Consider the following 115,343-nt stretch of genomic DNA (forward strand, 5'->3'; position numbering starts at 1 on the left):
AGAACTTGTCGTACGTGAATTCGGCATAGAACCAAAAGATATTGTAAAACTTGCTTCAAATGAAAATCCGTATGGATGCTCCCCCAAAGTACAAAGTGCCGTGGCAAAAATTCTACCGAATATGGCACTTTATCCTGATGACAGTATGCTTAAACTTAAAAATGCGTTAACAAAAAAATATGCAACAGAGCACAAAAATCTTATTATCGGCAGCGGAAGTGACCAGGTTATAGAATTTATTATGCATGCAAAAGCTGATGAAAATTCCAAAATACTGATGAACAGTGTGACTTTCGCAATGTATGAGATTTATGCGAAACATGTCGGGGCAGAGATTGTGAGAACTGCATCACAGGAGCATGATTTAGATGAATTTTATGGGCTTTATAAAGAGACAAATCCTGCGATAATTTTTTTGTGCACACCGAATAACCCGACAGGGGATGCAATAGATGCAGACAAATTGATGAAGTTTATAGAAAAAATCGACAATGATACTTTGGTTGTTGTAGACGGTGCCTATATGGAATATGCTGCATATAAAGACAAAAGTAAAAAAATCATGCCTCAAGAGTTGGTTGAAAAATTTGAAAATGTCATTTATCTGGGTACTTTTTCAAAAGCCTACGGACTTGGAGGCATGCGTGTCGGGTATGGTATTTCGTCAGAAAATATTATAAAAGAACTGTATAAACTGAGACCGCCTTTTAACATAACGACATTGTCGCTTGAAGCTGCCAGTGTTGCACTTGAAGATGAGGAATTTGTAAATAATTGTATCGCTTTAAATTTCCAGGAGATGAAACGCTATGAAGAGTTTGCAAATGAGCAAAAAATAGATATAATAGAGAGTTATACAAACTTTGTTACTTTATGCCTGAATAACACACAAAATTCGACAGAAATTTCTAATGCTTTATTGCGTAAAGGAATGATAGTACGGGATTTAAGTGGTTATGGGTTGAATGCAATTCGTGTAACTGTCGGAACAAAAGAGCAAAACAGCCGTTTTTTTGAACTTGCATCACTGTTATTATAAAATTTAAGATGGGAAGTTGATGGATTTTAAAGTACTTTTTTCGCAATTATCAGTTTTGTATGCAAAACTTACAAAACAGCAAAAAATGATTATAGCAGCTGCTGTAATAGGTATTGTTGCTTTTTTGATTTTTTTAGTTGTTTTTACTGCTAAAAAAACCTCACTTGACAGATATGAAGTACTTTTTGATTCTCTGACACCCTCTGAAGCTGCAAAAGTTGTAGAACAGCTTGATAAAGATAATATTCCTTATAAAATTGAAGCAAACAATGTTATCAAAGTGCCTCGTGATATTGTGTACAAAGAGAGGATTTCTATTGCCTCTTTGGGTATTCCAAAAAACAGAGGCGTGGGATTTGAACTTTTTGACAAACAGGAATTCGGTGCTACAAATTTTGATCAAAAAATCAAGCATCTGCGCGCATTGGAAGGTGAACTCTCCCGTACTATCAGTGCACTTTCACCTGTAGAAAAAGCAACAGTGAGCCTTGCTCTGCCGAAAGAGACTCTTTTTGTCTCCAAACAGGTTGATCCGACAGCCTCTGTAATGGTGCAGCTGGTTGAGGGAAGGATGCTTACTTCCAAGCAAATCAGGGGAATTAAAAATCTTGTCGCAGCAGCTGTGCCAAAACTAAAACCTTCTAATGTAATGTTGATTGACAGTGACGGCGTAACACTTGGTGATGACGATGAAATGGCGCAGATGAGTGAACTCTCTATTGCTCAGCAAAAATATAAAATAAAAGAAGAGAAAAAAAAGCAGGAAAAAATCATTGATGTCATCGCACCTTTTGTAGGCGGCAGTGACAAGGTTGTGGCACAGGTAACCATAGAATTTGATTTTTCACAAAAAAACTCTACTTCCGAAAAATATGATCCTGAAAATGTTGTGCGAAGCGAACAGGTTAATGAAGAAAAAAGAGAAGGAAGTGCCCCAAAAGAAGTCGGAGGCGTTCCTGGAACGGTAAGCAACATTGGTCCGGTACAGGGACTTGCCTCAAATAAAATGGTGGAGAAATATTCAAAAAACTCCGGCACAACGAATTATGAAGTCGGAAAAACCGTCAGCACTACAAAGAGTCAGTTTGCAAGAATCAAAAGGATAACGGCTGCAGTTGTCGTTGACGGAAAATACAAACCAAAACTGGACAAAGAGGGGAATCCAACTGATGAGATGGAGTATGTGCCTTTGGATGCTGCGGACATAAATGCCTTAACCTCTCTTGCCAGTCGTTCTATCGGTATTGATCCTAAAAGAGGCGATCAAATCAGTGTACAAAATTTGCAGTTTGAAAGAGCATCTGTAAGCGGAGGGGCTCAGGGAGTCAACAAAGCTATTGCATTCAGTGAAACATATTTGGCTCCATTTTCCGGTTTGCTGAAATATCTGTTTGTGTTTATCCTGTTGTTTGTTTTGTACAAAAAAGTCATTGCTCCGTTTGCGGATAAGATGCTTGAAGTGTCAAAAGAAGAAGAAGAACTTGTTGCGCCTTCACTGGAACTGGATGAAGAAGAGGGCGATGATTTGGTCGAAAAAGTACAAAAAATGCGTAAAAAAGTTGAAGAGCAACTTGGTATGGGAAGTAATTTTAATGAAGATGACCTCAAACATGAGGTTATCCTGGAAAAAGTAAAAACTATGGCGGAGGATAGACCTGAAGAGGTGGCTTCTTTGCTGGAGGCTCTTTTGAGTGAAGAGTCTGAAGTTCCATCTAAAGAGAGGAAGTAAGTATGGCTACTTTAACACAGCAGCAACAGGCCGCACTTGATGAAATGAGTATGGCAGAAAAAATTGCCATACTTCTGCTGCAGTTGGGTGAAGACGCAACAGCGGCAATATTTTCAAATATGGGTGTTGAGGCTATTACTGAAATATCAAAATATATTGCAGCAAACAGAACTATTGACAAGGCAATAGCAACTGCTGTTTTAGAAGAGTTTCATGCGATATTTCAGTCGGGTCAGTATATGACATCAGGCGGTATGGAGTATGCAAGAGAACTGCTCTACAGAACACTCGGTCCCGAAGAGGCAAAAAAGATTTTAGACAAACTCTCAAAAAGCATGCAAAATACACAAAACTTTGCCTATCTTTCAAAAATCAAACCACAACAGCTTTCAGACTTTATTATCAATGAACATCCACAAACAATTGCTTTGATTTTGGCACATATGGACCCTACTGAGGCTGCCGACACATTGCAGTATTTTCCGGATGATTTGCGAAGTGAAGTTGCGATGCGTATGGCAAAACTCGGAGACATTTCCCCTTCGGTTATCAAACGGGTTTCTGCTGTTCTTGAATCAAAACTTGAATCGCTTGCTTCTTATAAAGTAGAAGTTGGCGGAACACGTGCGGTTGCAGATATCTTTAACCGCCTTGGTGCAAAAAGCTCTAAAGCGACTTTGGCAAATATTGAGCAGGTCGATGAAGAGTTGGCAACACAGATTAAAGAGATGATGTTTACTTTTGAAGATATTGTGACTTTGGACAAGAATTCTATTGCAGAGATTTTAAAGGCTGTAGACAAAGCAGAATTGATGCTGGCACTCAAATCTGCTCCGGAAGAGTTAAAAGAGAAGTTTTTCTCTGCAATGAGTGAGCGGGCTCGAGAAGCCTTTGAAGAAGAGATGCAGTTCCTGGGAGCAGTCAAAATGAAAGATGTTGAGGCGGCTCAGAGAAAAATTGTGGAAGTGGTCAATCAGTTGGCTGAAGCGGGAACTATCCAAATGGGCTCCAGCGAAGAGATGATAGAGTAAAAAATGGCAACTATAATATCTGAAAATGAAATTAACGAGCATAATGTGCAAAAATACAGTTTTAAAGTTATTGCAATGGGCTCAAAAGAAGAGCAAAAAAAAGAAAACAAGGTATTTACACAAGAAGACAATCCAAAGGCAAGAGCTTCGGATGTTGATTCGAGTGCTCTGAGTACGAGTTCAAAAGATTCGCTTATAGAGTCTTTAATGAAAAAAACAGATGAAATGTCATCAAACTTTATAAAATTGCAAATGAGACTCGAAGCCAAAGAAGAAGAGTTTCAAGAAGAACTGAAAAAAGCCAGGGAAGAGGCTTTTGCTGAAGGCTTGAAGGCCGGAGAGGCAAAAGCAAGAGAAGAGATCGACAAAACACTGCGTAGTAAACTCGAGCTTTTGACAAACTCCATACAAAAACTTGAAGAGAGTGCGAGTGAATTTGAAAAAGCTTTAGAAGGGATAAAGAACGAATTGCTGCATGCGGCCATAGACATTGCAAAAGAGGTTGTACAGATTGAAGTCAGTGAAAATTCCTCACAGATTGCTAAAAAACTCAGTGATGAGTTGATACAGGAATTACAAAATGCTTCTAAAATAACACTGAAGGTCAATCCAAAAGATCACAGCGCTATCGCAGAACATTTTACCAAACTTGAGCATGTAAAAGTTTTGCCTGAAAGTGCAGTAAGTGAAGGCGGTGTTATAGTTTTGAGTGATGCAGGCAATATTGATGCACAAATATCAAAAAGATTTGAGAGAGTAAAAAAGGCAGCTTTAAGTGAGTAGAATGAATATAAAAGAGAAAAGTATTAAAGAGCTTGAAGCTCTCAGTGAAGATATAAGAAAACGAATTTTGGAAGTTGTGAGTAAGAATGGCGGACATTTGAGTTCTACTCTCGGGGCTACAGAGATAATTGTGGCAATGCATAAAGTATTTGATTCTCAAAAGGATCCTTTTATCTTTGATGTATCACACCAGGCGTATGCCCACAAACTGCTTACAGGAAGATGGGAAGAATTTGATACACTCAGACAGTTTAACGGAATATGCGGTTATACAAAACCAAGCGAAAGCAGCGATGACTATTTTGTGGCAGGACACAGTTCCACTTCAATATCTTTGGGAGTCGGGGCTGCAAAAGCCATAGCGCTTAAAGGTCAGCAAAATGAACGTATTCCCGTGGTGCTTATCGGTGACGGTTCTATGACGGCAGGTATGGTGTATGAGGCGTTAAATGAGTTGGGTGAGAGAAAGTACCCGATGATTATTATTTTAAATGATAATGAGATGAGCATAGCAAAACCTATTGGTGCAATCAGCAGAATGCTCAGCTCTGCCATGGCATCTCCTTTTTACCAAAGATTTAAAAAAAATACGGAGAGTTTTGTCGACAACTTTGGTGACGGTGCCAGATATATTGCAAAGCGCATGGAAGAATCTTTGAAGCTCATTACTCCGGGCATACTCTTTGAAGAGATGGGGATTAACTATATAGGTCCAATAGACGGGCACAATATTGCACAACTTGTAGAGATACTCAAAACGGCAAGAAAATTAAACGAACCGGTTATAATTCATGCACAGACTCTTAAAGGGAAAGGGTATGAAATTGCAGAAGGCAAAGAAGAAAAATGGCATGGTGTCGGTCCGTTTGATCTCTCCAGCGGAAGTTCTGCCAAAAAAGCCGCAACAAAAAGCGCTACACAGATATATACCGAGTCTCTTCTTTCTTTGTGTGAAAAAAATGAGAAGATCGTCGGTGTTACAGCAGCAATGCCAAGCGGTACAGGGCTAAGTGAGCTTATAAAAAAATATCCGACACGTTTTTGGGATGTGGCTATTGCAGAACAGCATGCCGTGACTTCTATGGCAGCACTGGCAAAAGAGGGATTTAAACCTTTTTGCAGTATTTATTCTACATTTTTGCAGCGTGCCTATGATCAGGTAATTCACGATACCTGCTTGATGGATCTGCCTGTTGTATTTGCACTTGACCGTGCCGGAATTGTTGGAGAAGACGGAGAAACCCACCAGGGTGTATTTGATGTCAGTTATTTGCGGACTATTCCAAATATGACACTGTTTGCACCTAGAGATGAGAAGAGTTTTCATCAGGCAATGGGTTTTGCCGCAAAATATGAGCATCCGTGTTCTTTGCGTTATCCCAGGGGTTCTTTTACAGAAACTGATTTGCCTGAGTCTGCACCTTTTGAACTTGGAAAATCCCAGCTTTTACAGACGGCAAAGAGCAATATTCTTTTTATCGGTTACGGAAATGGTGTCGGACGGGCATATCAAACAGCACAATACATGAAAGAAGATGTAAGTATTCTCGATTTACGTTTTGTAAAACCGCTTGATGAAGAGATGCTCAAAGATTTGTCAAACAGGTATAACAAATGGTTTGTTTTTTCAGATACGGCAAAGTATGGCGGTGTCGGCTCTGCAATTTTAGAGTTTTTGGCAAAGGAGAATATTTTAAATATATCCGTTGTATCCTTTGAATACGAGGATGCATTTATCACACACGGCAATACAAGAGTTGTAGAAGAGTCTTTAGAACTCTTGCCTGAACAACTGGCAAAAAAAGTCACAAACCATAAACCTTAGTAATCTACTATGTTTACTTGACTTTAAACGACTTCTTTATTATTATTCCAGCAATCAATACAAGGAGTCGGCATGAGTCAAAAGTCCTGTCCTATATCATTTATCAAAGTTGATGCAAATATTGTCAGAATTAATGCATCTTATATTTTACTGCTTTTCAGTCTTTATCTTAGTACATCATACAGGGGTATTGTGCTTTTTTTAATTGCAGATTTTATGATAAGACTTTTTATTAACAAAAACTACAGCCCTTTGTACTTCCTGTCTGCAAGAACTAAAGAGCTGTTACATGTAAAGAGTAAATTTGAAGATGCTGCAGCTAAAAGACTGGCTACATATTTTGGGTTGATATTTTTAGTATTTATAGTATTATTTGATCTATTGCATGCACAAATGCTGTTTTATATTATGAGTGGTGTTTTTCTTGTATGTCTGTTTTTGGAAGTTGCTTTTAACTACTGTCTGGGATGCAAAATGTATTATTTATATAAAAGATTTATGTAATGGTAGGCGTGTCTACAAAAAGCCTGTATGGCGTTGCAGCAATGCATGCGTTGTACAATTCTCCCAGAAACAAGCTGATGCAGATAAAAGAGATAGCTGCGATGACGCAAATTTCGCACGGTTACCTTGAACAAATTCTTTCAAGCTTGAAAAAGCACGGCTTTGTTGTAAGTATAAGAGGTGTAAACGGAGGGTATAAACTGGCCACAGATGCTTCTAATATTATCGTTCTAGATATTGTAGAAGCCTTGGAAGGAGAACTTTTTGTAGTAGGGCAAAATGTTGGAGCAAGTGTAGTGCTGGACTCTTTTTGGAAAGATATTCAGGAGAAAGTCCGTGCTGTTTTTCATGTAAAACTCTCTGAACTTGACAAGGCATATGCAACATATTTTTATGAAATTTAAAGCATAATAATCCCTGCAAATCTTCCGGTAGGGTTGTTTTTTCTGTAAGAATAAAATCTGTCAGAATGACAACAGTTGCAAATATCTGATATCTCAATATTCTTGGCTAAAACACCTGCTGCACAGAACTGTTTCTGGAGTATTGCTCTGATATCCAGGTAGAATTTCTTTCCTTTTTTATCAACAGCATAACTGACTTCTTTCTCTTTTGCCTCTTTGTAAATCTGTTCATTTATTTTATAACATTTCTGACATATTGCAGGTCCGACGGTGACTAGAAGATCCTTCATATCAGATGCGAAACTCCTGACAAAACTGTTAAGAACATTTTGAACAATATTTTCAAAGGCTCCTGCTCTGCCGGCATGTGCTGCAGCAATGACATTTTGTTTGGGATCATAAAAAAGGATCGGAGAACAGTCGGCTGCCATTACCAGCAGAGGGGTGTTTTTTTTATTTGTAATCACTGCGTCACAGGTAGGAGGATTGAAAAAGTTGTCGTTTTTATCAACTGTTTTTACAATATTTGAGTGAATCTGTTTCATGTGTACAAGTGCTTTATAGTCATAATGGAGCTTTTTTGCCAAAGTTTTATGATTTTGCAGTACATTTTTTGGATTATCCTGAACATGAAAGGCTAAATTCCCGCTTTCCTTACATGTAAAGGCATGTGTGAGTTTTGAGTAGTTGTTTAATAATTTACTTTGATAAAATTTCATATAATGATTATAACATAAGCCATGATAAATAGAAAAAGGAAAAATATTGAGTAAACTAAGTATGTACCCGGTCACACTTGATGGAGAAAATATTGAGAAAAAACGCAAAGAGATACGCGAGTACTTCCATAATACCTTTGATCTGTTTGAAAAAGTTTTTGAATTGTTGCAAGATGAGTCTGTGTTTTACAAGAAAAGCGAACCGACCCGTCATCCAATGATATTTTATTTTGGACATACAGCGACCTTTTTTGTAAACAGACTTGTAAGTATGCAAATAATTTATGAAAGAATAAATCCTGAATTTGAGTCTCTGTTTGCTGTAGGCGTGGATGAAATGCGTTGGGATGATCTGGACGAGTCACGCTACAGGTGGCCTGAAGTCTCTGCAGTGAAAAATTACCGGGATGCTGTGCGAAAACTGGTGGACAGATTGATCATGCAGTTGGAGTTTAGCTTACCGATAAAACAGGACTCACCAATGTGGATTATACTGATGGGGATAGAGCATGAGCGCATTCACATAGAGACATCTTTGGTGCTGCATCGTCAAATGCCTCTGGAATATATCAAAGATGTTCCTGAATTCAATATCTGTATACACTCTTCAGATGCGCCTCAAAATGAGATGATAACACTCAAGGGCGATACAGTTACTCTGGGAAAAGCCAAGAATCATCATCTGTATGGATGGGATAATGAATATGGCAGCTATGAAGAAGTTGTTAAAGATTTTCAGGTTTGTAAATTTCTTGTCAGCAATGGCGAATTTATGGAGTTTGTCAATGACGGCGGATATGAGACAAAAGAGTACTGGGATGAAGAAGGGTTGGTGTTTTTAGAAAAATCCAATGCAAAGCATCCTCATTTTTGGGTCAAAGAAAACGGAGTCTTTAAGTACAGAGCGTTGAGCAAGATTATAGATATGCCGCAAGATTGGCCTGTAGATGTGAATGCTCTTGAGGCAGAAGCATTTTGCAGATACAAAAGCAAAAAAGAGAATAAAGAGTATCTCCTTCCAAGTGAGGCAGAATATGAGTTGATATATAAAAAAGCCAATCTTAAAGATGTTCCTGCCCTGCATGAGAGTCGTGCAAATATCAATTTTTATCATTATGCTTCCTCCTGTCCTGTTGATGAGTTCGGTTTTAACGGGATTTATGATGTTATAGGAAATGTATGGCAGTGGAGCAGAACACCGATACGCCCTTTTAAAGGTTTTGAAGTGCATGCGGCCTATGACGACTTTTCTGTGCCTACTTTTGATGACAAGCATGCTATGATACTCGGTTCATCATGGGCCAGCAGTGGAAACCTAATCATGAAACACTCTCGGTATGCATTTAGAAAACACTTTTTTCAAAATGCCGGTTTTCGCTATGTTATAACACAAAACAGCAAAGATGACCGTGGAGATATCTATGAGAGTGATGAACTTGTTTCACAGTATTGTGAATTTCAGTATGGTGACACGCATTTTGGTGTTGAAAATTTTGCCATAGCCTGTGCAAAAATTGCTGTAAAATATGCAACAAATACAACAAAAGCACTGGATTTAGGCTGTGCAACAGGAAGAGCCAGTTTCGAGCTTGCAAAAACATTTGACAAAGTTGAGGGTATAGATTTTTCTGTACGTTTCATTCAGGTCGGTTCCAAATTACAAGAAGCAGGCTATGTTGCGTTTACATGTAAGGAAGAGGGTGAACTCAGTATCAATAAAAAAGTGACTCTGCAGGATTTGGGATATGAGCAGTTGGCTGAGAAAGTCTCTTTTTGGCAGGGAGATGCCTGTAACCTGAAGCCTGATTTCACTGCGTATGATTTGATAATGGCGACGAATCTCATAGACAGACTTTACAACCCAAGACTCTTTTTGGACACGGTAGACCAAAGACTCAATGCCGACGGTATACTGATGCTTACCTCTCCCTATACATGGCAGGAAAGCTCTACAAAAAAAGAGTTTTGGCTTGGCGGATACAAAGATGAAAACGGGAATGCAGTCAGAACAATAGAGCGCCTGAAAGATATTCTGCATGATAAATTTGAGCTTTTACATGTAGAAGATTTGGAGTTTGTCATAAAAGAAACAGCAAGAAAATATCAACATACCGTTTCACAGGTAAGTGTATGGAAAAAGCGTTGAAGAAGTACAGTTTTGATACAGCCAGTGAACGTGAAGGCAGCAATGCGGAAAAATATGTTTTAAGAGAACAGCTTTTCGGTACACAGGATGTCCTTCCTGTATGGGTAGCAGATATGGATATAGATACACCACAGTGTGTTTTGGATGCTGTGAAAAAAAGACTCCGACATCCGGTGATGGGATATGAAGAGGTACCGGAGTCCGCATTTATGGCACAGATTGCATGGATGAAACAAGAGCATAATGTTACTTTTGCATTGGAAGATATGTTCTATTCCCATTCTGTTGTAGCATCGATGCATACTGCTATAGAGGCTTTTACAAAAGAGGGAGAGGGTGTTATCGTACAAACACCTGTCTATCCGCCTTTTTTCCACAGTGTTTTGCAATTAAACAGAAAACTTGTCAAAAATCCGCTTACATGTAACAAGCAGGGAAAATATGAATTTGATATAGAAGATTTGAAAGCAAAAATTGATGAAAATACAAAGCTTTTACTGCTGTGTTCTCCTCATAATCCTGTGGGAAGAGTATGGAAAAAAGAGGAACTTGAACAGATACTGGAAGTTTGTCTACAACATAATATTGTCGTTTTTGCGGATGAAATACATGCTGATCTGGTCTATGCACCATACAAACATACTCCGTTTGCCGCATTAGGCTCACGGGCAAAAGATATTACACTTACCGCAATTGGCGTAGGAAAAACTTTTAATATGGCAGGTTTTGCAATAAGCACAGTAGCCATCCCGAACAAAGAGCTGCGGGAAAAATTTAAAAAAGCGTATGACAAAGTGCATTTTGCCCAAGGCTCATCTTTGTCACATGTAGCATTTGAAGCTGCCTACAAAGAAGCAAAAGAGTGGCTTAGAGCATTGAAAATTCATTTATATGAAAACTATTCAATGCTGAGCGCACTTGCAAAAAAGTATCCGCACTTTATGAAGGTAACACCGATTGAGGCGACCTACCTGGCATGGATTGATTGTCGCGGTATGGGCTTAAAAGACAAAGAGCTCCGTAGCTTTTTTATCAAAGAAGCAAAACTCGGACTTAATCCCGGTATCAGTTTTGGCAGAGAAGGCAGTGGGTTTATGCGCTTGAATTTTGCGCTCAGCTCTGCTAAAATGGCAGAGGTCGTTCAAAGACTTGAAAATGCATTGAGGAAAATAAGTGGCTGATATAAACTGGAATGAGTATAAAGAGTATAAAAGATACACAGCAAAAAATGACAATTTCGCAATATTGCTTGATTTCATTAAGAGTTATTATAACATGACAAACCCTTTTGAAATCTTTGAAATACTTGTTCAGGACGAAACGGCAAAAATGATGCTCGATAAACGCAATATAACAGATCCGGAAAAACTGGAAAATTTTATGTTTCAAAACTAAATGAAAAAAGAGTTAAAAAAAATTACTGCGTTTATTCAAAAACATCATGTGATGAGCCTGGCAACAACAGACAGGGACCAACTTAGCGTTTGCAGCCTTTTTTATGCGTATGACACGAAGAGTCTCTCTTTTATCGTAGCAAGCAGTGAAGAGACATTACATGTAAAGCATATTTTAAAAAATCCGTTTATTGCAGGGAATATTTTACTTGAAACACAGGAAGTCGGAAAAATTGAGGGTTTACAGTTTCGGGGGGAAATGAAGCAACTGCAAAACAGTGCTTTGAAAAAACTCTATTTTAAAACCTTTCCGTATGCATTGGCAATGATGCCCAAACTCTGGCAAATAGAAGTGCATTATTTTAAATTGACTGATAACAGACTGGGTTTTGGAAAAAAAATTATTTACGAACCGTTTTCACTTTAAACAAGGAGCAATCAGCCCCACTGCTGTTTAAAACCACCATAGAGGGAATCTGTACGGATTTAAATCCGTACGCTTTGCATCCATGCGGTTTTGATGCTTCCCAGGTTACATAATAGTATTCACATTTTCTACAATTAATTCTTTTCATAAATCTCTCTCTTTAAGTAAGTAATTCTAGCATATTAGATAAAATAAAGAAATGAATTTCTTCCAGATTAAAAGGAAACAGATGAATAATAAAATTTTTTTGATGCTGCAACTGCAAAATCAGCTCAACGATGCAACCAATGGTGAAGAGTGGACAAAAGGCATAACAAAAAACGGCAAGTCTATTAACTGGAAACGCTGTATATATATGGAGTGCGCAGAGATGGTGGACAGTTTTGGCTGGAAGCATTGGAAGAGTATAGATGTCGAGCCTGACTGGCAAAATCACCAGATTGAAGTTATAGATGTCTGGCATTTTATTATGAGCCTGGCAATAGAAGAATACAGTAAAAATTTACAAGGCGGCATCGAAGATATAGCGATAGACATATCAGCTTTGAAAGCACTCGGTGGCATAGAATCCGATGCTGCAGCATTTGCATCGCAGGAGGATTTGATGCAAAAAATTGAAAATCTTATACGCATTGCTGTCTCAAAAGAGAGCATTGCTTTAGAAGAACTGGTATCAGAATTTTTTGATTTGGTCAGTATGAGCGGTCTGAATCTAGAGACGCTTTATCGTCTTTATGTAGGAAAAAATATACTCAATCAGTTCCGTCAGGATCACGGATACAAAGAGGGCAGTTATATAAAAATCTGGAAGGGTGAAGAAGATAACGTTGTGATGAAAAGAATATGGGAAGAGCACGCTGATGTGACTCCTGATGAGCTGTATAAAAAACTTGAACAGGCCTATCCTGCAGAAAGTGAGAGCTGATTTTTGCAAGATACTGTTTTAGAGATAAAAAATGTAAGCTTTGGCTATACAAATAAGAAGCCTCTTTTTGAAAACTTTTCACTGTGTTTAAAACAGGGGGAGTTAAAGGCTATAGTCGGAGAGAGCGGAGCCGGTAAAAGTACACTTTTTGAACTTATACTCGGAAATCTCAAACCACAAAACGGTACGATTAAAGTTTCAAGGGTGTCTGAGATTTTTCAAGATCCTTACAGTTCCTTTCATCCGAGTTATACATTATTGCACCAAATAAAAGATGTGGCATCTTTGGATAATCTCAACAGTTTGATGGAAAATATGAGTTTTGAGTATGATCTGCTTTTAAAACTGCCGCATGAACTCTCAGGCGGACAGCTTCAGCGTGCATCTATCATAAGGGCTATGCTTATGCAACCGCAACTCCTCTTACTGGATGAACCGACATCGGCACTCGATAATGTGATTCAGCTTGAAGTGATGAAAATGCTTATAAAAAATCTTGACTCAATGGGAATGCTTTTGATTACCCATGACATGGACTTGGCATCCTGGTGCGCAGATGAGGTCATCAGGATTTGAAAAAATGGTTGATGAGATAATAACCGCTTCCCGCCATAAATACTGTTCCAAAAACATTCAGTGCCATATTTAAAAGCCCCAACGCGATACTCCCTCCTTCCAAAAGCAAAAAACTTTCAATGGCAAAGGTGGAATAGGTGGTCAATGCACCTAAAATTCCTGTTGAGAGAAAAGATTTCATATGGGGTGTTAAAAAAGTTGAATACATAAAATATGCCAAAAGCGCACCCATAATAAAACTTCCTATGAGGTTGACACCAAGTGTCCCAAAAGGGAGTTCATGCGGTACTCTGTGGGAAATAAGCCCGTTAATGTATGAGCGTAATACTGCTCCGATAAATCCGCCGCTACCTATTGCAAGTATTGTTTGCCAGCTCATGATCATATACCTTTTGCATTTTTTTTCTTAGTTCATTTAACCAGTCCGGATCATTTTTATCAGCAATAAAAGAGTCAAGAAAAACAACTTTTATATTTCGGGGAACATAATAAAAACGTTTCAGATCATAGCACTTTGCAGTCTCTATAAGAACGATAGGCTGCACTTTGAGCTTGTATTGATCTGCGATGACTTTGGCTCCTGACTTGAAAGGGAGCATTTTGGCTCCTTTTGAACGTGTGCCTTCTGGAAACATTGTAATGACTCTTTTCTTTTTCAGCCTGTCTTTGGCAGCACGAAGCAGTTTGATGAGAGATGTTTTGCTCTCCCTTTCTACTTCTATATCTTCTGGCATACTCATTGCCAAACCAAAAAACGGTACATCAAAAAGAGACTTTTTTGCAACCCATGTTATATCTTTATTTGTAACAGTCTCCAAAATACCGATATCCAAATCACTTTGGTGGTTTACTAAAAACATTTGTGCATCGGGGTCTTCTTTTCCTTCGACTGTTGTAGAAAAAAATGTAGTGATCCTGATAAACCATGCTACTGCTTTTCTTGCATAGGGACGAGGTAAAATCGGATATAAAATTATGGAAAAAGTCAGTCCTGTAAAGATAATGAACGTGGCATAAGCCCAACTAATATGAGCAAGTATCTTCATTTTTCACCCAGCCTATTTTATTGTTTTTCAGTTTTACTTTTATAAAGTTTCGCACCTGTCCTTCTTTCGTTAAATGGTATTGTGTTTGTGTTGTTTCAAATACAGTAGAGTTGTCTACCGGCAGCAGATAAAGAGGTGTACCCTCTTTGATACATACTTTTTTCTGGGGTATTGCCAGATAAATTATATAAATTAATGGTATGATAATAAAAATCAGATAGAAATATTTACGACGTACAAGAATTAGAATAAAACCTAAGAATGCCACAGCAGCCGCTATATACATCTTGATCGTATCATGTGACTGGTCTCGCGGTCGCAAGTCACTTTGTGTGGTAACACTGTCATCATTGACTATAATCGGGATCGTGACTAAAGCATAATCATTTTTAAGCAAATTAAAATAGGAAAAAGAAAAATTTTCTATTTTTTTGTCAATAATAACAAAATATATAATCTTCCCTTCCCTGTAGTTACCGGAAATTGATTCAAGTCCCTGCTTGTATACATGTTTAAAACGGATTTCATTCAGATCAGCGTTTTGTGCTGAGGCAACAAATATAACAATGTTGTGTGTATCGTCATACACTGTTGTTTTATACTCTTGAACAGTAAAACTATTGGCTATGATATTGGAAAAGTTTTCCCCGGGATTGAGTGTAATTACATTAAGGTTCGGACCTTGAAGCGTTGTGCTGTTGTAATCATGGGGTGCCATTAAAAAAGCTTCAATATCGGGAAGTTTTGCCTGTTTTTGTGTTGCCTGCATATGAAAAGTATCAAAATAATACTTTCCTTTTTGCACTCTCTGGGGTGCTTCATCAAGGATTTTGATACCTTGATGATTTGAAAATTCATACAAAACATCATCAAAGTTTTTTACTGTTGAGAGTGTTTTGTAAGTTACGGGAAATATTTCACCTTTAATAACTCTTGTCGGAATTTCATCATAGCTGAGATAAATCACTTTATTTGCAAAAAGTGATGTGATGAAAATGAGAGCAATTAAAAGTGCTTTGATCACGACGCTAAAAATCCTTCTAGCATTTTTATTCCGTCATCGCTTCCCAAGAGAGATTCCATAGCGCGTTCTGGATGCGGCATAAGGCCAAAAATATTTTTTTCTTTATTGCAAACACCAGCAATGCCTGCAACACTTCCGTTAGGATTTTGTATTTCACCGTTTGCGTCAGTGTATTTCAAAAGTATTTGTCCGTTGGCTTCAAGCTCTGCCAGACCCTCGTCATTTATGTAATAGTTTCCGTCATGGTGTGCTATTGGTATATTTACAACATCGCCGGTATGCAGTTTTTTTAAAAAAACATTGTCACAGTTTTCTACACGAAGATGGTGATGTTTTGAAATGAAGTGCAGCCCTTCGTTCCGCTTCAGTGCGCCGGGAAGAAGTCTTGCTTCTGTTAAAACCTGAAAACCGTTACAAATACCTAAAATTTTTCCGCCATTTTCTGCATACTCTTTTACTGCAGACATAACAGGGCTGAATTTCGCAATAGCACCGCTTCTGAGGTAATCACCATAGGAAAATCCTCCTGCTACTACAAGCAAATCAGTATCTTCGGGTATTGTTGTAGATTTGTGCCATACTATCTGTGTTGTCGCACCAAGTTTTTCAAAAGCATACTGTGTATCATATTCACAGTTCGTTCCCGGAAATTGTAAAATAGAAACTTTCATTATACAAGCTCTATAGTATAGTCTTCAATTACGGTGTTTGCCAAAAGATCTTCACACATTTTTGTCACATCAGACATTGCTTTTTCTTTATCTGTTTCATTAATTTTGAGTATGATCTGTTTGCCTACACGAACATCTTCAACATTACCAAATTGCAGAGAGTTAAGGGCATGATGTACAGCTTTTCCCTGCGAGTCTAATACGCCTGCTTTTAAAAATACATTTACTATTGCTTTCATTTGTTATTTTCCTAAAATTCTGTTTAATACCTGCTCGTAAGCTACTGTAACGCCACCTAGTCCTTGTCGGAATCTGTCTTTATCCATTTTTTCACCACTTTGTATGTCCCAAAAACGGCAGTTGTCCGGTGAAATTTCATCAATGAGAATGATATTTCCCTCTTTGTCTTTTCCGAATTCAAGTTTAAAATCAACTAAATTCAAACCTTTCTGAGCAAAATAAGGCTTTAAAATATCATTTACCTGTCGAGCCATACGGCGAAGTTTGTCAAGCTCATCCTGAAAATCAACCAGTCCAAGAATCAGTGCATGCTGGTCATTGAGTTTAGGATCACCAAGTTCATCATTTTTGTAGTCAAATTCTACAAGAGTAAAAGGAAGAACCGTACCGTCTTCAATGCCAAGGTTGCGGGTAAGACTTCCCGTTGCAATATTGCGAACAATGACCTCTATGAGGATAACATCAACTTTTTTATGAAGCATGTGATTGTCATCAAGCATTTTCACAAAATGAGTAGGAATGCCATTCTTTTCCAAGAGTTTGAACAATTCTGTAGAAATTTTATTGTTCAGTGCTCCTTTTCCGACTTCGCTGGATTTTTTTTCGCCATTAAATGCTGTTAAGTCATCTTTAAATTCAGAAATGACTAAATTTTCATCTTCTGTCGCGTAGAGTTTTTTTGCCTTACCTTCGTAAAGTAATTCTTTTTTTTTCACGTTTTTTATCCTTTCATTATAACAAGAGCTTTTATGATGTCAACGGCTTCTTTGAGTTGAATGTCTTTGTTGAGCATTTCTGGCGTAATTATATCTTTTTTATCTTTTTTATCTTCTTTAGTCTCTTCTTTTTTCCCGTCAACTTTTTCAAGTTCTTCCTGCAGATGTTTTTTCAGGTCTGCTTCTTTTATGGCAAACTCATTTTTATGTGTTTTAAGCTCACCTGGAATAACGACTACGTCAGGCTTCACGCCTACCGCCTGAATGGTTCTTCCGCTTGGGAGGTAGTATCTGGCAATAGTAAGTTTTATTGCTTCTGTTTTTGTAATAGGCAGGACAACCTGTACACTTCCTTTGCCAAAAGTGTTTTCTCCTACGAGCACAGCGCGTTTGTGGTCTTGCAGAGCCCCACTGACAATCTCGCTGGCACTGGCACTTCCCCCGTTGACTAAAACAACCAAAGGAACCTTTGTCAGAGTGTTTGAGGCATGAGCGCTGTAGGTTTTGTTTTCAATTTTTCGTCTTCCTTTTTGGGAAACTATCACGCCGCTGTCTACAAAAGAGTCAACCAGACCTACTGCCTGGTCAAGTAATCCGCCGGGATTGTTTCTTAAATCTAAAATAATACCTTTAGTGGAAGCTTTGCGTTTATTTATCTCTTTCGTAACATCTTCTACAACTTTTTTGTCAAAACTGGCAACGCGTATGTATAAAATATCATTATTTATTACTTTTGCGTGTACAGATTCTATTTTGATTATATCACGGACAATATGGATAGAAAGAGGCTTGAGTTCTCCCTCTCTGACGATGAGCAAATCAATAGGTTCTCCGACTTTTCCCCGCATAAGGGATACCGCTTCATCTATAGTCATGCCAATAGTAGATTTGTCGTCAATTTTTAAAATTATATCACCTGCTTTGAGCCCTGCTTTGTCTGCCGGTGTTCCGTCAATAGGGGATATAACTGTGAGTGCACCGTCTTTCATACCAACAGTAATTCCCAGACCGCCAAATTCACCTTCTGTCTGTACTTTTAATCGTTTGTAATCTTTTTCTGTCAGATAATTTGAATGGGCATCAAGATTTTTCATCATACCGTCAAGTGCTTTGTCTATAAGCTCTTCTATCGTTACATCATCAACATCATATTGTTGTACTATGCTGATGACTTTCGTGAATTTCTCCAAAGCCTGAAGTCTAGAAGCCTGTGCATCTTTTATGGAACTCTCTGCAAATAAAGAAGAAGAAAGCATAAGCGCTATTGATGTCGCAACCGATGCAAATCCTAGAGTGATAAACTTTTTGTTTTTCATAATAAACCTACTGTTGATTTTTTAAAGAAGATATTATACCAACAGTTGATAAATGGAAAACTTTTATGCTAAATATGATAAAATCATTTTAAATTTGTATGGGATATCAAATGAAAAACATTGTACTGATAGGTTTCATGGGTGTAGGCAAAGGAAGTATAGCGCGCGAAGCGCTCAAATATTCTTCGTATATGACGATAGACACTGATGACATTATAGAAAGCATGGAAAACAGAAAAATTAAAAAGATATTTGAAGAAAACGGTGAAGAGTATTTTAGAAAACTGGAAAAACGGGTTGCAAAATGGCTGGAAACAAGTGTACATGATACGCTGATTTCTACCGGCGGCGGTTTCTACAAACAGACAAATTTACAAAAAATAGGTACAATTGTTCTATTGGATTCTCCTTTTGATGCTATCATTAAACGATTAAAAGAACACCCCAATGCAACAAGAAAATTGAAAAAAAGACCGTTGCTTGCTGATTTGAAAAAAGCAAAAAAACTTTATGATGAACGACGACCTCAGTATCTGAAGTTGGCAGATATCATCATAGATGTTACTGGAAAATCAGCACAGGAATGTGCAAAAGAACTCTTAAAAAAGGTAAAAAAACATGGGTAAATTATTATTGGTACTGGCATTTGTATTCACAACATCTCTGATGGCTGATGAGATACACTGGGCAAAAGACTATCAAGAAGGGATGGTTCAGGCACAAAAAGAGCATAAACCTGTTCTTTTTATTATTTCAAGTCACTCTTGCAAATACTGTCTGCTTCTTGATAAAACAACACTTAAAGATGAAAAAGTTGTGCAAAAGATAAATAAAAATTTTATTGCTGTTCGTTCATGGACGGACAAAAGAGATTATATTCCGGCTGTACTGGCACAAAATACTCCGGGCCTTCCGGGAATATGGTTTTTGTTACCAAACGGTGATCCTATGTTTCAGCCACTTTTGGGATATGCAAAAAAAGATGTGTTTTTACAGGCATTAGAGATAGTGCAAAAAGAATTTAATACAAATCAAAAGAGAGTGAAAAAGTAATGATATTTGTAAAATCCAGTGATAATGATTTTGATGGAAAGTTTGAAGAACTTTTAGCGCGCGGAAAGATGGATATTGCCCATGTGAGCGGTATAGTAAATGATATTATTGAAGATATAAAAACAGATAAAAATCTGGCTTTGCGATCACATATCAGTAAGTTTGACAACTGGACACCAAAAAATGATGCAGACTTGAAAATAACGACTGCATCTATGCAAAAAGCCTATGAAAATATTGACAAAAAGCTTAAAGATGCCTTGCATCTTGCCTATGACAGAATAAAAGCATATCATGAAAAGCAAAAACCGAAATCATGGTTTGATACAGAAGCAAACGGAACGATTTTGGGACAGCAGGTGACTCCGGTTGAGAGTGCAGGGCTCTACATTCCGGGAGGAAAAGCAGCTTACCCCTCATCTTTGCTTATGAATGTTATTCCTGCGCAGGTTGCAGGTGTTGAAAATATCATTATCTGTACGCCGACACCGGATAATGAACCAAATGAGCTTTTACTCGCTGCCTGTCATCTTTGTGGTGTGAGTGAGGTATATAAAGTGGGTGGTGCAAGTGCTATTGCCGCAATGGCGTATGGAACCGAGACAATACCGAAAGTGGATGTTATAACAGGACCCGGAAATATTTTTGTGGCAACTGCAAAAAAAATGGTTTTCGGTGAAGTCAATATTGACATGATAGCCGGGCCAAGTGAAATAGGTATTTTGGCAGATGAGAGTGCAAATGCCAACCACTTGGCTATAGATCTGCTTTCTCAGGCAGAACATGACGAAATGGCAAGTTCTATTTTGATTACACCCTCGCAAAAACTGGCCGATGCTGTAAAAGATGAAATTGAAATATGGCTAACAAAACTTTCACGCCAGGAAATAGCCAGAAAATCCATAGAAGAAAGAGGGGCAATCATCGTAACAAAAGATATGGATGAAGCAGTTGATCTGATGAACAAAATAGCGCCTGAACATCTTGAAGTCGCTACGATGAGCCCTTTTGAACTTTTGCCGTATATCAAGCATGCCGGAGCAATTTTCTTGGGACACAACACACCTGAGGCTATAGGCGACTATGTTGCAGGACCAAACCACACGCTTCCTACTGGGGGTACAGCAAAATTTTATTCACCGCTTGGTGTTGAAAATTTTATGAAAAAAAGTTCTATTATTTCATTCAGTAAAAATGCTATCAATGAGATTGGAGAAGAGTGCGCTTTGATTGCAAATACAGAAGGATTAACGGCTCATGAACAGTCTGTCCGTGTTCGCTTAAAATAAATAATTATCTGATTATAATATATTAGTTATAAAATTTTATTTTATAACTAATATAAATCTTTGAAATATTAATTTTCCCGATATACCCATTACAAAAAAATTATCAAAAATATATCACTCTTTTATTACTTCTTTAAGGTTCATGCGTTAATATATCTACAGTAAAAAAAGCCTGAAATGCCGCGCATAAGGGCTTCTTTTAGTGTTAATAAGTCGTAGTTATAAATCTTAAAAAAGCCACTGAAGGCCAAAGGAGAATATATGCAATTAGGTTTCCTAGTTGATTTACACCTGTGTATGGGTTGTAAAGGTTGTGAGATCGCATGTAAAGTGGAAAATGAAGTTCCGCTTAGTACATGGAGACTTCGTGTTAAATATGTAGATGTGGGAACTTTCCCTGAAACTAAGAGAACATTCACCCCTCTTAGATGTAATCATTGTGAAAATGCACCATGTGAAAGAATTTGTCCGGTATCCGCTCTTCACTATATTGAGAATGGTATTGTAAACATTGACAAAGAGAGATGTATCGGCTGTGCCGGTTGTGTAATGGCCTGTCCGTACGGTGCAATATACATTGATCCTGAAACGCAGACTGCTGATAAATGTACCTACTGTGCACACCGTATTGCATCTTCGATGATGCCGGCCTGTGTGGTTGCGTGTCCGGTAGAAGCAAATATTTTTGGTGACTTGGAAGATCCTGCATCAAATATTTCAAGATATATTCAAGATCACAGAGATGTACAGGTTCGTAAACCTGAGAAGGGAACAAATCCTCATCACTATTATGTCGGAGCAGGACAAGCGAGTCTTAATCCTCTTGCATCAAGAAGAGAAGAAGGGTATAACCTGTTTAACAATATTACAACACTTCCACTAGGGGGGCATCACTAATGGTACATGAAACTTTAGCAGCAACAAATGCTGTAGTAACTCTAGATGTTGCAATTCCTGATATATTCTGGGGTTGGTATGTAACAATGAATATGTGGGCAAAAAGTATCGGTACCGGTCTGGTATTTATGCTTTTTCTTTTATTAAAGAAAAATCCGAGTGAAATGAACGGACTGCGAACGCCGGTTATGATTGCTTCTTTTATCTTTATGAATATTTTCCTGGTTTTCACATGGTTGGACCTGCATCAAATGTGGAGAATGTGGCATATATTCTTTTATCCTCACTGGACATCAGCAATTACAGTGGGTGCCTGGATGGCAACACTCTTTGTAGGTCTTGAATTTGTCATGATTGCAGTAATGATCAGAAAAGAGAAATGTTTGCTGACAAAACAGCCTACCGCCTTTTTTGATAAAACACTTTTTTGGGTAACGCTGCTGGCAATTCCAGTAACACTTTATACTGCCGGTATTATGGCTGAAGCAACAGCAAGAGAATTATGGCAGATGCCGACAGAATCAGCACAAATGATTTTGGCAGCAACACTGTCCGGTTCTGCGGCAATTATCCTTCTCGGCGGTTCTAAATTAAGCGATGAAACGAAAAATTTCTTTGGAGCGATTTTAGGATTAAGTGCTTTAATGGCATTTATTATTTATATGTCAGAGTATATTTTCGGTGCTATGAAAGCTGAAGAAGTTGCAGCTATCTTAGGCTATGTTAAAGGCGATGGTGAGTATGCTACAATGTTCTGGATTGGACAGTGGGTTGCATATATCTTACCAATGATACTGGTTGCGCTTTCACGAGTAAGTAACAGTAGCAGTCTTTTAAACCTCGCAGCTATTTTAGCTATCGTAGGTCTGTGGGTAGTGAAGCATGTTTGGCTAGTTATTCCACAATTATTACCAATGAGTTAAGGAGAAAGTATAAATGTATTTACAAAGTAGAAGAACATTTTTAAAAGGTGCTGCATTCAGCGTAGCTGGTGTAGCTATTGCTAAAGGGGTATTTGCAACAGATGCAATTGCCGAATCTGTTAGCCAAAGTAAGTTTACAAACACTCCTGATACAATTTCTTTTTATCCTGACCAATCAGAGTGGGACAATTTTGCGGAGCTCGACGGAGATGACTGGAAACGTGGCGGTATCGAACGCCATGGCGTCCGATCTGCCGACAATCCTGACGGTATCCAGGTAAACAACTATACAATTGTTCCAACAGTCTGTTCAAACTGTGAAGCGGGTTGTGGTCTAACTGCATGGGTTAACAAAGATACTATGACGGTAAGAAAGTATATGGGTAACCCATTACACACAGGTTCTCGAGGCAGAAACTGTGCCAAAGGGTATGCTGTAACTTCTCAAATGTACGATCCTGATCGTATTCCGTTTCCTATTAAACGTGCGCCGGGTTCAAAACGTGGTGAAGGAAAGTGGGTTCGTGTAACATGGGATGAGGCAATGGCTGCTATCGGGAAGAAAATGCATGACACACTTGCAAAAGGTGATGAGATTTCTAAAAAATCTATCATGTACCATGTCGGTCGTCCAAACGAAAACGGCTTTGGTCCGCGTGTTCCGCAATCTTTAGGAATTGACGGATACAATTCACATACCAATATCTGTTCGGCAGGGGCTCGTCAGGGAACTATCCAATGGGCAAATGATGACAGAAACTCACCGGATTGGGCAAATGCAGATCTGATATTCTTACAGTCTTCACATGCAGCAGATGCGGGTCACTATTTCCAACAGTCAGCCGGTTTGATTGCTGAAGCGCGCAAACGTGGTGCAAAAATGGTTGTTATTGACCCTAGAATGAGTAACTCAGCGGGTATGGCGGATTTATGGATTCCGTGTTGGCCGGGAACAGAAGCAGCACTTTATCTATATTTGACAAACCGTATTTTAAATGAAAAGAAAAAAGACGGGTCAGATATTGTAAATCATGAATTTGTAAAAGAGTGGGTTAACTGGGACAGACTGATGGCCAACAAAGATTATCTGCAAAAGATGATTGGATACGGATATATCTCTAAAATGCCAAAAGATGACAGTTATGAGTCTTTTATAGAAGTTGCAAAAGAGTTGTACGCTCCGTATACTAAAGAGTTTGTTGTTAAAGAGTGTAAACTCGAAGGTATGGAATATAAACTGGATGAACTGTGGGAGATGTTTGTACCTGCAGGAGCTAAAGTTGCTACATATTTATGGCGTGCAGGACCAATCGGTCACCGTGGTGGCTGGATGAATACACGTGCAGGTTTCCTGCCTCTTGTTTTTGTCGGAGCTATGCGTGGAGATATCGGTGGAGTAGGTATGCACCACTGGCATGAAATTTCAGTTGCAGGAAAAGGTGACAAAGCCACAGTTGCAGGAAAACACCCTGAAAAAACTGATGCATGGAATGAAATTGCATGGCCGCCGGAGTATCCTATTTCAACATATGAGATGGGTTACATGATGCCACAGATTATGATGGATGATGCATGGCATGAGAAATGGACGAAACGCGGACTGAAGATTCCTAAATCTATGGCTGTTTATGTTCCAAGAATGCACAATCCTTTATGGATTAATCCGGATGGATTCAGATGGATAGAAGCACTCAAGCGTGAAGATAAATTTGAATTGTCATTTAACCTCTCTCCTACCTGGTCTGAAACAAACTGGTACTGTGATTATGTACTTCCTGTTGGACTTGCGGGTGAGAGAAACGATCAACAGTCAACGCCTTCAAAACCGGAACAGCGTATAGAATTCCGTCAGGCGGTTCTTCGTGTTGCTGCTGAAAAATCAGGTTGGAAAGCAAAAAGACCGGAACGTGCTACACTTGAAGCACACATGAAGTTCGGTCTGGGTGAAGTATGGGAAGAGAGTGAATTCTGGCCAAATCTAATTGTAGATTATGTAGATCCGGATGGTTCATTGGGCATCAGAAAATACTGGGCAAGTAAAAAAGATCCGTCCCGTGCGGTAACTGTTCCTGAGTATTTTGATGCGGCGATGAGTCTTTTACCGAAATTAAAAGCCGAAGCGACAAAACTGTATGCAAAAGAAGAGTTCCCTGTTTACAGCTACATGAGAGATCATGGTGCCTGGACAGAAAAAACTGATGTATACAAGCCTCAGGAAGAAGAACTTGAATTTGACGGAACATATTACCATGCACACGGTCATAAATATTCCAAAGACGAAGTTACCAAGGATGAATTCGGTGCATTATGGGTACAAGACGGAAACTTCAAAAAATCTATCGGTGCTGAAATTGACGGAGAACTTCGTGAAGGTTTCCATACATTGAGTAAAAAGCTTGAATTTTTCTCTGAGTGGTTGGCTGAAGAATGGAAATGGCCGGAGTATGCTATTCCAATTTATCCGAGAAATGAAAAAGAGAGTGATAAAATGGTACACCTTGTAACACAGGTTCACCATAAGCACATGAAAGCGGACAATGAATTTGCACTCAATACGATTTATCGTCTGCCGTACAATATTCATACGCGTTCTGTGAACTCTAAACACTTGATGGAGATTTCACAAAACCACAATCCTATTTGGATCTATACAAAAGATGCTGAAAAACTCGGTATCAAACGCGGAGATGCAGTTAAAGTACAAATACAGGATACTCTTACAGGTATTAAAAGCGGTTACTTTATTGCAATGGCTGTGCCAACTGAAGCAACACGTCCTGGTGTTCTTGCATGTTCACACCATGCAGGCCGCTGGAAACTCAAAGACTCTGTAACTATTCCGGGATTTGAGCATCAGCTTGGTATTATGAGTTTGGGTTCTCCTAAATATGAAATGACTGATGACGGAAAAGTCGGAACAATGAAACCGACTGAAGGTATCAAACCGCATCATGCATGGCAGTTTAAAGAGTACAACAAAGATCTTGACAATATCTGGTGGGATGGACTCAGTGGTGCATGGCAAAATGCGGTAGCCCCTTGTCATCCGGATCCTATTGCCGGAAACCACGGCTGGCACCAAAAAGTTATCATTACAAAAGCAGGTGCTGATGACAAAATAGGTGATATTAAAGTGAACTATGAAAACAACTTTAAAGTGTATCAGGCATGGAGAGATCAGTTGACTCGTCCGTTGACTGCGGCAGACAAACTGCGCCGTCCATATCATATTAAACGTCCGGTGAAACCAAGCCAAAAGGCTTATGAGTTCAATATAAAAGACGTTTAACAACAAAGGTAAAGCCCACTTCAAGTGTGGCTTTACTATACTTCTAATATAAGAAAATTTCCAAAAGGCACATTTTTAATGAATAATGATTTAAAACAAGAGCAGATTGCAAGAATAAATTTGTATGCACTTATCTCAAGAATAATGATGAGTGAAATTGATGAAGGGCTATTAAAATCAATAGAAGAAGACGAAAATATGCTCTCTTTTTTTTCAACATTCAAAGAATGGAAAAAACGAAAAGAGCTTGATTCAAAAGATTTGATAGAAAGATATCTGAATGTTGATTTTACTAACCTTTTTTTACTCCATCTTATTCCGTATGAATCATTTTACACGAGAGATGATCAGATGCTTGAAACAGGTGGCGACAATCCTGTACAGGCCATTTTTAATGCTTTTGAATTTAATGTACAGCTTGACAAAGCACGAGTTATGGCTGCTGACCATATAGCGATTGAACTTGAGTTTATGTATGAACTCTGCAGAGCAGAGCTAAAGGCACTTGAAGAGGGGAACTCTAAAGTGGCACAGGAGATAGCACAGATTCAGTACGGTTTTATGCGAGACCATATTTTGGAGTGGGCGCCAATGTATCTGTTAAATGTGAAAAGTGAAGCAGGCACGGCTTTTTATTTTGATGCGGCTGATTTGGCTTTGGAGTTCATTATGAGTGACTTTGAATACCTCACAGAATTAAAAAACAGCGGATATAATCACCAAGCATGAGCCTTTTAACTTTAGATGTCAGCAAATGCGTACATACTTCAAACAAGTTTGCAATATGTGACAAATGTGTGCAGGCATGTCCTGTTCAAACAATTCATCTGGAAAACTCTGCAATCTCTTTTACACCGAGTGAATGTGTTGGATGTGGAGGCTGTAATGCAGTTTGCCCTACTGCGGCATATACACTGGATGATTTTAATCCAATGAATTATATTTTCCAGTTTTTAGAAGATGAAAAGAGTGTGCTTACATGTAAGGACGAAAATTTCCCCTGTATAGCCTCATTGAGTGTTGAAGAGTTATTGAGTGTTGCATTGATATCTTCAGAAAAAATTACTCTGGATGTGGGACCCTGTGCAGAGTGTGAAATAGCAAAAACAAATCTTGCTGTTATAAACAACAGAGCAGAAGAGGTGAATTTCCTGCTTGAAGCGATGCAACAGGAAAAAAGCCTGAATGTTGCAGCATTGAATTTTGAAATAAAAAAAGAAAGTGATACTTTAAGCCGGCGTAAACTGCTCTCAAAAGAGGGTGTCAAAACTGCCATCACAATCAAACAACAGCTGCAAAATGAGGTTGATGCAAGCGATAACAATGTAAAAACACATGCAGTGACAGCAAAAGATATTATGAAAATAAAAGAGAAGACTATACCTGACAGGCGTAGTCTGCTGCTTATGGCAATGAAACGTGCCAAAGTGCCTGATATTTTTCATACTATATCAATAGATGATATTTCTTTCGTTTCTCAAAAAGATTTGGATGAGACCACGTGTACCAATTGTCAAATGTGTTATAGAATTTGTCCAACCGGTGCATTGAGTTCAGATCACAGAGGCAGTAAAATTGATTTTAATCCGCTCGCCTGTGTACAGTGTCACAGCTGTCATGATGTCTGCGAACCGCATTCTCTCACACTGAGAAAAACATTTTCGCTCAGTACTTTTTTTGAACCGAAAATTGAAACCCTGGTGCGTTTTGACATTAAAAGATGTGATGAATGCGGGAACTTTTTTGCCTATCAGGGTGGAGAGAAAATCTGTAACAGATGCAGGATTGAAGAAGAAGAAGCAAAAGAACTATGGGGGATACAATGAGTGAAAGAATGGCAGAAGTCGAGACAATGAATGCTGATGACGGGATCAAAAAAGAGACAAAGCTCTTTGGGCTTATTGCTGAACATGCCAGTCCAAACAGACTGTTTGTTTTACTTAACAAAGAGATAAAAGCAAATAATGCCGATGCCATGATGATACCGATGAATATACGCGAAGATGATTTTTATTATACACTTTCAAATATGAAAAAATCTCATGTCAACGGTGCATATATAGCAGAAGAATATCAGGAGAGTGCAGTAGAACTGCTGGATGAAGCAGATGAATTTGTACAGGTGTATAACAAGTGTGATTTTGTTTTAAGAGACGGTGAACGACTGATCGGAACGTATCTTGAGAAAAACAGTACATTGCTTGGCGAAGATTTAGCAAAAGAAATATTTGAAAAATATATAAGATAGGAAGACAATTATGGATATAAAAGATTTAAATGAATTAAGAAACGAATTTGAAATGATGCAAAAACAGGCAATGCAGGCTGCCTGTGATGACGGAAGCTGTGCAGAAGATGAGTATGAAGACTATCCAGACTATTTAAAGGCCATTTATGCAGAGATTATGCCTCCGGCAAAAAGCGGTATCTATTTTTCAAGATGGGATTTAAAACGCATAGCAGCTGAACTGGGCGAATCTTTTGCCATAGATGTACGTGAGAGAATGTTTAAAAACTTCATGCAGTGGATTGCTACACCCGAAGACATGCAGGCTGTTGTCAATGAATTTAAAAAACATATGGATATGAAGTGTGCTTTATATAATGAGTATGTACAAAATTATCCGGCAATGAAAGAGATTTTCGAACCGAAAATTCAAAAAGCGGAAAAAGCAAAAAAATATCTTGACAAAGTCTATATCGAGTTTTTTACTTAAGCTTTTTCAGTATCTCTTTTTTTATTTTTCCGAGATTGAGGGGATGTTTTTCATGAATATCTGCCTCAAGCTTTGCAATATCCTCATCTAAACCTCTGTTTTGATAATTCATTATTAAGAGCAAGAGCAATTCTTTTGCATCTATTGCGCGTTTAATATCTGCAAACTCTTCTTTTTGTTTTTTTGTAAAAAATGATTTTTGACTGATTTTTGCGGTGAAAAATCCGGCTAAAAAAATCAGGGTATAGATGAAAAAAGTTTTTATCTGCGCAAAATTTATCCATGCTTGATTTTGTGGGGCATTTGTTTTATCTAACAAGAGTGCAGGATTTGTTTTTTTTACTTTGACTTTATATGCTTTTGTATGGAGTGTGTAATAGCTGTTTTTGCGCGGGGAATAAACTTCTAACGCAAAAGAGGGGATTGTAAAATTATCTGACGCGCTGAGGGCATATATATATTCTGTATTGATAATATACCCATCTTCTGTAAGCCTGGAAAGTTTGTCTTTTCTTTTTGAAAATATGCTTACATTTTCAATTTGCGTATTGAGGATATTCAATGCTGTTTCTTTGTAACCCGTACCGGAGAGTATATAATGCAGATTGACAATCCCATACTGGTCAATTTCATCGGTGTCAATTGTAGAGCTGATTTTAAAATCTCCTACCAGGTCAACATGTTTTTTAAATTTTTCTACCTTGAGTGTTAAAGGTTTGAGCGCTATTTTTGTATCATAGGTGCTGATGGCTATACTGTCATCATGGTCATCAACATAACTTTGTTTGACAGCTTTGTCACTGGCGGTGCGAATAATAAAATCAAAATTTACATGCAGTGTTTTTGCTTTGAGTGCAAAGAGAATAAACTTAAAGGTTGTCTTCGTGTTGTGGTAGCCTTTGTCCTGTATGCTTTTTTGTAAAAGTTTTACTTCATAATCAGGGCTTTTTTGCACATTAAAGGAAAAAAACATATGATCACTGTGGTTTTTCTGTTCCGCCTGAAAGGTAATGAGCAGAGGTTCTTTGATGTGGACACTTTTTTTATTGGTTGTAAGTTTGTAGGTTGCCAGCTGGCCTGCACCAAAAAGTGAGACAGTAAAAAGTATAAAAAGCAAAAATATCTTACCAAGGGTGTTTTTCATTTGTATATCCTTTGTTTATGAGTTCATAAGCTCTGTATCCCAGCTTGTATTTTGATTTGTTTTTCTTCTTTACATGTAGAAGATTTTGGTTCTCTTTTTTCTTTTTGCTGTTTTTTCCGCTGCCGCTGCTTTTTTGTGAAGCTTTTTGCTGTGAGTTGGACGATGAGGCACTTTTGTTTGTGCTTTTTTTCTGCATTTGTTTTTTATCGTCTTGCTTTTTGCGCTGCCTGTTGGTTTTTGGAAGCATTTGTCCGAGATTTTTTTCATCCTGAAGTCCCAGTTTATACAGAAGGCTGAGATTGTAAAAAGCATCTTTGTCAAATCCAAGTGCCAATGATTTTTGGTAGTAGCGTATTGCTCGGCTGTATTTTTTCAAGGCAACAGCACAATTGCCGAGATTGTAAAAAATATTTTGTTTGAGTTTTGGATCAGTGGAACGTATTTGTGAAAAAAGTTCTACAGCTTTTTTGTAATTTTTTGCTTTGCAATAGGCAACTGCACTGTTATAGTAGCTTGCAGGGGAGGGAGAAAGCTTGAGAAACTCCTGTGCAGCAGCTGCATAGTTTTTATGCCTGTATGCCTGATTTGCTTTGTTGTGATGGTAAAAATCCAAGAGCGAGGCCGCATGAACGGGGTATGGCAGAATGATAAAGGGCAGAAAAACAAAGAGTTGGTGCAGTTTTGTTACAGCAAGAAAAAAACTAAGCAGCGCTATAAAAAGCGGAAAAATAAAAAGTTCCCGGTAGCTGAGTACCTTTGTCGTTGATTCAACAGCAGTATCCTGTTCTTGAAGATCGCTGATGATTTCCTTTGATATATCTGCATCTGTGTCTAATTCATAATATTTTCCTCCGCACTCCTGTGCCAACGGTTTTAAAAGTGGATTTATTCTTGAAATTACAAGATTCTCGTTATTGTCCAAAATAGGTTTGTTGTTCTTTTTCAGTGTGGTTCCTTTTGTTGAACCTGTTGCAACGATATAGGGAATGATGCTATTTTTTTACATATATCTACGAGGCTGGCAAGATCTTTGTCCTCGCCCCCGTCAGTGAAAATAATGAGATTTTTTTGTTTATAGGAAGTCTTGGCAATACTTTGAAACAAAGAGAGCAGGGAGGTTCCTTTTGTTAATATATATTTTGGCTCCAGAGAGTTGAGTGCCATCATACTGATGGTACTGTCTGTTGTCGGAGGTGAGATGAGCATGGCATTGGAGGTGAATGCAAAAATACTGAACCGATCCTGATTCAGTTGCCTAAGCAAAGAGGCAATATTTTTTTTGCCACTTCATAGCGTGTTGGCTTCAGATCATCCGCCTGCATTGAAAAGGATGCATCAAGGGCTATAATATAATCCTGTGCATCAAATTTTTGCTCGATCGGTTTGTTTGTAATGACCGGTCGACTGAGTGCGATGAGCATAAAAAACAGAGAAAGGTAGAGCAGGTTCTTTTGCTTTTTTGTTTTTTGCTGTGTCTCTTTTATATCATTCTTATAGTAAAAATACAGTGGAATCAGAAAAGAAAGAATCCAGGGATACAAAAGTGTCATAAAACTTCCTTTTTCTGTTTTGCAATAAGATAGAACAGCAGGAGCAATGCCAAAGTAAGCGGATAGATAAAGAGATTTTGTTTATGAAGATAATGTTTTGATCGAATGGCACTTGGTTCGAGTTTGTCTATTTCCTGATAAACTTCTTGCAGCATCTTGACATCTTTAGCCGCAAACATTTTTGCACCTGTGTTTTTTGCTATGAGTTTGAGAAGATTGGCATCAAAAGAGGAGGTGTCTCCTATGCCTATGGTATAAATTTTCACATGCTGCTTTTTTGCCCTTTGTACCGCCTCTTTTACAGAAACAGCACCACTGTTCTGATAGCCGTCTGTCACTAGAATAATCACTTTTTCTTTTGCTTTTCCTTTTTTGAGGATTTTGAGTGCAGTTGCCAGTCCTTCTCCTATAGCGGTACTTTCTCCTGCAATGCCCACATCAAAAAAATCCAGTAAAAATGCAACACTCTTCATGTCATAGCTCAAAGGAATGGCAGGATAGGCATAGCTTCCAAATATTGCTACACCGACATTGTCGTTGTAACGTTTGGATATAAATGAAGCTAAAAGTTCCTTGAGTGCATCAAATTTTCTTTTTTGCGGATTTTCTGAGTCAAATCCACTCTCCGCCATGGAACCGCTGGTATCAAGAGCAAAAACCAAATCTCTTCCTTTTCGCTTGGAAGAACTTTTTTGGTCATATACAATTGGTGAGGCAAGTGCAAAAATCATAGAGGAGAGAATCAGGGAATAGAGCAGTTTTTCCTTGTTGATGAAAGAGGTTTTTTTTGAAAAGAGATGTATGTGCGGGAAAATAATTTTTTTGAGCGTAAGAGGACATTTATATATGCAGATTACCAAAAGTAAAAGGATGAAAACATAAGGATATTCAAAGGTAAAATTATTCAATTTGTCACTACTTTTTGATACAATTATAGCAAAGAGGAGATGAGAATGAGATTTATTTTTTTATTTGTTATCCTGCTAACGAAAATATATGCAGATTCAGATGCTTACAATCGTGGTGAAATGCTTTTCTTTGCCAATGCCTGCTCAAGCTGTCATGGACCATCTGCCGAAGGAAGCAGTACCTATCCGAGACTTGCAAACAAAAAAAGCAGTTACCTGAAAAAGAAACTGATTGATTTTCGCGCAGGAAAGGCCAGCAGTGTTTCACAGCAGATGATGGCGCAGTTTGCGAAAAAACTGAGTGATCAGGATATTAACGATTTATCCTTTTTTCTTTCCAATCACAAAGAAGTCCCTGTTGAAGATGTACAGGACGATATACTGGGCGGATTTGGTTCATAAATCTGTTCCGGTACAAATAGATCCTGCAAATACAAAAGAGTACATAAAAACCATACGGGGAATTGGATATATGATGCTTTAGTGTAAGCGTGTTTGAGACGCTACATCTATTTTTCTGCCCACAGCATTCTTAGATAGAGCCCCGGCGTTGAAGTGTATCCAACCTCACTAAATACCAGTTTTTTGTGTTTGTCATAAATAAAAGTTGTCGGAAATCCGGAAATATGAAATATTGAGGAGAGTTTTCCATTTTGGTCGTTGACAACTTTGAAAGTGTAATTATTTTCATCAAGATATTTTTGAAGCTTTTCATCACTCCCTGACTTCACAGCTATGGTAATGACTTCAAAATAGTGCGATAAAAATTCTATATTTGAAGCTTCAAGCTTACATGTAGGACACCAGCTAGCCCAAAAGTGTACTAAAACCGGTTTGTTTTTTACTACTTGATATTCTTGATTATTTATAAGTTTAAAGCTGTCAACAGTTAAGGGACTCTGTGATAAATCCTGACTTCTGTACAAACTTAAAGCATTTGCAAAAAGAGTCATCGTAATCACAAAAAAGATAATTTCTTTGAGGTAGTGTTTCATTTTTTTTAGCATAAGACAAGCTTAACACTATTGTAATAATAAACTGATAAAATGCTAAAAAAATAAAGGAAAATACATGGTTAAAGCACTACTTGTTCCACTGTCTCTCGTATTGATGACGGGATGCAGCACTTCATTGCACAAAGCAACTCCGCATAAAACAAAAAAAACGGTGCATAGAATGTTCCAAAGTGTTTCTAAGGAAAAAGCTGTTTTGTTGCAAAAAGGAAAGCATAAAGAATCTTGCCATATATGCGGCATGAATTTGGTAAAGTTCTATAAAACAAATCATGCGGCAAAAGAGAATGGGATAACACATCAGTACTGTTCTATTCATTGTTTGACAAAAGATATTAAAGAAGGTGCTGAACTGGAAAATCCTCAAGTTGTTGATGTGAGTTCTTTGAAATTTGTTCCTGTAACAGAAGCTTATTATGTTGTTGGAAGTAAAAAACCCGCTACAATGAGTAGAATAAGTAAATATGCATTCAAATCTTTAAAAGACGCACAGGCTTTTCAGGCCCAATATGGTGGAAAAATAGTTGATTTTTATTCTGCCTGGCAAATAGCCAAGAAGGATTTTAAATAAGAAGGGGGTTGAGACAGAGTGTTTACTCTATCTCAGCGTCGATAACGTCGTCATCGTCTTTTTTCTTTGCTGCATCTGCTGCTCCGGCTTCACCGCCTTGCTCTTTTTTATACATCTGCTCTGCCATTTTATGGCTTGCTTCTGTAAGTACTTTTACTTTCTCTTCAATTTGCTCTTTTGTAGAGTTTTCATCTTTTAGAACATCTTGAAGATCCTTGATAGCCGCTTCTATTTTTGCTTTTTCGTCAGCTGCAAGGTTGTCTCCCATCTCTTTCATTGATTTTTCAGTTTGTGCAATCAATGCATCTGCCTGATTTTTGAGTTCAACAACAGCTTTTCTTGCTTCATCTTCAGCTTTATGCGCTTCTGCATCCTGAACCATTTTTTCAATCTCTTCTTCGCTTAATCCTGAAGCACCTGAGATTGTAATTTTTTGCTCTTTACCAGTTCCCTTGTCTACTGCTGAAACTGTCAGTATTCCGTTGGCATCAATATCGAAAGTAACCTCAATTTGAGGTACACCACGCGGTGCCGCCGGAATATCAGTCAGTTCAAACAGACCTAAAGATTTGTTGTCTTTTGCAAATTCTCGCTCACCCTGCACAACGTTAATGCTAACAGCCGGCTGGTTGTCTTCTGCAGTTGAGAAGATTTGAGATTTTTTTACAGGAATTGTAGTTCCTTTTTCGATAACTTTCGTTGCAACACCACCCAGTGTTTCAATACCAAGTGATAACGGTGTAACATCAAGTAAAAGAACATCTTTAACATCTCCTCGTAATACACCACCTTGAATAGCTGCACCCGCAGCAACAACTTCATCAGGGTTTACTGATTTATTTAACTCTTTGCCGTCAAAATAGTCAGAAACTCTTTTTTGTACCAAAGGAACACGAGTAGAACCACCAACCATGATGATCTCTTTAATGTCGCCTTTACTTAAATCTGCATCTTTCATTGCAATTTGAACATGATCCATTGTCTCATCTACAAGTGGTTCAATCATTCCTTCAAACTTAGCACGGGTAAGTTTTACAACCAAGTGCTGCGGACCTGCTTCAGTCATTGTGATAAACGGCAGGTTGATTTCTGTTTCTGTTGCCGAACTTAACTCTTTTTTCGCACTTTCTGCAGCATCTTTCAAGCGCTGTAGGGCCATTTTGTCATTTTTAAGATCAATTCCGTGACTTGCTTTGAATTCACTTGCTAACCAGTCAACAATTTTGTTGTCAAAGTCATCACCACCAAGGAATGCATTTCCGTCTGTTGAAAGAACTTCAAATGTTCCGTCAGAAATTTCAAGTGTAGTTACATCAAATGTACCACCACCCAGGTCATATACCAAAACATCTTCATCAGATTTTTTCTCTAAACCATATGCAAGTGCTGATGCAGTCGGTTCATTGATGATACGAAGTACATTCAGTCCCGCAATAGTACCGGCATCTTTTGTCGCTTTTCTTTGGCTGTCATTAAAGTATGCCGGAACGGTAATTACAGCATCAGTAACTTTTTCTCCAAGATACGCTTCAGCATCTTCTTTTAGTTTTGAAAGAATTTTTGCTGAAATTTCCTGTGGTGTGTAGATTTTTCCTGCAACATCAACTGCTGCCATACCGTCTTTGTCTACAATCTTATATGTTACTTTTTCCTGTGCAAGTTTTGCATTTTCTTCATTCATCATAAGACCCATGATTCTTTTGACAGATGAAATTGTTTTTTCCGGATTTGTGATAGCCTGACGTTTTGCAGGGTCTCCTACTAAAACCTCTCCCTTGTCTGTAAATGCAACAACTGAAGGTGTTGTGTTTTTTCCTTCTGCATTTGGAATGATTTTCGCTTCACCACCCTCATATACTGCCACGCATGAATTTGTTGTTCCTAAATCTATACCTATTACTTTGCTCATTTTTTCTTCCTTTTTTTAAGTTTAATTGAATTTTATATTTTTTAAAACAGTGTAATTGTACGCTCTTTTAAATTTTTTTTTGCAACCTAGGTTGCATTTACTCAAAGCTAGTTTGCAACAACAACCATAGCTTCTCTCAATGGTCTCTCTTTATATTTGTAACCTTTTTGAAAGGTTTGGACAATCTGTCCGCTTTCAACTTCATCACTGTCAACACTCTGTACGGCATTGTGAATATTCGGATCAAACGGCTCTTCATGTGATACCATTGTTACACCGTGTTTTTCCAGTGCTGTAGTAAATTGCTTGAGTGTAAGTTCAATACCCTCTTTGAGCTTTTCTATAAGTTCCTGAGGTTCGGCATCTGCATTAGCAGACTGCAGGGCCATCTCAAGAGAATCCACTACAGGGATCATATCTTTTGCAAATTTTTCGTTTGCATATTCAACCGCAGTGTATTTTTCACGTTCAAGTCTCTTTTTAATATTGTCAAAATCAGCATGAACACGTGCATACTTGTCCTTTAGTTCTGCCAGTTCTTTTTGCAGTAAATCTAATTCGTTTTCAACTGCTTCAGCTTCAGCAGCGACTTCATCATTCTCTATTTCGTTATTATTTGTATTTTCTTTTTCAGACATAATGATTCATATCTCCTTTTTCTTGAAAAGATAACGTATTATACACATTGAGTGTAATAATGTCAAGTAATGGTTGTGTGATTTATATAAAATAACTTTAGTCACATTCTGTCAAGTTTGTTTTTCATCTTCTTAAAACTGTAATGAAGCTTCACTTGAGTATTATTATACTACAAATTTATGGAGAAATATTATGAAATATTTAACTTGGTTCTTTATTGGCGTTGTAGGTATATTTATTTTCGTGTATGTCATACTCTTTACAGGCTTTGGCAATTCATTGATAAAACCCGCTATAGAGAGTAAAATCAGAGAAGAGACGAAACTTGATTCTAAACTAAAGGTTTTTTCTTTATCAATGAGTGATTTTCAAATAATTTTGCAATTAAATGAGAACAATACAATTAAAGCTGCAGGAACCTATTCGATTCTTTCAAAATCTTTTGATATACAATACAGTGTTGATTTAGGAGAACTGGCAACGCTGCAGCCTTTGACTGTAATGCAGTTGCAGGATGCCTTTTTTACAGAGGGAAGGGTACAGGGGAATGACAAACTGTTTACTGTTTTAGGAAAGAGTGATGTTGCCAAAAGTAAAACAGACTACAAAATTGTTATGACAGACTTTATTCCCACTGCAATTATTGCCAAAGTAGCGCGTGCCGATTTAGCCTCTTTACTGCATATGATCAATCAAAAACCGTATGCGAGTGCCCAGGTGAATCTGAATGTCAATTTTACAAACATCACGCCGCATCAACTTGACGGTGATATTCTTCTTGTTACAAAAAATGGAAAATTAAACGCAAGCGTGATGAAAAAAGATTTCAATATTACCATTCCTCCAACAGCATTTGCAATGAATTTGGATGCAAAGCTCAAAGGCGATGCAATTGATTATAGATATAATCTCAATTCTAACCTTGCCAAAATTACATCGCAAGGCAATATAGTTCCGGCACCGTTACATGTAAAGGCAAAATACGCATTACATGTAAAAGAGCTGGCTGTTTTAAAAGCGATAACTTCGGCTGATATAAGAGGAAAATTAAATCTCAACGGAACAGTAGTCGGCAATAAAGAAGAAATGATTCTCAAAGGAAAAAGTGACTTGGCTGCTTCAAACACAGCATTTACAGCAACACTGCATGATTTTGCACCCAAAAGCATTGAAGCGGATATAAAAGGTCTCAAGCTTCAAAAACTGCTTTATATGCTCAAACAGCCTCATTATGCAGATGCGCTGTTTACCATGCATGTGAACATCAGCAATGCTGATCCGAAAAATCTGCAGGGTGTTGTGACATCTCAGATTACAAAGGGGCTGGCAGACACAAGATACATTACCCAAGCGTATAAGTTTAAAAGTATGATGCCAAGAACAAAGTTTCATGCTGCAACACAAACAGTACTCAGTAAGAATATCATTGACACGAAATTAAATTTTTCTTCAACGCTTGCGAATTTTGTGATTAAAAAAGCACGTTTTGATACAAAAGAGGCTTCTTTGCAGACGGACTATGCCGTAAAAATTCCCAATCTTGAGCAACTCTATTTTGCAACGCAACGGCATCTCAAAGGTGCTTTGGCTGCCAATGGAATACTGAAAAAAGCAAAAGATTTGGATTTTACACTTTTTTCAAATATAGCCGGCGGCAAACTTGATGCAAAACTGCACAATGATGATTTTGTTGCAAATTTAAAATCACTGCAGACTTTGGATGTTCTTGATATGCTGCTGTATCCTAAAATATTCAAGGCCTCTGTAGACGGAAAATTTCTTTATAATCTCGCAGATGAAAAAGGTGACTTTAAAGGATTGCTTTTCGATGGTACGTTTATGCCTAACCAGGTACTTGACTTGACAAAAAAATATGCACATATAGACCTGTATAAACAGCGTTTTAAAGGAGATGTAGATGCAAAAATAAAGAAAGAAAAAATTGTTGCCTCGTTGGATTTAAAGTCAAATACATCTTCCATTGTGGCAAAAAATACAAAAATTGACACAAAAGCCAATACAATTGATGCAAAAATTGATATTAATGCGAACGGCAATCCTTTGAGTGTTACGCTAAAAGGAAATATCAACAGACCGAAAATCGGGGTAGATGCAAAGCAGATTATCAAAAAGGAGGCAACAAAAGCGATTAAAAAAGAGATACAAAAAAGAATAGGAAAAGATGTCGGAAATCTGTTGAAAGGATTATTTTAGACTTACATCAGTCAGGGTAAGGCAAAAACTGACGGTTTGGCCCTGTTCTTCAACTTTTGTACAGGCCTGTGCAAGTGTTTGCCCTGTTGTGATAATATCATCAACTAAAATGATACTCTCATCATCTTTGAACTTTTTCAGTTGAAAGTTTCTTGGATTTTCCTGTCTGAATTGTTTGCTTTTACCCGAATACGAAACACTGTTTTGTGCCCGAAGTTTATTGTAAAGCGGACGGATATTGTATGTTTTAAGTGCATGGTTTAACAGTGCTGTGTGCGAATAGCCACTTGTACTTTTGTCATCTATTGCCAAAGAGAGATATTTCTCTTTTGTATGAAATTCTTTGGCAAATTTTTTAAAGCTGAGTTTTGCTAAAATAGTATAAATATAAAAACCGATATCGGTATGTTTCGTAAACAACAGTTCTTTTATCTCCTCATATTTGTAAAAAGAGAGGATGTCGGTACCGTTAGGGAGTTTTCTTCTGTAAAGAGCAGGGGAGAGAAAGTTTGTCTGGCAGGCGGAACATATGTGTGTAAAAGTATAACTTTCACACACTATACATTTCATAAAATCTGCTTTAGTCCATTTTTAAAACAGACATAAAAGCCTCTTGCGGCAGCTGCACCTTGCCTATGGATTTCATTCGTTTTTTCCCTGCTTTTTGTTTTTCAAGGAGTTTGCGTTTACGGGTAATATCTCCACCGTAACATTTGGCAGTAACATTTTTTCCCATTGACTTGACTGTTTCCCGGGCTATGACCTGATTGCCCAGTGATGCCTGTACGGCTACTTCAAAAAGCTGACGGGGAATCAGTTCTTTCATGTTTTTTACAAGTGTTCGCCCGCGAGAAAGCGCAGAGGTTCGCGGGACAATCACACTGAGCGCATCCACAACCTCTCCGGCAACTTTGACATCAAGTTTGACAAGGTCGCCCTCTTTGAATTCGGTCGGTTCATAGTCAAAAGAAGCATAGCCTTTTGAAATGGACTTGAGCGTATCATAAAAATCCACGACTATTTCATTCATAGGTATTTCATACTCAAGCATTACTCTTTCTTCGTTGAGATAGGTCATTTTGTTTTGGATACCTCGTTTTGAAACCAAAAGATTCATGATATTTCCTAGATATTCACTGGGGGTTATCACTGTGGCTTTCACATAAGGCTCTTCGATTCTGTCAATATGATTGATTTCGGGCAATTCTGACGGGTTTTGCACTTTTACCATCTTCCCGTTATTAAGGTACACATGGTAGACAACCGAAGGGGCTGTGGCAATTAGATCAAGTCCGAATTCTCTCTCCAGACGCTCTTTGATGACTTCCATATGCAGCATACCCAAAAAGCCTACACGAAAACCAAAACCGAGTGCTATAGATGTTTCAGGTTCATAAGAGAGGGAGGAGTCATTGAGTCTGAGTTTGTCAAGTGCATCTCTTAAGTCTTCAAATTTGTCGGTATCTATAGGGTAGAGTCCGGCAAATACAAAAGGTTTAGCAGGTTCGTAATCCCCAACCGGTTGGGCAGTGGGATTTTTCGCATCAGTGATGGTATCACCGACACTCACCACACTTACCTCTTTAAGCCCTAAGACTACAATGCCGATTTCACCACTCTTTATAGCCTGTGTTTTGATTTTTTTCAAAGGATGCGGATATAATAAATCAAGGACTTGATGCTCTTCACCGTTTGACATCAGTTTAATCGTCTGATTTTTTCTAATTTCTCCGTCAAAAACACGTACAAGTGCCAGAGCACCAAGGTACTGGTCAAACCAGGAGTCATAAATAATTGCTTTGGTAGGTGCATCCGGATCACCGACAGGTGCCGGAATTCTCTCAACAATGGCATCAATAAGGTCACGAATCCCGACGCCTGTTTTTGCACTCACAAGGACAGCATCTGTGGCATCAATACCTATAGAAGTTTCTATCTCTTCGGCGACTTTATCAGGATCGGCGGCAGGAAGGTCAATTTTATTAATAACGGGAATGAGTTCAAGGTCGTTGTCAAGCGCCAAATAGACATTGGCAATTGTTTGTGCCTCAACACCCTGTGCGGCATCAACGATAAGCAGGGCTCCGTCAGAAGATGCCAAAGATTTACTCACTTCATAAGAAAAATCAACATGACCCGGTGTGTCTATAAGATTGAGAATATAATGTTCCCCGTCTTTGACATAGTCAAGGCGAACGGACTGTGCCTTAATGGTAATGCCGCGTTCCTGTTCTATATCCATGGTATCCATCATCTGTGTACCCATTTCTCTCTCGGTAACAGAACCGCACTCTTGTATGATTCTGTCAGCCAAGGTGCTTTTTCCATGGTCAATATGGGCAATGATTGAGAAGTTCCTAATATTTTTCAATGATACTCCTATGCAAAAAGACTGTTCACACTCTCGTTGTGATAGACTCTGCGAATTACTTCGGCAAAAAGTGGTGCAACACTCAAGACTTTTATTTTTGAATGAGGTTTTGATTCTAAGGTATTGGTTATAATGAGCTCATCAAGCTCACCGTTCTCAAGATTCTGGTAGGCATTTCCACTGAGAACACCGTGTGTAGCGCATGCCATCACAGAAACAGCTCCTTTGTTCTTAAGAGCAGTGGCCGCTTTGACCATTGTTCCTGCCGTGTCAACCATATCGTCTATCATAATAACATCATGTCCCTCGACATTTCCGATGATATTCATGACTTCACTTTCATTTGCTTTTTCACGGCGTTTGTCAACGATAACCATTTCAAGACCCATTCGGGATGCAAAGTATCTCGCACGCGCAACCCCGCCGATGTCAGGAGAAGCAATAATAGGATTTTTGAGGTTTTTGCTTTTTATATACTGCTCAAAGGTAATAGAACCGTAAAGATTGTCAACCGGAATATCAAAAAATCCCTGAATCTGTCCGGCATGCAGGTCTATAGTTACGACTCTGTCTATGCCGGCAGTTTCATAGAGGTTTGCTACAAGCTTAGCCGTAATCGGGACACGGGGAGCCGCCTTTCTGTCTTGTCTCGCATAACCGTAGTAGGGAACAACAGCTGTAATACTTGAAGCTGATGAGCGTTTGAGGGCATCAGTCAAAATTAACAGTTCCATAAGATTGTCATTTGAGGGAGCACCGGTTGACTGTACGATAAATACATCACGACCACGGACAGATTCTGCAATCTGGACCGAAATTTCACCGTCGCTAAACTTTTTAACATCAGCTTTCGCTAAGGGAATATCTAAAATACTACAAATTTCTTTCGCAAAATCAACACTGGCAGATCCTGCAAAAATTTTATAACCACGCATAGGAGTTCCTTCTTGGAAAAATTAATGTTGTATTATACAGCAATTGTACTGAGTATATGTTAAAGTTCCTGGCACTTTTGACAAAGTCCGGATAAAACCAGGTCGGCTTTGTCGATTTTAAAATGAGAAGTCTGTGAAGCGAGTTGGGCAGTTTGTGACAGGTCCAGTACAATATCCTGAATTGTATGACATTGTCTGCAGATTACATGGGAGTGTGTCTCTTTTGTCAGTTCAAATACTGATTTCTCATTTGGAATTTTTACTTCCTGTATAAAAGCATTCTCCATCATAAGATTAATATTTTTATAAATAGTAGCCAGTGAGATAGAATTGAATTTTTTCAGCATGACTTCATACAGGTGCTCTATTGTCATGTGTCCATTGGCATGAAGTGCATTTGCAATTTCCAGTCTTTGCGGTGTTGCTTTTAAATGATGTTGACGTAATATATCTGTATAATTATTCATAATAGAATTATACACTACAAATATTTAAAAATAGTTTTCTAAAGCAGTTTTTGTAATCGGATTAAGCTGGAAAAGAGAATCGCGCTTTTGTCACCACTTGAACTTTTCATCTGAAGTTCACTGTTTAAGAGTAATTCATGCAGTTTTGCATATGTCTGCGGTTTTATTTTAATTGCAGCAGAGGCTTTTTGTTCTACCACAAAAGAGGGTGCAGGGTAACCTAAAATTTCTAAAGCATTAGGCGCACCGTTTATTCGGATATATATGTTAAACATATAAAGCTGTGTCAAATAGGCGGTAATTGCTGTAATAATTCTTATTTCATCTTCGCCATGTTCGAGTATATTAAGTAAATCAGGACGAAAATCTTTTTTGTCAAGCAGTTTTGTTATAAAGTCGTCAAGGTTGATACTTGCAAGTCCATATACCAGATTGTCAACATCTTTTGTTGTAATGGCTCTGTCATAAACACGAAACTTTTCTATTTCATTCGATGCAAGCGCAACATCTCCATTGTGAATTTTTAAGAGATGGGAAATTGTAAATTTATCAATATTGACATGCTTTTCTTGGGCAAGGGCATAAATAATATTTTGTGCTTCATACTCTTTTGGGTGAAAAAATCTTACACTCATGACATTTGTTTTGGCAAAAGCTTTTTTATTGTTGTAGGTTTTATGGTCTGATCCGTAATAGGCATAGACAAAAATATTTTCTGTATTTTTGTCACATAAGGATAAAAACAGATCAAGCTCTTTTTTGGGAATTTTTTTTTCGCTTTTTATGACAAGGATATTTCTGTCTCCAAAGAGTGAACCCTGCGAGAGATGTGCCTTTGCAGAGTTAAAATCATATTCGTCATGGTAATAGCTGAGAATATTTGCTTCTTCTATATTTGTCAGCATTTTTGTATACATATCTATCAAGAAGGTACTTTCTCCAAAAAAGATAAAGCTGTTGGAGATACTCTTGTTTTGTATATGTTTGTCAAACTCGTTTTTATACATTGTTTTCTATTTTCCCGACTACAGAGGCATATATTCGGGCTCTTGCTATATTCACTTTATCAATGCGAACAATGACATCTTCAAAAAGTGTTACATCCGCACCCGATGTAAAATGCAGTCTTGCACCTATGATTTTATCATGCAACTGGGCACGCAGTTCCGGATCTGTAGAGGTAATTCTTGCTTTAAACTCTTTGTGCAGGTTTTGTTCTGCCCATCTTGCATATTTGCGTGCTTTGTATTCGGACTCTATAATCATAGCCTCACGCTCTTTTTCACTGATAGCCATACTGAGTGATTCTATATTTCTTAAAACATAAGACTGCTCCTGTGTGTCGCCTCTGTTAATCGCTTTTAAAAGTCTGTGCACAATTAAATCACTGTACCTTCTTATGGGTGAGGTGAAATGGGTGTACTCTTTAAAACCCAGTCCAAAGTGCCCGACATTTACAGGGGAGTATCGTGCCTGCATCTGGGACTGAATAATCAGTGTATCCACTTCCGCTTCAATACCCATCTCTCTGGCCTGTTTTTGGATGGAGTCTATTGTTTCTTTGATAGTGTTTTTTATCTCTACATGTATGCCTATGCCGGCTAACTCCTGGTAAAGCTTCTGAAGTTTTGCCTGACTTGGCGGTTCGTGGATTCTAAAAAGCCCTCTTTTGTAACGTTTTGCCGCTTCTTTGTTTGCTAAGAGCATACAGTCCTCTATAAGTCCGTGAGAAGGTGTCTCCTGGGCAAGGGTTGTGGCGACAAGGTTTGTGTTTTCATCCAGAGTCATCTCTATTTCTGTAGAGTGAAAGTCAAAACCTTCCTGCAGACGTTTTGCCCGTAATCTGTCGGTAACTGTTTTGAGCTTTTTTATCCAGGCAAATATCTCTTTTTCTTCATGTGTTTTTGCCTGCAGCTTATTTTCTAAAAAGAGGTCAATCTCTTCATAGTTAAATCTTCTGTCAGAGTGCATAAGTGCCTCATACACTTCAGATTTTACGACTTCAAGAGTTTTTAGATCAAGTTTGATTTCAAATACATAAGCAAGTCTGTCTACATGGGGTTGAAGGGAACATAAAGTTTCACTGAGTTCTCTCGGGAGCATAGGAATAGAACGATGCGGCAGATAAATAGAAAAACTTCTGTAGATTGCTTCGGTATCTATGGGGCCAAAAGGTGTGACATATTCACTGACATCTGCGATAGCAACATAAAGGGTTGTGTTCTTGTCATCCCAGTAGATGGCATCGTCAAAATCTTTTGCAGTCACAGGGTCTATTGTACAAAATGTCAAATCTCTTAAATCTTTTCTTTTTGGATACTTTGAAGCATCAACAGGCTGAAAAGAGCGAGCGATTTTTAAAACTTCCTCATCAAATGCATCATGCTTGTTAAACTGGGCAAGGACAATTTTCTCATCAGATTTCGGGTCTTTGATGTTGCCTATTTTTTCCATGATTTTATTTTCATTGTTGTCAACTTTAAAAAGGTCACCCACTGCATAGTTATTGAGCTCTTCTGTTGACATCTCAGCACCGACGGGATACTCGGTTTTAAGATCAACTAAAGATTTGTGCCCCTCTTTTTCTATAATGTAGGCGACACTGTAAGTCTGTTCTTTTCCGACTATTTCTACTATTTTGGCACTCGGTTGTCCTCTGTGCCCTAAAAGTCTCTGAGCAATAACCAAATCCCCTTCATTGGCAAGTCCGAGATTGTTTTCATTGATATAGAGGTCTTTAATATTCTCGCCTATTACATGTAAATAGGCTGTTCCTTTTTGGACAAGTCCTAAAACTCCGGCACGGTATTTGGAATTGAATTTGTATATATTATGCTTGTGTGTCAGGTATTTTTTTGCAAGCCATTCGCGTACTACAGGAAGTTCCTCTTCCGTGATGTCTTGTTCATTGAGTCCATGAGTGAGTCGTATAAGTAGTGATTTCAATGCATTTAACTCTTTATATGTTCCAGGGCTTGATCGAAACTCTCCATATCAAGTCCGTATTTTTCTATTAACTCTTTTGCAGCTTGAATGCTCTCGTTTGTGATTACACCGTTTATAGGAACAGTGATACGAACTACATGAAGAATCTGTGCAGCTTTTTTATCTTCTTCCTTGGCTGCATCGGGATTTTGACAGTTGCGTATAACATCAACAAGTCCCTCTTCAAATTTCCATTGTGCAAATATTGTAGCACTGACTTCAGGTGTATCTACACCTACAATCTCTTTTTCGGCAGCTTCAACATCCTGTAACTCCTGCATAACTGCTTTGAACTCTGCTTCTTTTTTGTCCGCTATAATCTGCTGTGCAATAAGTACTTTTCCGATTTCTACCAAAAAGGCAGCAGGGGATAAAATACCCATAAGCCTGTTTTCTCTTTTTAGACACCAGGCCGTAGTAAGCGCATGCTGTTTTTTTGAGAGTTCAGAGAACATTTCGTTTGTAATGCCGTAGGGTGACAAATCAAGATCAAAGCTTTTTTTCACGATTGAAGCTAATGCAAATCCGCGAACAGTACCCATACCAAAGAGACCGACTGCCTGACTGATAGCATTTATTTCTCTGGAGAAACCGTAAAGCGGTGAATTTGCCGCTTTAAGGATATCGGCTGTCAAAAGAGGGTCTTTTTCTAAAATTTTTGCCATATCATTAAATGTAGAGTTCGGATCTTTGTAAACTTTCTCTATTTGAAGAGCAGATTCCGGAAGTGGCGGGAGTTGCTTGATTTTTTTTAATATATCTTCAGTCATTTAATTTCTCTCTTGTTAAATATAGTCTTTGTAGTGTAATTATAGTCTCAATAGCTAAATACATACTGAAGTAACCATTTTTCTTGATGCTTGTTTACAAAAAACTGTTATTATTTTTCATAAAAATTTTAGAAGGAAACAGATATGCAAAATGATGCAATGTTGACGCAACTGCGATATGTACCAAATGAAGCTTTGGTGCAGCAACTTAAAAGAATTCAAAAAAATACTCCGGGATATGAAAAAATAGAGAAGCATATTTTGGATTTAAATGATCATCTCAAAGTAAATAATGCCTATGTCGCTTTATCCAATACAAAAGATTACTTTAAAATAAAAGTAGAGTCACCTACTCCTGAGTTAGCACAGGAAGCACATGAAAAGATAGAGCATTTCAGCAGAAAATTCAAGGTAAAAACAGACAAATTACCAAATAAAGAAACATATTATATTATAGGGTACGAGCATTAGGAACAACAGTTGATGAAAGAACCTATGAGTATCGAAGGGTATGATAAACTTACAGAAGAGTTTAAATATCTGCTCGAAGTTGAAAAACCCAAGGTGGCGCATGAAAAACTTGTAGCTGCCGCACTTGGTGACCGAAGTGAAAATGCTGACTATCAGGCGGCAAAAGAGAAATTGCGTTTTATTGACAAAAGGCTTTTTTATCTCAACAAAATGATTCAAAACTCACAAATCATTGATCCCTCTTTACATGTACATGAACGTATTTCTTTTGGAAGTACCGTTACATTGGTTGATCTTGAAACCGATAAAGAAGAGGTGTATACTTTATGCGGTGTGCTTGAGAGCGAACCGGAAAACGGACTGATATCCGTTCATTCTCCTATAGCAAAAGCATTGCTTGGCAAAAGTGCAGGCGACGAGGTCAAAGTCAGGTTGCCAAATCAGATAAAAGAGTATGAAATTGAAAAAATAGAGTATAAAAATATCTTTTCTCTGAAAAAGAATATTCGCACAAAAAGTGATTTTTCTTTTCATTAAAACAACTTTTACCATTGCTTGGATATAATTCATTTTTAAAAACCAATTTTTAGGAAACCCCCGTGAGCCAACAATTACAAAACATTGATGAACAGTTAGCCAACCATAAGCTTTCGCAAGAAGACTATATACATATTAAAGAGATCTTAGGACGTGAACCGAATTTGGTTGAATTAGGTATATTTTCAGCCATGTGGAGTGAACACTGTTCGTATAAGTCTTCCAAAGTCCATTTAAAAGGGTTTCCTACAAAAGCACCATGGGTTATTCAGGGACCTGGTGAAAATGCCGGTGTTATTGATATTGGTGATGGATATGCGGCAGTTTTTAAGATGGAGTCACATAATCATCCGAGTTTTATAGAACCCTATCAGGGCGCGGCAACCGGTGTCGGCGGAATTATGCGTGATGTTTTTACAATGGGTGCCCGTCCTGTGGCAAACTTGAATGCACTGCGTTTTGGCAATATTTTGAACAAAGATGATATTTCCAAGCATCAGCGTTATTTGGTGCGCGGTGTCACTGAGGGAATCGGCGGTTACGGCAACTGTATGGGTGTTCCGACCATCGGCGGTGAAACCAGTTTTGATGAGTGTTACAACGGAAATATTCTTGTCAATGCTTTTACTCTGGGAATTGCAAAAAGTGACGAAATATTTTACGGCAAGGCAGAGGGGACAGGAAATCCAGTCCTTTATGTAGGTGCTAAAACAGGTCGTGACGGTCTTGGCGGAGCTGTTATGAGTTCGGACAGTTTTACCGAAGAGAGCAAATCTTTGCGTCCGACGGTTCAGGTAGGGGATCCTTTTACCGAAAAACTGCTTTTGGAAGCATGTCTGGAGCTTTTTAAAACGGATCATGTCATCGGAATCCAGGATATGGGAGCTGCCGGACTTACATCTTCTTCTTTTGAGATGGCGGGACGTTCAGGTTCGGGAATGATTATGCACCTTGACAAGGTTCCTGCGCGCGAAGAAAATATGACTCCTTATGATTTTATGCTCAGTGAATCGCAAGAGCGTATGCTTTTGTGTGCCAAAAAAGGTTCAGAACAGGCTATTATCGATATTTTTGAAAAATGGGATCTGGATGCTGCAGTTATAGGCGAGGTAACAGATACCGGAAAAATGGAGCTTTTTTGGCATGGAGAAAAATGTGCTGAGGTTCCTGTTGACCCTGTTAGTGAAGAAGCTCCGGAACTGAACCGTCCTATGAAAAAACCTGCTTACCTTGATGATATTCACAAAGTAAGTATTGATGATTTTGACAGAGTGTCAAATCAGGAAGCGTTTGAAAAACTGACAAAATCCATGGAAGTAGTTGATAAATCATGGATTTATACACAATATGATTCTATGGTACAGACAAATACTGTTAAAAACGGAGGCATGCTTGATGCTTCCGTCATCCGCGTAAAAGAGAATAAAAAAGCTTTGGCAATGTCAGCTGACTGTAATGTGCGTTATTGTTATATAGATCCGAAAATGGGAGCAGCGGCAGCGGTTGTTGAATCCGGGCGTAATGTTGCCATGAGCGGAGCAAGACCGTTGGCAATTACCGACTGTCTTAATTACGGAAACCCTGAAAATCTTGAAGTTATGTGGCAATTCGGTGAGGGATGTTTAGGTATTAAAGAAGCATGTGCAGAGCTGACAACCCCGGTCATTGGCGGAAATGTTTCTCTTTATAATGAAACAAACGGTGTTTCTGTTTTTCCAACGCCTTCTATTGCAACCGTAGGTGTGAATGATGATGAAAACAATGTGTTAATGTCAAGTTTTCAATCTGAGGGAAATGCGCTTTATCTGATAGGCGAAAGCAAATCAGAATTCGGCGGTTCTTTATATATGAAAGAGCTTTACGGTACTGTTGCCGGAGTTATACCTGAAATTGACTACAAGAAAGAGCTTGCACTTTGGGATTTGGTTATAGAAGCAAACAAAAAGCATTTGCTGGAGTGCGCAAAAGATGCAAGCAGCGGCGGTGTTGCAATAGCATTAGCGAAAATGGCAGCCACAAGCGGACTTGGCTGCGATGTAGATATGAGTGTTGCTGATGATCGGGATATCTTTGCAGAAAGTATGAGTCGAGCCATTATTGAAGTAAAGTCTGAAAACTGTGAAGCTTTTGAAGCGATGCTTGATGAATCAATGTCTGTTGAAAAAATTGGAACAGTTGGAGGAGATACTGTACGAATAAATGATGTAAATATGAGTATAAAAAGCCTCAAAGAGAATTATTTTACTACTTTTAGAAAAATAGTTGAACAAGATTTATAGTAATAGCAAAATCTTATAAAACTTTAATCCGTTTAGGTATATAATAATCACGAAAATATCACAAAGGAAAAGATAAATGAGAAAAAACATAATTACTGCAATAATTGCACTGAGTGTTGCATTTTTTGCAACAGGATGTTCTACAATGCATATGGGCTGGGTGGCAGTTACGAGTCAACACAAACTTGACGACAAAGCTATGGATGCGTATGATGAAATGTTTACAAAAGTTGCAAAATACGGTGACCCTGCACGTGCAATGATGAAAGAGTGGAAGGTTGAAGAAGGTGTGAGCGGTGATGATGTAAAAGAGTCAATAGCTGCACTTACTGAAGAGTATAACATGAGACTTACGGGTTATGTTAAAATGTATACAAAAGAGGATGCAAAACCAAATGAAGTGGCAGAAGCAAGAATCTGGTCTTTGTGTAACCTTACGACTGCAAAAATATTCTTGAATTATTCACGTTATTATGGTGGTTTTATGCCATGTAGAATTATGTATGTTCGTTATGGTAACGGAGACGCTTTCTTAATCAGTATGGATATGACTCTTGCAATTCATGGCGGATACCCGTTACCTCCAAAAATGCTAGAAGCTGCTTTAAAAGTAAAAGACGCAATGGAAGGAATTCCTGCTCGTGCTGCACAAGGTGATTTCTAGTCACCTGTTGCTTCTGGAGAGTTTATAAATTTTATAAGCTCTTCATCTAAATGATAGGGTGTATTCACAACCGCATCAATCTCTTTATACCTGAACCCCTCTTTTGTATAACAAACAATAGTTTCGTTTTTATTATCCAGCAAAGCATCTATCGCATACGTAATAAATTTATATGCCATAAGTCTGTCTTTTACTGTCGGATTTCCTCCGCGCTGCAGGTGACCAAGTACATTTACTCTTGATTCAATGCCGATTTTTTCTTCAAACCATCGTGCTATCTCTTCAGAATCCTCATTTATCCCCTCTGCTACAATAGCAATAAAATATCTTCGTCCGTTTTGTATCTCTTGTTTGAATTTTTGCTCATACGCGTTTAAATTATAGGTTGTTTCAGGAATTAAACAAAGCTCAGAACCGGATGTCAAATGAGATACAAGTGCAAGGTAACCGCATTTGTTTCCCATGGTCTCAATAATGAAAGCCCTTTTGAAAGAAGATGCCGTATCTCTGATGGAGTCTATTGAGAATTTTATCATATTGAGTGCCGTATCTACTCCCAAACAGTAGTCTGTGCCTGAAATATCATTATCAATAGTAGAGGGAATACCGCAAAACTTTATGTTATGCTCTTTGTAAAACTGATGTAAACCACGAAAAGAACCATCTCCCCCAAGCACAATAAGCATTGTTACATGTAATGCATCAAGGTTTTGTTTTGCTATGTTTCTATACTTCTTCTGCATAAATCTTTTGCTTCTGGCACTTCCTATTTTAGTGCCTCCACGGTTAATAATGCCCGAAACATCACAATAACTCGCTTTATGAATATTGTTGTCAATCAGTCCTTCGTATCCGTCATACACGAAGTAGGGCGTTAAATTATTTTGTAAACTGTATTCAACAAATCTTTTCAATGCCGGATTCATGCCGGAGACATCTCCGCCAGAACAGAGTATGGCAATATTTTGCTTCATTATAGCTTCCTTAAATTGTTTTTTTAAGTTTACCATCTTCTAAACTCTATTTGGATAAAATAGCAGTAATATTTTAAATCAAGGCGTCAAATGAAAAAAAGAGCATTAGTAAGTGTAAGTGACAAAAACGGTGTTGTAGATTTTTGTAAATCATTGGTAAAAAATGAGTATGAGATAATTTCTACCGGCGGAACATACAGGTTGTTGAAAGAAAATGGGGTGGATGCTATTGAAATTGATGAGATAACAAAGTTTCCCGAATGTTTTGAAGGGCGTGTGAAAACTTTAAATCCTTTTGTTCACGGTGGGATTTTGCATCGTCGTGACAAACAGTCACATTTGGACCAGGCAAAAGAGCTTGGGGTTGAAGCGATTGATCTGGTATGTGTCAACCTTTATCCGTTTAAGGAAACAATAGAAAAAACGGATGATTTTGATGAAATTATAGAAAATATTGACATTGGCGGTCCGGCAATGGTTCGCTCGGCTGCAAAAAACTTTGATGCTGTTCTAATTGTAACAAATGTACAAGATTATGACATCGTTATTGATGCGATTGAGAATGAAAAAAATACAAAAGAGTTTCGCCGCGGTTTTATGATTAAGGCGTATGAACATACTGCAGCCTATGATTCAATGATTGCAAACTACATGAATGAACGTTTCAACGAAGGTTTCGGCGAAAAACAGTTTATTGTTGGCAATAAAGTAATGAACACTCGTTATGGTGAAAATCCTCATCAAAAAGGTGCCCTCTATGAATTTGACAAACATTTTTCAAATAATTTTAAGACACTCAAAGGCGAAGCAAGTTTTAACAACTTAAATGATTTAAACGGTGCGGTTAAAATTGCAGCTGCCTTTGGGAATGAAAATGCTGTTTGTATCTCAAAACACGGTAATCCCTGTGGCTTTGCAATTAAAGATACATTACTCGAAGCATATACAGAAGCACTCAAATGTGACCCTGTATCTGCTTTTGGCGGTGTGGTTGCCGTTAATGGCACAGTTGACAAAGCATTGGCAGAAAAAATGAATGAAATATTTATTGAAGTGATTATAGCAGGACGTATTACCGAAGAAGCACAGGAAGTATTTGCAGCAAAGAAAAGAATCAAACTTTTTGAGATGGGTGCGGATAACTTAATACTGGCGAATGATAAAAAAGACTTTAAGCACATTGACGGCGGATTTATTTTCCAGGATGCGGACAAGGTGCAGGATGATGAAGTGAAAAATGCAAAACTTATGAGTAAAAATGCAGCAACACCTGAAGAGATGAAAGATCTTGAAATTGCCTATAAGGTAGCATCCCTGACAAAATCAAACTGTGTCGTTTATGTGAAAAATTCCGCAATGGTTGCTGTCGGTATGGGAATGACCAGCCGTGTAGATGCTGCACAGTGTGCGCTTAAAAAAGCAAAAGATATGGGGCTTGACGTAACAGGCGCAGCCCTTGCCAGCGAAGCATTCTTTCCGTTTCGTGACTCTATAGATGCAGCCGCGGCAGCAGGGGTCAAAAATATTATAGAACCAGGAGGCTCTATTCGCGACGAAGAAATAATAGCTGCAGCCGATGAATTTGGTATGAGTCTCTACTTTTCAGGTATCCGCCACTTCTTACATTAAATCTATCAAGGTTTCTTTACCTTGATTGACATGCACTCAAGTAATATGATATAATTCCACTAATGAGAATCTATGAATAATTAAATAAGTTAGAAGCAATCCTATAAAGAATAACTTAAACGGAGTAAAAAAATAAAAAAAACAATAGCCCAGTAACAATAAAACCTCAAAGAACATTTTCAAGAGTATAAAACTCTTGGGATTGTTTGATTTTTGAAGCACTTTATTAAAGTCATTATCTAGAATTTGACTCAAGTGTTTCAATGATCAAACACCTAAAAACTGTTTGGTTGACAATGATAAGGTACTAGGTGCCCCTTGAGGGTATAGGACAATTTATATAATTTCCTATATAGTGTTTATCAAGTTCTATAACAACTTATTGTTAAATAGTTGAATTAAACTTTAGGATAGTGATGCTTGAAATACCCTTTGTGGGTTATAGGCAACATTGTTTTTATATATAGCTAAAATGATATGTGCAAGCTTCCTTGCAACAATCACAACAGCTTCCTTTTTGGCTCTACCTTGAGAGACCTTGTCAAGAAAAAGCTTGTTGAGTTGCTCATTATGCCTAATGGCAGCAATAGCGGCTTGATAGAGAGCTTTTTTAGCAAGCTTTGCACCTCTTTTTGCGATTGCACCGTAGGTGAGTTTATTACCTGATTGCTCTAGTGTAGGATAAAGACCTAAATAACCAATGAAGTGAGAATTATTTTTGAATCGCGCTAAGTCTCCACACTCACTAATAAGAGCAAAGATGGTTTTATCACTCACACCTGGTATGGTTCTAAGATTATCAATAATATTCATAATCTCTTGCTCTTCATTACTCTCAAGTTGCGGTGTTTGATTAAAAAGCTTTAACATCTCATTCTCAAGCTCTTTAAGCTCCTCTTGTAGAAGCTTAATCACTCGGATATGAGATTTAATAACATAAGCTCTCTCATCTACACCATTGCCTTGATAAACAGAGTGTTTGGCTAACTCTAAAAGCTTTGTAGCTTTTTCTTCATTGAAGTTATTGCCTTTGATACCCCGAAAGGTTTTTAGTATTCTCTCTACACTCGCATGATGATAATGCTTTGCAGTTGGATACTTCTCTAAAAGTGCCAAGCCTGTCACATTAAAGGGATCTCTTATCACTTGTTCCATCTCTGGGAATACCACAGCTAAGAGTGTAGAGATTTGTCTTTTATGCTTTTTCATCTCTTCAAGTAGATTATTCTTATGTCTATAGAGTGATTTGATACTCTGATAAGTATCTTCACTTACATAGGCTTTAGAGTATCTGCCTGATTTAATAAGAGCTGCTATCATTAAAGCATCAATGTTGTCATTTTTTACTTTCTTCATGCTGTCCATCTCTCTAAATCTATTTGTTTGATAAGGATTGAGTAATAGTACATTAAATCCTTTTTCACTCAGATAAAGATAGAGATTTTCAAAGAAAATTCCAGTGGCTTCCATACCAATGGTAAAGGTTGATACTTCATCAATGGAGTTTAAAAGTAAAAGTAGCTCATTAAAGCCATTCTCATCATTGCTGAACTTAAGTGACTTCTTTATCACTTTATCATCTTGATTAACCACACAGGCAACATGAAAACCTTTTGCTATATCTATACCTACATAATAGTGCATCTGTACATCCTTTCGTATGTTTAACTTTTTTCTTACAGCCTCGTAACGATAGAGGATTGAGATAGAACTCATCCTGGCATCCTATGGGTAAGTTACTCAGGTTAAACGCAGTATGCTTTCTTAGATAGTTGGCATTACACCTCATAAGGAAAAATGACTGTCATTCAACTCTTTAACTGTAAGTTGTTTTAGTATTTGACAAACATAACAACTTTATCAAAAACTAAAAAATAAATATCAAATCACTACTCCTTTGGATGTAATGATTTGATAAATTTATTATACGAGGAATAAATATGAGCAAATCATTATACGAAACATTGGAAGTATCTCCAAATGCAAGTGAATCAGAAATTAAAAAAGCCTACAGAAAGTTAGCCCGTAAATACCATCCGGATGTTAATAAGGATCCAAGTGCGGAAGAAAAATTTAAAGAAATAAATGCAGCCTATGAAGTGCTGAGCGACAAAGAGAAAAAAGCACAGTATGATCAGTACGGTGATGCGATGTTCGGTGGTCAGAATTTCCATGATTTTTCTCAAAGTCAGGGTGGAAATGTAGACCTTGATGAAATACTGCGTCAGATGTTTTCCGGTGGCGGCGGATTTGGAGGCTTTAGCGGTGCAGGAGGCGGAACATCCGGCTTCAGCAGTTCCGGATTTGGCGGAGGGCAACGCTACCAAGAACCAAACCTTGATATAGAAGCAAATGTAACCATCCCGTTTGCCGTAGCAATCTTAGGAGGCTCTCACTCTGTTTCTGTAAACGGCGAGCGTTTTGACATCAAAATTCCTGCCGGTGTAAAAGACGGTGAGAGAATGCGCGTCAAAGGCAAAGGCCATGCACAAAACGGCAGAGTCGGAGACCTCTTTTTGCGCATACATGTAGCACCGAGTCCGGAGTATGAGAGAGAGGGAGATGATTTAGTCAAAACTATTGATGTGCCTTTGTATGCGGCACTTTTTGGTGACAAAATATCTGTACAGACTCTGGAAAAAGAGATTAAACTTAAAATACCGCAAAATACGAAAAACGGACAGCGCTTTCGTGTCAAAGGTATGGGGGCTATGAATCGTAAAACGAAACAAAGAGGTGATTTGTATCTAAAAGCAAATATTGTATTGCCAAAAGTTGAAGATCTGGATCCTGAATTAGTAAAAATTATGAAAGAAAAATTACCAAAGACAGTATAAAAGGAGGGTATTGCTATGCACCATTATGATGAACCGGTCTATTTAATAAGCATTGTTGCAAAAATATTAGATATACATCCTCAAACTCTACGACAGTATGAGAGGGAAAACTTAATAAATCCATCTCGTTCTGACGGACGAATACGACTCTACTCGCAACGGGATATAGATAAAATTAAATTAATTTTGCGATTGACACGTGAACTGGGTGTGAACCTTGCAGGTGTGGATATTATTCTTAATTTGAAAGAAACAATAGATGCAATGGAAAAAGAGATAGCAGAACTTCGTCACGAAGTTGAAGTAGTCAAAAATGCACATTCTGTTGCTCCGGAAAAGTCACTTGTCACGAAAAAGAGTTTATATGAGATGATAGTTTTTAAAGAGTAGAAGATCTACTCTTTGAGTCTTTGTATATTGGCACCGACCTGGTAAAGTTTTTTCTCAAGTGAGTCATATCCACGATCCAGGTGGTAGATGCGGTGTACATGTGTTTCTCCAGTTGCAACAAGTGCAGCGAGAACCAATGCGCTTGATGCACGTAAATCCGTTGCCATGACATCAGTCCCACACAGGTTACTTTTTCCACTCACTGTTGCAATATGACCGTTTAATGTTATATCTGCACCCATACGCTGTAATTCACTGACATGCATAAATCTGTTTTCAAAAAGTCGTTCTTCTATAATTGAAACACCGTCTGCCTGTGTTGCAAGTGCCAAAAACTGTGCCTGCATGTCTGTTGGAAATGCGGGATATTCCTGTGTGACAATTTTAACAGGCTTGATATGCGCGGCAGGGTGAATTGTAATTGTGGTGTCTGTGAGGGTAAAAGTACTGCCCATCTCTTCGAGTTTGGATAAAACTGCGCCCAAATGTTTCGGTTCAACATTCGTCAATGTGAGTTGCGATTTTGTAATGGCCCCTGCACAAAGGTATGTTCCGGCTTCTATCCTGTCCGGAATGATAGAAAACTCATTGATATTGAGCAGTTGTCCGTCTGTACCGTGTATTTCGAGTATTGCTGTGCCTATGCCGTTAATTTTCACGCCGCTGGCATTGAGTACTTCGCATAATTGGACAACTTCAGGTTCTCTGGCTGCATTTGTAATCGTTGTTGCCCCCTTGGCAAGGGCGGCGGCCATAACAATATTTGCAGTACCTGTAACGGTGACTTTGTCAAAAATTATTTCACATCCGTGCAAGCCATTTGGCGTTCTTGCTTCGATGTATCCTGCTTTAATAGCTATTTTTGCACCCATCTGTTCCAAGGCTTTAAGATGCAGATCAATTGGACGCTGTCCAATTGCACATCCTCCGGGTAAAGAGACTTCACAATGCCCAAAACGTGCTAAAATCGGTCCTAAAACCAAAATAGAAGCACGCATGGTTTTTACTATATCATAGGTAGCTTTTGTTTCGTGTAGATCAAATGTATTAACGATAACACTGTCTTGCGAAAATTCACAGGTTGCACCAAGATTTGACAGGAGTTTTAAAAGCGTTTTTATATCTACAACCTGTGGTAAATTTTTCATATGTACACTGTTTTTGGCCAGTATGCACATAGCAATAAGAGGTAGAGATGCATTCTTTGCACCTGAGATATTTATAGTACCTTCGAGTGAAGCACTGTTTTTTATTTTTAAATAATCCATAGGTCTCTTTGTATTTTCATAAATTTTATAATTGGCATTATATCTAAGGGCACCTCTAAAAACCCTGATATATCTCAACATTATAGCAGAAGTGCTAATGCAAGGCAAAACTATGCAGGAGCTACGAGTAGCTTCTCTTTTTGGTTTTGAGGTATATCAGGGTTTTTAGAGATGCCCTGATTAATATGATTATATAAACAGTTTATTTTTGATATACTTAATTTTTTAAAGGATTTACACATGAGTTCCGCATTAGACAGATTGAAACATTTAACAAATAAAATTTCCAGTTATGAGACGGCGAGAAAGCAAAATTTAAAAATATTACAAAAGCTGTTTGGGGAGTTGGATATAGACAAAAAAGTAGCAAAATTTGAAGATTTATTTCATTTTAAAGCTGTGAACCTTTCGGGTGTATCGCTAAATGAGGAGGATCTTGGTACAATTAAAAAAGGAAAATATTTACAGATTTTAGCAATTCATTATGACAAAAACGCAATACAAAAAAGTAAAAATATCTCTTTGGCCTATTTTGGAAGAGTTGAGAATGTTGCCACTGAATTAAAAGAGAAGGTAGTGGAATTTGTCATTCGCTACAGGTTTGAAAAAAGTTTTATGACACTTGAACATTATCATGATATGCTAAATAGATTCGGGCAGGAGAATGAGTAGATTTTATTTTTTTATATGGTTGCAGTGGGCGGTAAAACTGACATTGTATACAGCGTTGCTGACTTTTTTTATTGCTGCTTTTATAACACTGGTAATATATATAAGCCAGGGAACAGGTACATTAGACAATGAAATAACAAGGGCACTTTTGACTATATTTAAATTCTGGTTTATGGTGTCATGGAATTTTGCGCTTTTGATTGTTTTATTTAGAAGTCTGAAATATATTTTTAATAAATGCATAAAAGGGTATGTGTTTGTCCTGTTAGGTTGTCCCAAAGAAGAGACGAATGAAGAAACAGGAGAGATTATAGATGAGATTGGATATGGTGATTTGTTGAAAGTATGGCGAAAATGGTTTATGCTGATGATATGGACAGTTGCAGGAGAAATGATTGTGGCAGTGATTGTTATGAAGCTTTTTAGCTCATATGAGAGCGTGTTTACATGGTTTAATATGTATGTGCTGCATATATTTATACTAATTGCCGGTTTTTTTTCTTTCATTGTACTCAGTGTAAAATGTAAAAAAGTTCAGGTAAAAAAATGTTGATTTTTACAGATGTTCAGACTACAGGGATTGAAGCAGGCGATGTTGTGTGCTCCGTTGCATTATTAAAAGATGAAAAGGTATTTTACGAACTTATAAACGAAGGAAAAAAGATACCGCCGTCAGCTTCAAGTATTCATCATATTACAAATGAAATGATCAAAGATAAAAAGCTTTTTAAAATGACGCAAGTATATGAAATATTACAAAAAAACAATACTTTTGAAAATACTTTAATTGCACATAATGTACAATTCGTTTTGGAAAAATTTGCTGTTTCGGGTCTGCAATGGCAAGGAGCTGTAATAGATACATTAAAAGTCACAAAACATCTTATCAAAGAGTGCGAACAGTTTTCATTGCAGTTTTTACGCTATGAACTCAAGCTGTACAGACAAGAGAATGCGCTTAAACAGCAGTATGGAATTAAAGATGCTTTATGCTCCAATAATGCACTCAATGATGTATTTGTAACAAAATTATTGTTTGAATATCTGCTTGAGTATGCAACAGTAGAAAAGATGAAAGAATTAAGTTTTCAAAAAGTGCTTTTAGAAAAATTTCCCTTTGGAAAATATATGGGAAAATATATAGAAGAGATAGTCCAACATGATATTAATTATGTGAACTGGATGTTGTGTCTGGAAGATTTGGATGAAGATTTAAAGTACTCGCTTGAGTATTATTTGAGAGGATAGTTTTATGAAAGTAGCTGTTGAATGCCAGTCTCCGCTTTTGCAAAAGTCATTAGAACTTTTTTTGGCAAAGTATTTAAGTTCATCAAAAAAAAGTGACATAATCATTCGTGATGAAGAGTGTTTGAATGAGAGCCGATGTTTTTATATTTCAACGAAAGAAGGAGCAGACTTATTGAAACCTTTTTCAAAGTCACAGCTTATTTTGGCCTTGGAAAAAAAATATAATGAACTCTATCCTGAGAGTACAAATACTCAGCCTGAAGATGAGAACACAAGTGAGAGAATGAACTTTGAAGTATTGGAAAAAAGAATTGAGTTGTTAACAAAAGAGTATCAGGAAAATATTCTAAGAGCGGTGAAAGCATTTTATGAAAAGTAAACAACTGAGCAAGAAGATTATTGCAGGAAAATATAAGGGAAAAAAACTTTTGCTCCCGTCAAAAGTCACTACACGAAGTTCCAAGTCTATAGTTTTGGAATCTTTTTTTAATACTTTACAGTTTGATATAGTTGATGCAAACTTTGTTGAAGTTTTTTCAGGGAGTGGATCAATAGGTCTTGAAGCACTCAGCCGTGGTGCAAAAAAAATATACTTTATGGAAAAAGATAAAGAAGCATTAAAAACACTTCAAAAAAATATTTCACAGACAGACCCGTCTGCCTGTGAAGTCTTTGCCGGAGACAGTTTTGAAAATATTGAGTTAGTTCTCTCAAGACTGAAAAAATCGAATGAAGATGCATTCTTCTACATTGACCCTCCGTTCAGCATCCGTGAGGGTATGGAAGAGATTTATGAAAAAACTATGAAACTTATAGAAAAACTGCCTGCCTTACATGTAAAGATGATTATTGTAGAACATATGAGCGGTCTGAAGATTCCTGAATTCTTAGGCATATACAAGGTGAAAAAATCAAAAAAATTTGGGAATACTACGTTAACATATCTTACAAACAATAATATGGAATAAAATTTGCTGGTTTATCTTTACATGTAAGGATTGCTAATGAAATTTATTTTACTGTTTATACTTTTTTTCTCTACTCTTTATGCTACAAAGATATCGGATGTGTCAAATATTGTAGGAGTAAGAGACAATCAGGTTATAGGCTATTCCCTTGTTGTCGGATTGAAAAAAACCGGAGACGGGACTACCTCAAGGTTTACTCTTCAGTCTATCTCCAATATGCTTCGTGCAATGAATATAAACATGGATCCAATTGACATCATGTCCAAAAATGTTGCTGCTGTTGTGGTAACTGCTACTATGAAACCTTTTGCCAGACAGGGTGATAAAATGGATGTGACCGTTTCTTCTATAGGAGACTCAAAATCTTTAGAAGGGGGAACACTTCTGATGACACCTTTAAAAGGGGTTGACGGAAAAATTTATGCTTTGGCACAAGGAGCCATCAGTATAGGCGGACTGAACACAAGAGGTGCAGGAAATGCGTCACACCCTACTACAGGAATTGTTTTTAACGGAGGGATAATTGAAAGAGAAATCAATATTGATCTGTTTCATCAAAAATATGCAACATTATCTCTTAAAGAATCAGGATTCAGGAATGCTGTTGGAATTCAAAAGGCAATTAATGATTATTATCATACACAGTTAGCAATAGCTATGGACTCAAGAAGTATAAAACTGAAATGTCCACAAAATCGTTCTATGATAGAGTTTTTGGCTGAGGTTCAAGAGATCGACATGGATTATCATCCAAAAGATAAAATCATAATAAATGAAAGAACAGGAACAATTGTTGCTGGAGTAAATATAGAACTCAAACCGGTAGTTTTAACACACGGAGATATTACGATAAAGATTGTTGAACAGAAAAAGATTTCAAAGCCTGCAGGTTCAATGAGTGTTGATAATAATCTGGTTATCGGTTTAAACGAGAATGAAGTCTATACCAAAGAGGGAACAACAACAGTGGCAAACCTTGTAAGATCTTTGCAAAAACTCGGAGCTTCACCAAAAGATATTATATCTATACTTGAAGCGATGAAAAGTGCAGGGAGTATATCTGCAGAATTGAAGGTGATATGATGAGTTACTCAATGAATGCTGTCAATGCCCAGGCACAAATGGCTACAGCGAATAAAGCAATACCCAGGATTGACGAAAAGGCGCAGGATAAGGCTCTGAGAGAACAGACAGATGCTTTTGAAGCCGTTATAGTAAAAATGCTGATGGATAATGCGATGAAAGATGATAAGAATCTTTTTTCATCACAAAATGATCCGGGAGATAAAATATATAAATCAATGTACAGAGATGAGCTTTCTAAAGCAAGTGCCGGAAGTTTCGGATTTTCGCAAATGCTTTATGATTATTTATCTCAAAAGAATTCATAAAATCAACTTAATAAGTTCTGGTTATTGCCGATATAACAATAGCAATAAAACAAACTTATTATATAAAGGATGAATTATGATTTCAAAAGTAAATAATTCAGTGTTGGGGAGTGCCTATGTGAACAATACACTTTCAAACACACAAAAAAAAGAGAATACTTCAGTAACTGCTGTGGAAAACAAGAGCAGTAAAGTCGAACAACTCAAAGAGTCTATAGACTCAGGACAATACAAAGTAGATTTGTCTGCATTATCTAAAAAAATGGCAGATGAGTTACTTTAGAAATAAACTAACAGGAGAATGGCATGTTGAGTCATCATTTGCAGAGTGCTTTACAGGATTTAAAAGATTTAATTTCAATAACAAAATCAGATATCAAAGATATCCAAAAAGCGCAACATGACCATCAGTTTGAAAGACTCTCCATAAAAGAAGGAAAACTAAAAAGCTTTGAAGCAAAAAAAGCAATGATAGATTATGAAATTTCTGCGTTAATTACATCCCATCCGGATGTTGAACTTCCCCAATTATTAGATGAAACACAGCATCAACTACTGGATGAATTAAAACAAAGCTTATCAGAACTCAGAACAGTGAATAAACAGTATGCAAAGTTAGTAGTTGTCGTGAGTAATTTATACAATACATTCCTGGAAAGATTAGTACCGACAGAAATGCAGGGGTACAACAAGGTTGCATCCAAAGACTCTACAATATTGGAAGTAAGGGTTTAAAATGGCTTCAATTTTTAATACACTCAGCATCGGATACAGCGGATTAAGCGCAGCACAAGTCGGAATAAATACAACAGGAAACAATATAGCAAATGCGGAAAATGAAGGATATACCCGTCAAAGAGTGATCACTTCAGCTGCAAATCCTTTGATTACGAGTGCAGGAAATGTTGGAAATGGCGTTGAAATCCAGGATATCAAAAGAGTATTTGACAATTTTGTGTTTGACAGATACAGCAGTGTTTCTGCAGATAAAGAATACAGTGATTTTGAAAGACAAACACTTGAAGAACTCTCAACATATTTTCCTGAAATAGATGGTGTCGGAATTAAAGCGGACCTGGCCGAATACTATAATATGTGGCAGACTTTTGCTGATAATCCAAATAATGATTCCATAAAAATTGCATTGGCAAAACAGACCGAAACACTGACACAGCATATAACCCAAACACAAAACCAGGTTTTAAATTTACAAATGCAGGTAAATGACCAGCTTGATGTTAATATTACTGAGGTAAACAGTCTGGCTCAGCAGTTGGCAGATCTTAACAAGTCCATTGATGTTGCTGAAGCGGGTGGAGGATACACTGCAAATGATTTACGGGATAAAAGAAATGTTATAGAAAGAAGTTTATCCAGATTGATAGGCGCTGAAGTAAATCAAGGACAGTTGGAATCAAATATTCAGATAGATTCCAATTCAAATACAAGAACCGGAAGTTATACACTTAGTGTTAACGGTTTTAATCTTGTTGACGGCAGTACATATCATCCGCTCACTATTGAAAAAGGGAATAATCCGTATGGATTTTATGAACTCTCCTATGAACGACAGGACGGTACACTTATTCCTATGGAAGAAGAGATAACCAATGGAAAGATAGGAGCAATTTTCAATCTGAGAGGTCGGGCTGTTGATACAACAAGTGGTATGCCGACAGATGGTGTATTGCAAAATGTTGTTTCAGATCTTGATGCTTTTGCCAAGGGCCTCATAGAATCAACAAACAACCTGTATGCAAAAAGTGCCAGATCCCGAATGGAGTCAAATAACATTAATATTAATCCGGCAACTCCTTTGGTGACTTCCTCTTTAAATATTAATCCCGGTTCTTTTGATGTGACAGTGTATGATATAGATGGCAATGAGGTGGCAAAAAGGACGATAAACATTGATGCTGCAACTTCTATGTCAGGTATCAGTGGTTCCAACTCAATTGAGGGGCAAATCATCGCAAATAAAGATGACAACAGTGATGCAAATGCCAATAATGATGTTGATGATTATATGATCTTTAATTATGCACCAAATGCGAATGGTGATATAAAACTTGAACTCAGCATGAATACAGCTGCCAATTCGCAAGGCTATACATTTGCCGTTGTTGACAACTTACCTGATAATACATTTGCATCAGGAACAAATTTTGCAGGTGCTATAGGGCTTGGTTCCTTTTTTGAGGGGACTAATGCAAGAGATATTCGTCTCAATACACAATACAGGAATAATCCGACACAATTACATGCTGGCTATTCATCCAATGCAGGTGATAACAGAGTCGCTCTTGATATGGTTCAGCAACAGTTTGAATCCTATAAATTTCAGGTAGGAAATGAGCAGTATGATACGACAACATACGGGATGTTTGATATTACCAGTACCTATGTAGGCATCTCAACAAATTCAGCCATAACAAGGAATGAAACTGTTTCTACGCAATTTAATGCGACAGAGATGGAATATAATTCTATTACAAAAGTAAGTATTGATGAAGAGATGACAAATCTCATCAAGTATCAGACTTCTTACGGTGCTGCCGCAAAAGTGATTACTACTGTTGATCAAATGATGCAGACACTTTTAGGCATTAAACAATAGCTTTATGCCTAAATTCAGTATATTTATACTCATCTTTATTTTCCTGTTTTCGTTTTTCGGATCACAACTATACCATGCCAGCCCCTATGCTTTAGATGCAAAAGCAATTTTGTTGGCGCCTTCTTTGATGCACCCTTTAGGCACGGACAGGCTGGGAAGGGATATATTGGCTCGCCTTATTGCCGGAGGAGAAGTTTCTCTTGTTATTGGGGCAGGGAGTGCTTTTGTCGCTTCTTTTATTGGACTGATTCTGGGTTCGATGGCCGGATATTTCAAAGGAAGCGTGGACAGGATTTTTGTCATTACAGTCGATCTTTTTTTGACATTTCCGACATTTTTTTTACTGCTTGCATTGGTCAGTTATGTCAATGCCTCTGCTTTGGTCCTGATTGTTATCATATCAATTACAGGGTGGATGACAACTGCCAGGCTGATACGCTCTGAGAGTTTTAAAATTACTTCCCAGCCTTATATTAAAATACTCAAGATCGCAAAGGTAAATACATTAAAAATTCTTTTAAAATATTATGCCCCTGTTTTGGCTCCGATTTATTTTGTAAGTTTTACTTTCGGCGTGGGCGGTGCTATTTTGGCAGAGTCAGGATTGAGTTTTTTAGGATTGGGAATTGTCGCACCTCAGATGAGCTGGGGGACAATTTTAAGTGGAGGAAAAGATGTTATTGACATTGCCTGGTGGGTGAGTTTTTTTCCAGGTTTAATGATTTTTTTAGTCACTTTTTCACTTATTAATATTTCAAACTATTTACAGCAGATTACAAATCAACAAGAGATAAAAACTTAAAGGGAAAACGTATGAAAGAGCATAAAATAGGCTATTATTTTATCGTTATGGCAAGTGTTGTGATTGTCCTGGCAGGCATAAAAAGTGCATCAGTCATTATTATTCCGTTTTTACTCTCTTTGTTTATTGCAATTATCCTCTCTCCTTTGTATAATTATTTTAAGTCAAAGTCGATACCGGATATTGTGTCTGTTACTTTGGTAATAACAGTCTTTATTCTGTTTTTGGCGCTGATTGCAAAACTTGTGGGTAATTCAGTGCATGATTTTAGTGCCAATATTGATACATATGCACAAAAACTTGCGCAATATTATCAGCTTATTTCACACTATACCGCTTCTTTCGGTATAGAAATTTCAACTGAGGATATAGCAAACCTGATAAATATGAAACAGGCGATGAAATTCGCAACAAGTATTATTCAAAGTATGGGTGCTATGTTTACAAATGGTTTTATCATTATTTTAACAGTGATATTTATGCTGCTTGAATCACAATATTTTGTAAAAAAAGTGGAACTGGCTGACGGACATCAAGAGACAATGGCTCATATAGAAAGAATTTTTTCTAAAATAAAAAACTATATGGTACTCAAAGCACTCATTTCATTGTTTACCGGTGCCATCATATGGATGAGTCTCTATTTTTTAGGTACAGATTATGCCTTTTTATGGGGAGTATTGGCTTTTATGTTAAACTTTATCCCAAATATAGGTTCAATAATTGCAGCCATTCCTGCAGTTTTAATTACTTTAGTGCAGCTGGGAGGCATGAGCGCTTTGGTAGTCATGGTGTTGTACACTGTGATAAATATAGTCATAGGCTCTATTCTTGAACCTAAAATTATGGGAAAAGGTTTAGGACTGTCCACCCTGATAGTTTTTCTTTCACTCATGTTCTGGGGATGGCTTTTGGGCATAGTAGGCATGCTTTTGTCAATTCCTTTAACAATAATGGCAAAGATTATTTTTGATGCCAATCAAAATACACAATGGATAGGCGTCCTGCTTGGAACAGGTGACAATATTGCATTGAATGAAGAAACTAATAAGTAAAATACAAGAGCAATATAGCTATACTACAAAAAAATATATAGATTACTCAGTAGGAAAAATTTTGATATTAATGATAGATAATTATGACAGTTTTACATACAATATTGTTCAGTATTGCAGGGAACTTGGAGCGGATTTAAAAATTATACGCAATGATGAGATGAGTGTGCAAGAGATAGAAAATCTTCATCCGGAAAAAATTATAATTTCTCCCGGACCGGCTTCTCCTGATGAGGCAGGTGTAACCTTGGAAGTGATAAATTATTTTCAGGACAAATTGCCGATTCTTGGTATATGCTTAGGGCACCAGAGTATTGCACAGGCTTTTGGTGCAGATATCGTGCGTGCCAAAAATATGATGCACGGTAAAACATCAAAGATTAAACACTCTACATGTAAACTCTTTGACACTCTGCCGGATGAATTTACGGCAACACGTTATCATTCTCTGATAGTCGATAAAAAGAGTATACCGGAGAGTATCGAACCGACAGCCTTCAGTATGGATGATGATGAAATAATGGCACTAAAAATAAAAGATAAAGATATTTACGGCGTGCAGTTTCATCCTGAATCTATAATGAGCGAATACGGACATGAAATTATTGGAAATTTTCTAAAATTATGAAATATCGAATCATCTTATTCCTGATACTTGGATTGGATGCATCTATTCTTATTTTTCAAACTACGCAAATTTCCATCTCTCCCTCTGAAGCATCACTTTTGTACGGAGATGCTTCCTTCTTACAGCAATTAGTGAAACTCTCATTAAAAATATTTGGACAAAATGATTTTGCATTACGGTTTGTGATGATACTTTTACATCTTTTAAGTGCATGGCTTTTATATGCGATTTCTGCAAAATACTTGGCATTAGAGAGAAACAGGTTATGGTTAGTAACAGTATTTGTACTTTTACCTGGGGTTGTCAGTGCTGCTCTTGTTGTCAGTCATGCCGGTTTGATTATCTTTGGACTGTTTCTGTACATATATTTGAGTCAAAAACTGAATGATTATTACTTGAATGTTCTGTTGTTTTTGTATGCACTGCTAGATGCGGGTTTTGTTTATCTGTTTGCAGGACTTGCAATATTTTATTTATTTCAAAAAAATAAAATATTGTTTTTATACAATCTTTTTCTCGCAGGTTTATCTGTTTATATCTACGGTTTAAATATATCGGGTGTACCAAGTGGTCATTTTTTAGACACAATCGGAGTTTACAGTGCTATTTTTACCCCTGTTATATTTATATATATTTTTTATACGCTGTATCGTGGTTACCTTAATGACGAGAATGACAAAATATGGTATATAGCATCAACTGCTTTATTGTTTTCTTTACTCCTGTCATTTAGACAACGTGTCGAACTTGAGTTATTTGCACCTTATCTGATTTTAGCGCTGCCCTTGGCGGCGAAAACTTTTGCACATTCATACAGGGTGAGACTGACAAACTTCAGGAAAAGATACAGAGCAATATTTGTGTTGGCCTTTGTATTTTTAATTTTTAATACTCTAATTGTAATGTTTAACAAAGAACTGTATTTACTTTTAGACAATCCAAAAAAACATTTTGCATATAAAATGCATATTGCCAAAAAACTTGCAACCGAGTTAAAAGCAATGAATATATTGTGTGTGAAAACCAGCCAGGATATGCAGAAAAGATTAAAATTTTATTTTATTGATAAATGTGATGAAAATGTTTTACAAGAACTAAAACCTCATTCAAATATTAAGAGCGATGTTACTATACGTTACAAAAATAAAATACTGTATAAGGCTAATGTTACTAAAATAAACAATAAATAAATCTATTTAATGGTTAATATAAACCAAAGATATTTGTTGGATACTTTATGCTAGAATAGTCCACAAATATCAAAATAGGGAGTTTCTATGGCTCAAAAAGCGATACGAGAATATGACGCGAAGTCAATTTTAGCAAAACATTGGAATAAATACTTTCCAGATTTCACTTATGCATACGAGACGGTTCTGGTAACATCAGGTGCGGAACTGCTTGAAGCTGCAAAAGAAAAACCATGGTTAAAAGAAAAACCATTAGTTGTAAAACCGGATATGCTGTTTGGTAAACGTGGTAAAAATAACTTAGTGCTTTTTAAAGATCAAAAACCGGGTGATGTTACTTTAGAAAAAGCTGCAGCATGGATTGACGAAAAAGCGAAAGAAGATGTGGCAGTCTATTTTTCATTTGAGGGAGATACTCCGACAGGTGAGCCAAAAGTAGACAGATTGACTCACTTTATTGTTGAGCCGTTTACTCCGCATGATCAGTCTGAAGAGTATTATATTTCAGCAACTGTGGTAGGAGATGAAGATGTTCTCTACATGTCAGCTGAAGGCGGTATGGAAGTTGAAGAGGGATGGGATGAAAAAGTTACCGAAGTTGCATTCCCAATTACTGCTACAGAAGAAGAGATCGCCGAGAAAATAAAAGCAAATATTCCTGCAGATGTAAAAGAAGAAGATAAAGAAAATTTTGCAAAATTTGCAATCGGTTTCTTTAAAGCGTATCGTGAACTAAATTTTGCATACCTTGAAATTAATCCATTTGTTATGCAAGGAACAAAAATTGAGCTTTTAGACATGGTTGCAAAACTGGATGATACTGCCGGATTTATGATGGTAGAAGAGTGGGGTGATGTTGAGTATCCAACTGCATTTGGTATGGAAGCAAAATCTCCGGAAGTTGAAGCAATCGAGGAAGCAGATGCAAAAACAGGTGCTTCACTCAAGCTTACATTACTGAAGCCTGAAGCCAGAATATGGACTATGGTTGCCGGTGGTGGTGCTTCAGTTGTATACGCTGATACTATTGCTGATTTTGCAGGTATTGAAGATTTAGCGAACTATGGTGAATACTCAGGTGGTCCAACTACAGGGGAAACGAAATTTTATGCTGAAACACTTCTTGATTTAATGACAAGAGAAAAAGATCCTCAAGGGCGTGATAAAATCTTAATCATTGGTGGAGCGATTGCAAACTTTACAGATGTTGCAAAAACATTTACAGGTATTATTCAGGCTTTTGAAAATTACGCCGATAAAATGAAAGATGTAGGTATAAAAATTTATGTCAGACGTGGTGGTCCAAACTATGAAAAAGGTTTAAAAGACATCAAAGAAGCTGCTGACAGATTAGGTTTAAACATTGAAGTATATGGTCCGGAAACACATGTAACAGACATCGTGCGTATGGCATTAGAAGAGAAGTAAGGAGAAAAGATGGGAAAATTATTTACTAGAGATACACAAGCAATTTTTTGGAATAACAACAAAACTGCTATCCAGAGAATGCTTGACTATGATTACACAATCAAAAGAGAAACACCATCTGTTGCGGCAATCGTTGCACCTACGAGTTCAAACAAATTTGAAAAGTTTTTTTGGGGTGCGGATGAGATTATGGTCCCTATTTACAAAAGTACAGCAGAAGCAAAAGCTGCTCAGTCGCAAGCTGATGTACTTTTAAACTTTGCATCATTCAGAACGGCTTATGATGTAACAATGGAAGCCTTAAACCTTGGCGGCTTTAAAACAATCATGATCACAGCTGAGGGAATTCCGGAAAGACTTGCCCGTGGCATGAATGCCTATGCAAGAGAACTCAATGTAACTGTTATAGGACCTGCAACTGTTGGTGCTATTGTTCCGGGTGCATTTAAAATTGCCAATATCGGTGGTACTATTGAAAATATTATCAACTCAAAATTGCACCGTGCCGGTTCTTGCGGACTTGTGACACGCTCTGGTGGACTTTTTAACGAACTTTCAAATATTATTGCAATTAATGCTGACGGTATTGCGGAAGGTGTTGCTATCGGTGGTGACAGATTCGTAGGATCAGTTTTTATTGACAATTTATTGCGTATGCAAGAAAACCCGGATGTAAAATATATGATTTTACTTGGTGAAGTCGGTGGTACAGAAGAGTATAAAGTAATCGAAGCAGTAAAATCCGGAAAAATTACTAAGCCAATTATTGCATGGTGTATCGGTACTATTGCTAAGTATTATGATTCCGGTGTTCAATTCGGGCATGCTGGTGCTTCCGCTAATGCTGAGCGTGAAACTGCTGAAGCTAAAAACAAAGCGATGGCTGAAGCTGGTATACATGTACCGGCTACATTTAACGATTTACCGGCAACTATCATGGAAGTTTATGATGATTTGAAAACAAAAGGCATTATTGGGGAAATTGAAGAACCTGAAATCAATGTTATTCCTAAAATGCGTCGTTCTAAAAACTTTATCTGTACTATTTCTGATGACAGAGGGGAAGAGGCTACATATGCAGGCTTTCCTATTTCATCTGTTGCGACTCCGGATACAGGTAAAGGTATCGGTGATGTTATTTCACTTTTATGGTTTAAAAAACAGTATCCCAAATGGGCGACAGATTTTATAGAAACAGTTATAAAAACAGTAGCAGACCACGGTCCTGCGGTTTCTGGTGCGCATAATGCAAAAGTAACAGCACGTGCAGGTAAATCAGTTGTTGAATCACTTGTAACCGGTTTATTGACAATTGGTCCGAGATTTGGTGGTGCAATTGACGGTGCGGCAAAATATTTTAAATATGCTGATGATAACAATCTTTCTCCAAAAGAGTTTTTAGCATATATGAAAAGTGAAGGTGTACCAATTCCAGGTATCGGTCACCGTATTAAATCTCTTAAAAATCCGGATCTTCGTGTTACGGGTCTTATGAATTACGCAGCAGAACATTTTCCAAGTACTCCACTTCTGGATTATGCAAAAACTGTTGAAGCGTTAACAACATCAAAAAAAGAGAATCTTATCTTAAATGTTGATGGTACTATAGGTATTTTAATGGTTGATATGTGGAGAGCACTGGGATACTCTGAAGAAGAAATTAATGAATTTATCGAATCAGGTACTCTTAACTCTTTCTTTATCGTCGGCCGTTCAATAGGTTTTATCGGGCACGTTCTTGATGAAAAACGTCTTGCTATGCCAATGTACAGACATCCGATGGATGATATTCTTTACGATGTAAAAAAAGCAGAAAAAATTTAATTATTCTGCATGAGACAAAGAGGTTACTCTTTGTCTCATCTTCATTCCTTTTCCCCTTTTTATTCTATTCTGATATACTACACTCATGAAAAAAGCTTTTACTCTTTTAGAAATTGTTTTTGTGGTGGTTGTAATTGGTATATTGGCAGCAGTTATAATTCCGCATACCAAGACCAATCCTTTACAGGAAGCAGCTATACAATTGGTTTCCCATATAAGGTATACGCAGCATTTGGCAATTATTGATGACAAGTTTGATGCGAATGAGCCATACTGGTTTAGGCAAAAGTGGCAATTGGCATTTTCCACGGCTGCCGGAACAAACTCTTATATGATATTTTCGGATTCTCCTGCCAAAATTGGTGGAGCGTATGATGGTAATCCAAGCGCGAACAATACATATACTGATGTGGAAGTAGCACAAAATCCGCTAAAAAAAGGTAAGTATTTGATTGGTGTTGCAAATAATAATTTTGACAATTCTGAAACAAAACATCTTTCAAAAGAGTTGGACATAGGCAAGAAATATAGTATTGCTGCTATTACAGTGACAGGAGGAAGCACAGGTTCAGGAGCAAGAAGAATTTTGTTTGATCATATAGGCAGACCATACAGAGGGAATACAAGTTCAACTTCTATGGTTGCTTTAAATTCTGCTGTTGATAGAATTGCGACATCAGCAATTTATATAAAGCTTTGTTTGGATGTTTGTATTAATCCAAAAACGAGTGCGAACAACAGGAATGAGATTGTAATTAAAATAGAACCGGAAACCGGGTATGCACACATATTATAGCTATAGACGTGAAAAAAATATTAAGAAACAGTAACTTCAAAAACTTTTTAAAAAACCCACCAAACATTAAGCAGTCTCTAAGCAATACTCCCCTATAATTCCCATCCACAAACAGAGAGACCTGATTTAAAAGGCCTAGAGAGACTTCAAGTAGAAGCTTTTAAAAATGTTTGAGATCATTGAAAACTAAGCAAGTAAGAGACTTTTTAACTTTAGAGTTAAAGAGATAAATTACTTAGAAATAACTAATAAACAACAACCGTCTATTCTATTTTGAAATCCATACAGGCTTGCCTGTATGGTTCCCTTAATAGTAATAGATAACTATACAGTCTAGTAATAGAACCTTAAGCAGTTTTATTAAGACTTAAAATAACAAAGCCAATGATTTAATAATCTTGGGCAAAAGATCAGTAATAAGTTTACTTATCTTTCTGTAATAACAATTATGGAGAGTTTGATCCTGGCTCAGAATGAACGCTGGCGGCGTGCTTAACACATGCAAGTCGAACGGTAACAGATGGTAGCTTGCTACTATGCTGACGAGTGGCGCACGGGTGAGTAATATATAGATAATGTGCCCCTTGGACCGGGATAGCCATTGGAAACGATGATTAATACCGGATACTCCTTCTTATCACAAGATAAGTCGGGAAATGGATTCCGCCAAGGGATCGGTCTATATCCCATCAGCTAGTTGGTAGTGTAAGAGACTACCAAGGCGATGACGGGTAGCGGGTTTGAGAGGATGATCCGCCACACTGGTACTGAGACACGGACCAGACTCCTACGGGAGGCAGCAGTGAGGAATATTGCACAATGGGGGAAACCCTGATGCAGCAACGCCGCGTGGAGGATGACGCATTTCGGTGTGTAAACTCCTTTTATATGTCAAGAAAATGACGGTAGCATATGAATAAGCACCGGCTAACTCCGTGCCAGCAGCCGCGGTAATACGGAGGGTGCAAGCGTTATTCGGAATCACTGGGCGTAAAGGACGCGTAGGCGGGTTGGCAAGTCAGATGTGAAATCCTACAGCTTAACTGTAGAACTGCATTTGAAACTGCCGACCTAGAGTATGGGAGGGGGAGATGGAATTAGTGGTGTAGGGGTAAAATCCGTAGATATCACTAGGAATACCGAAAGCGAAGGCGATCTCCTGGAACATAACTGACGCTAAGGCGTGAAAGCGTGGGGAGCAAACAGGATTAGATACCCTGGTAGTCCACGCCCTAAACGATGTTCACTAGTCGTCGCTCTGCTAGTCAGGGCGGTGATGCACTTAACAGATTAAGTGAACCGCCTGGGGAGTACGGTCGCAAGATTAAAACTCAAAGGAATAGACGGGGACCCGCACAAGTGGTGGAGCATGTGGTTTAATTCGAAGATACGCGAAGAACCTTACCTAGCCTTGACATTGAGAGAACCTGCCAGAGATGGCGGGGTGCCCTTTTGGGAGCTCGAAAACAGGTGCTGCACGGCTGTCGTCAGCTCGTGTCGTGAGATGTTGGGTTAAGTCCCGCAACGAGCGCAACCCTCGTCCTTAGTTGCTAGCAGGTTAAGCTGAGCACTCTAAGGAGACTGCCTTCGTAAGGAGGAGGAAGGTGAGGACGACGTCAAGTCATCATGGCCCTTATGGCTAGGGCTACACACGTGCTACAATGGGGCGTACAGAGTGTTGCGATACCGCGAGGTGGAGCTAATCACTTAAAGCGTCTCTCAGTTCGGATTGGAGTCTGCAACTCGACTCCATGAAGCTGGAATCACTAGTAATCGTAGATCAGCAATGCTACGGTGAATACGTTCCCGGGTCTTGTACTCACCGCCCGTCACACCATGGGAGTTGATTTCACCCGAAATCGGGAAGCCAACCTTCGGGGGGCTACCGCTTACGGTGGAATTAGCGACTGGGGTGAAGTCGTAACAAGGTAACCGTAGGAGAACCTGCGGTTGGATCACCTCCTTTCTAGAGTAAAGAAGAGTCATTCGTTTGACTACTTCATTCAAAAGAAAATCTCACACGAGAAATAGTTTATTAGTTGTTTCAAAAGTTACTTACTTGCTTAGTTTTCAGTGATCTGTGTTCATTTGAATTACGATTATAAAATGGGGAATTAGCTCAGCTGGGAGAGCGCCTGCCTTGCACGCAGGAGGTCAGCGGTTCGATCCCGCTATTCTCCACCATTTTTGAGAATTTGCACTTGAAAAATCTACTTACGTACAAAAGTACGCTACGCAGATTTTTCAAGCACAACTTCTTCAAAAATCAAACAAGTTTCTAAATTAAATATAAGTTCTTAAAGTCATAAGAATTTATATTTGGTTTAAAAACCAAACGATCATTAAATTACAATTGTTAAAGTCAACAACTTTAATTATAGAGATATAATTAAAAACTAAATAACTACAATAACAGATCATTCATCTTGTTTAATGTATTCATACATTAAATAAGGTAGTGAACGCAACATAGAATAAAAAGATATTAAGGGCCATAGGTGGATGCCTTGGCTAGTAGAGGCGATGAAAGACGTACTAGGCTGCGAAAAGTCTCGGGGAGCTGCCAAGAAGCTTTGATCCGGGAATTTCTGAATGGGGCGACCCAGCACGGAGCGATTCGTGTTACCACCTTCGGGTGGGGCGAACTTGGGGAAGTGAAACATCTCAGTACCCAAAGGAAGAGAAATCAAACGAGATTCCGAGAGTAGCGGCGAGCGAAATTGGAATAGGGCGCATACATTTAGCATATTTGTTAGCAGAACATTCTGGAAAGGATGAGCATAGAGGGTGATACTCCCGTAAGCGAAAACATTTATGTGGAACTAAGGTATGGAACGAGTAGGTCGGGACACGTGTTATCTTGACTGAATATGGGGGGACCACCCTCCAACCCTAAATACTACTACTAGACCGATAGCGAACAAGTACCGTGAGGGAAAGGTGAAAAGGACCGCGGTGAGCGGAGTGAAATAGAACCTGAAACCTATGGCTTACAATCATTCGGAGCACTATTAAATAAGTGTGACGGACTGCCTTTTGCATAATGAGCCTGCGAGTTGTGGTATCTGGCAAGGTTAATCGAACGAGAAGCCGTAGCGAAAGCGAGTCTTAATAGGGCGACATAGTCAGATGCTGCAGACCCGAAACTGAGTGATCTATCCATGAGCAGGTTGAAGCTGGTGTAAGAGCCAGTGGAGGACCGAACCCGTAGAAGTTGAAAATTCTTGGGATGACTTGTGGATAGGGGTGAAAGGCCAATCAAACTCAGTGATAGCTGGTTCTCTCCGAAATATATTTAGGTATAGCCTCGAGCATTAGCGTATAGGGGTAGAGCACTGACAGGGCTAGGGCTGCTTACCGCGGTACCAAACCCTATCAAACTCCGAATACTATACGTGTAACCTCGGGAGTCAGGCGTAGGGTGATAAAATCCTATGTCGAGAGGGGAACAACCCAGACTAACAGCTAAGGTCCCAAAGTTTTATCTAAGTGGAAAAGGATGTGGAGTTGCTGTGACAACCAGGAGGTTGGCTTAGAAGCAGCCATCCTTTAAAGAAAGCGTAACAGCTCACTGGTCTAGCGATTCTGCGCCGAAAATATAACGGGGCTAAGATAAACACCGAAGCTTTAGATTTACAGTTTACTGTAAGTGGTAGGAGAGCGTTCCATTCAGCGCTGAAGGTATACCGGTAAGGAGTACTGGAGCGGATGGAAGTGAGCATGCAGGCATGAGTAGCGAGAAAAGAAGTGAGAATCTTCTTCGCCGTAAACCCAAGGTTTCCTACGCGATGCTCGTCATCGTAGGGTTAGTCGGGACCTAAGTCGAGTCCGAAAGGGGTAGACGATGGCAAATCGGTTAATATTCCGATACCGACATTACATCGTTTGAGTGATGGGGGGACGCATAGAGTTAAAGGGGGTCACTGATGGAATAGTGGCTCGAAGGACGTAGGTCGTAGCGTAGGCAAATCCGCGCTACATGAGACCGAGATCTGACAGGCTGGTCAATCTTTTCGGAGAGCGACCAGAACCCTTGATACTGTCGTGCCGAGAAAAGCCTCTAAACGAGATGTAATGTTGCCCGTACCGTAAACCGACACAGGTGGGTGAGATGAGTATTCTAAGGCGCGTGGATGAACCCTTGTTAAGGAACTCTGCAAACTAGCACCGTATCTTCGGTATAAGGTGTGCCCTAAGTGTTAGGAGATTTACTCTCCAAAGCACTGACGGGTCGCAGCAAAGAGTCCCTCCCGACTGTTTACCAAAAACACAGCACTCTGCTAACACGTAAGTGGATGTATAGGGTGTGACGCCTGCCCGGTGCTCGAAGGTTAAAAGGATTGCTTAGCTTCGGCGAAGGCATGAATTGAAGCCCGAGTAAACGGCGGCCGTAACTATAACGGTCCTAAGGTAGCGAAATTCCTTGTCGGTTAAATACCGACCTGCATGAATGGCGTAACGAGATGGGAGCTGTCTCAACAAGGGATCCAGTGAAATTGTAGTGGAGGTGAAAATTCCTCCTACCCGCGGAAAGACGGAAAGACCCCGTGCACCTTTACTATAGCTTGACACTGCTATTGGGATATTCATGTGCAGGATAGGTGGGAGCCGTTGAATCCAGGACGCCAGTTCTGGAGGAGGCATCCTTGAGATACCACCCTTGAATATTCTGATAGCTAACTCCGTACGATTATCTCGTGCGAGGACAATGTCTGGTGGGTAGTTTGACTGGGGCGGTCGCCTCCTAAAAAGTAACGGAGGCTTACAAAGTTCGGCTCAGAAGGGTTGGAAATCCTTCGTAGAGTATAATGGCATAAGCCGGACTGACTGTGAGACATACAAGTCGAGCAGAGTCGAAAGACGGTCATAGTGATCCGGTGGTTCTGTGTGGAAGGGCCATCGCTCAAAGGATAAAAGGTACGCCGGGGATAACAGGCTGATCTCCCCCAAGAGCTCACATCGACGGGGAGGTTTGGCACCTCGATGTCGGCTCATCGCATCCTGGGGCTGGAGCAGGTCCCAAGGGTATGGCTGTTCGCCATTTAAAGCGGTACGCGAGCTGGGTTCAGAACGTCGTGAGACAGTTCGGTCCCTATCTTCCGTGGGCGTAGGAACGTTGAGGAGAGCTGACCCTAGTACGAGAGGACCGGGTTGGACGTGCCACTGGTGCACCAGTTGTCCTGCCAAGGGCATAGCTGGGTAGCTACGCACGGATGAGATAACCGCTGAAAGCATCTAAGCGGGAAGCCAACTCCAAGATGAACGTTCCCTGAAGTACGCTTGAAGACTACAAGCTTGATAGGCTGGATGTGTACGCACAGCAATGTGTTTAGCTGACCAGTACTAATAGTACGTTTGTCTTTTTACCAAGTTCTTAAATGAACACAATTGCTTCACTACCTTATTTAGTGTATATATACTAATAAGAGATATGTTAAGAAGTTATTTAGTATGACGGAAACAAGGTTTTAACCTTGCCTTTTAGGCTTTTAAGCCAATTAGCCCAGACTGAAGTCTGGGTTCCGAAGAGTTTGTTGACTTTAACAATTGATATTACTCAACTCTTAACTGATATAAGATCAGATATAAATACATCAGTCAGATGTCTTTATATCTGATCTTGTCTAGGTGGCTATAGAGAGAGGGAAACGCCTGGCCCCATTCCGAACCCAGAAGCTAAGCCTCTCATCGCTGATAATACTGCAGGTTTCACTTGTGGGAATGTAGGTCGCTGCCTAGTTGATCAGATTTTTTCTTACTCTTTAACTATTTTATAATCATTGATACTCTTTACATCTAACGACTAATCTTATCCATAGTATTATTTTTATATAATTGTAAAAAAATGGAAAGAGAATGTTATTGGAAAACGGGTGGAAAAATTTTCTCAATGATGAAATTCATAAAGAATATTTTATCAAACTTCTTAAAAAAGTATCTTTGGAATATAAATCAAAAACTGTATTCCCCAATTTTGAAAATATATTTAGAGCTTTTAATTTAGTAAAGCCTTCTGAAGTAAAAGTTGTAATTATAGGACAGGATCCATACCATGGAATAAATCAGGCTACCGGTCTTGCTTTTTCTGTTTGTCCAAAATGTAATATTCCACCTTCGCTAAAAAACATATACAAAGAGTTAGTCGATGATATAGGTTGTAAATATCCGAAAAACGGGGATTTGACACAATGGGCAAAAGAGGGAGTTTTGTTGATAAATGCTGTTTTAACTGTTGAACAGGGGAAGGCAAATTCTCATAAAGATTTTGGCTGGCAAAAGTTTACCGATGCAGTTATCAAAAAACTCTCTGATGAAAAAGAACATTTGGTTTTTATATTATGGGGTGGACCGTCACAAAAAAAAGAGTTTCTCATCGATACAACAAAACATTGTATTATTAAATCTTCTCACCCTTCTCCGCTCTCGGCATACAGAGGTTTTTTTCATTCAAAGCCTTTTTCCAGAGCAAATAAGTATTTGATCAAACATAAGAAAAAGCCTGTTGAATGGTGTCTCAGTGCAGAACAAACTCTGCTATGACAGGCAGATGGTCTGAATAGCCTTTCCCTTTGTGACGTCTTAATCTGCTCCTGGTTGTCTGCCATCTGTAAATCTCTTTTCCTTTAAACAGATAGGGCTTTTCAAAAGCAGTGATACTATGTGGTTTATAATCAATGCATTTTTTATCAAGAAGTGCGGCTGTGACTAAAATACTGTCCATTGCTTCTTTTTTGCCTCTATAGATATAGCTGTATCTTTTTTCTAATTCAGTGTCATACCATAAGTTGTAAAAATCATAAGGTGCCAGATGTATATTTAGTGATGAATTCTGATACTTTATAGTACCCAGTATATGATTGATACCTGTTATTCCATCTGTGTCATTATGTTTTCTTTTTCTTTTAAAAATTTCATACTCTTCATAATCAGAATTAAAATCACCAAGTGCAATTATATTTTTATTTTTTCCCAGTTCTTCAATTCTTTTTCTGAGTTTTTTTGCAGAGACTATACGCATGCTTTCCGGACCTGCTTTTGATTTCCAATGATTAATTAAGATATACAAATCTTCATTGCCTATTTTAAATTTCACTTCTAAAATATTTCTATATCTGTAGGAAGATGTGACAGCAATTTCATGTGTATATACAAACGGAATTTTACTCAAAATGGCTACTTTGATTGTTGTAGATTTTAAATTGGCAATTTTATAGTACTGGTAATAAACTCCTTCTCTTTTTAAAGTATATCGTAGATCTTTGAGTGCCTGAAGAGATTCTATCTCTTGGAGTCCAATGATATCGGGATTGATATCTTTGATGACTTTTGCAATATTTTTAAGTTTTTTTCTATAATTTTTATCATTCCAATTTGATTTTGCATAAGGAATATATTCTTTATACTCATGTCCGTTTCGTTGCAAATCAAAAAGATTTTCAACATTATATGTTGCAATTTTCAAAGTTGTTTCTCCATACATTAATGTGATAAGCAGAGTTAAAAGAAAGAATACTCTCACTTTATTATACCGTTGAGTCTTAATAGTTGCGTTGTATCGGCATCTCTGCCCATCAGTTCATAAAAAAGTTCTTGCATACTTTGTGAACCGCCACGGTGTAAAATGATATTTTGATATTTTTTTGCTGTAGGGGAATTGAAAATATTTTCATCTACTACGGTGTAAAAAGTATCTGCACTCAGAACTTCGGCCCATTTGTAGCTGTAGTATCCTGCAGCATACCCACCTGAAAATATATGTGAAAATCCGTTTTGGAACTTGTTGTATTTTGGTGGTTTTATCAGTGCGGTTTTTTCTCGTATGGTGTCAAGCAGATTTTGCACTTCATCTCCCTTGTAAACTTTAGTATGCAGTTTAAAATCAAAGAGTGAAAATTCCAATTGTCTGAGCATACCCATTGCAGATAAAAAGTTTTTACTTTTTACGAGTTTATCTATCATTTCATCTGAAATAGTTTCATTTGTTTCATAGTGTTTTGCAAACATTTTGAGAACCTGAGGCTCATAAGCAAAATTTTCTAAAAACTGAGACGGAAATTCAACAGCATCCCATTCTACTCCATTGACACCGCTTACTTCATTTTCATTTACTTCACTCAGGATATGATGCAAAGTATGTCCTGTTTCATGAAAAAGAGTGACAACATCATCATGACGAAGCAGTGAAGGATTTGTATCATTTGATGGAGGAAAACTGCATACTATAAAGGCTGAGGCCAGCTGTTTTTTGCCTGCTTCATCTATGCAGTGTGTTTGCCAGTTATGCATCCATGCTCCGCCCCGTTTTGATTCTCTTGCTTCTAAATCAAGATAGATACGGGCTTTGAGTATGTCATTTTCATACACATCATAGGCATAGGCTTTTTCATGCCACAATTTTTCTTTCACCTGTTTACATGTAACATTAAAAAGCTTATCCACGAAAGTAAACATCCCTGCAATAACATTTTTTTGTTCAAAATAAGGGCGATACTCCTCTTCATCTATGTCATATTGCTCTTTTTTTAATATTTCTGCATAGTAAGAGGTATCATGACTCTCCAGTTTGTGTGGAGCGATATTTTGAAGTTCCTGCAGTTCATTTTTTGCCTGGGGAATTGAATTTTCAAGTAAATTTTCTAAAAACCCTAAAACACTTTTTGTATCTTCGGCCATTTTTGTAGCAAGAGAAAGTTCTGCATAGTTTTTGAACCCTAAAAGCTGACTCATCTCCTGTCGCAGTGCCAACAGTTCATCAATTATTTTTGCATTCTGGGGTGCGCGTGAAACATAGGCACGGTAGAGTTCCTCTCGAATTGCTCTGTTCTTTCCATAGGTCATATAGGCTATGTATGATGGCATTTGCAGTGTCAATTTATATTTTACAACGCCATCGTCTTCAAATTTGGCATTTTCTATTTCACTTTTTGGCAAACCTTCTATATCTGCTTCATCAGTAATTATATATTCGTAGGCATTTGTTGCATCAAGCAGGTTTTGAGAAAAGTTATTGGAAAGTTCACTTTTTTTCAAGTTTATTTCCTGGAGCCTCTGTTTTGTTTTTTTATCTAGATGGGCACCGCTTAATTCAAAATGTAAAATATTTAATGCTAAAACTCTTTTTTGTTCACTGTTGAGGGATGTTTGTTCTTTTTGCATTATTTCTTTATATGCATTGTATATTTCAATGTTTTGTGAAAGCTGTGTCGAATACTCTGTAATAAGAGGGAGTGCTTCTGTATAGACCTTTTGTGTTTTTTCAGAGTTGTTTACCGCATTGAGATGAGACAGGGGTGTAAAAAACTGTTCAAGATACTCATCCATCATCTCCAGTGGTTTGACAAAGTTTGCATAGGTTTTTTCTTTTTGCCCAAGTAAGGTTTCTATCTTTTTGTTATTTTTATTGAGATGTTTTTGCAGTTCTTCTATAAAAGTATCCAAGTCACAATCAAATTGTAAAAATTTTGTCATCTATGTTTTCCTTTAGTCCTCAGTGTCTTTTTTCTGTCGCAGAGCACCGTATTTGTTTATGAGAATATTATCATACTTATTTGCATCTTTGATTAACTTTTCTATTGCAGTTTTTCCTTCTTCTTTTGTTAAGGAGGAGTCTACAACCAGATAGGAAAGATATACGCTGTTTTCATTGATAGAAAACTGTAAATAGGAGAGTTTGTTGTTCTCCTGGAGCAAAAAATCATACATCTTTTCAATATTTTCTTTGGGAATACCGCAAAGCTTGGCATCTCCTATAATAATGCCGTTTTCATAATAGTTTATATTGATTCTTGCAGTTCCCTTGTCTATTCTCCAGGATGATTGGCTTCTTCTTGCCAGGGTAACATTTATGCCCAGGGACTCCAGTATATCTTCTATGAGTTTTGTCGGGCCTATAGGTGTGTAGCCTTTTCGTCTGAGTCTGGCTATTTCAAGTTCTGCTCCACATTTTGGGCAGTAGTCATTTTTTATATCTTTTTCTTGGATAAGATTTTTGCACGAAGGGCATTTAATGACATTTTCTACTCCGAGCTGTTTAAAAGCGGTGAGTGCATCTTGAAGATAATGTACAGGGAGTGCAAAACCCAAATTATTTGCATTTTGAATAATGAAAGTATTGACTCCTGTAACTTCCCCTTTGTCATTTAACAGAGGACCTCCGCTGTTTCCCGGGTTAATGGCAGCATCAATCTGAATATATTCAAGGTCTCCCATAAGTCTGGCTGCACGGGAAACAATTCCCTCTGTCGCTGTATAATTAAGACCGTAAGGGTGCCCAATGGCTATGGTGGTATCACCGTTTTCTACGTTGGTTTTGGCAAGTTTAAGCGGGTTTTTTGGTTGTTTGAATTCATATTTTATAAATGCCAAATCATAATAGGGGTCATCATAAATAACTTTTGCAATACTTCGCTCAAAGTGCTCTGCTTTGATTACAACTTCTCTCAGCCCCGAACATACATGCGAATTTGTAATAATAAGATTATCTATAATAAAACCTGTTCCGCTGCCATAGGGTGTCATTATCTGTATAATATTTTCAATGTAGGTTTCTAAAAGAGTTTGCGTATTCATTTGCTAGGCCTCATGAAAATCCAGATTTTTTAATGCACTGAAGTAACTGTTTGAAAAATCATTGAGTGAACTGAAATCAAGTTCATCACCAAAAGCGCTCAGCAGTTTATACTGATGTCTGTACCTGGAAACTGTTTCGTCAATTTGAGAGATTATCTCACTTTCTAAAAACTGGTTCTTTTGCGTATCATAATATCCTTTGCATCCCAGCGCATTCATATACTCAGCATAAATGACACAAATATAAATATGGAGTAATTTTCTGGCCGCAGGGTTCAATCCGTAGTTATACAGAGCATACAAGGCTATATAACTGTAAATGGTTGGTATGATCTGAGGATGGCGGTTGTTTTTGTACCATCTGAGCTTTATAAGTGATTCTTCTATAAAGTCAACAAACTCATCATAAGAACTTTTTTCAATTTGGCTGAATGTGTATTTGGCTTCATAAAAGTTTTGACTGAAGTCATCAAAATCAAGCTTTTCAAGACTTAAAATATATTTTGCAAGTTCCGCATTTTTTACTTCTGGCAGTGCTTCTTCATCTGCAAAATAATTTTGAAGTTTTTTTGTCATTTTTTGATAGATTTTAGACTTTGGTACCAAAAGATAGTCAATTTTAAATAAAAAGTTTAGATATAGAAATGCCTGCATACCTATACTGTCCTCTGCCGGCAATGTCTGTATTTTTGCATTAAGCTCTTCTGTCCAAATATGTAAATACTTATACTTTACATGTAACTCGGCAGTGTCAAGTTTTTGAATGTGGCCGATGTCCTCTAACTCTTTTTGTTCGAATTCACTAAGCATGTGTTCTTTGTCGTAATCTGCATTCAGTGCCAGTTCTCTTAAAGGATAAAAAGCTTTCTTGGGGGTCATAGTAATATTGTCAAGACTGAGTTTTAATTTAATATGGTCGCCGTCACTGCAGTAATTTACATAGGTAAACTGGTAATTTCTTTCAAGTGCGTAGCGTTTGAGTGCAACATTTGCATTTTTTGCCTTGACCATAGTCACTTCGGCGTAGAGTTTTTTGTTTGTTGTGAAGCCGTTGATCTTTGCACTGCCTTGATACAGGATAAACTTCAAAGACTCCTTTTCCCGGGTGAGTATAATATTTTGATTGGGAAGACCGTTTTTGTAATTCATCAGAGAGTTGAAAAAGAATGTATAGGCATTTAAAATTTCTTTTTTTTCAAAGGCTTCGTAGGCTTTGTTAAAGAGTTCTTCTTCATTTTCTGCGATATCTGCATGAATACCTCTTCCAAAGCTTTTTGAACAATAGGACTTTGGCCGGAAAAAGTGGAACCAGTTCATAAATTTCCTTTTAGGGATGCCCTTTATTTTAATACCAAATAGATAAGTATAAAGTTTATAACTGTCATTATAGTAAAAGCCCTCTTATAAAAGAGTAAGGGTGATTTTTCAATGAGTGGTGCATTTTTAATAAAGTAGGGTTTTACCTTCTGCGGATGTGTAAGTTCATATTTCATCTCAGAGTAATGCTCATACCTTTGGTCTTTTTGAAGTGCAATAGCACGCATGATAACACTGTCAAGCCAATCAGGTATATTTGAATTGTAATAACTCGGTTTTTTGGCTTCTTTGAATGTCGGGTTTTGAAAGGGTTCTATCTCGCCGTAAGGGTATTTCCCCGTAAGACTTAAATAGAGTGTCACACCAATGGCAAAAATTTCGCTTGTTTCACTTATGGACTCGCCTTGAAATCGTTCAGGTGCCAAAAAACTCGGTGTACCGGCGCGGGACTCTTCTGAAAATATCTCTGTAATACTGCCAAAATCAATAACCTTGTATTCTGTATTATCATCGTCAATTTTGGCAATCATGATATTGTTTGGCTTGATATCACCGTGTACAAGATCATATTTAAGTAAAAACTGAGACATGTTTAAAAGTGTTTGCGCAAGTTCCACAGCATCATCTATCGTTACATGTAAGTGTGATGCCAGGTAATTATTTAAATCTTCTCCATCAAAGAGCTGCATAACATAGTATCGGGCACTTCTGTTTTTTGGAATGACAGCCTTTGGGAAAAACTTTGCTTTGAGACGTTTGGCATTCCATGCTTCTTTGACAAACAGATCTAAGATCTGATTATCTTCTTTGGACTCAACCGGTGCAAACTTTATAACATATTGCTTTGTTTTTTTACTTGCAAGCCAGGTTCTTTCATTTTGTATGAGAGGTTTTTCAAGTTTATAGCCGTCTATGGTCTGACCTGCTTTGAGTGACCGTGGAATATCCAGTTTTTGCTGTTTGAGTATCTCTATCTCATCAGCATTGAGTACTTCCAACACAACTGCTGTTGTATCATCAGGAAGATGGTCTTTTGTATGGTTACTTGCTCGCTTGACAAGAGCAATAGCTCCTTTTGAAATATTGTCTTTTATTTCATTTTCAGAAAGTACATTATACAAACCATCGCTGCAAAGAAGAATTTTATCATTTTTCTGAATAATATTTTCAAAATAGTAGGGTTCTACATCCTCACTGATACCAATAGCCTGCGTCAGGACATTTTCATATCCTTCTTCTTGCATGGCATGGTCAGATGAGAGCTGTGTCAGTGAAGCATCTCTGAGGAGATATACTCTGCTGTCTCCGACATTTACGCCGTATAAACGGTTTCCTTCTATAACAACGAGAGCAAGGGTTGTGATAAGTTCACTGCGTTCATAATTGAGTTGTGATTCTTTATAAAGAATTGTATTTATGGAATTGATAAATGTTTTTATAGATTTTTCGATTGACCATGACTTTGGGCGAATCTTAAAGTTGTTTATAAGATAGGAGGTCACTCTTTTTGCTGCTTGGGCACCTTCTTCGGCACTGCTGACACCATCACAGACTATGGCAACACTCAGGTTGCCGATAGTTGCCATATCATAAAAATCATCTCCGGTCAGTTCTTTGGTCTTTGCAAGTGAGAACCCGGAAGTTTTAATATTACCTTTTGCCATATTGCCCCTTTACATGTAAAGTAGATTATAGCAAAACGGTATTTATTTTAAAGAGTTTTTATGCCTGATTTTTTCTATGTGTGTAATATAAAGCCATACCTGTACAAATCGCTCCGCCAACAATATTTCCCAAAGTTACCGGAATTTCATTCCACAGCCACCACTGTGACACACTTACATTTGCACCAAGCATTATGCCTGCAGGAATAACAAACATATTTACAACGGCGTGTTCAAACCCCTGTCCAAAGAAAGTAAGAATCGGGAGCCACATAGCTGCAATTTTTCCTATTGTTGTTGTAGCTGTCAATGCCATAACGACACCCAAAGATACCATCCAGTTACAAAAAACAGCTTTTAAAAAGACGGTATAGATACCGTCTGCACCTATTTTTTCATATCCGATTGTTTTTGCTTCTGCAATATGCTTAATCATGTCTATGACAGGAGATGATTCCACATGTCCGAATTTTGTAGCAACCAGGCTGTAAAGAGCTGCAAAAAGCAGGCTGCCCAGTAGATTTCCTGTAAAGACCCAGAACCAGTTTACAGAGAGTTTTGCGAACCCGATTTTTTTGTCAAACAAAGATGTCGTCAATAAAGCAAAACTTCCGGTTACAAGCTCCAATCCCAGCAAAACAATCATAACAAAACCGACAGGGAAAATAAGCGCTCCGACAATAGGCAGATGTGTCTGAGTAGAAGCAACAATAGCCAGGGTTGTAGCAACCCCAAGAAGAGCACCCGCAAGGGAACCGCGTATCAATAAATCTTTTACACCCAATCCTGATTTGTATACTCCGGCTGTTACCATTCCATCTACAACTATCTCTGGTTTTACATAACTCATATGAATTCCTTATAATTTTATTTAATAAGTATAGCTTAAATTTGTATACTTAATAGGTTTATAATGATTAATTTTTAATCATTGTCAGCCAAGTTGATTAATGGAAGCAGTTCAGAAAAAACAACGGCTCTTTTTGCTTCAACATCCAGCATCTTAAAAACAAGTTCATTGATGTTCTTATCAATATCGGAAACTATTTTATTGAGAGGTATCAGTTTTTCTCTTGGATTTTCATTTGTAAATCTGTTGTATGCCGTATACGGTTCTTGTTTGGAGAGAGCAAAATAGAGCTTACGGCCAAGTTCAAAAAGTTCAAACTCTTCAATATGTCCTGTTTTTGGAATTTTATTGATATTTAAATCAATAGCAATGTTTTTTAATCGTAAATAAGCTTGGAGTTGCATATAAAAACCGATATATGCATGAGAATACTGTGCTAAAATTCTGTCATGAAATGCTTCAAATGATTCGTTTTTTAAACGCAGTTTTTTATATTCTAACACAAGAGTCTCAACAAAGTATTTAGAAAATTTCAGTGGAGCAGATTTGATAACGGTATACCCGTTTTTTCCCTCACTGACGATTTTTCCGCCTATGGTTATGTGGACACCGTCCTCGGTTTGTCCTTTCACTTTTGCTTTACAGCCTTCAAAACCGATGTCTCCTATCTCATGTGTTCCGCAGCCTTTGACACAGGCAGACCAGTACATTCGTACTCTCCCTGATTCAAGAGGAACAGCCTTACTTAAATATGCAGCCATTTCTATAGCATCCTCTTTGTTTTCAATAACGCCAAATGCACAGTGTTTGGTTCCTGCACAGGCGACAAGGTTGTTAAAGTAAGGCGTGTTTATATTTTTATATTTTATAAAAAAGGGATCTTCTAAAAGTGCAGCCGTGTCTTTGACACCTAGAATGTAGATATTTTGTTCAACACTGAATCTGATTTCGTTATTGCCGTGATTTTGGCTTAACTCGGATACTTTTATCAGATCGCTACCTGTAAATATTCCCGAAGGTACAATAATCTGTACTCCAAATGAACCGTCTCGAAGTTGGATTTTTCCGTGTTCTGAGTCTACAGGATCTATTTGTGTCATTGTGTCACCGGCGGTGGCAAAATTTACGCCTGCAACATCACGAATGGCTGCAGAAATTTCAGCCATGCCGACAGCCTCAATGAGAAAGTGCAGTCTGTTTTTGTTTCTGTTGTCACGGAAACCATACTTTTGAAAGATTGCTATAAGTGCACCGTAGGCCTGTAAAACTTCTTCTTCGTTTGCCAAAAATATGTCTGCATTTTTTGCAATCATACCGACTCTGCCACCAAGAAACATATTGTAACCGTATACTCCGTCTTTTTGTGCAAGTACGAGAGAACAGTCATGTCCAAAAACATTACATCTGTTTGCGAGAGAGCCTGAAATCCCGGTATTGAATTTTCTTGGCAGTGTTGAGATCCAATCCGGATTTTTTAAAAATGTTTTTTCGATTTTTTTAAGTAAATCATACGAAGGAAGCACATTGTCAAAACCGTCTTTGTCAAATGGGTCTGTGACGATATTTCTAAAGTTGTCCACACCTGTCTGGTAGGAGGTGAGTCCGACTTCTTCAAGTCCGTTTAAAACAGCAGGCATATCTTCGATATTTAAAAAACGGAGTTCAATTTGTGCTCTGGTTGTGATATCAATATAATCCTGACCGAAATTTTTTGCAATTTCTCCGATTTTTTTTGCCTGAATTGCGTTGAGGTGTCCCCCTGCAACTCTGACTCTCATCATAAACTGCTTCGGCGTGAGACCGTCTTTGTCAAAGATTCCAAAACATTTCAAAAAATATTTTTTGTCTTCATCCTCAATTGCATCATATCCCTCTCGTGCATACTCTGTTATCTTTTCAAAAGCCTCCATAGGATTTTTAAGGTTTTTGACTGTTTCGATTTTATTAACTTTTTTACTTCTAGCTTCATATGCTTTTTCTAATACTTGTAATTGCAAAATATTCTCCATTTTCTCATTTATATTCTTCCTCCGGCTGCAACGCCCCAGGTTGTTCTCCATCGTGTTTTTACCAAACTTATTCCCATGATAGCTACAAGTACAACACCGGCAAATATCATAAAACCAGCCGAATAGCCGTCAAAGGCACCTTTTGACCATCCAAGCGTTTTAATAAGGGCTGTACCCCCGAGTCCGCCGGCTGCACCGATAATCCCTGTCATGATTCCAATATCTTTGCCAAATCGCTGAGGCACAAGTTGAAAAACTGCCCCGTTCGCCATGCCAAGGTTTGCCATTATTGCAAAGAGTACTGCAATTGCAACCCAAAACGGCAGAGTGACAGTTGCATTTACAATTGCCAATGCGGCTACAATACCAAAAAAGATATAAAGTGATTTGACACCACCCATTTTATCTGCAACAGCACCCCCGACAGGTCTCAAGACTGCACCGGCAAAAATTGTAAGCGCTCCAAAATAACCGGCAATGACTTTAACATTGGGTTCATTAAATACACTGAGTCCAAAACTACTCATATCGGCTTGATAGGTGTTCATAAGATAAACTTTCATATATCCTGCAAATCCGACAAATCCTCCAAAGCTTACTGCATAAAAGAGGTTAAACCACCAAGTGTCTCTGTCACGTAAGAGTTTGGCATAATCTTTGAGTTTTTTAGGACGGGGCGTGTAAACCTCTTTTGGTGCATCTTTTGCCAAAAAGATGTATGTTACAAAGATTAAGGTTGATAATGCTCCACCAACTAAAAAGACTGCCTGCCACCCCCAAAGTTCTGCTATTTTTGGAGCAAACATAAAGTCAACAACAACACCAATATTGCCGGCACCTGCAATTCCCAAAACGACTCCCTGCAGTTTTGGCGGATACCACTGTCCTGCCTGTGGCAATGCAACCGCAAAAGAAGCACCTGCAAATCCGAGACCGACAGCTACAATCAGGAGTTCATTATAGGTAATGGTCTCTCCTCTGAAATAGGCGTAAAACAGCACAGATATAACAACTGCCTGACTCATAAGCGCTGTTTTTTTCGCACCGAATTTATCAACACCGAATCCAAGTACAATACGAAGCAGTGCTCCTGCCAAAATCGGAATAGAAAGCAGTGTGGCTTTTTGTGAGGCACTCATTATAAATCCGTGCATTGCCAATGATTCACTGATTTCTGTTGCCAATGGGCCTAGCATGGTCCAGACCATAAAGCTAAAATCAAAATAAAGAAAAGCTGCAAAAAGTGTTTTTGCATCGCCTTGACCTTTGAGGGCTTTAAAACTTGCCATATTATACATTCTCCAATGAAATTTAATAGTGTAATTATAGTGAAAAATATTTCCGATTTAAAAATATTATTGATTAAAAAGTAATCAATTTAGAATTTTCAAAAGATTAGAAATTATACAATTTTCATATTAAAGAGTGATTTTCTTGATATATATCAATTTTATCAATTCTCGTTTTTTATACAATTTGTGAAAATTTAAGGAGAGCATTATCATGACATTTACAAATTCGGCTGAATTGTTGTCTTTTCACTGGGTTGCTTACTCTATATATGCTGCAATGATTATTTCTGTTGTTGCATGGTTTGGGTATAACCTGACAAAAAAAGATGCCAAGTCAGTTTTTCGTATTCCATTTTACTGGTATATGGCATTTTTGGTTGCAGGCGGTGTGGGACACCATATTTTTACATACAATACAATTCCGTGGGTGTCACAGGATATTGACAGACATAACATCAAACCGGATGCAAAGTATGAATTTGAGATTAAAAATCATAAGTGGCTGGGTTTGCCAAAACAGATAGTTATACAGTGTGGACAAACGGTTGAGTTTGATGTACACAGCAGAGATCTGGTGTATGGGTTTGGACTCTTTCGTCAAGACGGTTCCATGGTGATGCAGATGCAGGTCAATCCCGGCACGGATGTCAACGGTATCCTGGACTCCAATGATATTTTATGGACATTTAATCATAACGGTGTTTTTGATTTAACATCCACTGAATATTCCGGACCCAGACAGTACAGCGAAGACGGTAAAGATTTAATGCTGGTGAAAGATTTCGTTAAAGTCGTAGGCTGTAAAGATAATGGAGGCATTCAATGAGTTATATAAATACATTAATAAATGGTACAAATTTTGACCATAAAGGCTTAAATGCTTTGCAAAAGGTAACACTCAGACCGGTTGTTATGGCATTTTTATTTTACGGACTGGTCGCTTTGGAGGGTATGATTATGAGAATGGTTGAGGTCGGGCATGTGCCGCTCAATCCTCTGCCTGAGCAGTTTTTTCATCCGGAACATTTCTTTTCCATCATGACGGTACACCCGATTGTCGGTATATTCGGTTCGACCTATCAGCTGGTCTTTGGTGCTTTTACCTTTTTGGTGCCATATCTTACGAAAAAACCGCTCTACAGTGTAAAACTTGCCAACTGGACCTGGATATTGATTACTTTAGGGACTGCTTTGGCATGGATAGCCGCATTTGTATGGCAGTATGCACCGTTATATACATTGTACTGGCCGCTTCCTGCCGATACACACCAGTTTAATGTTATTGGCGGTATTGTCTTTATTCTGGGTGTAGCATTAATTATGGTTGGAACTTTAGGCTTTATCTACAATATATATGCAACAATTTTTGCGCGGGTAGGTATTCATAAAAACAAGACAACAAAAGAACTTTTAATCTCAGGATTTGGTATAGACGGATTTTTAAATCTTATCAACAAGCTGAGAGGAAAACAGCCTTATACAAAAGAGCCGGCTTTGGCACTTCCTGTTGTGGCAATCTTCCGTGGTACGGTAGATACTTTCTTGGATGCACTGGTGATTTTGGGTGCAGGTATTTTAATCCTGGTTTATTTGGTTTTTGATGCAAGCGGACATGCACTTGATGTCACGGCGATTGATGCCCTTTTGTACAAGAACTTTTTTTGGTGGGGGCTTGATTTGGTTGCGGATGGTCTGGTTCTGATTTATGTGGCAGGTTCGTGGTATTTGCTTGCCACATTAATCACCGGACAAAAGCTTTTTATGGAAAATGTTGCCCGTGCGGCGTTAATGCTTGAGCTTTTGGTTTCCTGGATGGTCTGGTCGCATCACCTTCTTGGTGATCAGGGACAACCTGAAATGATGAAACTTATCTCCGGTGAGATGGTGACTGCCTTTGAACTACTGACCCAGGGACTTGCACTCTTTATTACCCTTGTGACACTTTGGAAGGCCCGTCCTCTGAAAATGACTATGGAACTAAAATACCTTCTCGGCGGACTTGTAGGGTTTGGTCTGGCTGTGCCTGCTGCAATTATCCAGGCAGATATGGGGATGAACAGAGTGTTGCACAATACGCAGTGGATTATCGGTGCGCATGTGCATATTGCTTTGATTGTCGGATTGTATATGACACTCTATTCGGCGCTGTATGTTTTATGGCCATTGGTAACAAACAACACAAAACTCTATTCTCACAAACTGGCAAATACACATTTTTGGCTGCATCTTATTGGCGGTATCGGTATGGGCGCATTTATGGGAATGGCAGGACTTGACGGGATGCTCCGTCGTCACCTTTATGTGGATGGGCAGTTTAATCCAGACATGATATTTGCCGCTATTTTTGGAACGATGCTGCTTGTCGCCTGGGCAGTATTCTTATACAATATTATTATGAGTGTGGGTATCAAAGGCTTAATCGGTATATTTTTGCCTGCAAAAGATGCAACGGCTTCTTATGGGATAGAAGAAGAGTTGGAACCGGCAGATGATCCGGCATTTGCGCAGTAAAAGTTTCATATTTTTTTCGGAATTCAGACAGGGCTTAGTCTTTACAGATACAAAGCCCGTATTAAAGTACGGGTTCCGAACAGATTGCAAACATAATAGTCATGTTTGGAAAGTTTTAAGATTTAGAATTTATTCAGTAAGAGATTAAAATAATAGGAAAAAACAGTTGATAAACTTAGACCGAGTTGCACGTGAAATCAAGACTATAGGACTGTACGATTTGGTTTTGCAGGATGTGCAAAGAATTGCCGGGAAAAACAGAGTAGATGAAGAAGAAATTCTTCAGACATTAGAGAAAAATCCGGAAATTCTGCAAGATTACATGCAGACAAATGTCGAATACAATTTGAGCAATATCCATCTCAAAGATATCAATGTGCAAAATCTCAAAGATGAATGCAAACAAGAAGCGCAAACCTTTAATGAAAATCTGGCAAAATTGCGTGTCTTGGAAAAATATACACTTGATTTTGAACAGAGTGCCACGCTTGTCATCATTTTTTCCATTGAGTTTTTTGTTCTTTTTTCTGTGCAGTATTTTATAGTATTGCTAAATCTCAAAGCGTGGCAATGGTGGATATATACACTCTTTGCCTCCTCTGTTGCTTTTGCCTACTGGTATGGTAAAAAGCAGAGCAGACTGTATGCAAAAAACAAACAGCGTTACGAAATGCTTTATCTGCAGACATTACAACTCTTGGAAGCACTGGAAGAAAAAGAGTGTATCAAAAAAGAGGACTTATTGATTCATGAGTGTGAAGAACATGTCTAAAACAATCAGTGTTGATTATATTTGGAACAAAGAACTGGCGCTGCAGACAAGCAAGCTTTTTTATGATTATGATATGCGTCATTCTGCCAAAAGATATATAGGCTGGTTTTTTGTCGCTTTGGTGCAGTTTGGTATTGTCGGTGCTTTGAAGCATGAAAGTTACGGTATTTTGTATCTTTCAACCTTTTTGGTCTTTTACTGGTATTTTGGAAGATGGTTTCTGCGAAAAAGAATGTTGTTAAATTTTTACAAAAAAAATATGCCTCAAGATACACAAGTGCATTTTATTATTGATACAGAAGGCTTGCATAAAGATAAAAAGCGTATTCCCTGGGAAGAAATTACAAGGATAATAGAACTTGAAAACGGGATTTTGGTGCAAAGCCTGCATGATACACTTTTTTTTCAAAATTCTGCCTTTGGATCTGTTGATGAACGCAAAGAGTTTTTGGCGCTGGCCAAAGACAAAGGAAAACGCTAATGCACTATTTTTTTATTGGAGCAGTAAGCCTTTTTGTCATAGGATTGCTTATTGTCGGGGCAGTTATGGACAAAGAGGATATGGAAGGTGATGATTAAAAATTAAACAAAGAATTATAAAAATATTCATTTGTATAGAGTATAATTTCATCACTATTATATGGAGATACCTTACATGCAGACACCTTTAGAAAATTTTATAGAGTATAAAGCCGATACAGGGATGCAATGTGGGAATTACTCTATAGATATACCGCCGTTAAAAGAGGGGGAACAGTACCGTTTTCATTTTGATGCTGTTGCCTGTGTCGGGTGTCGGTGCTGTGAAGTTGCCTGTAACGAACAAAACAACAATCCTGCCGATATAAAATGGCGTCGTGTCGGGGAGATGGAAGGCGGAGATTTTCCGGCTTTTACCCAGATGCTCAATTCTATGAGTTGCAATCACTGTATAGATCCTGAATGTCTCACAGGCTGTCCGACGGAATCATATATAAAGATAGCCGAAACAGGCATAGTCGTGCATGATGACGATACCTGTATCGGCTGTCAGTACTGCACATGGAACTGCCCGTACGGTGTTCCTGTTTTTCATGAAGAGAGAAATATTGTTACAAAATGTCATATGTGTCATGAACGGCTTGATGTCGGAGAGTCTCCTGCCTGTGTGCAGGCCTGTCCTGCAGGAGCTATTGAGATTGAGGTTGTCAATGTCAAAGAGTGGCTGGAACGTGACATAGACGAACAGGCAAACATGCCGTTTTTGCCGGATGCACGCATAACAAATTCTACAACGCGCTACACGCTTCCCGAGAATCTGCCGGATGATATGAAAGAGATGGATGAACACATCTTAAAACCTGCACATAAAGAACTGCCTCTTGTTTTTATGACAGTTTTGACGCAAATTTCACTCGGTGGGTTTTTGGCGCTCTTTTTAGGAGACTTTATGAGTCTGTTCGGATTTGAGAGTACCAACTGGATTATGGCACTGCTTGTGATGCTTCCCGCGGCAATCGGGCTGCCTCTCTCAGCCTTGCACCTTGGGCGTCCGTTTTTGGCGATGACAGCCATGAAAAATATAAAAACCTCGTGGCTCTCCCGCGAGGCTTTGGCTTTGGGTGTTTTTACAGGGCTTATGAGTGCCGTAGTGGCAACATACTTTTTCGATATCTCCAATATATTGCGTTTGTTCCTTGAAGCACTGACTTTAGCTGTGGGAATCTATGGAATTTATGCACAAAGTATGATTTACCGTATTCGTGCCCGTCCTTCCTGGAACAGGATTACAACGAATTTCAAGTTCTTCGGTGTGGCATATATCGGAATCTTTTTGGTTGCATTTATCAGCTCTGTATCAAGCGTGCATGAAGCGATTATTCCTTTGACAACCTTGGGTATGCTCGGTGCTTTGGCACAGCTTTTTTTCTCTTATGAAGATATAAGAACACTTGATGTCAAAGAGAATGCATACCAACTGCAACGGACAAAAAGACTTTTAAATGAAAATTTTCATAAGCTCAAAATGATTCGTTTCGCCACGTTGATACTCGGTGGTGTGGTACTGCCGCTGTTTACTTTGGTCTTTGTAAGCGCTTCGTTACATGTAACGGCTTCTGTGATGCTTTTTTTGGCAATCATTATTGCCTTTGTGAGTGAAATAAGTGATAGATTTTTATTTTATACCACGGTTGTTCCTCTTGGAATGGCAGGTGGATTTTTTGTAGGGAAACAACGATGATAAGTAAATTAAAAGATTTTTTAGGGTTTGATATAAAAGAAGAGAAATACAAACTCTCACATGATGAAACATTCGGCATGATAGCCGATGCAAAAAAACCCGATAAATGGGTCTTTTCAACCTGTGGATACTGCGGGGTCGGCTGTGGACTTTACATCGGTGTCAAAGACGGTAAAGCTGTTTACACAAAAGGCAATCCAAAACATTTTGTCAATCAGGGAACACTCTGTCCAAAAGGTTTGAGTGAACATCAAATGCTTAACTCTCCCCATAGAATTCAAACCCCGTTGATAAAACAAAACGGTGAGCTGAAACCTGCAACTTGGGATGAAGCCTTCACGAAAGTAAGCAGTGAATTTAAGAGAATTCAAAAAGAACACGGAAACAAAGCCGTTGCTGTCATTGGCACAGGGCAGTTTTTGACAGAAGAATTTTACACTTTGGGTAAATTTGTCCAGCTTGGTCTTCGCACAAATAATTATGACGGCAATACAACCTTGTGTATGGCATCTGCTGTTATGGGTTACAAACAGTCTCTTGGCAGTGACGGTCCGACAAGCTCATATGAAGATTTTGCACTTGCCGATACTATTTTTTTGGTGGGAGCCAATATTGCGGACAATCATCCGATACTTACCTTACATGTAAACAAAAACCCAAAAAAGAAAGTCATCGTTATAGACCCCAGGGCCTCGAAAACATCCCAAATGGCAGATGTGTATGTGCCTGTAAAACCGCGTACAGATCTGGCGCTTTACAACGGTCTGGCTTACATTGTGATGGAGCAGGGATGGGAAGATGAAGGTTATATAAAAGCAAATACAAACGGATACAAAGAGCTGAAAAAACATTTGCAGGATTATCCGCCCCAGGAGGTGGCAAACATTACAGGCATTGATGTCAAAACCCTGTATGAACTCGCACGTGAATTTGTCTCAAGTAAAAGTGTTATCACCGGTTGGACAATGGGTGTGAACCAGTCTTTTATGGGAACAGATACTGTCAGTGCCATCATCAATCTGCATCTTTTGACAGGGCATATCGGTCGAGAGGGAACGGGGCCTTTTAGTATAACAGGGCAGTGTAATGCGATGGGAACACGTGAGACAGGGTTCACTTCATCTCTTCCGGGATACAGAAACTTTGGGGATGAAAAGGCTTTAAAAGAATATGCGGAAATTGTCAATGTTCCTCAGGAAATTATTCCGCGTGAACGTGGCTATAAATATGCCGAAATTATTGATGCCATAGACAGAGGTGAGATAAAAGCGCTTTGGATAACGGCGACAAATCCGCTGGTTAGTTTTGTCAATCAGGACAAACTGCGAAAAACACTGAAAAAACTTGATTTGCTGGTCGTGCAGGATGCTTTTTTAGGCGATACGGCACAAATAGCAGATGTTGTTTTCGCTGCTGCGACCTGGGGTGAGAAAGAAGGTGTTTATACGAATTCTGAACGTCGCTGTAACAAGGCGAACAAAGCAGTAGAACCCATAGGTGAGGCAAAAAGTGATTTTGATATCATTCTTGAATTTTCAAAATATTTTGAAGGTGTGAATGAAATGCTTTTTCCAAACTGGAGCCAGCCTCGTGATGCTTTTGAGGAGTGGAAAAAAGTCTCAAAAGGACAGTTGTGTGACTACAGCGGTATGAGTTATGAGCTTATAGAAGAGTTGGGCGGGATTCAATGGCCATGTAACGAACAGTTCCCAAAAGGGAGTAAAAGACTCTACACCAAAGATATTCCTTTTAGAACATCCGATAAAAAAGCGAAACTTGTATGTGTGCAATGGCATCCGATGGCAGAGCCTGTAAGCCCTGAGTTTCCTGTTATTTTAAACACTGGAAGGACGGTTGAACAGTGGCATACACGAACAAAGACAAGGGATATAGCAATTCTTGACAATTTGGCTCCTGAAGCCTGGGTGGACATAAATCCAAAAGATGCGGTCAAACTCAAAGTAAAAAGCGGTGACAGAATGAGTCTTTCATCTCCAAGGGGGCGCATTGATGATGTTATTGTACGGGTGACATCAAGTGTACGCGAAGGCACGGTATTTGTCCCGTTCCATTTTAATGAACAGCTTGTCAATACGTTGACCAATGAGAGTTTTTGTCCAAAGTCAGGGGAACCTAATTTCAAACAAACGGCAATACAGCTTCACTCAGAAGAGGTACCGGAGGGTCTGATACTTGAAGAGGAACAATCAAGCGGAGCGATTGCACATCACAAGGTCGTTTATGAAGGGGTTGCCTATAAAGAAAAAGAGGTGCATTTGCAACAATAGAAGTTATGTTATAATTATTTACGGGTCCTTTCAAATCCCGTTAAGTTAAACAGTCCAAAAACTTCAAAAATGGCGGTCATAATTATGCAGGAATGTGAACTGTATCAATACACTCTTTTTACAGGCAGTATACTTTTGCTTGCAAGTCTGTTTTTTAATATCAAATACAGAAAAAAGATAAAAAAACGCTTGGAAGATGAAAACAGACTCATAAAAAATGCCTACTATCATCCTGTCACCTCTCTCCCAAATAAAGAAAATGTTAAAATAGTAATTTCTGAACAGATACAAAGAGCTTTGCGACATAATAAATCTTTTTTGGTTATGGTAATAAAAATAAAAAATTTTCATGAAGTTCAGCTGCATTCCAAAGTGCTGGCAGAGGAATTTATGCTTGAAGCAAGTAACAGACTGCTGCAAAGTACACGGAGTGAGGATATAATCGGACATATCAGTGATGACTCTTTTATCATTGTTTTTAATGAATATTTACAAGAAGAAAATTACAGGAGAGTATGTCAAAGAGTAGAAGAATCATTTGCACAGGCTCCCGAACTCAATACAAAATATACTATAGATTTTAAGGTTTCCATAGGTACATCTGTGTATCCGGATGGGGCTGTAAATCCGGATGCCTTAATGGAAAAAGCGAGAAAGGCTGCAATTGATAGAGATTGAATAGTTCAAAGCAAAACAAAAGCCAATTTTAAGTATAATTCACGGATTTTATAAAAAGGTATATGCATGGCAAACAAACGTGTTTTAGTTAAATTTTCGGGTGAAGCTCTTGCTGGAGAAGCAGGTCATGGAATCGATACAAAGATTTTAAAGTATATTGCCCAGGAGATTAAAACTCTTGTTGATGCAGGTATAGAAGTCGGTATAGTCATTGGAGGCGGGAATATCATTCGTGGTGTGACTGCTGCCCAAGACGGAATTATTAAGCGTACATCCGGAGATTATATGGGAATGCTTGCAACTGTGATAAACGGTGTAGCAATGCAGGAGGCCTGTGAGCATGCCGGAATGCAGGTACGTATGCAAACCGCTATAAAAATGGAACAGATTGCTGAACCGTATATTAATCGTAAAGCGACACGCCATCTTGAAAAAGGACGTGTTGTTATTTTTGCAGCAGGGACGGGAAATCCGTTTTTTACTACAGATACGGCAGCAACACTTAGAGCTGTTGAAATCGGTGCAGAAGTTATTATCAAGGCCACAAAAGTTGACGGTGTCTATGACAAGGACCCTGCCAAATACCCGGATGCGGTGAAATTACCCGAACTGACCTATGACCAGGCATTGCAGGATCATATAAAAGTTATGGATGATACCTCAATAGCACTGGCAAAAGACAACAGTCTGCCTATTATTGTCTGCGATATGTCCAAGCAAGGTAACTTATTGGATATTTTAAATGGCAATATGAGCAACTGCTCAATAGTAAAATAAACTAAAGGAAAAACAGAGAATGAAAGTTGAAGAATTAACAGCGAAAGTTTTAGATGAAAATCCAAGTATGGATAGATATCAACTGGCAATTGCAGTTGCAAAAAGATGTGATGAACTGGAAAACGGTGCTCCAAGCAAATTAAATGTCAATACAAGCAGTATCAAGTCAACTGATTTGGCGCTTATGGAAATAGCTGAAGGACTTATTAGAGTCAAAGGCTTTAGCGACAAAGAGAAATAAGTTTTTGCCTTTGAGTCAAATGGATATAGAACAGATTAAACACATCAATGATGTTGAATCTGCAATTGCTTATCTTTTTTCTCAAATACCCCAAAGTGAACCACTTGAAAAAGCATTAGACTTTTCTATAAAAGCACACGAAGGGCAGTATAGAAAAAGTGGTGAAGCTTACATAATCCATCCCATTTTAGTAGCCTCCATTGTTGTTTCTATAACAAATGACGAGTCGATGGCTATTGCCGCCTTATTGCATGATGTTGTTGAAGACACTCCTGTTACTATTGAACAGATAGAAGATTTGTTTGGTAAGGATGTTGCCCATTTGGTGGAGGGACTTACAAAAATAGATACGATTAGAGATCATGAACTCATTCCCTCCAATTCTGATGAAAAGCTTGTTGTATCGGCACTCTCTTTTAGAAAAATGCTTATTGCCAGTATTCATGATGTACGGGTGCTTGTTGTCAAACTGTGTGACAGACTGCACAATATGCTCACCCTTGATGCCTTGCCTGCTCACAAGCAAAAACGAATTGCCGAAGAGACATTGGTTGTGTATGCCCCTATTGCACACAGATTGGGGATTTCATTTTTAAAAAATATACTTGAAGACTTAAGTTTCGGCTATTTGTTTCCCAAGGAAAAGCAGGAAATAGAAAATTATCTTCAGACAAACTATCATGCAATTGAGATGAAACTTGATGCAATCAAAGAATCAATAATGAAGATTCTTGTGAAAAATGGCTTTTGTGAAGATGATTTTGAGATTTTGTCCAGAATAAAACATAAATATTCTATTTATCTGAAGATGCAGAGAAAAGGTGTGAGTATTGATGAGGTGCTGGATCTTTTGGCTGTTCGGATTCTTACAAAAGACCCTGTAAAGTGTTATATGATTTTGGGGCTTATTCATCTTAATTTTCGTCCGCTTGCCTCACGTTTTAAAGATTATATTGCTGTTGCAAAAGACAATGGATACCAGACCATTCACACAACTGTTTTTCATGATGCTGCAATTTTTGAAGTACAGATTCGAACCTATGATATGCATAAAACTGCTGAACTCGGAGTTGCCGCACACTGGAAATATAAAAGCGGCGGCAACAATATCAAGCTGGACTGGTTAGACAGTCTGCAGTACCAAAATGAGTCTGTAGAGGATTTTTATGCATTGATAAAAAATGATTTGTATTCTGAAGACATTTCGGTTTTTTCTCCGTCCGGTGATGCTTTTACCCTTCCCCGCGGAGCAGTGGCACTTGATTTTGCTTACGCTGTACACTCGGAAGTCGGAAACAAAGCTGTGAGCGCTTTAATCAACAAAACAAAAGCCTCTTTAATGAGCGAACTCAATAATGGTGATATAGTAAAAATTATTACCGGAGATGAAATTGTTACAAGATGTTCCTGGATTGATGCAGTCAAAACATCAAAAGCCAAAACAAATATGAAACTAAACTGCAATGCAAGAATACGCGATCTTAATGCAAAAGTGGCTGTGAGTATTGTTGCAACTGCAATGAAGCTGAATTTCGCGAGAGTGCAGGAATGGTTTTTGAAACATCATTGTGACAGTGTGACCTCTATTCCTAACGACATAGAACATTTTAAGAATGTTATTCATAAATATATAGTAGAAATCAGTAAAAACAACAGATTTAAAAAGTTTATTTCCCGACACAGATTCAAACTCAAAGGGTATGAAATTGCAGGTATTGAGATATTCTCTACAACAAACATTACCGATATAGTGTTTGATTACTGCTGTCATCCTAAACACGGGGATGAAATTATGGGATTTTTGGATAAAACAAAGGTGCATGTCCATCACAAACTGTGCAACAATGCTACAAAAATGCTCGATGCACATGATCCGATGGTCTTTGTCCGCTGGAAGCAGGAAAAAATTTACCGATACAAACTGATTGCCTCTTTGCATAATGAAAAAGGTGCTTTGGCTGAGTTTTTAAGTTTCCTGGTTAAATTGGATGTGGATATCAATGCAATTGAGCTGGGCAAAGAGAGTGCTGATTATATTAAGTACTGTGAGCTTGTTTTTGAGGCAAAAGAAGCTGATATTAATTCACTTCGTGCTAAAATAGAGTCTAAAATAAAAGTTGTCAATTTGGTGAGAACTGATGATGCTTATAAAAATTAAATAAATATAGAGAGAAAAAATGATAGATGAAGCTTTAAGAGAGATAAACAGAGGTTGTGCAGAGATTATTGACAACGAAAGAATAGAAAAACTTTTAAAAGCTTATTTTCAAGAGGGAAAGACATATACGGTAAAAGCCGGTTTTGACCCGACTGCACCGGATTTGCATCTTGGACATACTGTTCTTTTGCAAAAACTTGCAACCTTTCAGAAATATGGTGCAAGAGTACAGTTTCTTATAGGAAGTTTTACGGCAACAATTGGTGATCCGACAGGGAAAAATGCCACACGAAAAGTATTGTCAAAAGAAGATATAATCAAAAATATTGAAAGTTATACGACACAGGCTTTTAAAATTTTAGATGAGAATAAAACAGACATAGTCTACAATGATGACTGGCTGGGAAAAATGAGTGCAGCTGATTTAATAGCGCTTGCCTCAAATTTAACAGTGGCACGTATGCTGGAGCGTGATGATTTTTCAAAAAGATTTAAAACAAATGTCGCAATTGCCACAAGTGAGTTTATGTATCCGTTGTTGCAGGGTTATGACAGTGTACACTTGAAATCTGATATAGAAATAGGCGGAACAGATCAAAAATTTAACCTTTTAATGGGAAGACAGCTGCAAAAAGTATATAATATTAAGAAGCAGCAGGCTGTTTTAATGATGCCTATTCTCGAAGGTCTTGACGGTGTCCAGAAAATGAGTAAGTCTCTGGGAAATTATATTGGTGTTTCAGATGAACCAAATGATATGTTTGGTAAAGTTTTAAGTATATCCGATGAGCTGATGTGGAGATATTTTGAGCTTTTGAGCGATAAAAGTCTTGATGAGATTGCAGCACTTGAGAGAGCAGTAAAAGAAGGAAAATTACATCCGAAAAAAGTAAAAGAAGACTTGGCACTGGAAATCACAACGCGTTTTCATGATAAAAAAGCAGCACAAAATGCAAAAGAAGAGTTTGACAAGGTCCATTCAAAAAGCCAAATTCCAAGTGATATTTCAGAGTTTAGCTGTGAGGGACCGATTTGGATTGCAAAAGCTTTGGTTGACTGCAAGATGGAGCCCTCAACATCCCAGGCCAGAAGAGATATCAAGCAGGGTGGTGTTAAAATAGACCAGAAAAAAGTATCTGATGAAAAGTTGGAATTGTCATCAGGAGAGTACCTGTTACAGGTTGGAAAAAGAAAATTTGCAAAGTTAAAGGTTAAATAAAATGAGTTTCAAGTCTTTAAAAATTGGTAAATATGAGATTGAAAAACCAATAGTACAAGGTGGTATGGGCGTTGGGATCAGTTGGGATCAGTTAGCTGGTACTGTTTCAAAAGAAGGCGGACTTGGAGTTATCAGTTCTGTCGGAACAGGTTACTACAAAGATAAAGAGTTTGCAAAAAAACTGGTAGCAGACAGGCCTTTGAGCGAAGCAAACTTTTACTCAAAAGAGGGCTTTACCGAAATAATAAAAAATGCCAGAAAAATCTGTGGCGACAAGCCTTTGGCCGCAAATGTTTTGTATGCTATCAATGACTACGGACGTGTTGTTCGCGATGCCTGCGAAGCCGGTATCAATATTGTAATAACAGGTGCAGGGCTGCCGACAAATATGCCGGAGTTCACAGAAGGATATCCTGATGTAGCGCTTGTACCTATTGTATCCTCTGCAAAAGCTTTGAAAATTATTTGTAAAAGATGGCAGAAGCGCTATAACCGTCTTCCTGACGCAGTTATTCTTGAAGGTCCCAAAAGCGGTGGGCATCAGGGCTTTACATACGAACAGTGTTCAATGCCTGAATATCAGTTGGAAAACCTTGTAAAACCTGTTGTAGAAGAAGCAGAACAATGGGGCGGCATGCCGGTAATTGCTGCAGGTGGTGTTTGGGACAAAAACGATATAGAAGCCATGATGGAACTCGGTGCGAGCGGTGTTCAAATGGGAACACGTTTTATCGGTACTTATGAGTGTGATGCGCATGCAAACTTTAAAAAAGTCCTTCTTGATGCAAAAGAGGGTGATATTAAACTGATGAGTTCTCCTGTGGGATACCCTGCACAGGGAGTTGTGACAAATCTCACTCATATGGTAGAAAAAAGAGAAGGTCCTGCAATTAAGTGTATTTCAAACTGTGTTGCACCGTGTAACCGGGGAGAAGAGGCTAAAATTGTCGGTTTTTGTATTGCAGACAGATTAAGTGATGCTTATGAGGGCAACCTGGAAACAGGACTCTTTTTCTCTGGAACCAATGGCTATAAACTAAATGAAATTATTACAGTAAAAGAACTTATTGACAAGCTTATGCATGGTGAATAATACTGTATGGTAAAAGTTTTTGCTCTCATACTTTTTTTTATTACTGTTTTACATGCTGTCAATGATCAGGAGATTTTAAAAAGGGCAGATTCTTTTTTAAAATCTTCGAGTAAAAGCAATCAGTTTCGTGCATATAATGATTATAAAAATCTGTATTTAAGAGCATTGTTGAACGGAGATAAAAAACTTAAACACTCCGCTCTAAAAGGGATAATCTCCAGTGGACATAAATTACATATTGATGTAAAAAGATATGAACAGGAGTATAAACACCTCTCCCCTGCGTCCAGAAAAAATTACAAAGCAAAAAAAACATTAAAGTCACATCTTCACATAAATTAAAATCAGTTCGCTTTTATAATAAAAGACTGGTATTACAGTTTGATAAAAATCTTCAAAAGAAACAGGTGAACTATTTTACGCTCAATGATAAAAAAAAGAGCATCTATAAATATGTTTTTGATATACATGCTTCCATGTTGAAGAAGTCAAATACTCTCAAACAAGAGGGGGTTGATAAAATTAAACTGGCACAGTACAATCCAAATACATTGCGGTTGGTTATTCAAAACAAAACTCCTTTAAAAATCCGTTTTTTCAAAAAAGGCAAAGAGCTTTCTATAAAAATTATCAACAAGTCAGTAAAAACAAAGAGTGTTGCAGTATTTAACAAATACAGGAAAAAGTCACCCAAAAGACTCGACAGAAATAAAATCATAGTCATAGATGCAGGGCATGGCGGAAAAGACCCGGGAGCCATAGGATACAGAAAATACAGAGAAAAAATTGTGGTCTTAAGTATAGCAAGAGAGTTAAAGCGTATACTTCGTGCAAGAGGTTTTACAGTGTACATGACACGCGACAGTGATCGCTTTATAAAATTAAGAAACAGAACAAAATATGCAAACAGAAAAAATGCAGATATTTTTATCAGTATCCATGCCAATGCAGTTGGACGCAAAGATGCCAAAAAAGTTTGTGGACTGGAATGCTATTTTCTTTCAACATCCCGTTCAAGCAGGGCAAAAAAAGTGGCAGAAATGGAAAATTCGGCAGATTTGGATGAGATGGACTATTACGGAAAGCAAAGCTTTTTAAATACCATAAATTCACACAATATTGTTGCATCGAACAAGCTGGCAATTGATCTGCAAAGAGGGGCGTTAGCAACACTCAAAAGCAGATATAAGAATGTGAAAGATGCAGGGGTCAGAGAAGGACCGTTTTGGGTGCTTGTAGGGGCACAAATGCCTTCTGTTCTGGTAGAAGTCGGATTTATAACACATCCGACAGAAGCCAGACGGCTTGTAAGCAGAAGTTACCAAAAAACAATGGCACAGGGGCTTGCCAATGGAGTGGAACGCTATTTTATAAACTCTCAAAAAAGATAAAGCAGCCTTGAGGCTTAGTCCTCTTTTTTATATTCCAAATCCCCGGCAACAGCTTCTTTGTCGTTGATGACTTTTTCAATCTGCTGTTTGACTTTGTCATAACGGAACTGCTCTTTGAATCCCATAATTCTTCCTCCGGCAGCATTTGGGTGCCCTCCGCCGTTTGCCCACTCTTTGGATATCTGTGCAACACTTACCTTGTCGCTTGCACGCAGACTCATTGTTCCCCGATAGCTGACATCCACAATGAAATCATATTCAGGGTAGGCTGTTAAAAATCCGTTGCCGACTATGGAGGTGTTTCCTATTCCATAACTCAGGTAGCCTCTGTATCCCTTGTAATAGATTGTTTTTTCACTTCTGGCTTTGCCCATAAGTTCAACGACATACCGTGTGGCAAGATTGTCGAGTGTATCATCTTTGTCGCGTCTGAAAAAATTCTTTTTTAAAGAGTGGATTTTTTCATCAAGTAAAATAGGGGCATCAGGTTCATGAATGAATTTTGCCGCTTCATGCAACAGTGTGAGTTTGTAGTTTGAATCTTCATCGGGAAACATAATTCGGTTGAGCTCTTTTGTTTCTGTCACAAGACGCATACAGACTTTCCCGTATTCAAAATTGTCATGTTCTTCCTGTTTCCATAAATCTACTGCATTAACAACATCAACATACTTCTCCATCCATGCAGGTTCGTTGAGCTCAAAGTGTTCTTTTGCATAGTCATAGGTGATTTTTGTAGCGCAGCGGCTGGTATCAAGATAGTACCATTCATGTTTTTTTGCACTCTCTTCCCCGCTTCCATGGTGATCAAGAAGTTGTAATTTGACATCAAATGCACCGTCATTCATTTTTTTTACTTCATGGCTGAGCCAACGGGATTCATCCGCTGTAAGATTCAGGTCCGTAATAAGAATGTAAGCTTTTTCTTTTGCTTTTCTGATGTTTTCCAGCATAAGGTCGAGCTTTTGTTTCACTTCTGCTCCGTAATTGGAGTTGTAGTTAAATCTTTTGTACGGTGTGTACTGCATGACCAGCTGGCAGCTGTAGCCATCCAAATCAATGTGTGAAAGATGATGAATAGTTCTGTTTTTCATTTGTACCCTTTTAGTTATTTGTTTCTTGTGTTTGAATTGAAATAGAGCCCATCACTTCAAATGTAGCACTCGAATCAATTTCTGCATGAGAGAGTGTTACAACATCAAGAGAAAATCTCTCAAATATTTCTGCAACACTGCGACGGATTTGTGGATCGACGATAATAATAACAGGGGAAATCCCTTTTTGCAGTAAGTCTGCAGCCTTTGTGCTTGTTGCCTGAATCAGGGCATTTATTTCTCCTACATTGAGCATGAGGTTTCTCACACCGTCTTGTTCTTGTGATTTTTGCAGTAACAACTGCTCAGTCTGTGTATCAAATGTCAAAAGGCGTATCACCCCGTCATCCCCTGCATACATTTGGGTAATGACGCGAGAAAGTCTGGCTCTTACCTGTTCTGTTATAAGGTCAACATTTTTTGTGTATTCGGCAATATCTGCAATTGTCTCTAAAATAGTAAGCATATCTTTGAGCGGAATTTTTTCATGCAACAGTGCTTTGAGAACTCTTTGAATAAGACCGATAGAAGCCACTTTTAAAACGTCATCAATGATTACAGGATAATCATCTTTTATTTTATCAATAAGTGACTGCACTTCTTGACGGGTTAAAAGCTCTTCGGCATTGCGTTTGATGAGTTCGCTCATATGTGTGGAGATGACTGTAGCAGGATCAACAACGGTGTATCCGTTGATAATGGCATCTTCTTTTTGTTCCGGTGCTATCCACAGGGCGTCGAGTCCAAAAGCAGGTTCTTTTGTCGGTTCTCCCTGAATCTCTCCTGTAGCCATACCACTGTCCATCGCAAGAAATTTATCAGGCATGATCTCACCCTCACCAATGGCAATGCCTTTAAGCAGTACCTGATATTGGTTAGGTTTGAGATGTAAGTTGTCACGTATTCTGACCTGCGGCATTAAAAATCCATAGTCACTTGCTATTTTTCTTCGCATGGAACGGATACGTTCAAGCAAATCACCACCCTGGGAACTGTCGGCCAGTTTTATAAGTTGATATCCCAAAGTCAGTTCAAGCATTTCTACTTTGAGTATGTCATCAAGCGCATTTTCCTCTTCTTTTGCAATTTCTTCGTTCGTTTTTTTCGGTTTGATTCTCTCTTTCTCTTTTTCTGTCTCTTCTTTTGTCTTGACACCAAGGAGATTCTCAACATCCAAAATGGAAAGTTCCCCTTTTTCATATTTGTAGATAGACCACCCAAGCAGGGCGAATATTATTCCGACAAATCCCATAGAAGCAGTAGGCAGGCCAGGAACAAGAGCAAACAGGAGCATGATAAAGCCGACTATCATCATAATCTTTGCATTTCCGATCATCTGTGAAATAGTGCCTTCGGCAAAATTGTCACCGTCACTTGAGGAACGGGTAATGATAATACCGGTTGCAGTTGAGGTAATGAGTGCCGGAATCTGGCTGACAAGACCATCCCCGATTGTAAGGAGTGTGAAGGTAGAAGCGCTGTCTGCAACGCTCATATCGTACTGAAAAACACCGATGAGAAAACCGCCGATGATATTTATAAGAGTAATAATAATACCTGCAACAGCATCGCCTTTGACAAATTTTGAAGAACCGTCCATCGCCCCGTAAAAATTGGCATCCTGAAGAATTTCTGCACGGCGTTGTTTTGCTTCGGCATCATCAATGAGTCCTGCATTTAAATCCGCATCAACCGCCATCTGTTTTCCGGGCATAGAGTCAAGTACAAAACGTGCTGCAACTTCTGCAACCCTTGTGGAACCTTTTGTAATAACCATAAAGTTTATAAGAACCAAAATGGAAAAAACGATAATTCCGATAACATAGTTTCCCCCGACAACAAAATCACCAAAACTTGTAATAACATCACTGACCTGTTCCGGTCCCTCATAACCGTGACTTAAAATCATTCTGGTTGTCGCAATGTTGAGTGAAAGCCTAAAAAGGGTGAGAATCAGTATAAGTGTCGGGAAGGTAGTCAAGTCTGTCGGTTTTGGTACATATAATGAAATAAGCAAGATTAAAACAGACAAGGCAATTGAAATTGTCAGCAAAACATCCAATATCGAAGAAGGCAGAGGAACAATGATAATGGCGAGTATTGCCATTACAAAAAAGACAACACCAAGATCACGTTTGCCTAGTAAAAAGTTAAGGGAGGTTCCGATTTTTTGTTTTGTTGTCAATTTTCTTGCCAAGTGTCAGTGTCTCACCAAATTTAGTCGTCGAGTAAGTCTGCCAAAGTCAAGTTTGCCAAAAACAAATCTATTTTCCCCTGGAGTTTGTGTAAAAAAGGCCATATTGTACATGTACTGGCTTTTTCGGAAGGACAGTCTTCCAAAGAGGGAGCACACTCAAAAACAGTAGGTGCTTTGCCTTCTACGCAGGACGCGACACTAAGCATATTGATATCTTTGGGATCTTTGTTGAGTGCAAAACCACCATTGACACCTTTGTATGAGTTTAAAATCTGCGCTTTTGCCATAGACTGAAGAATTTTTGCCAAAAAACTTTTGGAGATAGAAAGCTCTTTGGAAAGAGTATCACTGTCCATTGGCGCTTCTGCTTTGCAAAGCAGTATAAGTGATAAGATGGCATATTCGCTGGCACGGGTTATAAGCATGTATTTACTTTCATTGTTTAAACTTTTAAAATGATATTATATCCAAAATTACTGCTGAAATAAACAAAAATAAAATTTAAAGAAAAGTTTTGCTATAATCACGCTTCAATTCTTCTGCATTGTGCATTTGAGTTAGATTATTATACCTATCAGGAGGCTATTATGGCTTTAGATTCGGCTAAAAAACAAGAAATAGTTGCGAAATACGGTCGCAGTGAAAATGACACTGGTTCAAGTGAAGTTCAAATTGCACTTTTAACTGAAAGAATTAAAGAGTTAACAGAACACTTAAAAGTTTTCAAAAAAGATCACGCATCTCGTTTGGGATTACTGAAATTAGTTGGTCAGCGTCGTCGTTTGATGAAATACTTCAAAAGAAAAGACAAAGACGCCTATATGAAACTCATCGAAGATTTAGGCATCCGTGACAATATCTAAGTTTTAAACTTTTTCTTTAAAAGTCCCTTTTAAGGGACTTCTTCCTTACATGTAAACTAATTTTTATAAAAAAATCTCAATCGCCCTTTGTAAATCATCTTTTGTATCTATACCAAAACCCGTACTCGCCACTTTGACCATAGCTATATTTTTTCCATGGTATATTGCACGAAGCTGCTCTAGTTTTTCTATGTCTTCAACAGGGGCATCAGGGAGTGAACAAAACTCTTTTAAGCTTTTTTTAGAAAAACCGTAAATACCGATATGTCCGAAATAGACAGCTTCTCCGCTTTGATTGAATGGTATTTTAGCACGGGAAAAATAGACGGCATTGCTGTTTGCATCGAGCACAACTTTGACGAGATTGGAATCCTCTGCCGCTTGTGCATTAACAGCATTGTAGCAGCTTCCCATAATAAAATCTTTTTTTTCTTTTTGCAGTTCTTTGAGTTTTTGTATAAGGGACTCAACAACATCAGGCTCTATAAAAGGTTCATCTGCCTGTACATTGATAATAAGTTCTTCATCCGATAAATTTAAAATAGTGGCACATTCATGAATTCTGTCCGTACCGCTTTTATGTGTTGTGGATGTCAGCATAGCTTTGATTCCATACTTTTTACATGTAGTAATGATACGTTCATCATCGCACGCGACAACTACATCATCCAAATGTGATACTCTTTGTGCCGTTCTTACCACCATAGGCAAGCCTCCTATGTCTGCTAAAACCTTTTGCGGAAACCGTGTGGATGCCAATCTTGCCGGAATAATAATCATATTAATCTGCCCTTATGATATAATTGCAATATTATAACCCAAGGGACTTTAATTCATGCTTCTTTACCAACCGGATTCTGGTTACTGCTATAACAGCGACTCTCTTTTTTTGTACGATTTTATCAACTCTTTTCATCCCAAAGGGAAAGTTTTGGATGTAGGTGCAGGTTGCGGAGTGGTAGGACTGCTTGTTGCAAGAGACAATGAAAAAATAGAACTTGAAGCAGTGGAAAAGCAGGAAGTTTTCAGGCATTTTTCAAAAACGAATGCCCGAGTCAACAAAATAGCGTATAGACTGCATGAGTGTGATTTTTTGGATATGCAAGAAATACAGAAATATGACTATATTATTTCGAACCCGCCGTTCTATCCGGCTGGTGTACAAAAAAGCCAAAATGAGATATTATTTAATGCACGCTATAATGTACACCTCCCTTTAGAGAAGTTTTTTAAAAAGGTGTCGCGTTTGTTGCGGCCACATTCACATTTTATATTTTGTTATGATGCGACACAGTTTGGAAATGTCTGCGTTGAACTTGAGAGAGTCAAAATGAAGATAGTGGATGTGCAGTTTGTCCACCCAAAAATTGACAGGAGTGCATCACTTGTAATGATACATGCAAGAAACGGTTCAAAGGCAATGATGAAGGTCTGGCCTCCATTGATAAGTTTTGAGGGAGACAATCCTTCACAAAAAGTACAAAACATTTATAAAAAAGCCAATACACAGAGTATAAAATGTCAAATATAATAAAAAAAGAAAATTATCCTTATGCTTTTGATGCCAGTGCATGTGCTGCATGCGAAGGCAGATGCTGTACAGGGGAGAGTGGTTATATATATGTCACTAAAAATGAAATATTTGCAATTGCAGAAGTTTTAGCAATGGATGTTAATGAATTTGCGTTAAAATATCTCTTTAAGAAAGGGTATAAATACTCTATCAAAGAAAATAAAATTAATGACTCCTATGAATGTGTTTTTTATGACAGAAAAACAAATGGGTGTAAAATATACAGTGCCCGTCCAAATCAGTGTAAAACATTTCCTTTTTGGGATTATTACAAAACCAGAGTTGATGAGCTAAAACTTGAGTGTCCAGGAATAATAGATGATTAGAATTCTCCTTTTAGTAACAGTGTCGCTGTTTTTTGTTTCATGCTCAACGCATCCCAGACCGATAAGTTCAAATGAAAAAGCTTTTGAGGGTGAAGATCTCTATATTATGCTTGCGTTAAATGCTGAACTTACAAAACATTATGATGTGGCGGCAAAGCGTTTTGAAGAACTTTATGACAAAGCATCCAAAAAAGAGTATCTGTATCGCTCTTTGCATAACTATCTTTTGGCAAAAAAGAATGAAAAAGTGATTGAAAAAGTTGATGAAATAACAGAGGGTACTTTCTCTGATCCAGCGCTTATCCGTCTAAAAATCATTGCTTTGACGGAAATGGGAAAACTCGATTATGCAAAAAAACTCTCAATCGCACTTGCAAAAAAAACACAAAAAGCAGAGGATTACCTTTTAGCCAGTGATGTGTATATCAAAAACCAGGAATTTGATGTAGCTTTAAAGTATCTTAACAGTGCATATATGAAAGAGTATAACGAAAAAATACTTGATAAAATGGCAATTATTCTGTATGTTAATCTGCACAGGAAAAAAGATGCGATTGCCTATCTTGAGACACATACACGCATGCACGGATGCTCACAGCTTATTTGTAACCGTTTGATCGGAATTTACAGTAATGAAAACAATATTGAAGGTTTGCTCTCTGTATATAAAAGACTCTACAATTTAAAAAAAGACAAATCAGTCGCACAAAAAATAATCCGTATATATGCCTATAAAAGAGACTATGTCAAACTTATTGACTTTTTGGAAGAGACACATGCAGATGATGCGGTACTTTTAGAACTCTATATGACAGGGAAAAATTATGCAAAAGCAAGTGCTTTGGCGCAGAAACTTTATGAAAAAAGCGGGGATATAAAATATTTGGGACAAAGTGCTGTTTATGAGTATGAAGCACACAGCAAGAAAATGACAAAAAAGCTTTTGGCATCTATAGTAAAAAAGTTGACAAAAGTTACCAAAGAGACAGATGAACCACTCTATCTAAACTATTTGGGCTATATTCTGATTGATCATGACCTGGATATCAAAAAAGGTATGTACTACATCAAAAAAGTATTAAAAACAAATCCGGATTCTGCATTTTATCTGGATTCCCTGGCATGGGGCTATTATAAACTTGGAAAGTGCGTTGAAGCGAAAAAAGTGATGGAGAGAGTAGTCAATATGGAAGGCGGAGACAATCCTGAAGTACTCTTACATGTAAAGAAAATAGAGGCATGTTACAAAAAGAGTTTAGAACACAAAAAGGGGAAGAAGAAAAAATGATTTTAGATGATATTATTAAAAAAACAAAAGAAGATCTGATACAAAGAGAGAAAGAGTTTTCTCTGGACTGGCTAGGCCGTTCTCTTGCATTCAATGCCAGACAGCCGCGTGATGTAATTCCGTTTTTAAAAGCTACAGAGGAAGACCCGTACAGAATTATTGCTGAGGTGAAAAAGGCCTCACCTTCAAAGGGTGTCATTCGTGAAGATTTTGATCCGCTCGCCATTGCTCAGGCGTATGAACGGGGAGGGGCAAGTGCTATTTCTGTTTTAACAGAACCGCACTTTTTTCAAGGTTCTCTTGATTATCTTGCAGGTATTCGCAGATATGTTTCTGTTCCTCTTTTAAGAAAAGATTTTATTATTTCAAAATATCAGGTACTTGAAGCTCTGGTTTTTGGGGCTGATTTTATTTTGCTTATTGCAGCAGCTTTAAGCAAGAAAGAGCTCAAAGATTTGCTGGGCTATGCAAGACACTTGGGATTGGAAGTTTTGGTTGAGGTGCATGACAAAAAAGATTTGGTAAAAGCTATTTATGCCGGAGCAGATATTATCGGAATAAATCACAGAAATCTGCAGACGTTTGAGATGAATATGAACCTTTGCTATGAATTGATTCCTTTAATACCAAACGGAAAAATTATTGTGGCGGAGAGTGGCATATACGAGCATGGACAGCTTGAAGATTTAAGCAAAGCAGGGGTTGACGCATTTTTGGTCGGTGAATCATTAATGCGGCAAGAAGATGAAGAGTTGGCAGTAAAGAAACTGAAATTCGGAGAAAATTATGAAAAAAAATAAAATTATTATTCTGCTTTTTACACTCACAGTGTTCTTTTTGAGCGGATGTACGCAAGAAGCACAAAATAAAATAGGACGCTCTATCCAAAACTGGACAGGAACAAACGGTGTGCTTGATATTTATATGGGCGGCAAACTGGTGCAGAGATTTATCAAAATTGACAAACTTACCACAGCGACGAGTACAGACGGAAATACACCGAGAAACTACCGCTACGGGTATGGTTATATAGATACAAACAGAAATTTTGTAGTTGATAAAGGGGAGAAAAAAGTCTACTTTGAAATCAGTAATTATTCAACACCCTATGTGTTTTATGAAAACCCAAAGAATTAAATGATGGATGTGATTCAACTGTTTAAATATCTGATCAACTCAAAAAGTGAAACACCGGATGATGGCGGTATTTTGAATTTTGTTGAGGATTATCTTCCCGGTTTTGAAGCGATAAGAATTGATATTGAAGATGTCAAAAATCTTTTTATCTATAAAAGATTTTCCGAGGGTGAGCATCTCTGTTTTGCCGGGCATGTTGATGTTGTTCCTGCAGGAAAAGGATGGGATACAAACCCGTATGAAGCTGTGGAAAAAGAGGGCTTTATATATGGTCGCGGTGCACAGGATATGAAAAGCGGACTCGCCGCTTTTATTCAGGCTGTAAAAGATACGAAAAACTTTAAAGGCACGCTCTCTTTGCTTTTAACTTCGGATGAAGAGGGTGAAGCAACGAACGGTACGGTCAAAGTACTGGAATATTTGAAAAAGAACAATATGCTTCCGGATGCCTGTGTGGTTGCAGAGCCTACATGCGAAAAAGAGTTTGGCGATGCCATAAAAGTGGGACGCCGCGGTTCTATTAACGGGTACCTTACTCTTAAAGGAAAACAGGGGCATGCAGCTTATCCCGAAAAAGCGATAAACCCCATACACCAAATAGCAAAAGTTTTGGGTGATATGGCAGGTGTTGATTTGGATGAGGGAGATGAGTTTTTTGCACCTTCAAAGTTTGTCATTACCGATATTCGTTCTGGTATGCAGGTGACAAATGTTACACCCAATGAGCTGAAAATGATGTTTAATGTGCGCAACAATACAAAAACCACACAAAAAGAGGTAGAAGAATTTGTTGCCAGACATTTACAGGGATTGGACTATGAACTGCGTCTGACACAAGGTTCCTATCCTTTTAAAACAGATACGGATACGAAACTTGTCAAAAAAATAGACACGGCTATAGAAATGGTTACATGTAAAGTGCCAAAACACTCTACGGCAGGCGGAACAAGCGATGCAAGATTCATTGCACCTCTTGGTATAGATGTGGTTGAGTTTGGTGTAAAAAATGACACCATTCACTCGATAAATGAGAGAACAACACAAAAAGAGGTACAAGATCTCTATAGCGTTTTTAAAACGCTTATCAGCGAGTGGAACAGGCAGTGAAATCTCTTTTTGTGCTGCTCTTTTTCAGTGTCACTCTTTTTTGTGCACCGCTTCATTGGAGTCATGACTATTTGAAAGCATTGTCAGATGCAAAAAAAGAGCATAAGCTTATCTATGTGTTAATCGTTTCTGACACATGCGGGTGGTGCAAAAAATTTGAAAAGACAACTTTGCAAAATACAAAGATTAAAGAGAGAGTTAATAAAGAATTTGTTACTGTTTTACTCTCAAGAGACAGACATGCAATACCGAAATTTTTGAAAACATCTCCTGTTCCAAGACACTATTTTTTGGATGAAACAGGAAAAATACTGTATGCATCTTTAGGATACAGAGACGAAGAGATGTTCAATGCATTTATGGACAATGCCCAAGAACATTATGAAATACTAAAGGATGAAAACTATGAAACAAGTAAAGACAGATAAAGCACCTTCGGCAATAGGACCCTATTCACAGGCAATCGTGGCAAACGGAATCGTTTATACATCAGGACAGATTGCGTTAACGGCTTCAGGCACAGATGAGCTGCTTCAAGAAGATGTGTCAATTCAAACAGTTGCAGTTTTAAAAAATCTTCAGGCAGTTTTGGAAGAAGCGGGAAGCTCTTTACAGGATGTGGTAAAAACAACAATTTTTTTGGCAGATATGGACTCGTTTGCCACAGTTAATGCAATATATGAAAAAGCATTCGGTGAACATAAGCCGGCACGCGCAACAGTAGCGGTAAAAACACTGCCTAAGAATGCTTTGGTAGAAATAGATGCCGTGGCATTAGTGACAGACTACTCTTTTTAAGTGGTATTTCTTTTTGTTTAATCAAGACTTAAAGCTTGAATGGGTATAATTCCGGACTTTTGTAGAAATACAAGCTAAAAATA

Annotated in this window: 113 protein-coding genes, 1 tRNA gene and 3 rRNA genes (1 of these 117 running past the window's edge); 78 read left to right on the forward strand and 39 right to left on the reverse strand. The window is 38.1% G+C overall.

The genetic code is table 11. The annotated features are described in order from the left end of the window. The 7 genes from hisC to ETP70_RS03090 all read left to right on the forward strand — a co-directional run. Positions 1-1,039: the 3' portion of a histidinol-phosphate transaminase gene (gene hisC, locus ETP70_RS03060; RefSeq protein WP_151899799.1), read on the forward strand. It extends 56 nt beyond the left edge of the window; the window shows 1,039 of its 1,095 coding nt (coding positions 57-1,095); its start codon lies off the left edge, out of view; its stop codon occupies positions 1,037-1,039. 19 nt (positions 1,040-1,058) lie between these two features. Then, positions 1,059-2,768: a flagellar basal-body MS-ring/collar protein FliF gene (gene fliF, locus ETP70_RS03065; protein ID WP_151899800.1), complete on the forward strand. Its 1,710-nt coding sequence runs from the start codon at positions 1,059-1,061 to the stop codon at positions 2,766-2,768. A 2-nt stretch (positions 2,769-2,770) separates the two neighbouring features. After that, positions 2,771-3,799, forward strand: a complete 1,029-nt coding sequence (gene fliG, locus ETP70_RS03070; protein ID WP_151899801.1) for a flagellar motor switch protein FliG — start codon at positions 2,771-2,773, stop codon at positions 3,797-3,799. A gap of 3 nt (positions 3,800-3,802) precedes the next feature. Then, the gene (gene fliH / locus ETP70_RS03075; protein WP_151899802.1) at positions 3,803-4,582 is read left to right on the forward strand and encodes a flagellar assembly protein FliH; all 780 of its coding nucleotides are present in this window, start codon (positions 3,803-3,805) and stop codon (positions 4,580-4,582) included. A gap of 1 nt (position 4,583) precedes the next feature. Continuing rightward, positions 4,584-6,407, forward strand: coding sequence for a 1-deoxy-D-xylulose-5-phosphate synthase (gene dxs / locus ETP70_RS03080; protein WP_151901486.1), 1,824 nt, complete (start codon positions 4,584-4,586; stop codon positions 6,405-6,407). A gap of 72 nt (positions 6,408-6,479) precedes the next feature. Next, on the forward strand, positions 6,480-6,911 hold the full coding sequence (locus tag ETP70_RS03085; protein ID WP_151899803.1) for a DUF4395 domain-containing protein: 432 nt from the start codon (positions 6,480-6,482) through the stop codon (positions 6,909-6,911). Beyond that, positions 6,911-7,315 carry an RrF2 family transcriptional regulator gene (locus ETP70_RS03090; protein ID WP_151899804.1) on the forward strand — a complete coding sequence of 135 codons (405 nt, stop codon included), beginning with the start codon at positions 6,911-6,913 and terminating at the stop codon, positions 7,313-7,315. The genes ETP70_RS03085 and ETP70_RS03090 overlap by 1 nt, the downstream gene beginning before the upstream one ends. Here the strand turns inward: ETP70_RS03090 and pgeF are convergent. After that, complete coding sequence (gene pgeF / locus ETP70_RS03095) at positions 7,312-8,034, reverse strand: peptidoglycan editing factor PgeF (RefSeq protein WP_151899805.1); 723 nt, start codon at positions 8,032-8,034, stop codon at positions 7,312-7,314. The two genes, ETP70_RS03090 and pgeF, sit on opposite strands and share 4 nt — an antisense overlap. 46 nt (positions 8,035-8,080) lie before the next feature. Between pgeF and ovoA the strand changes: the two genes are divergently transcribed. The 4 genes from ovoA to ETP70_RS03115 are packed head-to-tail and all read left to right on the forward strand — an operon-like array spanning position 8,081 to position 12,001. Beyond that, positions 8,081-10,180: a 5-histidylcysteine sulfoxide synthase gene (gene ovoA / locus ETP70_RS03100; protein WP_151899806.1), complete on the forward strand. Its 2,100-nt coding sequence runs from the start codon at positions 8,081-8,083 to the stop codon at positions 10,178-10,180. Further along, the gene (locus ETP70_RS03105; protein ID WP_151899807.1) at positions 10,165-11,361 is read left to right on the forward strand and encodes a pyridoxal phosphate-dependent aminotransferase; all 1,197 of its coding nucleotides are present in this window, start codon (positions 10,165-10,167) and stop codon (positions 11,359-11,361) included. Before ovoA ends, ETP70_RS03105 begins: the two co-directional genes overlap by 16 nt. Then, on the forward strand, positions 11,354-11,575 hold the full coding sequence (locus ETP70_RS03110) for a hypothetical protein (RefSeq protein WP_151899808.1): 222 nt from the start codon (positions 11,354-11,356) through the stop codon (positions 11,573-11,575). The genes ETP70_RS03105 and ETP70_RS03110 overlap by 8 nt, the downstream gene beginning before the upstream one ends. Continuing rightward, on the forward strand, positions 11,576-12,001 hold the full coding sequence (locus ETP70_RS03115; RefSeq protein WP_151899809.1) for a pyridoxamine 5'-phosphate oxidase family protein: 426 nt from the start codon (positions 11,576-11,578) through the stop codon (positions 11,999-12,001). On the opposite strand, the gene ETP70_RS03120 is transcribed toward ETP70_RS03115, so the two are convergent. Further along, positions 11,976-12,149, reverse strand: a complete 174-nt coding sequence (locus tag ETP70_RS03120; RefSeq protein WP_151899810.1) for a uracil-DNA glycosylase — start codon at positions 12,147-12,149, stop codon at positions 11,976-11,978. The genes ETP70_RS03115 and ETP70_RS03120 overlap by 26 nt on opposite strands. A gap of 81 nt (positions 12,150-12,230) precedes the next feature. On the opposite strand from ETP70_RS03120, the gene ETP70_RS03125 reads away from it, so the two are divergent. Both ETP70_RS03125 and ETP70_RS03130 read left to right on the forward strand, forming a co-directional pair. Then, complete coding sequence (locus ETP70_RS03125; protein ID WP_151899811.1) at positions 12,231-12,926, forward strand: dUTP diphosphatase; 696 nt, start codon at positions 12,231-12,233, stop codon at positions 12,924-12,926. A gap of 3 nt (positions 12,927-12,929) precedes the next feature. After that, positions 12,930-13,502, forward strand: coding sequence for an ATP-binding cassette domain-containing protein (locus tag ETP70_RS03130; protein WP_151899812.1), 573 nt, complete (start codon positions 12,930-12,932; stop codon positions 13,500-13,502). Here ETP70_RS03130 and crcB read toward each other — a convergent pair. Genes crcB through ETP70_RS03165 form a run of 7 tightly spaced genes read right to left on the reverse strand, consistent with a single transcriptional unit; the run spans position 13,492 to position 18,515 of the window. Further along, positions 13,492-13,881: a fluoride efflux transporter CrcB gene (gene crcB, locus ETP70_RS03135; protein WP_151899813.1), complete on the reverse strand. Its 390-nt coding sequence runs from the start codon at positions 13,879-13,881 to the stop codon at positions 13,492-13,494. The two genes, ETP70_RS03130 and crcB, sit on opposite strands and share 11 nt — an antisense overlap. Then, positions 13,850-14,548 carry a lysophospholipid acyltransferase family protein gene (locus tag ETP70_RS03140; protein ID WP_151899814.1) on the reverse strand — a complete coding sequence of 233 codons (699 nt, stop codon included), beginning with the start codon at positions 14,546-14,548 and terminating at the stop codon, positions 13,850-13,852. Before ETP70_RS03140 ends, crcB begins: the two co-directional genes overlap by 32 nt. After that, on the reverse strand, positions 14,526-15,572 hold the full coding sequence (locus ETP70_RS03145) for a hypothetical protein (protein WP_151899815.1): 1,047 nt from the start codon (positions 15,570-15,572) through the stop codon (positions 14,526-14,528). The genes ETP70_RS03140 and ETP70_RS03145 overlap by 23 nt, the downstream gene beginning before the upstream one ends. Further along, on the reverse strand, positions 15,569-16,243 hold the full coding sequence (gene purQ, locus ETP70_RS03150; protein ID WP_151899816.1) for a phosphoribosylformylglycinamidine synthase I: 675 nt from the start codon (positions 16,241-16,243) through the stop codon (positions 15,569-15,571). The genes ETP70_RS03145 and purQ overlap by 4 nt, the downstream gene beginning before the upstream one ends. Next, entirely contained in the window at positions 16,243-16,482 is a 240-nt protein-coding gene (purS, locus tag ETP70_RS03155) for a phosphoribosylformylglycinamidine synthase subunit PurS (RefSeq protein WP_151899817.1), read from the reverse strand. The genes purQ and purS overlap by 1 nt, the downstream gene beginning before the upstream one ends. A gap of 3 nt (positions 16,483-16,485) precedes the next feature. Continuing rightward, positions 16,486-17,199: a phosphoribosylaminoimidazolesuccinocarboxamide synthase gene (purC, locus tag ETP70_RS03160; protein ID WP_151899818.1), complete on the reverse strand. Its 714-nt coding sequence runs from the start codon at positions 17,197-17,199 to the stop codon at positions 16,486-16,488. 5 nt (positions 17,200-17,204) lie between these two features. Beyond that, entirely contained in the window at positions 17,205-18,515 is a 1,311-nt protein-coding gene (locus tag ETP70_RS03165; protein ID WP_151899819.1) for a S41 family peptidase, read from the reverse strand. Between the two features lie 110 nt (positions 18,516-18,625). Between ETP70_RS03165 and ETP70_RS03170 the strand changes: the two genes are divergently transcribed. The 10 genes from ETP70_RS03170 to ETP70_RS03215 all read left to right on the forward strand — a co-directional run bounded on the left by ETP70_RS03170 (position 18,626) and on the right by ETP70_RS03215 (position 28,683). Further along, positions 18,626-19,141: a shikimate kinase gene (locus ETP70_RS03170; protein ID WP_151899820.1), complete on the forward strand. Its 516-nt coding sequence runs from the start codon at positions 18,626-18,628 to the stop codon at positions 19,139-19,141. Continuing rightward, the gene (locus tag ETP70_RS03175; RefSeq protein WP_151899821.1) at positions 19,134-19,568 is read left to right on the forward strand and encodes a thioredoxin family protein; all 435 of its coding nucleotides are present in this window, start codon (positions 19,134-19,136) and stop codon (positions 19,566-19,568) included. The genes ETP70_RS03170 and ETP70_RS03175 overlap by 8 nt, the downstream gene beginning before the upstream one ends. Continuing rightward, the gene (hisD, locus tag ETP70_RS03180) at positions 19,568-20,857 is read left to right on the forward strand and encodes a histidinol dehydrogenase (RefSeq protein ID WP_151899822.1); all 1,290 of its coding nucleotides are present in this window, start codon (positions 19,568-19,570) and stop codon (positions 20,855-20,857) included. The genes ETP70_RS03175 and hisD overlap by 1 nt, the downstream gene beginning before the upstream one ends. Positions 20,858-21,118: 261 nt before the next feature. Then, entirely contained in the window at positions 21,119-21,754 is a 636-nt protein-coding gene (locus tag ETP70_RS03185) for a 4Fe-4S dicluster domain-containing protein (protein WP_151899823.1), read from the forward strand. Beyond that, the gene (nrfD, locus tag ETP70_RS03190) at positions 21,754-22,677 is read left to right on the forward strand and encodes an NrfD/PsrC family molybdoenzyme membrane anchor subunit (protein WP_151899824.1); all 924 of its coding nucleotides are present in this window, start codon (positions 21,754-21,756) and stop codon (positions 22,675-22,677) included. The genes ETP70_RS03185 and nrfD overlap by 1 nt, the downstream gene beginning before the upstream one ends. 13 nt (positions 22,678-22,690) lie before the next feature. Then, entirely contained in the window at positions 22,691-25,966 is a 3,276-nt protein-coding gene (locus ETP70_RS03195) for a molybdopterin-dependent oxidoreductase (protein ID WP_151899825.1), read from the forward strand. 78 nt (positions 25,967-26,044) lie between these two features. Next, complete coding sequence (locus ETP70_RS03200) at positions 26,045-26,695, forward strand: TorD/DmsD family molecular chaperone (RefSeq protein WP_151899826.1); 651 nt, start codon at positions 26,045-26,047, stop codon at positions 26,693-26,695. Continuing rightward, positions 26,692-27,792, forward strand: a complete 1,101-nt coding sequence (locus ETP70_RS03205) for a 4Fe-4S dicluster domain-containing protein (RefSeq protein ID WP_151899827.1) — start codon at positions 26,692-26,694, stop codon at positions 27,790-27,792. Before ETP70_RS03200 ends, ETP70_RS03205 begins: the two co-directional genes overlap by 4 nt. Then, entirely contained in the window at positions 27,789-28,214 is a 426-nt protein-coding gene (locus ETP70_RS03210) for a hypothetical protein (protein ID WP_151899828.1), read from the forward strand. Before ETP70_RS03205 ends, ETP70_RS03210 begins: the two co-directional genes overlap by 4 nt. A 10-nt stretch (positions 28,215-28,224) precedes the next feature. Beyond that, the gene (locus ETP70_RS03215) at positions 28,225-28,683 is read left to right on the forward strand and encodes a hypothetical protein (protein WP_151899829.1); all 459 of its coding nucleotides are present in this window, start codon (positions 28,225-28,227) and stop codon (positions 28,681-28,683) included. On the opposite strand, the gene ETP70_RS03220 is transcribed toward ETP70_RS03215, so the two are convergent. Genes ETP70_RS03220 through ETP70_RS03240 form a run of 5 tightly spaced genes read right to left on the reverse strand, consistent with a single transcriptional unit; the run spans position 28,676 to position 32,285 of the window. After that, positions 28,676-29,827, reverse strand: coding sequence for a BatD family protein (locus ETP70_RS03220; protein WP_151899830.1), 1,152 nt, complete (start codon positions 29,825-29,827; stop codon positions 28,676-28,678). The two genes, ETP70_RS03215 and ETP70_RS03220, sit on opposite strands and share 8 nt — an antisense overlap. Next, complete coding sequence (locus ETP70_RS03225) at positions 29,808-30,749, reverse strand: tetratricopeptide repeat protein (protein WP_188110036.1); 942 nt, start codon at positions 30,747-30,749, stop codon at positions 29,808-29,810. The genes ETP70_RS03220 and ETP70_RS03225 overlap by 20 nt, the downstream gene beginning before the upstream one ends. A 20-nt stretch (positions 30,750-30,769) precedes the next feature. After that, positions 30,770-31,090 (reverse strand): VWA domain-containing protein, encoded by a 321-nt coding sequence (locus ETP70_RS03230; protein ID WP_188110037.1) that lies wholly within the window; start codon positions 31,088-31,090, stop codon positions 30,770-30,772. Further along, complete coding sequence (locus ETP70_RS03235; RefSeq protein WP_151899833.1) at positions 31,075-31,377, reverse strand: hypothetical protein; 303 nt, start codon at positions 31,375-31,377, stop codon at positions 31,075-31,077. Before ETP70_RS03235 ends, ETP70_RS03230 begins: the two co-directional genes overlap by 16 nt. Next, positions 31,374-32,285 (reverse strand): VWA domain-containing protein, encoded by a 912-nt coding sequence (locus tag ETP70_RS03240; protein WP_151899834.1) that lies wholly within the window; start codon positions 32,283-32,285, stop codon positions 31,374-31,376. The genes ETP70_RS03235 and ETP70_RS03240 overlap by 4 nt, the downstream gene beginning before the upstream one ends. 45 nt (positions 32,286-32,330) lie before the next feature. On the opposite strand from ETP70_RS03240, the gene ETP70_RS03245 reads away from it, so the two are divergent. Next, entirely contained in the window at positions 32,331-32,687 is a 357-nt protein-coding gene (locus tag ETP70_RS03245) for a c-type cytochrome (protein ID WP_188110038.1), read from the forward strand. Positions 32,688-32,794: 107 nt separating this feature from the next. On the opposite strand, the gene ETP70_RS03250 is transcribed toward ETP70_RS03245, so the two are convergent. Further along, complete coding sequence (locus ETP70_RS03250) at positions 32,795-33,292, reverse strand: redoxin domain-containing protein (protein ID WP_151899836.1); 498 nt, start codon at positions 33,290-33,292, stop codon at positions 32,795-32,797. Between the two features lie 64 nt (positions 33,293-33,356). On the opposite strand from ETP70_RS03250, the gene ETP70_RS03255 reads away from it, so the two are divergent. Continuing rightward, a complete protein-coding gene (locus ETP70_RS03255) occupies positions 33,357-33,869 on the forward strand; it encodes a nitrous oxide reductase accessory protein NosL (RefSeq protein WP_151899837.1) in 513 nt (170 codons plus the stop codon). Positions 33,870-33,891: 22 nt separating this feature from the next. Here the strand turns inward: ETP70_RS03255 and dnaK are convergent, their stop codons facing one another. Together dnaK and grpE are read right to left on the reverse strand one after the other, a co-directional pair. Next, the gene (gene dnaK / locus ETP70_RS03260) at positions 33,892-35,778 is read right to left on the reverse strand and encodes a molecular chaperone DnaK (RefSeq protein WP_151899838.1); all 1,887 of its coding nucleotides are present in this window, start codon (positions 35,776-35,778) and stop codon (positions 33,892-33,894) included. 107 nt (positions 35,779-35,885) lie between these two features. After that, positions 35,886-36,416 carry a nucleotide exchange factor GrpE gene (gene grpE / locus ETP70_RS03265; RefSeq protein ID WP_151899839.1) on the reverse strand — a complete coding sequence of 177 codons (531 nt, stop codon included), beginning with the start codon at positions 36,414-36,416 and terminating at the stop codon, positions 35,886-35,888. Between the two features lie 193 nt (positions 36,417-36,609). Between grpE and ETP70_RS03270 the strand changes: the two genes are divergently transcribed. Then, positions 36,610-38,631 (forward strand): hypothetical protein, encoded by a 2,022-nt coding sequence (locus tag ETP70_RS03270; RefSeq protein WP_151899840.1) that lies wholly within the window; start codon positions 36,610-36,612, stop codon positions 38,629-38,631. Here ETP70_RS03270 and ETP70_RS03275 read toward each other — a convergent pair. Genes ETP70_RS03275 through ETP70_RS03305 form a run of 7 tightly spaced genes read right to left on the reverse strand, consistent with a single transcriptional unit; the run spans position 38,623 to position 46,159 of the window. Beyond that, entirely contained in the window at positions 38,623-39,201 is a 579-nt protein-coding gene (locus ETP70_RS03275; protein WP_151899841.1) for a ComF family protein, read from the reverse strand. The two genes, ETP70_RS03270 and ETP70_RS03275, sit on opposite strands and share 9 nt — an antisense overlap. Before the next feature lie 10 nt (positions 39,202-39,211). Then, positions 39,212-41,002 (reverse strand): translation elongation factor 4, encoded by a 1,791-nt coding sequence (lepA, locus tag ETP70_RS03280; RefSeq protein ID WP_151899842.1) that lies wholly within the window; start codon positions 41,000-41,002, stop codon positions 39,212-39,214. Between the two features lie 8 nt (positions 41,003-41,010). Further along, positions 41,011-41,937 (reverse strand): ribose-phosphate pyrophosphokinase, encoded by a 927-nt coding sequence (locus tag ETP70_RS03285; RefSeq protein ID WP_151899843.1) that lies wholly within the window; start codon positions 41,935-41,937, stop codon positions 41,011-41,013. Positions 41,938-41,996: 59 nt separating this feature from the next. After that, complete coding sequence (locus ETP70_RS03290) at positions 41,997-42,404, reverse strand: Fur family transcriptional regulator (RefSeq protein WP_151899844.1); 408 nt, start codon at positions 42,402-42,404, stop codon at positions 41,997-41,999. A gap of 38 nt (positions 42,405-42,442) precedes the next feature. After that, positions 42,443-43,411, reverse strand: coding sequence for a DNA polymerase III subunit delta (gene holA, locus ETP70_RS03295; RefSeq protein ID WP_151899845.1), 969 nt, complete (start codon positions 43,409-43,411; stop codon positions 42,443-42,445). After that, the gene (locus tag ETP70_RS03300; RefSeq protein ID WP_151899846.1) at positions 43,404-45,350 is read right to left on the reverse strand and encodes an RNB domain-containing ribonuclease; all 1,947 of its coding nucleotides are present in this window, start codon (positions 45,348-45,350) and stop codon (positions 43,404-43,406) included. Before ETP70_RS03300 ends, holA begins: the two co-directional genes overlap by 8 nt. 5 nt (positions 45,351-45,355) lie before the next feature. Then, positions 45,356-46,159, reverse strand: coding sequence for an HDOD domain-containing protein (locus ETP70_RS03305; RefSeq protein WP_151899847.1), 804 nt, complete (start codon positions 46,157-46,159; stop codon positions 45,356-45,358). A 144-nt stretch (positions 46,160-46,303) separates the two neighbouring features. Between ETP70_RS03305 and ETP70_RS03310 the strand changes: the two genes are divergently transcribed. The 4 genes from ETP70_RS03310 to ETP70_RS03325 all read left to right on the forward strand — a co-directional run bounded on the left by ETP70_RS03310 (position 46,304) and on the right by ETP70_RS03325 (position 50,110). Beyond that, positions 46,304-46,630 (forward strand): hypothetical protein, encoded by a 327-nt coding sequence (locus tag ETP70_RS03310; RefSeq protein WP_151899848.1) that lies wholly within the window; start codon positions 46,304-46,306, stop codon positions 46,628-46,630. A 12-nt stretch (positions 46,631-46,642) separates the two neighbouring features. Then, a complete protein-coding gene (gene greA, locus ETP70_RS03315; protein ID WP_151901487.1) occupies positions 46,643-47,167 on the forward strand; it encodes a transcription elongation factor GreA in 525 nt (174 codons plus the stop codon). Positions 47,168-47,229: 62 nt separating this feature from the next. Continuing rightward, the gene (gene purL / locus ETP70_RS03320; protein ID WP_151899849.1) at positions 47,230-49,446 is read left to right on the forward strand and encodes a phosphoribosylformylglycinamidine synthase subunit PurL; all 2,217 of its coding nucleotides are present in this window, start codon (positions 47,230-47,232) and stop codon (positions 49,444-49,446) included. Positions 49,447-49,522: 76 nt separating this feature from the next. Continuing rightward, positions 49,523-50,110 carry a DUF302 domain-containing protein gene (locus ETP70_RS03325; protein ID WP_151899850.1) on the forward strand — a complete coding sequence of 196 codons (588 nt, stop codon included), beginning with the start codon at positions 49,523-49,525 and terminating at the stop codon, positions 50,108-50,110. Here ETP70_RS03325 and ETP70_RS03330 read toward each other — a convergent pair. Continuing rightward, complete coding sequence (locus ETP70_RS03330) at positions 50,107-51,084, reverse strand: 6-phosphofructokinase (protein WP_151899851.1); 978 nt, start codon at positions 51,082-51,084, stop codon at positions 50,107-50,109. The two genes, ETP70_RS03325 and ETP70_RS03330, sit on opposite strands and share 4 nt — an antisense overlap. Before the next feature lie 90 nt (positions 51,085-51,174). Between ETP70_RS03330 and purH the strand changes: the two genes are divergently transcribed. Continuing rightward, the gene (purH, locus tag ETP70_RS03335) at positions 51,175-52,713 is read left to right on the forward strand and encodes a bifunctional phosphoribosylaminoimidazolecarboxamide formyltransferase/IMP cyclohydrolase (protein WP_151899852.1); all 1,539 of its coding nucleotides are present in this window, start codon (positions 51,175-51,177) and stop codon (positions 52,711-52,713) included. Between the two features lie 405 nt (positions 52,714-53,118). On the opposite strand, the gene ETP70_RS03340 is transcribed toward purH, so the two are convergent. After that, positions 53,119-54,357 (reverse strand): IS110 family RNA-guided transposase, encoded by a 1,239-nt coding sequence (locus ETP70_RS03340; RefSeq protein ID WP_188109952.1) that lies wholly within the window; start codon positions 54,355-54,357, stop codon positions 53,119-53,121. Between the two features lie 296 nt (positions 54,358-54,653). On the opposite strand from ETP70_RS03340, the gene ETP70_RS03345 reads away from it, so the two are divergent. Further along, complete coding sequence (locus ETP70_RS03345; RefSeq protein ID WP_151899853.1) at positions 54,654-55,550, forward strand: DnaJ C-terminal domain-containing protein; 897 nt, start codon at positions 54,654-54,656, stop codon at positions 55,548-55,550. A 15-nt stretch (positions 55,551-55,565) separates the two neighbouring features. Then, positions 55,566-55,940: a heat shock protein transcriptional repressor HspR gene (locus ETP70_RS03350; RefSeq protein ID WP_151899854.1), complete on the forward strand. Its 375-nt coding sequence runs from the start codon at positions 55,566-55,568 to the stop codon at positions 55,938-55,940. Positions 55,941-55,945: 5 nt separating this feature from the next. On the opposite strand, the gene murA is transcribed toward ETP70_RS03350, so the two are convergent. Further along, complete coding sequence (gene murA, locus ETP70_RS03355; RefSeq protein ID WP_151899855.1) at positions 55,946-57,208, reverse strand: UDP-N-acetylglucosamine 1-carboxyvinyltransferase; 1,263 nt, start codon at positions 57,206-57,208, stop codon at positions 55,946-55,948. Positions 57,209-57,448: 240 nt separating this feature from the next. On the opposite strand from murA, the gene ETP70_RS03360 reads away from it, so the two are divergent. The 22 genes from ETP70_RS03360 to ETP70_RS03465 all read left to right on the forward strand — a co-directional run bounded on the left by ETP70_RS03360 (position 57,449) and on the right by ETP70_RS03465 (position 78,367). Beyond that, entirely contained in the window at positions 57,449-57,880 is a 432-nt protein-coding gene (locus tag ETP70_RS03360; protein ID WP_151899856.1) for a hypothetical protein, read from the forward strand. Beyond that, on the forward strand, positions 57,873-58,433 hold the full coding sequence (locus ETP70_RS03365; RefSeq protein WP_151899857.1) for a hypothetical protein: 561 nt from the start codon (positions 57,873-57,875) through the stop codon (positions 58,431-58,433). Before ETP70_RS03360 ends, ETP70_RS03365 begins: the two co-directional genes overlap by 8 nt. Continuing rightward, positions 58,427-59,128, forward strand: coding sequence for an exonuclease domain-containing protein (locus ETP70_RS03370; RefSeq protein WP_151899858.1), 702 nt, complete (start codon positions 58,427-58,429; stop codon positions 59,126-59,128). Before ETP70_RS03365 ends, ETP70_RS03370 begins: the two co-directional genes overlap by 7 nt. 4 nt (positions 59,129-59,132) lie before the next feature. Then, a complete protein-coding gene (locus ETP70_RS03375; RefSeq protein ID WP_151899859.1) occupies positions 59,133-59,507 on the forward strand; it encodes a hypothetical protein in 375 nt (124 codons plus the stop codon). Further along, on the forward strand, positions 59,497-60,096 hold the full coding sequence (gene rsmD, locus ETP70_RS03380; RefSeq protein WP_151899860.1) for a 16S rRNA (guanine(966)-N(2))-methyltransferase RsmD: 600 nt from the start codon (positions 59,497-59,499) through the stop codon (positions 60,094-60,096). The genes ETP70_RS03375 and rsmD overlap by 11 nt, the downstream gene beginning before the upstream one ends. 36 nt (positions 60,097-60,132) lie before the next feature. Further along, on the forward strand, positions 60,133-61,179 hold the full coding sequence (locus ETP70_RS03385; RefSeq protein WP_151899861.1) for a flagellar basal body P-ring protein FlgI: 1,047 nt from the start codon (positions 60,133-60,135) through the stop codon (positions 61,177-61,179). Then, positions 61,179-61,487 (forward strand): rod-binding protein, encoded by a 309-nt coding sequence (locus ETP70_RS03390; RefSeq protein WP_151899862.1) that lies wholly within the window; start codon positions 61,179-61,181, stop codon positions 61,485-61,487. The genes ETP70_RS03385 and ETP70_RS03390 overlap by 1 nt, the downstream gene beginning before the upstream one ends. A gap of 76 nt (positions 61,488-61,563) precedes the next feature. Beyond that, positions 61,564-61,770 carry a flagellar biosynthesis anti-sigma factor FlgM gene (locus ETP70_RS03395; RefSeq protein ID WP_151899863.1) on the forward strand — a complete coding sequence of 69 codons (207 nt, stop codon included), beginning with the start codon at positions 61,564-61,566 and terminating at the stop codon, positions 61,768-61,770. 23 nt (positions 61,771-61,793) lie between these two features. Beyond that, complete coding sequence (locus ETP70_RS03400) at positions 61,794-62,222, forward strand: hypothetical protein (RefSeq protein ID WP_151899864.1); 429 nt, start codon at positions 61,794-61,796, stop codon at positions 62,220-62,222. A 1-nt stretch (position 62,223) separates the two neighbouring features. After that, positions 62,224-64,104, forward strand: coding sequence for a flagellar hook-associated protein FlgK (gene flgK, locus ETP70_RS03405; protein ID WP_151899865.1), 1,881 nt, complete (start codon positions 62,224-62,226; stop codon positions 64,102-64,104). 4 nt (positions 64,105-64,108) lie between these two features. Then, entirely contained in the window at positions 64,109-64,906 is a 798-nt protein-coding gene (locus ETP70_RS03410; RefSeq protein WP_151899866.1) for an ABC transporter permease, read from the forward strand. An 11-nt stretch (positions 64,907-64,917) separates the two neighbouring features. Further along, positions 64,918-65,961: an AI-2E family transporter gene (locus ETP70_RS03415; RefSeq protein ID WP_151899867.1), complete on the forward strand. Its 1,044-nt coding sequence runs from the start codon at positions 64,918-64,920 to the stop codon at positions 65,959-65,961. A 61-nt stretch (positions 65,962-66,022) separates the two neighbouring features. Then, positions 66,023-66,589 carry an anthranilate synthase component II gene (locus ETP70_RS03420; RefSeq protein ID WP_151901488.1) on the forward strand — a complete coding sequence of 189 codons (567 nt, stop codon included), beginning with the start codon at positions 66,023-66,025 and terminating at the stop codon, positions 66,587-66,589. Further along, complete coding sequence (locus ETP70_RS03425; RefSeq protein WP_151899868.1) at positions 66,586-67,779, forward strand: hypothetical protein; 1,194 nt, start codon at positions 66,586-66,588, stop codon at positions 67,777-67,779. The genes ETP70_RS03420 and ETP70_RS03425 overlap by 4 nt, the downstream gene beginning before the upstream one ends. Before the next feature lie 87 nt (positions 67,780-67,866). After that, positions 67,867-69,207 (forward strand): ATP citrate lyase citrate-binding domain-containing protein, encoded by a 1,341-nt coding sequence (locus ETP70_RS03430; protein ID WP_151899869.1) that lies wholly within the window; start codon positions 67,867-67,869, stop codon positions 69,205-69,207. A gap of 9 nt (positions 69,208-69,216) precedes the next feature. After that, positions 69,217-71,031: a citrate/2-methylcitrate synthase gene (locus tag ETP70_RS03435; protein ID WP_151899870.1), complete on the forward strand. Its 1,815-nt coding sequence runs from the start codon at positions 69,217-69,219 to the stop codon at positions 71,029-71,031. Positions 71,032-71,116: 85 nt separating this feature from the next. Further along, complete coding sequence (locus tag ETP70_RS03440) at positions 71,117-71,827, forward strand: prepilin-type N-terminal cleavage/methylation domain-containing protein (RefSeq protein ID WP_151899871.1); 711 nt, start codon at positions 71,117-71,119, stop codon at positions 71,825-71,827. Positions 71,828-72,272: 445 nt separating this feature from the next. Further along, positions 72,273-73,793: ribosomal RNA gene (locus ETP70_RS03445) — 16S ribosomal RNA — on the forward strand. Between the two features lie 142 nt (positions 73,794-73,935). Continuing rightward, positions 73,936-74,011, forward strand: a tRNA-Ala gene (locus ETP70_RS03450). Between the two features lie 291 nt (positions 74,012-74,302). Next, positions 74,303-77,195, forward strand: a 23S ribosomal RNA gene (locus ETP70_RS03455). Positions 77,196-77,451: 256 nt separating this feature from the next. Continuing rightward, positions 77,452-77,567, forward strand: a 5S ribosomal RNA gene (gene rrf / locus ETP70_RS03460). The 16S, 23S and 5S rRNA genes sit together here with 1 tRNA gene alongside, the layout of an rRNA operon. A gap of 116 nt (positions 77,568-77,683) precedes the next feature. Beyond that, entirely contained in the window at positions 77,684-78,367 is a 684-nt protein-coding gene (locus ETP70_RS03465; protein WP_151899872.1) for a uracil-DNA glycosylase, read from the forward strand. Here ETP70_RS03465 and ETP70_RS03470 read toward each other — a convergent pair. From ETP70_RS03470 to ETP70_RS03505, 8 genes are all read right to left on the reverse strand, one after another. Beyond that, a complete protein-coding gene (locus ETP70_RS03470) occupies positions 78,342-79,289 on the reverse strand; it encodes an endonuclease/exonuclease/phosphatase family protein (RefSeq protein WP_230973300.1) in 948 nt (315 codons plus the stop codon). The two genes, ETP70_RS03465 and ETP70_RS03470, sit on opposite strands and share 26 nt — an antisense overlap. Positions 79,290-79,342: 53 nt before the next feature. Further along, positions 79,343-81,295 carry a M3 family metallopeptidase gene (locus tag ETP70_RS03475; protein ID WP_151899874.1) on the reverse strand — a complete coding sequence of 651 codons (1,953 nt, stop codon included), beginning with the start codon at positions 81,293-81,295 and terminating at the stop codon, positions 79,343-79,345. A gap of 12 nt (positions 81,296-81,307) precedes the next feature. After that, positions 81,308-82,396, reverse strand: a complete 1,089-nt coding sequence (locus tag ETP70_RS03480; protein WP_151899875.1) for a trypsin-like peptidase domain-containing protein — start codon at positions 82,394-82,396, stop codon at positions 81,308-81,310. A 3-nt stretch (positions 82,397-82,399) separates the two neighbouring features. Next, the gene (locus tag ETP70_RS03485; protein ID WP_151899876.1) at positions 82,400-83,713 is read right to left on the reverse strand and encodes a hypothetical protein; all 1,314 of its coding nucleotides are present in this window, start codon (positions 83,711-83,713) and stop codon (positions 82,400-82,402) included. A 23-nt stretch (positions 83,714-83,736) separates the two neighbouring features. Continuing rightward, complete coding sequence (locus ETP70_RS03490; protein WP_151899877.1) at positions 83,737-85,377, reverse strand: bifunctional protein-serine/threonine kinase/phosphatase; 1,641 nt, start codon at positions 85,375-85,377, stop codon at positions 83,737-83,739. 58 nt (positions 85,378-85,435) lie between these two features. Next, on the reverse strand, positions 85,436-86,227 hold the full coding sequence (locus ETP70_RS03495) for a formate/nitrite transporter family protein (RefSeq protein ID WP_151899878.1): 792 nt from the start codon (positions 86,225-86,227) through the stop codon (positions 85,436-85,438). A gap of 74 nt (positions 86,228-86,301) precedes the next feature. Further along, positions 86,302-88,224, reverse strand: a complete 1,923-nt coding sequence (locus ETP70_RS03500; RefSeq protein ID WP_188110040.1) for a ferredoxin--nitrite reductase — start codon at positions 88,222-88,224, stop codon at positions 86,302-86,304. A gap of 20 nt (positions 88,225-88,244) precedes the next feature. Continuing rightward, entirely contained in the window at positions 88,245-89,525 is a 1,281-nt protein-coding gene (locus ETP70_RS03505) for an MFS transporter (RefSeq protein WP_151899880.1), read from the reverse strand. A 214-nt stretch (positions 89,526-89,739) separates the two neighbouring features. Between ETP70_RS03505 and ETP70_RS03510 the strand changes: the two genes are divergently transcribed. The 14 genes from ETP70_RS03510 (at position 89,740) to ETP70_RS03570 (ending at position 104,877) form a co-directional block, all read left to right on the forward strand. Then, complete coding sequence (locus ETP70_RS03510) at positions 89,740-90,354, forward strand: cupredoxin domain-containing protein (RefSeq protein WP_151899881.1); 615 nt, start codon at positions 89,740-89,742, stop codon at positions 90,352-90,354. Then, positions 90,351-92,039: a cbb3-type cytochrome c oxidase subunit I gene (locus tag ETP70_RS03515; RefSeq protein ID WP_151899882.1), complete on the forward strand. Its 1,689-nt coding sequence runs from the start codon at positions 90,351-90,353 to the stop codon at positions 92,037-92,039. The genes ETP70_RS03510 and ETP70_RS03515 overlap by 4 nt, the downstream gene beginning before the upstream one ends. A gap of 166 nt (positions 92,040-92,205) precedes the next feature. Then, on the forward strand, positions 92,206-92,811 hold the full coding sequence (locus ETP70_RS03520) for a hypothetical protein (protein ID WP_151899883.1): 606 nt from the start codon (positions 92,206-92,208) through the stop codon (positions 92,809-92,811). Next, positions 92,804-93,292 carry a hypothetical protein gene (locus tag ETP70_RS03525; RefSeq protein ID WP_151899884.1) on the forward strand — a complete coding sequence of 163 codons (489 nt, stop codon included), beginning with the start codon at positions 92,804-92,806 and terminating at the stop codon, positions 93,290-93,292. The genes ETP70_RS03520 and ETP70_RS03525 overlap by 8 nt, the downstream gene beginning before the upstream one ends. A 174-nt stretch (positions 93,293-93,466) precedes the next feature. Continuing rightward, on the forward strand, positions 93,467-95,032 hold the full coding sequence (locus ETP70_RS03530; protein ID WP_151899885.1) for a DmsC/YnfH family molybdoenzyme membrane anchor subunit: 1,566 nt from the start codon (positions 93,467-93,469) through the stop codon (positions 95,030-95,032). Continuing rightward, entirely contained in the window at positions 95,029-97,320 is a 2,292-nt protein-coding gene (locus ETP70_RS03535) for a molybdopterin oxidoreductase family protein (RefSeq protein WP_151899886.1), read from the forward strand. The genes ETP70_RS03530 and ETP70_RS03535 overlap by 4 nt, the downstream gene beginning before the upstream one ends. Positions 97,321-97,389: 69 nt before the next feature. Then, a complete protein-coding gene (locus ETP70_RS03540; RefSeq protein ID WP_230973301.1) occupies positions 97,390-97,998 on the forward strand; it encodes a GGDEF domain-containing protein in 609 nt (202 codons plus the stop codon). Between the two features lie 66 nt (positions 97,999-98,064). Then, positions 98,065-98,775 carry a UMP kinase gene (pyrH, locus tag ETP70_RS03545; RefSeq protein WP_151899887.1) on the forward strand — a complete coding sequence of 237 codons (711 nt, stop codon included), beginning with the start codon at positions 98,065-98,067 and terminating at the stop codon, positions 98,773-98,775. A gap of 19 nt (positions 98,776-98,794) precedes the next feature. Further along, the gene (locus ETP70_RS03550) at positions 98,795-99,016 is read left to right on the forward strand and encodes a DNA-directed RNA polymerase subunit omega (protein WP_151899888.1); all 222 of its coding nucleotides are present in this window, start codon (positions 98,795-98,797) and stop codon (positions 99,014-99,016) included. Between the two features lie 4 nt (positions 99,017-99,020). Continuing rightward, positions 99,021-101,174, forward strand: coding sequence for a RelA/SpoT family protein (locus tag ETP70_RS03555; protein WP_151899889.1), 2,154 nt, complete (start codon positions 99,021-99,023; stop codon positions 101,172-101,174). 19 nt (positions 101,175-101,193) lie between these two features. Further along, complete coding sequence (tyrS, locus tag ETP70_RS03560; RefSeq protein ID WP_151899890.1) at positions 101,194-102,393, forward strand: tyrosine--tRNA ligase; 1,200 nt, start codon at positions 101,194-101,196, stop codon at positions 102,391-102,393. A gap of 1 nt (position 102,394) precedes the next feature. Beyond that, positions 102,395-103,486: a nitronate monooxygenase gene (locus ETP70_RS03565; RefSeq protein WP_151899891.1), complete on the forward strand. Its 1,092-nt coding sequence runs from the start codon at positions 102,395-102,397 to the stop codon at positions 103,484-103,486. Positions 103,487-103,492: 6 nt separating this feature from the next. Further along, positions 103,493-103,828 (forward strand): hypothetical protein, encoded by a 336-nt coding sequence (locus ETP70_RS12500; RefSeq protein WP_230973302.1) that lies wholly within the window; start codon positions 103,493-103,495, stop codon positions 103,826-103,828. 65 nt (positions 103,829-103,893) lie between these two features. After that, positions 103,894-104,877 (forward strand): N-acetylmuramoyl-L-alanine amidase family protein, encoded by a 984-nt coding sequence (locus ETP70_RS03570; RefSeq protein ID WP_230973303.1) that lies wholly within the window; start codon positions 103,894-103,896, stop codon positions 104,875-104,877. 14 nt (positions 104,878-104,891) lie between these two features. On the opposite strand, the gene ETP70_RS03575 is transcribed toward ETP70_RS03570, so the two are convergent. The 3 genes from ETP70_RS03575 to ETP70_RS03585 are packed head-to-tail and all read right to left on the reverse strand — an operon-like array spanning position 104,892 to position 108,593. Continuing rightward, positions 104,892-105,971 (reverse strand): DHH family phosphoesterase, encoded by a 1,080-nt coding sequence (locus ETP70_RS03575; protein WP_151899892.1) that lies wholly within the window; start codon positions 105,969-105,971, stop codon positions 104,892-104,894. A gap of 10 nt (positions 105,972-105,981) precedes the next feature. Beyond that, entirely contained in the window at positions 105,982-108,168 is a 2,187-nt protein-coding gene (gene flhA / locus ETP70_RS03580) for a flagellar biosynthesis protein FlhA (protein WP_151899893.1), read from the reverse strand. 20 nt (positions 108,169-108,188) lie between these two features. After that, positions 108,189-108,593, reverse strand: a complete 405-nt coding sequence (locus ETP70_RS03585; protein ID WP_151899894.1) for an RrF2 family transcriptional regulator — start codon at positions 108,591-108,593, stop codon at positions 108,189-108,191. 162 nt (positions 108,594-108,755) lie between these two features. Between ETP70_RS03585 and rpsO the strand changes: the two genes are divergently transcribed. Continuing rightward, complete coding sequence (rpsO, locus tag ETP70_RS03590) at positions 108,756-109,031, forward strand: 30S ribosomal protein S15 (protein WP_151899895.1); 276 nt, start codon at positions 108,756-108,758, stop codon at positions 109,029-109,031. 63 nt (positions 109,032-109,094) lie between these two features. Here the strand turns inward: rpsO and kdsB are convergent, their stop codons facing one another. Further along, positions 109,095-109,811 (reverse strand): 3-deoxy-manno-octulosonate cytidylyltransferase, encoded by a 717-nt coding sequence (gene kdsB / locus ETP70_RS03595; protein ID WP_151899896.1) that lies wholly within the window; start codon positions 109,809-109,811, stop codon positions 109,095-109,097. 55 nt (positions 109,812-109,866) lie between these two features. Here kdsB and ETP70_RS03600 point away from each other — a divergent pair, with 55 nt between their 5' ends. Genes ETP70_RS03600 through ETP70_RS03635 form a run of 8 tightly spaced genes read left to right on the forward strand, consistent with a single transcriptional unit; the run spans position 109,867 to position 115,260 of the window. Further along, entirely contained in the window at positions 109,867-110,562 is a 696-nt protein-coding gene (locus tag ETP70_RS03600) for a tRNA1(Val) (adenine(37)-N6)-methyltransferase (protein WP_151899897.1), read from the forward strand. Beyond that, positions 110,550-110,930, forward strand: a complete 381-nt coding sequence (locus ETP70_RS03605; RefSeq protein WP_151899898.1) for a YkgJ family cysteine cluster protein — start codon at positions 110,550-110,552, stop codon at positions 110,928-110,930. The genes ETP70_RS03600 and ETP70_RS03605 overlap by 13 nt, the downstream gene beginning before the upstream one ends. After that, positions 110,923-112,218, forward strand: coding sequence for a tetratricopeptide repeat protein (locus ETP70_RS03610; protein ID WP_151899899.1), 1,296 nt, complete (start codon positions 110,923-110,925; stop codon positions 112,216-112,218). The genes ETP70_RS03605 and ETP70_RS03610 overlap by 8 nt, the downstream gene beginning before the upstream one ends. Then, a complete protein-coding gene (gene trpC, locus ETP70_RS03615; RefSeq protein ID WP_151901490.1) occupies positions 112,215-113,018 on the forward strand; it encodes an indole-3-glycerol phosphate synthase TrpC in 804 nt (267 codons plus the stop codon). Before ETP70_RS03610 ends, trpC begins: the two co-directional genes overlap by 4 nt. Continuing rightward, positions 113,005-113,355 (forward strand): hypothetical protein, encoded by a 351-nt coding sequence (locus tag ETP70_RS03620; RefSeq protein WP_151899900.1) that lies wholly within the window; start codon positions 113,005-113,007, stop codon positions 113,353-113,355. Before trpC ends, ETP70_RS03620 begins: the two co-directional genes overlap by 14 nt. Before the next feature lie 3 nt (positions 113,356-113,358). Continuing rightward, positions 113,359-114,462 (forward strand): succinyl-diaminopimelate desuccinylase, encoded by a 1,104-nt coding sequence (dapE, locus tag ETP70_RS03625; RefSeq protein ID WP_151901491.1) that lies wholly within the window; start codon positions 113,359-113,361, stop codon positions 114,460-114,462. Continuing rightward, on the forward strand, positions 114,459-114,890 hold the full coding sequence (locus ETP70_RS03630; protein WP_188110041.1) for a thioredoxin fold domain-containing protein: 432 nt from the start codon (positions 114,459-114,461) through the stop codon (positions 114,888-114,890). The genes dapE and ETP70_RS03630 overlap by 4 nt, the downstream gene beginning before the upstream one ends. Further along, the gene (locus ETP70_RS03635) at positions 114,868-115,260 is read left to right on the forward strand and encodes a RidA family protein (protein ID WP_151899902.1); all 393 of its coding nucleotides are present in this window, start codon (positions 114,868-114,870) and stop codon (positions 115,258-115,260) included. Before ETP70_RS03630 ends, ETP70_RS03635 begins: the two co-directional genes overlap by 23 nt. Positions 115,261-115,343: the final 83 nt, after the last annotated feature.

The sequence above is a fragment of the Sulfurimonas hydrogeniphila genome (assembly GCF_009068765.1).
Classification (GTDB): domain Bacteria; phylum Campylobacterota; class Campylobacteria; order Campylobacterales; family Sulfurimonadaceae; genus Sulfurimonas; species Sulfurimonas hydrogeniphila.

What these genes read in the sequence shown, in the direction of transcription:
- fliF (WP_151899800.1), top strand. Translation starts at nt 1,059, where the DNA reads ATGGATTTTAAAGTACTTTTTTCGCAATTATCAGTTTTGTATGCAAAA.
- fliG (WP_151899801.1), top strand. Translation starts at nt 2,771, where the DNA reads ATGGCTACTTTAACACAGCAGCAACAGGCCGCACTTGATGAAATGAGT.
- fliH (WP_151899802.1), top strand. Translation starts at nt 3,803, where the DNA reads ATGGCAACTATAATATCTGAAAATGAAATTAACGAGCATAATGTGCAA.
- dxs (WP_151901486.1), top strand. Translation starts at nt 4,584, where the DNA reads ATGAATATAAAAGAGAAAAGTATTAAAGAGCTTGAAGCTCTCAGTGAA.
- ETP70_RS03085 (WP_151899803.1), top strand. Translation starts at nt 6,480, where the DNA reads ATGAGTCAAAAGTCCTGTCCTATATCATTTATCAAAGTTGATGCAAAT.
- ETP70_RS03090 (WP_151899804.1), top strand. Translation starts at nt 6,911, where the DNA reads ATGGTAGGCGTGTCTACAAAAAGCCTGTATGGCGTTGCAGCAATGCAT.
- pgeF (WP_151899805.1), bottom strand. Translation starts at nt 8,034, where the DNA reads ATGAAATTTTATCAAAGTAAATTATTAAACAACTACTCAAAACTCACA.
- ETP70_RS03105 (WP_151899807.1), top strand. Translation starts at nt 10,165, where the DNA reads ATGGAAAAAGCGTTGAAGAAGTACAGTTTTGATACAGCCAGTGAACGT.
- ETP70_RS03115 (WP_151899809.1), top strand. Translation starts at nt 11,576, where the DNA reads ATGAAAAAAGAGTTAAAAAAAATTACTGCGTTTATTCAAAAACATCAT.
- ETP70_RS03120 (WP_151899810.1), bottom strand. Translation starts at nt 12,149, where the DNA reads ATGAAAAGAATTAATTGTAGAAAATGTGAATACTATTATGTAACCTGG.
- ETP70_RS03125 (WP_151899811.1), top strand. Translation starts at nt 12,231, where the DNA reads ATGAATAATAAAATTTTTTTGATGCTGCAACTGCAAAATCAGCTCAAC.
- crcB (WP_151899813.1), bottom strand. Translation starts at nt 13,881, where the DNA reads ATGAGCTGGCAAACAATACTTGCAATAGGTAGCGGCGGATTTATCGGA.
- ETP70_RS03140 (WP_151899814.1), bottom strand. Translation starts at nt 14,548, where the DNA reads ATGAAGATACTTGCTCATATTAGTTGGGCTTATGCCACGTTCATTATC.
- purQ (WP_151899816.1), bottom strand. Translation starts at nt 16,243, where the DNA reads ATGAAAGTTTCTATTTTACAATTTCCGGGAACGAACTGTGAATATGAT.
- purS (WP_151899817.1), bottom strand. Translation starts at nt 16,482, where the DNA reads ATGAAAGCAATAGTAAATGTATTTTTAAAAGCAGGCGTATTAGACTCG.
- ETP70_RS03165 (WP_151899819.1), bottom strand. Translation starts at nt 18,515, where the DNA reads ATGAAAAACAAAAAGTTTATCACTCTAGGATTTGCATCGGTTGCGACA.
- ETP70_RS03170 (WP_151899820.1), top strand. Translation starts at nt 18,626, where the DNA reads ATGAAAAACATTGTACTGATAGGTTTCATGGGTGTAGGCAAAGGAAGT.
- ETP70_RS03175 (WP_151899821.1), top strand. Translation starts at nt 19,134, where the DNA reads ATGGGTAAATTATTATTGGTACTGGCATTTGTATTCACAACATCTCTG.
- hisD (WP_151899822.1), top strand. Translation starts at nt 19,568, where the DNA reads ATGATATTTGTAAAATCCAGTGATAATGATTTTGATGGAAAGTTTGAA.
- ETP70_RS03185 (WP_151899823.1), top strand. Translation starts at nt 21,119, where the DNA reads ATGCAATTAGGTTTCCTAGTTGATTTACACCTGTGTATGGGTTGTAAA.
- nrfD (WP_151899824.1), top strand. Translation starts at nt 21,754, where the DNA reads ATGGTACATGAAACTTTAGCAGCAACAAATGCTGTAGTAACTCTAGAT.
- ETP70_RS03195 (WP_151899825.1), top strand. Translation starts at nt 22,691, where the DNA reads ATGTATTTACAAAGTAGAAGAACATTTTTAAAAGGTGCTGCATTCAGC.
- ETP70_RS03200 (WP_151899826.1), top strand. Translation starts at nt 26,045, where the DNA reads ATGAATAATGATTTAAAACAAGAGCAGATTGCAAGAATAAATTTGTAT.
- ETP70_RS03205 (WP_151899827.1), top strand. Translation starts at nt 26,692, where the DNA reads ATGAGCCTTTTAACTTTAGATGTCAGCAAATGCGTACATACTTCAAAC.
- ETP70_RS03210 (WP_151899828.1), top strand. Translation starts at nt 27,789, where the DNA reads ATGAGTGAAAGAATGGCAGAAGTCGAGACAATGAATGCTGATGACGGG.
- ETP70_RS03215 (WP_151899829.1), top strand. Translation starts at nt 28,225, where the DNA reads ATGGATATAAAAGATTTAAATGAATTAAGAAACGAATTTGAAATGATG.
- ETP70_RS03220 (WP_151899830.1), bottom strand. Translation starts at nt 29,827, where the DNA reads ATGAAAAACACCCTTGGTAAGATATTTTTGCTTTTTATACTTTTTACT.
- ETP70_RS03235 (WP_151899833.1), bottom strand. Translation starts at nt 31,377, where the DNA reads ATGACACTTTTGTATCCCTGGATTCTTTCTTTTCTGATTCCACTGTAT.
- ETP70_RS03245 (WP_188110038.1), top strand. Translation starts at nt 32,331, where the DNA reads ATGAGATTTATTTTTTTATTTGTTATCCTGCTAACGAAAATATATGCA.
- ETP70_RS03250 (WP_151899836.1), bottom strand. Translation starts at nt 33,292, where the DNA reads ATGCTAAAAAAAATGAAACACTACCTCAAAGAAATTATCTTTTTTGTG.
- ETP70_RS03255 (WP_151899837.1), top strand. Translation starts at nt 33,357, where the DNA reads ATGGTTAAAGCACTACTTGTTCCACTGTCTCTCGTATTGATGACGGGA.
- dnaK (WP_151899838.1), bottom strand. Translation starts at nt 35,778, where the DNA reads ATGAGCAAAGTAATAGGTATAGATTTAGGAACAACAAATTCATGCGTG.
- grpE (WP_151899839.1), bottom strand. Translation starts at nt 36,416, where the DNA reads ATGTCTGAAAAAGAAAATACAAATAATAACGAAATAGAGAATGATGAA.
- ETP70_RS03270 (WP_151899840.1), top strand. Translation starts at nt 36,610, where the DNA reads ATGAAATATTTAACTTGGTTCTTTATTGGCGTTGTAGGTATATTTATT.
- ETP70_RS03275 (WP_151899841.1), bottom strand. Translation starts at nt 39,201, where the DNA reads ATGAAATGTATAGTGTGTGAAAGTTATACTTTTACACACATATGTTCC.
- ETP70_RS03285 (WP_151899843.1), bottom strand. Translation starts at nt 41,937, where the DNA reads ATGCGTGGTTATAAAATTTTTGCAGGATCTGCCAGTGTTGATTTTGCG.
- ETP70_RS03290 (WP_151899844.1), bottom strand. Translation starts at nt 42,404, where the DNA reads ATGAATAATTATACAGATATATTACGTCAACATCATTTAAAAGCAACA.
- holA (WP_151899845.1), bottom strand. Translation starts at nt 43,411, where the DNA reads ATGTATAAAAACGAGTTTGACAAACATATACAAAACAAGAGTATCTCC.
- ETP70_RS03305 (WP_151899847.1), bottom strand. Translation starts at nt 46,159, where the DNA reads ATGACTGAAGATATATTAAAAAAAATCAAGCAACTCCCGCCACTTCCG.
- ETP70_RS03310 (WP_151899848.1), top strand. Translation starts at nt 46,304, where the DNA reads ATGCAAAATGATGCAATGTTGACGCAACTGCGATATGTACCAAATGAA.
- greA (WP_151901487.1), top strand. Translation starts at nt 46,643, where the DNA reads ATGAAAGAACCTATGAGTATCGAAGGGTATGATAAACTTACAGAAGAG.
- ETP70_RS03325 (WP_151899850.1), top strand. Translation starts at nt 49,523, where the DNA reads ATGAGAAAAAACATAATTACTGCAATAATTGCACTGAGTGTTGCATTT.
- ETP70_RS03330 (WP_151899851.1), bottom strand. Translation starts at nt 51,084, where the DNA reads ATGAAGCAAAATATTGCCATACTCTGTTCTGGCGGAGATGTCTCCGGC.
- purH (WP_151899852.1), top strand. Translation starts at nt 51,175, where the DNA reads ATGAAAAAAAGAGCATTAGTAAGTGTAAGTGACAAAAACGGTGTTGTA.
- ETP70_RS03340 (WP_188109952.1), bottom strand. Translation starts at nt 54,357, where the DNA reads ATGCACTATTATGTAGGTATAGATATAGCAAAAGGTTTTCATGTTGCC.
- ETP70_RS03345 (WP_151899853.1), top strand. Translation starts at nt 54,654, where the DNA reads ATGAGCAAATCATTATACGAAACATTGGAAGTATCTCCAAATGCAAGT.
- ETP70_RS03350 (WP_151899854.1), top strand. Translation starts at nt 55,566, where the DNA reads ATGCACCATTATGATGAACCGGTCTATTTAATAAGCATTGTTGCAAAA.
- murA (WP_151899855.1), bottom strand. Translation starts at nt 57,208, where the DNA reads ATGGATTATTTAAAAATAAAAAACAGTGCTTCACTCGAAGGTACTATA.
- ETP70_RS03360 (WP_151899856.1), top strand. Translation starts at nt 57,449, where the DNA reads ATGAGTTCCGCATTAGACAGATTGAAACATTTAACAAATAAAATTTCC.
- ETP70_RS03365 (WP_151899857.1), top strand. Translation starts at nt 57,873, where the DNA reads ATGAGTAGATTTTATTTTTTTATATGGTTGCAGTGGGCGGTAAAACTG.
- ETP70_RS03370 (WP_151899858.1), top strand. Translation starts at nt 58,427, where the DNA reads ATGTTGATTTTTACAGATGTTCAGACTACAGGGATTGAAGCAGGCGAT.
- ETP70_RS03375 (WP_151899859.1), top strand. Translation starts at nt 59,133, where the DNA reads ATGAAAGTAGCTGTTGAATGCCAGTCTCCGCTTTTGCAAAAGTCATTA.
- rsmD (WP_151899860.1), top strand. Translation starts at nt 59,497, where the DNA reads ATGAAAAGTAAACAACTGAGCAAGAAGATTATTGCAGGAAAATATAAG.
- ETP70_RS03385 (WP_151899861.1), top strand. Translation starts at nt 60,133, where the DNA reads ATGAAATTTATTTTACTGTTTATACTTTTTTTCTCTACTCTTTATGCT.
- ETP70_RS03390 (WP_151899862.1), top strand. Translation starts at nt 61,179, where the DNA reads ATGAGTTACTCAATGAATGCTGTCAATGCCCAGGCACAAATGGCTACA.
- ETP70_RS03395 (WP_151899863.1), top strand. Translation starts at nt 61,564, where the DNA reads ATGATTTCAAAAGTAAATAATTCAGTGTTGGGGAGTGCCTATGTGAAC.
- ETP70_RS03400 (WP_151899864.1), top strand. Translation starts at nt 61,794, where the DNA reads ATGTTGAGTCATCATTTGCAGAGTGCTTTACAGGATTTAAAAGATTTA.
- flgK (WP_151899865.1), top strand. Translation starts at nt 62,224, where the DNA reads ATGGCTTCAATTTTTAATACACTCAGCATCGGATACAGCGGATTAAGC.
- ETP70_RS03410 (WP_151899866.1), top strand. Translation starts at nt 64,109, where the DNA reads ATGCCTAAATTCAGTATATTTATACTCATCTTTATTTTCCTGTTTTCG.
- ETP70_RS03415 (WP_151899867.1), top strand. Translation starts at nt 64,918, where the DNA reads ATGAAAGAGCATAAAATAGGCTATTATTTTATCGTTATGGCAAGTGTT.
- ETP70_RS03425 (WP_151899868.1), top strand. Translation starts at nt 66,586, where the DNA reads ATGAAATATCGAATCATCTTATTCCTGATACTTGGATTGGATGCATCT.
- ETP70_RS03430 (WP_151899869.1), top strand. Translation starts at nt 67,867, where the DNA reads ATGGCTCAAAAAGCGATACGAGAATATGACGCGAAGTCAATTTTAGCA.
- ETP70_RS03435 (WP_151899870.1), top strand. Translation starts at nt 69,217, where the DNA reads ATGGGAAAATTATTTACTAGAGATACACAAGCAATTTTTTGGAATAAC.
- ETP70_RS03440 (WP_151899871.1), top strand. Translation starts at nt 71,117, where the DNA reads ATGAAAAAAGCTTTTACTCTTTTAGAAATTGTTTTTGTGGTGGTTGTA.
- ETP70_RS03465 (WP_151899872.1), top strand. Translation starts at nt 77,684, where the DNA reads ATGTTATTGGAAAACGGGTGGAAAAATTTTCTCAATGATGAAATTCAT.
- ETP70_RS03475 (WP_151899874.1), bottom strand. Translation starts at nt 81,295, where the DNA reads ATGACAAAATTTTTACAATTTGATTGTGACTTGGATACTTTTATAGAA.
- ETP70_RS03480 (WP_151899875.1), bottom strand. Translation starts at nt 82,396, where the DNA reads ATGAATACGCAAACTCTTTTAGAAACCTACATTGAAAATATTATACAG.
- ETP70_RS03485 (WP_151899876.1), bottom strand. Translation starts at nt 83,713, where the DNA reads ATGAACTGGTTCCACTTTTTCCGGCCAAAGTCCTATTGTTCAAAAAGC.
- ETP70_RS03490 (WP_151899877.1), bottom strand. Translation starts at nt 85,377, where the DNA reads ATGGCAAAAGGTAATATTAAAACTTCCGGGTTCTCACTTGCAAAGACC.
- ETP70_RS03495 (WP_151899878.1), bottom strand. Translation starts at nt 86,227, where the DNA reads ATGAGTTATGTAAAACCAGAGATAGTTGTAGATGGAATGGTAACAGCC.
- ETP70_RS03505 (WP_151899880.1), bottom strand. Translation starts at nt 89,525, where the DNA reads ATGGCAAGTTTTAAAGCCCTCAAAGGTCAAGGCGATGCAAAAACACTT.
- ETP70_RS03510 (WP_151899881.1), top strand. Translation starts at nt 89,740, where the DNA reads ATGACATTTACAAATTCGGCTGAATTGTTGTCTTTTCACTGGGTTGCT.
- ETP70_RS03515 (WP_151899882.1), top strand. Translation starts at nt 90,351, where the DNA reads ATGAGTTATATAAATACATTAATAAATGGTACAAATTTTGACCATAAA.
- ETP70_RS03525 (WP_151899884.1), top strand. Translation starts at nt 92,804, where the DNA reads ATGTCTAAAACAATCAGTGTTGATTATATTTGGAACAAAGAACTGGCG.
- ETP70_RS03530 (WP_151899885.1), top strand. Translation starts at nt 93,467, where the DNA reads ATGCAGACACCTTTAGAAAATTTTATAGAGTATAAAGCCGATACAGGG.
- ETP70_RS03535 (WP_151899886.1), top strand. Translation starts at nt 95,029, where the DNA reads ATGATAAGTAAATTAAAAGATTTTTTAGGGTTTGATATAAAAGAAGAG.
- ETP70_RS03540 (WP_230973301.1), top strand. Translation starts at nt 97,390, where the DNA reads ATGGCGGTCATAATTATGCAGGAATGTGAACTGTATCAATACACTCTT.
- pyrH (WP_151899887.1), top strand. Translation starts at nt 98,065, where the DNA reads ATGGCAAACAAACGTGTTTTAGTTAAATTTTCGGGTGAAGCTCTTGCT.
- ETP70_RS03550 (WP_151899888.1), top strand. Translation starts at nt 98,795, where the DNA reads ATGAAAGTTGAAGAATTAACAGCGAAAGTTTTAGATGAAAATCCAAGT.
- tyrS (WP_151899890.1), top strand. Translation starts at nt 101,194, where the DNA reads ATGATAGATGAAGCTTTAAGAGAGATAAACAGAGGTTGTGCAGAGATT.
- ETP70_RS03565 (WP_151899891.1), top strand. Translation starts at nt 102,395, where the DNA reads ATGAGTTTCAAGTCTTTAAAAATTGGTAAATATGAGATTGAAAAACCA.
- ETP70_RS12500 (WP_230973302.1), top strand. Translation starts at nt 103,493, where the DNA reads ATGGTAAAAGTTTTTGCTCTCATACTTTTTTTTATTACTGTTTTACAT.
- ETP70_RS03575 (WP_151899892.1), bottom strand. Translation starts at nt 105,971, where the DNA reads ATGAAAAACAGAACTATTCATCATCTTTCACACATTGATTTGGATGGC.
- ETP70_RS03585 (WP_151899894.1), bottom strand. Translation starts at nt 108,593, where the DNA reads ATGCTTATAACCCGTGCCAGCGAATATGCCATCTTATCACTTATACTG.
- rpsO (WP_151899895.1), top strand. Translation starts at nt 108,756, where the DNA reads ATGGCTTTAGATTCGGCTAAAAAACAAGAAATAGTTGCGAAATACGGT.
- kdsB (WP_151899896.1), bottom strand. Translation starts at nt 109,811, where the DNA reads ATGATTATTATTCCGGCAAGATTGGCATCCACACGGTTTCCGCAAAAG.
- ETP70_RS03600 (WP_151899897.1), top strand. Translation starts at nt 109,867, where the DNA reads ATGCTTCTTTACCAACCGGATTCTGGTTACTGCTATAACAGCGACTCT.
- ETP70_RS03605 (WP_151899898.1), top strand. Translation starts at nt 110,550, where the DNA reads ATGTCAAATATAATAAAAAAAGAAAATTATCCTTATGCTTTTGATGCC.
- ETP70_RS03610 (WP_151899899.1), top strand. Translation starts at nt 110,923, where the DNA reads ATGATTAGAATTCTCCTTTTAGTAACAGTGTCGCTGTTTTTTGTTTCA.
- trpC (WP_151901490.1), top strand. Translation starts at nt 112,215, where the DNA reads ATGATTTTAGATGATATTATTAAAAAAACAAAAGAAGATCTGATACAA.
- ETP70_RS03620 (WP_151899900.1), top strand. Translation starts at nt 113,005, where the DNA reads ATGAAAAAAAATAAAATTATTATTCTGCTTTTTACACTCACAGTGTTC.
- dapE (WP_151901491.1), top strand. Translation starts at nt 113,359, where the DNA reads ATGGATGTGATTCAACTGTTTAAATATCTGATCAACTCAAAAAGTGAA.
- ETP70_RS03635 (WP_151899902.1), top strand. Translation starts at nt 114,868, where the DNA reads ATGAAACAAGTAAAGACAGATAAAGCACCTTCGGCAATAGGACCCTAT.